This is a genomic window from Saccharibacillus brassicae, assembly GCF_006542275.1.
In the GTDB taxonomy this organism is placed as follows: Bacteria; Bacillota; Bacilli; order Paenibacillales; family Paenibacillaceae; genus Saccharibacillus; species Saccharibacillus brassicae.
This window is the reverse complement of the sequence record NZ_CP041217.1, coordinates 977,501-1,092,843: the sequence shown is the minus strand read 5'-3', so window position 1 is coordinate 1,092,843 and position 115,343 is coordinate 977,501. Positions and strand designations below refer to the sequence as shown.

Below are 115,343 nucleotides of genomic sequence, written 5' to 3'. Positions count from 1 at the left end.
GCGGCGCAGCCGCAGCCGCGTCGCCCGGCGCAACACCGCCGGGGGGTACGACCGTTTCGGCCGGCATACCGCCGCGCAGAGAGGCCGCCGCGTCCGCCGTCTCGCTTCTTCCGGCCGCTCCTTGCCCGTTCGCCGCCGCGCCGCCGTTCGCCGCTTCGTCTGCACGAGGCGCCGCGATTCCTTGCGCCGCCTGCGTGCCGGCTTGTCCGCCGAGCTTGTCCGATCGGGCGCGCCATCCGCCGCCGGAGCGCCCTTTTTGCCGGGCCAGCACCCGGCCGAGCATCAGGAAGCACAGCAGCGAGATGAAATACGTGATGGAATCAAGCGCAAATCCGGCGCCCGGAGACGCGGCGGTGACGAGCATGCCGCCGAGCGCGGGGCCAAGCAGCCGAACGCCCTGGATACTGATCTGGCTCAGCGCGTTGGCGGCGTTGCGGATGTCCGGCGTGAACACTTCGGCGCGCAGGGCGGAGTAGGCAGGGTTGAACACGCCTTCCATCATGCCGTAGAAGACGAGCCCGATATACAGCCGTTCCAGCGTCAGGCTGCCGTTGAAGATCGAGATTGCCGCCAGCAGCATGATGCACAGCCGCGCCGCGTTGCTTAGCATGACGAGCCGCAGCCGATCCGTCTTGTCCACGATCCACCCGGCAAAAGGCAGCGCAATAATGTTCGGCAGCATGTAGCAGGTCATGGCAAGGCCCAGCGCCGTCGACGAATCGGTCAGCGAGTAGACGACGAGCGGCAGGATGAGCACGGAGACGGAGCTGCCCAGCATGGCGATCCATTGACCGAGCCACAGGTAGGTAAAAGCTTTCGATTTGCGAATCGGCGACAGGAAAATCGACAGCCGCGAAGCGTGCGAGTCTGCGCCGTCCGCGGCTTTTTTGCCGGAACCGGTCAGCATGCTCAATCTTCCCCTTTCTCGTCGATTCGCCCGATCCGGATACTGACACCGTATTCCCGGCCGCCTTCGGTATGAAGTTCCCACTTTTCCAACAGCGTCTTGAGTTCTTCCGAGAAGCGTGCCGCTTCTTCGTCCGACAGGTCGAGCCGCGTCGCATGGTATTCGGAAAAAGGAGCGCCGCCCGTCCAGCCTTCGTCGTCTTTTTGCCGAAGTTCGCCTTCGGCCGCTCCGGGAAAATGGAACTGCGAAGCCGGCGCGGCATAATATTTCTCCACGATGCCCGCGACGCTGCGCGTCTCGGCCAGTTCAAGCAGCCCGCCTTCGTACAGCCGCTGGATATGGTAATGGATATTGCCCGGCGTCTGGCGCAGCCGGTCGGCGACCTGCTTCGACGTCATCGCTTCGCGCGACAGCGCGTGCATGATTTTGATCCGCAGGGCGCTTTGCAGCAGTTTGTTCTGTTTGGCGTCGATGATAAGCGAGCCGTTCGGCGTCATCGGTCTGTCCGTCAACGAAATCTCCTCCTTGTCGGAATCGGATCGATGTTGAATCCTGGTGATCTGGAATCAGATCATTCTGGAAACAGATCGATCTGGATTCCAGATCATGACGCTACTATAGCATCGCCTGCGGCCGGTGTAAACAGAAATGAAGGGGTTATAAGAAAAAGCCCGTTACGGATCAAAGATCCGTTAACGGGCCGAACTTCCCTGCCCAAATAGGGGAGGGGATTACGAGAACGTATCAAGCAGGCTTGAACCGGATCTCGTCACCATGTGTTACGAGAACGTATCAAGCAGGATTGCGGTCAGCAGTCCCATCGACGCGATGAAGCCTACGGCCGGGCCGCCTTCTTCGAAAGCTTCCGGCATCATGGTCGAGCACAGCATGGCGATGATGCCGCCGCCGGCGAAAGCGCCGATCGCGGCTTTCATTTCGCCGGAGAGCTGCTCCAGGAACAGGTAGCCGCCCATCGCGGCCAGCGCCGATACGAGCAGGACCGCGCCCCACATGACGAATATCTTTTTGCGCGAATAGCCGTTTTTTTGCAGGCCGACGGTGCTCGACAATCCTTCCGGGATATTGCTGACGAAGATCGAGACGACGAGCACGACGCTGATGCCGTTGCCCGCGATCAGGCTTGCGCCGAGCATGATCGACTCCGGAATGGCGTCCATCACGGTGCCGGCGAAAATGCCGAGGCCGCTCTGGTCGGCTTCGCCGCCGGCGGCTTTTGAACCGGATTCGTCTTTGCCCGAACGTTTGCGGTTCGAGCCGCCGCGCCGGGACACGATCAGGTCGAAGACCGTATACACGAGCGCGCCCGCCGTAAATCCGATGCCCGTCGCCAGCACGCCGCCGTCTTCCAGCGCGTCGCCGAGCAGCTCGAACGCGGCCGCGCCGATCAGCGTGCCGACGCCGAACGCCATGATCCAGCCGATATACCGCTTTTTAATGCGTAAAAACAAAGCCGCCAACGCGCCCAGCACGACGGCCGACGCGGAAATGCCGCCCCATAACAATGCGCTCCACATGCCCAGTTCTCCTCTCGCTTTGTGCTTTTCGGTATGTTTAAAGTGTCTTATGTAAGCACTCCTGCTCGTTCATTAACCTGCCGGGAGGCGGAGCAAACGTTTCGGGCTGTTTCGCAATGGAGAAAAGGCGATGGTATAATTTGGCGTATAGGCAGGCGGAAGCGCCAATGCAGCGCGCCGTGCCAGGCCACATTTTCGGGAGGCGATGCAATGGGAACACCGCAAACGGTTTTGACGACAGGAGCCAACGCTCCGATCGGGCAGACGGACGAACTTCGCGTACGCGTCGAATGGAACGCCGCTCCGGCGGATCTCGACGTCAGCTGTTTCATGGTCGGAGAGAACGGCAAAGTGCCTTCGGACGATTATTTTATTTTTTACAATCAAGACAGCAGTCCGGGCGGGCAGGTACGGTACGAGCGGACGGGGCCCAGCGGCGTCGTCTTCGTTATCCGCACGAACGAGCTGGACGCCGGCCTGATCGCCAAATGCGTCTTTTCCGCGACGCTTGACGGAGCCGGGACGTTTGCCGACGTGACCGGCTGCCGGATCGTGGCGGAAACGGGCAGCGGCGAGATTCTGTACGAGATCCGGGAAGCGACGCAGGAGCGTTCGCTCGTCTTCATGGAACTGTACCGGCACGCGTCGGGATTGAAGCTGCGCGCGATCGGACGGGGCTTCAACGGAGGGCTCAAGCCGCTGGCCGAAGCACACGGCGTCGAGATCGAAGACGAAGAAGCACCCGCGCCGCCGAGCACGCCGAAGCCGCCCGAGAGCGCGCCGGCCGCTTCGTCGCCCGCTCCGTCGACCGCCGCTGCCGGGCTTCCCGCGCAGCCGCCGGCGAAGCCCGAACCGGAGCCGTCGCGGCCGCTCGGCAAGATCGACCTGCTCAAGCGCAAAGTCGGCATCTCGCTGGAGAAGAAAAATATCGCGCACGAAAAAGCCCGCGTAGCCGTCGTGTTCGACGCTTCGGGCTCGATGACGCAGCTGTACAAACAAGGCACCGTCCAGCGTGCGTTCGAACGGATTCTCGCCGTATCTGCCCAAATGGACGACGACGGGATTATGGACGTCTGGTTTTTTGCCAGCAAGATGATGCGGGCGCCGAGCGTGACGGAGTACCAATACGAGAATTACGTGCAGAAGACGTACCCGGGACCGAGCCTGAAGAGCAAGATCGGCTTCGGCAACAACGAGCCCGTCGTCATGGAAGACGTCGTCCGCAAGTACACGGAAGAAGACCCGGACGACCGGACGCCGACCTATATCATCTTTTTTAGCGACGGGGGCATCTACGAGACGAAGAAGATCTCGAAGCTGCTGATCAAACACGCGGACAAGCCGATCTTTTGGCAGTTCGTCGGTCTCGGCAGAGCCAACTTCGGCGTGCTGGAGCAGTTGGACGACCTGCGCGGACGCATCGTCGACAACGCCGATTTTTTCGCGCTCGACGATCTGGACTCGGTCAGCGACGAAGAGTTGTACGACCGGCTGCTGAACGAATTTCCGGGCTGGCTGAAGGAAGTCCGCTCGCGCGGCATTTTGAAAAGCTGAATGCCCAAGCAATCAGGGAATCAGTGAATTAGCGAATCGAAAAACGAAGGAGGACAACAACATGAGTTCGCATCCGGAATCTTCCGTCGAAACGTCTCCGTCTGCGATGACGCTGGGACAATGTCTGAACCTGCTGCACAAAGACCTGGTGCTCGTCGATATGGCCAGCCCGGGCAAGCCGACCCATCCGGTATCGAAGTGGAAAAAGCTGCTTGCGCTGGACGCGCCCGGCTACGAACTGCGTACGATGAGCTTCAACCACGGGCGCACGCAGAAAAAGTCGATCGTGCAGATCGACGGGCCGCGCGCGTGGCACGAGTGGTAAGCGGGTAATAAATGGCGTAAGCGAATTTGTTTGCTGCGCACAGTTGGCCCGAACCGCTGTTTCGATCTGCCATTTCGATCCGTTCGATCCTAGATAGGGGAGGCGACTTATATGATGAGACAAGATATCGGAGAACATCAGGATTTCTATATCGTCCGCGCGTCCGATGCGCCGGAGCCCCAGACCCCGCCCGGCACGCAGCCGGGTTCCGACCCGGAGATTCAGCCGGTCGACCCGCCGGAAGTGACGCCGGGCGAAGTACCCGGCGTGCAGCCGGGAAGCGACCCGGAGATTACGCCGAGCGGTCCGCCGGACGTGCAGCCGGGACAGCCGCCGGAATTCGACCCGGACGACATGCCGGGCGTGCGGCCGCACCAGCCGGAGATCACGCCCCAGGAACCGCCGGGCGTCCAGCCGGGTCAGGCACCGGAGATCCAGCCGGTCGACCCGCCCGACGTCCAGCCGATGCAGCCGCCGGAGATCCAGCCGATCGACCCGCCGGACATGCAGCCGAACCCGCCCAGAGAGTTCTAGGCGGCCGGCTGCCCGATCTATGGCGCCACCGGCGGCGCCAACCGAAACATTCGACAAAAAGCTTCTCTGCCCCGATGGGCGGAGAAGCTTTTTTTGGCCTGTAACGCGCGGCCGACGCCTGCGCCGTCCAAGCCTGCCGTCCGGGCCGCACCCGCCGTCTCACCCGCGGTCCGCGCCGCCTCGCACGCCGCTTCGATTCCCCGGCGGGAACCGAAGCGGCGCTCCGGTTAAGCCGGCGAATCGCTTTTTACATAAAACGTCTGTCCGCTCTGCGTATCGAGCGCGTTGAGCTGGCCGCCGAACACCGCGCCGCCGTCGATGCCGATAATGCGGTTGGCGCCGTAATACAGGTCGTTGTTGTCTTCGTCCCCGTGCAGGCCCCGCGTCGGGGTGTGGCCGAACACGACCGTCTTGCTTCCGTCGTAGCCGCGGTGAAACGGCTCGCGTATCCAGATCAGATCGGACGGATCGGCTTCGGCCGCGGTCAGGCCCGGCGGGATGCCGGCATGCACGAACACGAAATCGTCTGTCTCATAAAAGAGGCCCAGACCGCGCACGAAATCGAGATGTCGCTCCAGCGTCTCCGATCTCAGCTCGGGCCGCCGGTAGTTCGCGCCCAGCTCGACCCGCAGCTCTTTGTCGGAGAAGCCGTAGCTCTCAAGCGTTACGCAGCCGCCGTTGCGCACGATCCAGCGTTTCCAGTCTTCTTCGTCTCCGCCGTCGAGCGCGCGCAGCATCAAATCTTCGTGGTTGCCTTTGAGCGCGATCGCCCCTTCGGCGCACAGGTCGATGACACGGTCAAGCGTCTGCATGGACAGCGGGCCGCGGTCGATATAATCGCCGAGCAGCACCAGTTGGTCGGCAGCCGGATCGTAGCTTATTTGGTGCAGCAGGCGGTCCAGCAGATGCAGTTCGCCGTGGATATCGCTGATGGCCAACGTTCTTTTTGACATGGGAGGAGCCTCTCTTTCGGGGGAGGAGTCGGGATACTAAACTCTCCCCATTCTAGACGTCGTTCCCGCTTCAAGCAAGAACGCGAGCGGCGCAGCGGACAGCACAGCGACACAAGAATAAATTTTGATTGCAATTTAAGTTAACTTGAGTTAACTTATTTACGAGGGTTAACTAAGAGAACGTGCAAGGAGGAGTCATTTGCCGGAACCGAACCATTCACTGCGCGAGATCAAGAAAGCAAGAACGCGCATCAAGCTGTACGAAGCCGGGCTGGACCTGATGCGTACGCGCAAGTTCAGCGAGATCATGGTGGACGACATCTGCCGCGAGGCGGAAACGTCGAAAGTGACTTTTTTTAAATGTTTTCCGCAAAAGGAAGCGCTGCTCGTCTATTTCATGCGAGCGTGGCTGACCGAACGGATGCTGGAGATCGACGACGGCGGCCGGCGCGGCTTCGCTTCGATCCGCCATCTGCTGGCCGGCGTGGCGGACGGATACGAAGCAAGGCCCGGCGTCATGCCGGGATTGATCGCTTTTTTGGCCGAAAAAGATATGCATCCGTGCATGCCCGACCTGAGCGCGGCGGAGATTCACCTGCTGTTTCCCGGCCGGGAAAAGGAGGCGGCGGCGACGCCCGACCTGTCCGATCTGTTCGAACGCTGCATGCTCGAAGCGCGAAGCGACGGGACGCTTGACCCCGATCTGCCGATCGACGAAGCGGTCAAGCTGCTGTGGACGATTTTTTACGGAGCGTTTCTGACGGCGCGCTTGTACGCCTCGGACGATATCCGCGGATTTTACGACCTGCATCTGAGAGTAATGGAACGAGGCTGAGGAGGCGAGCAAGATGGCGAAAGTCATTCCGGGCAGACAGACGGCACGGATCGAAGGACCGTTTGTCGTATTCATTATCGGAACGCGCGTGAACAAATGGTATGCGGTGCACAAATGGCTGCCCGTGCTGCGTTCGATGGGACCGATGATTCAGGAATTGTACAGCAACAAAGAACTGGGTTTTCTTGACGCTTCGGTGTCCCTGACCGGACGCGGCGTCTCCCTTGTCCAATATTGGCGCTCGTATGATCAGTTGGAACAGTATGCCCGCGGCGGCGAACATCATCTCAAAGCGTGGAAAACGTTCAACCGCAAACTGCGCGCGGGCAACGCCGTCGGCATCTACCACGAGACGTACCTGGTCGAGAACGGCGCGCACGAATCGATCTACGTGAACATGCCGCCGACCGGCCTCGGCCGCGCCAGCGAACTGCATCCGGTCGGCGCGGGCGGAGAAACGTCGCGGCAGCGGGCCGGTCTCGGCGGCGCCGGACAGGGCGAACCTTCTGCGGACCTGCCGCCAAGCTGAAGTCAATCTTGACCTGGCAACCTCGACCGGAACGCATCCGCCGTCGATCGGAATTCAAAAAAAAGGAGCGGGGGTGATCCCGCTCCTTTTTGCGTTCCGCGTATGGTTTCGGTCGACCCGCCGTATCGGGTGCATCTGTTCGTTTACGCCTTGCGGTCGATCCATACGTTCATTTTCCGGTCAAAACCCGTTTCACTTCTTCCACCGATTTTTGCTTGATCAAAGGCGCTTCGCTGATGACCCACTGCGGCATTTCGTACACGTGTCCGGCCCGGACCGCTTTGAGGTTTTTCCAAACGGAAGTCTGCTCGATCCGCTTCCGGTTGTCCGCGGCGTCGCGGTCGCCGTCCGCGCCCGGAGCGCCGACTTCCACGAACAGATAATCGGCGTCGTAATCCGGCAGCACTTCCAGCGAGATCGGGACGATGTCTTCGAGCTGCTCGACGCCGCGCGCCGGGGTCAGACCGAGATCGGCATAGAGGACGTCGGACAGCGCCTGCTTCGGCCCGTGCACGCGGACTTCCTTGGGCATGATGCGCACGTACAGAAAAGTCGATCCTGCCGGCACGGCGGCGGCGATCGCCTGCCGGGCCGCTTCGGCCTGCTTGGCGTAGCCGTCCAGCCAAGTCTCGGCCCGATCTTCGCGCCCGAACATGCGGCCGTAAGCCCGAAGCTCTTCTTTCCAGTTCGCCGAAGGCGAATCGGCAATGACGGTCGGCGCGACTGCTTGCAGCTGATCGTACAGATCGGCCTGCGCTTTGCGGCCCAGAATGACGTCGGGAGCGGCCTGCAGCACCGCTTCGACGTTGACTTCGTCGCCGAGCGGCTGCACGCCTTCGAGCGCGGCGGCATCCAGATAAGGCGGCATGACGCCGCCCGGATACGTGACGGTGGCGTAAGGCTTGAGGCCGAGCGCCAGCAGATAATCGGTCAGCCGGTAATCGAGCGAAGCGATGCGCGCCGGCTCGGCCGGAATGGCGCTGTCGCCTTTGAGGTGACGGACGGTGCGGACGGCAGGCTCGGCGGCTTCAGGAGCGGCATCTGCCGTTCCCGCGGTGCCGCTGCCGGACGAGCCGCAGCCCGCGATCAGCAGGGCGCCTCCCAGCAGCAGCGAAGCGGACCGGAATAAGGCGGATCGGAAAATAAAGGGCATAGGTCAAACTCCTTCTACGAAAATGATAATCATTATCATATATAAAACGTACTCACTCGTCAAACCGATCCGATCGCCAAACCGTCCATGCATCCCGATCCGTCCCTAATACTCTTTTACAAAACCTTCAATTCTTACAATATGGATAGGAAATAAGGAATATCAATACGAAATGAAGGGCAATAATCGAACTTTTTTACGCTTTGGCATTGAAAAAAGTCATCGATCGACAAAAAGATGGACAACCTTAGACAGATTCGCTAACATAGGAAAATGCAAAACCGCAGTACAGCGGAACCGAATTAAACTTGGAAAGAGGTAGAGACATGAGCGGGTTGGATAAAAAAACCGGAAAGACCGTCGAAAGACCCGGAGAGGGCGCGGCCGGATTTTCCAAAAACGGATTTATCCTGGCGGCGATCGGCAGTTCCGTCGGCTTGGGCAACATGTGGAAGTTCCCTTACATCACGGGCGAGAACGGGGGCGCCGCCTTCTTCCTGCTGTTCATTCTCTGTCTGGTCGTGGTCGGCCTGCCGATCCTGCTGGCGGAAATGACGATCGGGCGCGGCGGGCGCGGCAACGCGTCGTCGTCGCTGTTCAATCTGACGAACAAGAAGCATTGGAAATGGTTCGGCCTGATCTCGATCATTACCGCTTTCCTCATCATGTCGTATTACAGCGTCGTGGCGGGTTGGACGCTGCATTACATGATCCAGTCGTTCGCCGGCGCGCTGTCGGACGTCAACATGGACTACGCGGGAGCGTTCCTCGGCTTCGCGGGCGGTTACATGCCGATCTTCTGGAGCGCGCTCGTCATGGCCATTACGGGCTTCGTTATCGCCAAGGGCGTATCGGGCGGCATCGAGAAGTTCAACAAGATCCTGATTCCGGGCTTCCTCATCCTGCTGCTGATCATGATGGTCCGCGCGTTGACGCTGCCGGGCGCCATGGAAGGCGCGGAATTTTTCCTCAAGCCCGACTTCTCGAAGCTGAATGAGGAATCCGTGCTGATTGCACTGGGCCACTCGTTCTTCTCGCTTTCGCTCGGCATGGGCTGCATGCTGACGTACGGTTCGTACGTACGCAAAGACCAATCGCTCGGCAAAGCGACGCTCGCGATCGGCGCGGGCGACCTGCTGTACGCGTTCATCGCCGGCCTGGTCATCTTCCCGACCGTATTCGCTTACGGCATGGAGCCTTCGAGCGGCGTCGGCCTCGCGTTCATCGCGCTGCCGGCCGCGTTCGCGCAGATGCCGCTCGGCTTCCTGTTCGGTGGCGTGTTCTTCCTGCTGCTGGCGATCGCCGCGCTGACTTCGGCCGTCTCGATCCTCGAAGTGCCGGTCGCCTACGCGATGGAGCAGTGGAAATGGAGCCGCAAAAAGACGGCGACGATCATGGCGACGCTCGCGTTCCTGCTCGGCGTGCCGTCGGCGCTGTCCGTCGAAGGGGCCGACGGCCCGCTCAGCAACGTGCTCCTGTTCGGCAAAACGATCTTCGACCTGTTCGACTTCTCGACCTCGTACATCCTTATGCCGGTCGGCGGTCTGATCATTACGCTGTTCACAGGCTATGCGTGGAAACGCGCAGGCGAAGAAGCGGGACTTACGGGCGGCATCTACCGTACCTGGATGTTCCTGCTGCGCTACGTCTGCCCGCTGTTGATCATCCTGATCTTCCTGTATTCGGTCGGCGTATTGAAATTCAGCTGATTTCCCTATACCTGGACGTTCCGCTTTGGCGGAACGTCTTTTTTTGTTTGCAGCGACAAAAGTTAAATTTTTATAAAAAACGTTCGGTTTCGTATAAAGACCCTCTTCCCGGGCGGTGCTATGCTAAAACACGTAAACGAAAAGACGGCGCCGACAAATTGGAAGCGCTATCTATAACGGAATGCGGGAGGGAATTCGGTGATGAGAAGAATAACGGCACTTCTGCTCGCGCTGATGCTGACGGTAGTCCTCGGCGGCTGCAATTTGGCGGAAAGCAGCGCAGGAAGCGCGGAGAAAGGGTATATCGGTCTGTCCATGCCGACCAAATCGTCGGAGCGCTGGGTAGCCGACGGCAGCAATATGCGGGAGCTGTTCGAGCGGCAGGGCTACAAGACCGATCTGCAGTACGCGGAAGACGTAGTCGAGAACCAGATCGCGCAGATCGAGAACATGATCACGAAGGGCGTGGACGTTATCGTCATCGCGGCGGTCGACGGCAATACGCTGACGGACGTGATCGGCAAAGCGCATGATCGCGGCATCCGCGTCATCGCCTACGACCGGCTGATCCGCAACACGCCCCATATCAGCTACTATTCCACGTTCGACAACTTCAAGGTCGGCGTGCTGCAGGCGTCTTACATCGAGCAGGCGCTCGGCCTCAAGGAAGGCAAAGGGCCGTTCAATATCGAGCTGTTCGCCGGCTCTCCGGACGACAACAACGCCTACTTTTTCTATGACGGCGCGATGTCGATCCTGCAGCCGTACATCGACTCGGGCAAGCTCGTCGTGCGCAGCAAGCAGACGACGATGGCCCAGATCGCCACGCTGCGCTGGGACGGTTCGCTGGCCCAGTCGCGGATGGACAATCTGCTCAGCGCGTATTACTCCGACGCCCATCTGGACGCGGTGCTCTCGCCGTACGACGGCATCAGCATCGGCATCCTGTCTTCGCTCAAAGGGATCGGATACGGCTCTTCGTCCAATCCGCTGCCGGTCATTACCGGACAGGACGCCGAGCTCGCTTCGATCAAATCGATCGTAGCCGGCGAACAGACGCAGACCGTGTTCAAAGACACCCGGAAGCTGGCGCAGCAGACCGTAAACATGGTGGAAAGCGTGCTCAAGGGCGAAGAAGCGGAAGTGAACGATACCGAATCGTACGACAACGGCGTCAAAGTCGTGCCGGCGTATCTGCTCGATCCGGTCTCGGTCGACAAAAACAACGTGGAACAGGAAATCGTGGAACAGGATTATTATACGAAAGACGAAATCGGCCTCAAATAGCAGAAAGGAGGGTTCGGCCATGTCGGAATATCTTTTGGAAATGCGCGGTATCGTCAAAGCGTTCCCCGGCGTCAAAGCGCTGGACGACGTAAACGTCCGGGTGCGCCCGGGCGAGATCCATTCGCTGTGCGGCGAGAACGGCGCGGGCAAATCGACGCTGATGAAGGTGCTTAGCGGCGTCTATCCGCACGGCAGCTACGAAGGCGATATTTTGTTCGAAGGCCAGACGTGCGAATTCCGGGACATCAAGCAGAGCGAAGAAAAAGGGATCGTGATCATCCACCAGGAGCTGGCGCTCATTCCGTACCTGTCGATCGCGGAAAATATTTTTCTCGGCAACGAACGTTCCAAAAAAGGGATCATCGACTGGAACGAGACGACGGTGCGCACGGTCGAGCTGCTCCGGAAAGTCGGACTGAACGAAAATCCGCACACGCTCGTCGGCAATATCGGCGTCGGCAAGCAGCAGTTGGTCGAGATCGCCAAAGCGCTGTCCAAAAAGGTCAAACTGCTCATTCTGGACGAACCGACCGCGGCGCTCAACGAACACGACAGCGAGAACCTGATGCGGCTGATGCTGGAATTCAAGCGCGAAGGCATGACCTGCATCCTGATCTCGCACAAACTGAACGAGGTGACCCGGGTCTCGGACTCGATTACCATTTTGCGCGACGGCCATACGATCGAGACGATGGACGTCCGCGAAGGAGCGGTGACGGAAGACCGGATCATCAGCGGCATGGTCGGCCGGGACATGACGCAGCGGTATCCCGAACGCAAGCCGGATATCGGCGAAGTGGCGCTCGAAGTCCGCGGCTGGACGGTCTACCACGAACATCACCCGGACCGCAAAGCGCTGGACGATATCAACCTGACGCTGCATCGCGGAGAAATCGTCGGTATCGCCGGACTGATGGGCGCGGGGCGGACCGAACTTGCGATGAGCATTTTCGGCAAAGCGTACGGACGCGGCATTACCGGGCAGCTGATCAAGGACGGGCAGGAGATCCGCAACGATTCGGTCAGCCAGGCGATCCGCAACGGATTTGCCTACGTCACCGAAGACCGCAAAGAGTACGGGTTGATCCTGATGGACGATATCAAGCGCAATATCTCGCTGACGGGTCTCGGCAAGCTGACGAAGCGGGCCGTCGTCAACGAGCAGGAAGAGGTGCTGGTGGCCGAAGACATGCGCAAGCGGATGAATATCAAAACGCCGAGCATCCTGCAAAAAACGGGCAATTTGAGCGGCGGCAACCAGCAGAAAGTCGTGCTCGGCAAATGGATCTTCGCCGGACCGGACATTCTCATTTTGGACGAACCGACAAGAGGGATCGACGTCGGCGCCAAATACGAAATCTATACGATTATCCAGCAGTTGGCCGCGCAGGGCAAAGCGGTGCTCGTCATCTCGTCGGAACTGCCGGAAGTGATCGGGCTCAGCGACCGGATCTACGTCATGAATGCCGGCCGGATTACCGGTGAAGTGAGCCGCGAGAACGCGTCGCAGGAGACGCTGATGAAATATATGACCCATACAGGAGGCGTTAAGCGTGGAAGCGATCACCAAACTGTTTAAAAACAACGTCCGGCAGTACGGCATGATCATTGCCCTGGTCGTCATCATGATTCTGTTTACGGCTTTGACGGGAGGCCTGCTCGTCAAGCCGATCAACATCACCAATCTGATTTTGCAAAACAGCTACATTCTCGTGCTCGCGATCGGCATGGTGCTCGTTATCATCACCGGGCATATCGATTTGTCCGTCGGCTCGGTGGCCGCTTTCGTCGGCGCCCTGTCGGCGATCATGATGGTGGACTGGGGACTGCCGGCCTGGATCGCGGTCATCGCGTCGCTGGCAGCCGGAGCGCTGATCGGCGCCTGGCAGGGATTCTGGGTCGCCTACGTCAAAATCCCCGCCTTTATCGTGACGCTGGCCGGGATGCTGCTGTTCCGCGGCTTGACCATGATCGTGCTGGAAGGCCAGTCGATCTCCCCGTTCCCGGACGGATTCACGAAGATCAGTTCCGGCTTCGTGCCGAACCTGGCCGATACGGCGACGAACCTGGTCGCGATCCTCGCCGGTATCGTCTTCACGGTGCTGTTCATCCTGAACGAGCTGCGCGGACGCCGCGAGCAGGCCCGGTACAAGTTTGAAGTCTCGTCGAACGGGCTGTTCGTGCTCAAGCTTGCGGTCATCGCGATCGTGATCAACGCGTTCACCTTCATGCTGGCCAGCTACGCGGGTATCCCGAACATTCTCGTGCTGCTGTTCGTGCTCGTGCTCGCCTACTCGTTCATGATGAGCAAGACGGTCATGGGCCGCCATATCTACGCGCTCGGCGGTAACGAGAAAGCGGCCGGCCTGTCAGGCGTCAAGACCAAAAAAGTAACGTTTTGGGTATTCGTCAACATGGGCGTATTGGCAGCGGTCAGCGGCCTGATCTTCGCGGCCCGTCTGGACGCGGCGACGCCGAGAGCCGGCACCAACTTCGAGCTGGACGCGATCGCGGCCTGCTTCATCGGAGGCGCTTCGGCCGCGGGCGGCATCGGCACGGTGTTCGGCGCGATCATCGGCGGTCTCGTCATGGGCGTGCTCAATAACGGCATGTCGCTGATCGGGCTCGGCATCGACTGGCAGCAGGGGATCAAAGGTCTGGTGCTGCTGCTTGCGGTCGCGTTCGACATTTACAACAAAAACAAAAGAGTCGCGTAACGCCCGGATCTTCGGCGCGATCACATGACCCGGCCGTCCAGCCGTATCCGCCCCGCGGCTTTGCCGCAGGCGCGGATACGGCTTCGCCGCGCTTTGGCGTTTATGCTCGGAAGACCCTTTTTTTCGCTCCGGGATTTGGATACACTTAGCCTAAACGGACAGCGGCACAGGCCGCATGCGCCGATGCACAGAAGAAGGAGGACGGCGGCCCGTGAAAAAAACGGCTCTGCTATATGCGCTGCTGATCGCGGCTTTTCTGGCTTATGCCGCGCAGCATCTCTACATGAACAAAATCGACGAGCGTTCGTTCCGTCCGGACGAACTGCGGGGCGAGCTCGGCGAAAATTACGTCATGGTCACTTTTTTGTCGGGCATGGAATATTGGAAAAGCTGTCTCAAAGGATTCGAAGACGCGGCCGAAGCGCTGAACGTGTCGATCGAATACCGGGGCGCCACGCAGTACGATGCCCGGGAGCAGATCACCGTGCTGGAGCAGATCATCGCCAAAAAGCCCGCGGGTATCGCGATCTCGGCGCTTGATCCGAATTCGCTCACCGAAGCGATCGACAAAGCGGTGGACGCCGGCATTCCCGTCGTGCTGTTCGATTCCGGGGCGCCGGGGAGCGCCGCGTATTCGTTTCTCGGCACGGACAATTACGCGGCGGGCAGGGCGGCGGCGGACCGGATGGCCGAGCTGGTCGGCGGGCAGGGCGAAGTGGCGGTCATCACCGTTCCTTCCCAGCAGAACCATGTGGAACGCACGCGCGGATTTCGCGAGACGATCGAACGGTCGTACCCCGGCATGAAGGTGGTCGCGGTCGAAGACGACAGGGGCGATGCGATGGAAGCGCGCGAACTTACCGAGGAGCTGCTGCGCAAGCATCCGGATCTGGCCGGCGTATTCGTGACCGAAGCGGCCGGAGGCAAAGGCGCCGGGCAGGCCGCCGCCGAGCTAGAGCGCAAGCGGCCGCTGCGGGTCATCGCGTTCGATACCGACAAAGACACGCTCGACATGATCCGCGAAGGCAGCATCTCGGCGACGATCGCGCAGGGCACGTGGAACATGGGCTACTGGTCGCTCCAGTACCTGTTCCATCTGCATCATGATTTGACGATTCCTTCGCCGGCTTCCGCCGGGGACGTATCGCCGCTGCCGGTCGAAGTGAATACCGGCATTTCGATCGTGACGTCGGATAACGTGGACGATTATTATGCCCAGTGAACGCCGCAGATCGTCCAAGTCCGTTCTCGCGCAGAGGATCAGCCGCCTGCAGCCGCCGCGTCTGCAGGATCTGCGCCTGCGCTACCAGCTCATGATCCTGTTTCTGCTGATCAGCCTGCTGCCGTCGATCGGCCTCGGCTACCTCGTGAACTGGACCGTCAGCCGGGTGCTGGAGACGCAGGCCGTCGACCATACGCTTCAGCTGATCGGCAAAGTGAACCAGACGCTGGACAACGATATGGAAAATTTGCAAAACATGACGTATCTGATCGGCTTCGACGAACAGGTGCGGTCGTTTATGCAGGAAGGTGCCGTGTCCGATACGCAGACGTACCGGCTTAAGCAGTATTTGCAGCGCTATACGACGCTCTACCCGGAAATCGCGGGACTGCTGATCGTCGGCCGGGATGGCGCGTACGTCAGCAACGAATTGTACGCCCGCACGCCGAAGAACCTGACCGAAGAAGGCTGGTACAAGCAGGCGGTGGACAGCGAAGGGCTGTTCCAGGTGATGGGGCAGCCGGTCGGGCGGAATCTCACTTCGCACGTCAATTACCGCGACGACGAAGTCGTGACGGTCGTGCGCGCGGTCGTCGATCCCGACACGGAGCAGGCGATCGGCGCGGTGCTGATCGATCTGAAGCTGTGGACCGTGTCCAAAGCGGCGCGGGACGTCAAGCTTGGCCGAACCGGTTATTTGACCGTGGTCGACCGAAACGGCAAAGACGTCTACGCCCCCGGCGATCCTTACGTGGACCGGCTGCCGTCTTCGTGGTTCGAAGGCGGAGAGACCGGCGCGGTCACGCAAACGGTGGACGGCCGGGAGCTGCAGCTGATCTATGCCGAATCTTCGTTTACGGGCTGGCGCACGGTAGGCGTATTCCTGAAGCGGGAATCGGTCTACGAAGTGAGCCAGATCCATTTCTACGTCATGTGCTTCCTGTTCCTCGTCTGCCTGCTCGGTCTGACCGCCGCGCTGCGGCTGTCGGCTTCGATCTCCGATCCGATCCGCGCGCTGATGGCGTCCATGCGCAGAGCCGAATCCGGCGATCTGTCTGTCCCGCCGTACAGCGGGCAGCGCGGCGACGAAGTCGGTATGCTGGGCCGCAGCTTCGACCATATGCTGATCCGGCTGCGGCAGCAGATCGGACTCGTCGAGCGCAAGGAACGGCAGAAGAGAGAAGCGGAACTGCGCAGTCTGCAGGACAATATCAAGCCGCATTTTCTGTATAACACGCTGGACACGATCCACTGGATGGCACGCAAAAAAAACGCCGGCGAAGTGTCCGAGATGGTCGAGTCGCTGTCCAAGCTGTTCCGGATCGGACTGAGCAAAGGCGGCGACGTTATTCCGCTGACGGACGAGATCGAGCATATCCGCAGTTATTTGCTGATCCAGCAGACCCGGTACGCCGGCCGGCTGTCGGTCGAGATCGAAGCCGATCCCCGCGCGGACGAATGGTTCGTCCTGAAGCTGCTGCTTCAGCCGCTCGTGGAGAACGCGATTTACCACGGTATCAAAGCGCGCCGGGGGCCGGGCCGGATCCGTATCCGGATCGCGGCCGAGTCCGGCGCGCTGCACCTGGAAGTGACGGACGACGGAGCGGGCATGGAGCCGCAGCGGCTCGCGGAGCTGCGGGCGAAGTTGGAGCATCCGCTGGAAGCGCTGGAGCGGCAGGCGTCGGAACGCGAGCGCAGCGGCCGCAGTTACGGCATGCTGAACGTGCAGGCCCGGCTGAAGCTCGCGTTCGGCGAGCGGTACGGCATCCGGATCGGAAGCTCGGCGGGCGAAGGCACGACCGTGACGGTCGTGCATCCGCTGCTGCTGGAGCCGCCCCCGATCCAAAGCGACGAGGAGGAGACAGGATGAAAGAATCGAAATATCGGGTGCTGATCGCGGACGACGAGCCGATTATCCGCGAAGGGCTGCGCGAAGCGGTGGATTGGGCGCAGCTCGGCATGGAAGTGGCCGGCGAAGCGGAAGACGGGGAAGAAGCGCTTGAGCTTGCGCTGCGCCTGAACGTGCATCTCGTGCTGGTCGACATGAACATGCCGTTCCTGAACGGCATCGCGCTGATGCGCCGGCTGCGCGAGCAGCTGCCGGACTGCCGGTTCGTGATCATTACCGGGCACGACGAATTCGATTACGCCCGCGAAGGCATCCGGCTCGGCGTCGAGGATTATATGCTCAAGCCCGTCAATCCCGACCTGCTGCAGGGCATTTTGCGGCGGGTCAAGGAAAGTCTCGACAACCAGGCGAAGCAGGCCGGTTATTTGAAGCTGGCTTCCGAACAGATTCGCCGGAATATTCCGCTGCTCAAAGCCCGGTTCGGCCAGGAATGGGCGGAAGGGCGGCTCGGCGAGGAAGAGATCGAAGAACGGCTCGCTTTCCTGGAGCTGCCTTCGGCAAGCCCCGCGCAGCTGTGCGTCGTCCGCTGGGCCGAGCGGGAATCGGCGCAGTCGATGCTGCGCGAAAGCGACCGGCAGCTGTACGCGTTCGCGATCGAGAATATCGCGTCCGAGCTGGCCGGAGACCGCCGGAACCTGCTTGTGCGGGACTCGGCGGGCCTGCTGCTGCTGTTTCTGTGGGATGCGGCCGAAGACGACCTGGCGGCGTCGATCGAGCGCAGCGTCCGGCGATTTCTCAAAATCGCCGTCAACGCGCATGCGCAGCCGCTGCGGGGCGGCGCGTCAAGCGTCCCCGACGCCTACCGGCAGTGCCGGGACGCCGTGTACAAAGACGCCCAGCTGTCGCCGCTCGTGCGCCGCGCGCGGGAATATCTGGGCGACTGCTACGGAGATCCGGAGCTGACGCTGGAATCGGCTGCCCGCGCGCTTCAGGTGTCGCCCGTCTATCTGAGCCGCATTTTGAAAAAAGAACTCGGCGATTCGTTCGTGGCGCTGCTCACCCATACGCGTATCCGCAAATCGATCGAGCTGCTGAACGCGACCGAACTGTCGATCTGCGAGATTGCGCAGCGCAGCGGTTACGACAGCCAGCATTACTTCAGCACCTCGTTCAAAAAGGTGATCGGCGTCTCGCCGAACCAATATCGGCGGGGAGCCGCTTTCCCCGATCAGCCGGCGAATCGCTGAACGCGCGCAGCGATTGCAGGGCAGGCTCCGGGCTAGGCACAGCCGGTATAGGGCTCGCATGGTTGCGAATCGTGCCGGGCGTGTAATAGAACTTAGCGGCCGGGCATGCAGCCCGGCCGGAAAGCCTGGAGAAAAGAGGGAAAAAGATGGAACAGCCCAAAAAATTCAGCGTGCGCTTCGATTGGCCTTATCATTTCGTGACCCTGCCGCTTGCGCTTGCCGTCTTGATCGCTTCAATTGTAAATCTGACACGCGTGTCCGGCGAAGGCGGAGCGACGCTGCCCGCATGGATCCTCGTCGTGACCGGAGTCTGCCTGATCTTCGCGGCGAGCCGTATCCGCGTCTATGCCACCAAAACGCAGGACCGGATCGTCCGGGTCGAGGAAGGCTTCCGGTATTACCGCCTGACCGGACGCGAGATCGACCGCCGGCTGAGCCTCGCGCAGGTGATCGCGCTGCGCAACGCCGGCGACAAGGAATTCCCGGCGCTCTGCTCCCGCGCGGCCGAAGAGAATTGGGACGCCAAGCGAATCCGCTCGGCGATCAAGGCATTCCGGCCCGACACGATGCGGATCTGAAGCGCAATCCGTCTCCAAGACCGCCGGGCGCAGAAGCCGAATGGGCAGGCCCGGCGGCGAGAAGATAAGTTTGAAAAGCGGAACCGGGCGTCATCGGCTCCGCTATCGAAGCACAGGGAAAAGCGGCTCTCCGCCTTGGAGAGCCGCTTTAATCTTTTTGCCGGCAGAGCGGGGCTTCCGACACGCTGTAGAGCGGTCCAAATCCGCCTGCCGTGCGGCTTTTTAGACGACGCCCTGCGCGATCATCGCGTCGGCCACTTTGAGGAAGCCGGCGATATTGGCGCCGACGACAAGATTGCCCGGGTAGCCGTATTCTTCGGCCGCCCGCATACAGTCGGCGTGAATCCGTTCCATGATCCGGTGCAGCTGCGTATCGACTTCTTCGAACGTCCACGAGACGCGCGCGCTGTTCTGCGCCATTTCCAGCGCCGATACCGCCACGCCGCCGGCATTTGCCGCTTTGGCGGGGCCGAACAGGACGCCGGCCTGCAGGAAACGTTCGATCGCGCCGAGCGTCGACGGCATGTTGGCGCCTTCGCCGACCGCTTTGACGCCGCCTTCGATCAAGCGCTCCGCCGCTTCGACATCGATTTCGTTTTGCGTGGCGCACGGCAGCGCGATATCGCAGGCAAGGCTCCAGATGCCTTCGCAGCCTTCCGTATATACGGCATGCGGATGGGCCGCGACGTATTCGGAGATGCGCCCGCGTCCCGCTTCCTTGATCCGTTTGATCGCCGCCAGGTCCAGTCCGTCGGGATCATGGATATAGCCGGAGGAGTCGCTGCACGCGATGACCGTCGCGCCGAGCGACTGCGCTTTTTCGATCGCGTAGATGGACACGTTGCCCGAACCGGACACGACGACGCGGCTGCCCGCGAAGCCGAGGCCGGCGCTGGCTAGCATCTCCTGCACGAAGTAGACGCAGCCGTAGCCGGTCGCTTCGGTGCGGGCCAGACTGCCGCCGTACAGCGGGTTTTTGCCCGTCAGCACGCCCGCTTCGCTTGCGCCGCGAATCCGTTTGTACTGGCCGTACATATAGCCGATTTCGCGCGCGCCGACACCGATATCCCCGGCCGGCACGTCGGTATCCGGGCCGATATGGCGGTACAGCTCGGTCATGAAGCTCTGCGTGAAACGCATGACTTCCAGATCCGATTTGCCTTTTGGATCGAAGTCGGAACCGCCTTTGCCGCCGCCGATCGGTTGGCCGGTCAGCGAATTTTTGAGCACCTGCTCGAATCCGAGAAACTTGATAATGCTCGCGTTGACCGACGGATGGAAGCGCAGGCCGCCTTTGTACGGGCCGATCGCGCTGTTGAACTGGACACGGAAGCCGCGGTTGACCTGCACGCGTCCGGAATCGTCTACCCACGGCACGCGGAAAGCGATCAGCCGCTCCGGTTCGGACAAGCGTTCCAGCAGGCCGTGTTCGCGGTAGCGGGGATGCTTGGCAAATACGGGCACGAGGGAATCGAAAATTTCGCGCACGGCCTGATGGAATTCCTCTTCGTGCGGGTTGCGCTTGACGACGGTATCAAAAACGTGTTCGACATAAGCCTTCGCTTCGGTATGGGCGGTCTCGCTATAGGTTTCGATCATGGGTACACGCTCCTTTTGCGTAATGGGTCGGGCTTTTTCGGGATACCGGGGACAAGCGTTAATCGGATAAAGGCACAGGTTGAAAAGAACGCCGACAAACGGCCGCCGGGCCGTTTGTCGGCGGAGGTGAATCGGACTATAACAATTCTCTTCGCAGTTCTGCAAAGTGAATTGGATTACAACAATTCTCTTCGCAGTTCTGCAAAGTGAATTGGACTATAACAATTCTCTTCGCAGTTCTGCAGCCGATTTCGGGGACAGGTGGCCGAGCGGAATGTCGAAGACGGTACGGGCGCCGCTCTGGCCTTCGGCGGCCAGACGGACGGCGGCGCGGGCATAGGCGACAAGGACGCTGGCGGTGAATTCCGGGTTGCTCTCCAGTTCCAGCCCGAATTCGATACGCTGCTTGCTGCCCGCTCCGGTCACTCCGCTGCGGATAACGAAGCCGCCGTGCGGCATGCCGGAATGTTCGCGCTCCAGCTCTTCCTGCGTAATGAACGTGACGCTTGTGTCATAGTCGGCAAAATAGTTCGGCATGGAGACGATCGCTTCGCGAATGGCGTTCTCGTCCGCGCCGTCTTCCGCGACGACGTAGCAGTTGCGCGCATGCTTCTCGCGCGTTTCGAACTCCGGCGTCTCGCCCGAGCGGATCGCGTCGATCGCGGCCTGGACCGGCACGGTGTACTGTACGCCCGCGCGTACGCCCGGCACGCGCCGGATCGCGTCGGAGTGTCCCTGGCTGACGCCGCTGCCCCAGAACGTGTATTCTTTGCCTTCCGGCAAAATCGACTGCGCCAGCAGGCGGTTCATCGAGAACAAGCCCGGGTCCCAGCCGGTCGAGATGACGCTGAGCTTGCCGCCCAGCAGCGCCGCCGTATGGACCCGATCGTAGAACTCGGGGATTTTGGCGTGTGTATCGAAACTGTCCACCGTGTGGAACAGCGCCGCAAGCTGCGGCGTCTGCTCCGGCAGGTCCGTGGCGGACCCGCCGCAGAGAATCATGACGTCGATCTCTTCCTTATAGCGTTCAACGTCCGACATATGTACGAAACGGAGCGATTCTCCGCGCTGCTCCAGCGACTTGGGATCGCGCCGGCTGAATACGGCCACAAGCTCCATGTCCGGATTTTGCGCAATCGCGCTGCGTACGCCGCGGCCGAGATTGCCGTAACCGGCGATACCGATTCTAATTTTTTGCTGCATGTAAGAATCCCCCCTGATCTAGACGAATGATAGAAATATCTGAATATCCGTTAAGTATAGAAAAAGATAACACCCCATGTAAACTGTTCGACAGTATTTTTTGAGAAAATGCAACCAAAGACCTACGATTTTCCGTCAAATTCCGGACGCAACCGGTCAAGCCTTCCCCGCAATCTCCAACAGGCGTTCCCGCTTCTTTCTGGCGGAGTCGACCGGTTTCGCTTAGAATATGGAACAAGACGTCCCGGCGACAAGCGGCGGGCGGCGAACCTTGAACGTTACACGCGCGTGATCCCACTATTGAACGAACGCCGAAGCGGAAGGCCCGTCCGATCTCGGAGATCGGCGGGCGAAGAAGCGACGGACAAAGGAGGACCGGCTGTGACCGGAACGATACTGATCATTGAAGACGAAGAGAAAATCGCGCGGCTGCTCGAACTGGAGCTGGGCTACGAAGGATACCGGACCGGGCGGGCCGGATCGGGTGCGGAAGGACTGGACAAATACAGGGAGCAGGACTGGGACCTGATTTTGCTGGACGTCATGCTGCCCGGATTCAGCGGCATCGAAGTACTGCGTCGCATTCGCGCGACCGACTCGCTGACACCCGTCATTTTGCTGACCGCCAAAGACTCCGTGGAAGACAAAGTGTCGGGACTCGATCTCGGCGCAAGCGACTACGTCACCAAGCCGTTCCAGATCGAAGAACTGCTCGCGCGGATCCGTTCGGCGCTGCGCGCACGGGCGGCGGCGGGCAATGGGCGGGAAGAAGAAGCACTGCTGCGCGAAGACGGCCTGAGCGCGGGCAGCCTCAGATTGAACGAACAGACGCGGGAAGTGTACCGCGGCGAACGCCGGATCGACCTGACGCCGCGCGAGTTCGACCTGCTCGTCTTCCTGCTGCGCAACCAGCGCCAGGTGCTGAGCCGGGAGCAGATCATCCGCGAAGTGTGGGGCTATGATTATGCCGGCGACACGAACGTGGTGGACGTCTATATCCGCTACGTGCGCAAAAAAATCGACGAAGACGGCCTGCCCGAACTGATCTATACCGTTCGGGGCGTCGGCTACGTGCTCAAGGAAGCTCCATGAAGCTGAAAAGCAAAATTTATTTGTATTCGTCGGTCCTGTTCGCGGCGCTGCTGGCGGCGGCCTGCATCTCGATCTATCTGCTGTTCGAGAAAATGTCGCTGGACGCGGAGAGTCACCGGTTCGAGATGGAAGCCGAACTGACCGCCGAGCGGATCAGCGAATCGGCTTCGCGGACCGCGCCGGACGACCTGCTGCGCGCGTACGCGCCAGCCGACGGGATGCTGCGCGTCGTCGAGCCCGACGGCACCAGCCTGGCCCGTCCCGTGACGGCCAGCGAAGACACGCAGCTGAGCGAGCGGCTCAGCAGCGAACCGTACGCGTACACGGCCGCGCACGCCGCCGAGCGGCTGCGCAGCGGCGGAGAAGGCTATATCCGCGTCTCCGTGCCGGTCATCTGGTCCGACGGCGAAGTGCTGAGCGTGCAGATCAGCCGCAGCATCGCCGATATCGAAGACCGGTTCAACGTGCTGAAGACCGTGCTCGTCATCGTGGCGCTGCTGGCGCTTATTCCGGCCATACTGGCCAGCACGGTGCTGGCGAACCGGATCGTCAAACCGATTGCCGTCCTGACCGGCACGATGGGCGATATTCGGCGAAGCGGCCGTTTCCAGCAGATCGAGACCGGTCAGCAGCCGGGCGACGAACTGGCGGAGATGGGCCGGACGTTCAACGAGATGATCGGGCTGCTGGAAGGCAACTTCGCCCGTCAGGAGCGGTTCGTCTCCGACGCTTCCCATGAGCTCAAGACGCCGCTCACCATTATCGAGAGCTATGCCAGCCTGCTCAAGCGCCGGGGCAAAGAGCGTCCCGAAGTGTTCGACGAAGCGGTCGACGCCATTTTGTCGGAATCGGTCAGGATGCGCGAGCTGACGGAACGGCTGCTCCATCTGGCCCGAAGTCCCGAAGCGGACAGCCTGGAATTCACCGACGCCGATCTGGCGGAATCGGCGCAGGACTCCGCGCGCGCGTTCGTGCGGGCTTACGGGCGGGATATCGAAGTGCGGGCGCCCGAGCCGGTGTTCGTGCGGACCGATCCGGCCAAAGTCCGGCAGCTGCTGTTCATCCTGCTGGATAACGCGCGCAAATACAGCGAAGACCGGATCACGCTCGAAGCGAGCGGCGGAGGCGGACAGCCGGCCGAACTGAAAGTCATCGACCGGGGGATCGGCATCTCCGCCGAAGAACTGCCCAAAGTGTTCGACCGCTTCTACCGCGTCGATTCTTCCCGTACCCGCAGCACGGGCGCGGGCGGTTCGGGACTCGGCTTGTCGCTGGCGCAGGATCTGGCGCAGGCGCTCGATATTCGCATCGGGATCCGAAGCGAAGAAGGGACGGGCACGACCGTCACCTTGCAGTTTCCCGGCGCCGGTGCAGGTGCAGGCGCCGGCGAACGGGGGCTGCGCGACAAGCTGCCGGCGCGCGGCCGACGGGCGCGGAGCGAAGACGAGCCGGAGAACGGCCGGCGGACGTCCCGGCCCGACGGGGCGGATTCCGGCGAAGGAGGCGAAGTCAAATGAGACGAAGAACGGCGGGGATGGCGGCGACGGCATTGGCCGCGGCAGGCGCTGCCGGGCTGCTGCTGTGGAGCCCTTGGAGTTCCGCGGAGCCGTCTTTGACCCAGGCGCAGGCGCAGAGCAAGCTGCTGAAGCTGTACACGGGCCAGATCGAGTCCGCGAGCCGCAGCGGCGATCTGTACGAGATGACGCTGAGAACCGATACCGGGCTGTACACAGTGAAGCTGTATGTGGAAGACGGACGGGTAGAATCTATTCGCCGGCTGGAAGCGACGACCGCTCCGCCGCGCGAAATCGTAAGCCGGGACCAGATCAAGACCCGGCTGGAGCAGCAGGCGGGGGTGCGGGTCGAGCGTTTGGAACTTGAGAACGCCGACGGAGGCGAAGAACGTCTCTACGTGGCCGATCTGGCCGCAGCTTCGGGAGAGCGGCGCAGGCTGCGGATCGACGCGTACACCGGAGAGACGCTGCAGGACACGGTGCTGCCCGGTGACGCTCCGGTCGCCGGCGGCGATAGCGGCGGCGCAAACGGCGGGGACGCCGGCACTGCGCCTTCGGTTCCGTCCCCGGCCGGGCCGGGCGGAACCGAAGGCGGGAATCCGCCTGCAAACGGCGGCTCTCCCGAACCGGGAACGCCCGGGAATCCGGGCGGCGGCGCGGCGTCCGGCGGCACGAATGCCCGGCTGCTGAGCGAACGCCAGGCGAGAGCCGCGGCCGCGGCGGCGCTTGGCGTCGAAGTCGGCGCCGTCGAGGAGAGCGACGCCGAACTGCGCAGCGAAGAAGACGGACAGGCATATTACCTCGTCGACGTCGAATTGAAAAACGGCCGCAAAGCCGAAGTGCAGATCAACGCGGTATCCGGCGCGATGCAGACGATCACATGGGACGAAGACGAGGAAGAAGCTTCGCAGCCGTCTCCGCCGGGCTCGACGAATGCGCCGGGCAGTACGGACGACGAAGACGGAGACGGAGATGACGACGCGGACGACGATACGTAGAGCCGTTCGTCCGCCGTCCCGGGCACGGGCCGTTCATGGGATAACTTCCTGTGAACGGCCTTCTTTTTTTCTCATGGAATTCTAATGAAGCTCTCCCCGCATTCTCAGACGTGGGGGTTAATCTAATTATGCGGCAGGGAAGAACAGACGCCCTGCAAGTTATAACCGAACCACAACCCACACAGAAGAAAGAGGAGGAGATTAACATGGTAAAACGTAAAGTGATGATCGGAGCGGTAGCGGCTGCATTGACACTCGGAGGAACGGCGGCATTCGCGAACGGAGCGGGTACGACAGGCGGCGCAGCCGGGTCCACGCAGGCGGAAACGGTCAATATCTCGTCGACTTCCAAAAAGATGATCTCGAAAACCCAGGCCAAAGCGATCGCTCTTAAAGCGCAAAAAGGCAAAGTCGACGATATCGAACTGAAAAAACGCGGCGGCAAAGCGTATTACGAAGTCGACATCGACCGCCAACGCGGCGACGTGGACGTCTGGGTGGACGCGTACACCGGGGCCGTGCTCAAAGTCGTCAAAGACGACGATCTCACGGACAACAACGACGATGATCGCGATGATGACCGCGACGACGACCGTAACGACGACGATGACCGCGTCGGATCGGCCGCCGGGCAAAATGCGGCAGCCGCGGTGAAATATACGGCCGCCCAGGCTTCGGCAATCGCCGTTAAGCATGTCGGCAGCGGCACCGTAACCGACAACGACCTTGATCGCGACGACGGCCGTTACGTCTACGAGATCGACATCCGCACCGCGACGGGCAGCGCCGACGTCCAAATCGACGCCAACACGGGCAAAGTGCTGTGGAGCGATATCGATAACGACGACAATGACGACGATCGTTACGACGACAATGACAACGATGATGACAACGACGACGATAACTAAGCGCGCGTAAGCGGACGAAGAAGCGGGAATTCCCGCTTCTTTTTTTGCGTTTGGATTACGCATCTCGGAAGCGGAGGAACTCCGCTTCTTTTTCGCCTCCGCTATTGCCGACGTGCCGCTCTCCGATCCGATAGAGCCGAACGCCGCCTTACTTCCGCTGTAAGCCGGGCGTAAGGAACATCGCTGGCGGCTCGCGGCTTGGAGCGGTAGGCTGGTCAGGAGAATAAGCGGACCGGCAAGATCCGCATACAGCAGAGGGACATTTATGAAAAGACTGGAATCGATCGACATCGTCAGGGGATTCGCCCTGCTGGGCATCCTGTTCGTCAATATGCAGCAGATGCTGTATCCGAATACCGACATCGACGCAAGCTGGACGGACCGGTTGTTGTTCAATACGTTGGAATATGGCATCAGCCACCGGTTTTTCGTCATTTTTTCGTTTTTGTTCGGGACCGGGTTTTATTTGTTTATGCAGAGCGCGCAGCGAAAAGGACTGCGCGTAGGACCGTTGTTTGTGCGCCGGCTGCTAATTTTGCTGCTGATCGGCCTCATTCACCATCTGTTCCAGCCCGGCGAAGTGTTGGTGTATTACGCCATCCTCGGATTTTTGCTGCTTCCGTTTCGCCGGGCCAAGTCGTGGCTGCTGCTTGCAGCCGGCCTTGTCGTTACGGGACTTGGCCTCTATATGGGCTCGATCATCCTCACGTACGGCATGTTCCTGCTCGGGTATTGGGCCGGCCGGATCGGCTTGTTCGAACCGGGCCGGCATGTGAAAGGATTGTCGGTGACGCTGATCGTTTCGCTGCTGCTGATCTATCCGGCCGCCAGGCTCCAGCAGCTCGTCATGGATCAGACCGGTCTGTACGATACGGCAAGCGCGCTCGGCGGCCTGCCGCTCAGCGTCTTTTACGTCACGGCCCTTATGCGGCTGTGCGATTTCGCGGCTGTGCGCCGCAAGCTTGCCCCGCTTGCGGCTATGGGCCGCATGGCGCTGACGAATTATTTGCTGCAAACGGCAATCGTGGTGTCGTTGTCCGCCGCGTTCGGCTGGAGGGAACATATTACGCTGCCTGTACTGTGCGCGGTCGCGATCGCCATTTTGATCGTGCAGGCGGCAGGCAGTAGGCTGTGGATGCGTTTCTTCACGATGGGGCCGTTCGAATTCCTGTGGCGGCTCGGCACCTACGGCCCGAAGTCGGCGCAGCCGCTGCGGCGTAAAAACGAACAGGAGGCGTCCGCGTCTTCTCATGCGTAGATCCATTCCGAATAAAAAGCGTCTCCCCGCGGGGAGACGCTTTTTGGCTGCCGATCCTGCCGATCCTGCCGAGCTTGCAGAACCTGTCTATCTTGCCGAACGTGCCGCTCCTGTATGGGTAGGCCGCTTTACTGCTCTGCGATCACATTCGCCAACACGGCCGCGCGGTACAGAATATCCGCGGCCGCGGCCCGCGTCAGCTGCTCGTTCGGGCGAATGTTTCCTTGGTCGTCCAGCTCCAGCAGGCCGAACGCGAGCGCTTCCTGCATCGTTCCGCTGCTGCCGTCCGGAATGGACGCTTCGTCCGTGATCCGTACCGGAATCAGCTTGAATACCGGCAGGGCGCTTTCGTTCTGGCCGGCCCGAATAAGCAGGGAAACGAACGAAGCGCGGGTCGCCGCGGCGTTCGGATCGAGGTCTTTGGGCAAATCGAGGTCGTTGTACGACGCGATGACGAGCGCTTCGGCGTACCAGGCTTGATCGTCGGCTTTGGAGAAATAATCGGACGCTTCCGGTTTGCGGACGAACTGCAGCCCGCCGAGGTCCAGGTCGAACGTGTCTACGACGAGCCGGATCGCCTGGGCGTTGGTCAGCGTGCCCTGCGGCCGGAACTGGCCGTCCGCCGAGCCGTGCACGAGACCGGCCTGCTGCAGCGCGCGGATCTTGGACGCTTCCGGCACCCGGTTCAGGTCGCCGAACGGCGCCGCCGCGTAGGCCGATCCGCCCGACACAGCCGCCAATAGAATCGCCGAAGCGGCTCCGATCGATATCCATTTCGGTGCGGGTTTCTTTTTCATCATCAGATGCTCCTCTCGCTGCCTGTTATGTCCTCCAGACGGCGGTCTGCGGAAGAAGGTTGCAGCGTTTGTCAAAAAGGAAGAGCGTTTGTGTAAACTCGGGGTAAAAAAAGAGCAGGCATTCAAGTCGCGTACACCGTTTGTTAACGCGAATGGGAAAGGAGCAAAAAATATGGGATATTTCGACGTGATCGATCTGCCGATGGAGCTGGAGCATCTGCTGCGCGTTCTGATCGCCGGCGTATGCGGAGCGTTGATCGGGTACGAACGCAAAAGCAGGCGCAAAGAAGCCGGGACGCGGACCCATTTCATCGTCGCGGTAGGCGCCGCGCTGATCATGGTCATTTCCAAATACGGATTCATGGATCTGGAAGGGCGGGACGGCGTACAGATCGATCCGACCAAAGTCGCGTCCGAGATCGTCAGCGGTATCGGTTTTCTCGGAGCCGGGATGATCTTCATGCGCAAATATACGATCAACGGACTGACAACGGCTGCCGGGATGTGGGCAACGGCGGGCGTAGGCATGGCGATGGGCGCGGGCTTGTACATTCTGGGCATCGTCGCCACGCTGCTGATCTACCTGACCCAGATCATGATGCACGGCAATTTCAAAGGCAAACTGGTCGCTTCGACGCACCGGCTGATCGTGACGGTCCGGCAGGAGCCCGGTGCGTCCGAACGTTTCCGGCAGCTGATCGAAGAACGCGGGCTGACGCTGATCGATTTCAAGTCGGGCGGCAAAGACGAAGAGAAAAGGCAGCTGACGCTGGAGATGGTCGTGCGCCTGCCCAAAGGCATGACCGCCGATCAACTGATGCCGCTGCTGGAAGAACGGGGCGATATTTTGGCGCTCGAATTCAAATAACGCCAATAACGTCAATAACGCCAAAAAAAGGAGAGGGGCGCTTAGCCTCTCTCCTTCAGCAGGTTACGACCGTACTCCGTGTAGTAGGCATTGCCGTTGCGCCGGTCGAGCGCGGCGGCCGTCCCGAACGCTTCGCTCTCAAGATTGGCGCGCAGTTCGTCCGGCCGGTCCGCCAGCTCGTAGAAGCGCGAAGACGGAGGCAGATTGAGCACGAAAGGTTCGCCGGTGCGGATCAGCTTGCTCAGCAGCGCGGCGGCGTTAAGTCCGAACATCATCCGGTTCAGCGGATCTTCGTGCGTCTCCACCTGCGGCAGATGGCGTTCCAGCAGAGGCAGTCCGCGCTGCGGATCGACAATCGACAGGTAGCCGAGATGCTCGCCGAATTCGTGCGTGAATTGCAGGTTGTCGCGGATCAGCCTGTAGCTCTTGGGCTGCATGGCTTCGGCTTCTTCGGTTCGTCCCAGGCGATGCAGCGGCAGCAGCAGAAACGGAAGCGTCGCGTGCGGCACATGCGCGCAGCTCTCGCGGCCGTCGACGATCGGCTTCGCTTTGCGTACGGCGGCTTCGTCCTGCCCGGTGAGCAGCAGGTAGCGGACCTGTTCGTCCAGCTCGCAGGCGGAACAGTCGCTCATTTCGTCTTTTTTGAGCTTGCCGAATTCTCCGAGCGATTCGCCGGCTTTGCCCAGATCGCCCATGTACATCGCCAATCGGAAGTTGTAATACCAATACGTGCGCTCGCCGGCGCCGTAAGCCTGATAGCGGCGGCGCAAATCCTGCAGCAGCGATTCGATCTGCTCGGCCGGGACGTCGGGGAACGACGGCACGTCGTCGATGACCCATTTGTAGCTCCAGTGCAGCGTATGCGCGTCGAACGCGTCCGGATTGCGGTCGTATTGGCCGAGCATCCAGGAATAGGCGACGATCGCTTTCATCGGGAAGCCGCCGAAGCTCGCCGCTTCCACGATGGCTTCGCGCGCTTCGTACCCGGCTTCGGCGTCTCCGGCCAGATCGGCGATTTCCGCAGCCCGTTCCAGCAGGGCGATCTTGGCCGCTCCGTTGGGCAGATCGTACGCCTGTTCTATCAAATCTTCGAATTCCATCATGAAGTCTTCCACGTTATTCTCCTCCTTGTTCCGATTCCATGCTCCAATCGATCAGCGACAGGATGCCCGCGTTGAGCAGAGCCAATTCCTGGCGGCTCATCGGATAATGGCCCATCATCAGCGCGTTGGCGTACAGCATCTCGACCAGCGTAGGCAGCTTCGCGTTCGGCGGGCCGGCGAACAGTTTGTCCACGACCGGATTATTCAGATTCAGGTACAGGATCGACTGCGCGCTGCCCTGCATGGAACCGCCGAGGCTGCCGAGCACCGAAGCGAACGCCTGCGGGCTTTCTTCGCCGGCGCGTTCGATCGAGCGCAGCGTCGCGGCTTCTTCCGGCAGCGTGAACAGGGCAGGCAGTTCTGTCGGCTTGAACCGCTTGAGCAGCACCCGGCAGCGGAAACGCTGAAGCGAGAGGTCGGCCGCGCGGGCGGCCTGCAGCGTCGCCGACCGTTCTTCCGCGTTCAAGTCGGTAAAAGCGAGCGAGACGTCTTCCGGCAGCAGCCTGCGCGTATCGGCTCCGCTTACGATGCGGGGCAGCGACTGAAGCAGCTCCGCTTCATAGATGTAGCCGCCGTTCACGACGAGCAGCGACTGCGCGGAAGCGACGTGGCGCAGCTGGCGGTAATGGTCGAGCGAAGCGGTGTAATACAGTGTCCGGCGTTCGTCGAGCAGCTCGCCGAGCGTCTTGTGGCCGTATGTACTTTCGAACGGCAGCCAGCGGTAGATCATGCGGTAAAATTCGTCGTCTTCCACGGCCAGGCTTTTCATCGAGAGCGCGTGCAGTTCGAGGATGCGGCGCAGCCGCTGCTGATCCGAGGCGCCCATGCCGATCAGTTCGGAGCGGATCGATTCGCCGAGTTCGCCGCGTACCCGTTCAAGCTGTTCGTTCTCGTAGAAGTGTTCGCGCGAAGCGGTCGGCTGCAGCTCGTCGGTCCAGATCAGGCATTTGACGAAAAAAGCCCACTCCGGCAAAATATTGTCCGCCTGTTCCGAGATCAGCATGCGCTTCAAATAGACTTTGTGCGAACGTTTGGCGTTCAGGTTGACGGCATGCGGCAGCACGTAGGCGATACCGCCTGTGCGCCCGTTCGCTGTCCGCAGCGGGATAAAGTCGCGGAAGCGTTCGCCGAGCCGTTCTTCGCCGAAGCGGAGCACTTCGTCGCGATGGACGTCGGCCAGGTTCGGGCTGAAGATCCAGGCCGGCGGTTCCGGATTGATCCGGCGTTCCCGGCCGCCTTCGGCCAGGCGGATCGGATACGGCAGCAGAGCGCCGTAATGGAGCAGATCGAGTTCCACGGTCCCGGCTTCGAAAAAGAGATCGGTCTCCGGCTTGGCGCGCAAATATACTTTGGTGCCGGGCGTCAGCGACGATTCGAGCTTGCGCAGCGTATACGTGCCGTCCGGTCTTCCGCGCCATTCGATCGACGGGCCGCCCGAGGCCGATTGGGTCAGCATGACGATCTCGTCGCTGACCATGAAGCACGACAGCAGGCCGATCCCGAAGCGGCCGATAAACGACGTCTCGCCCAGCAGTTCGGCGCCGCCGCGCTTCGACGAATGGCCGATCATCGCGAGAAATTCATGCACATCGTCTTCGGTCAGGCCGACGCCGTTATCTTGAAGCAGCAGCGTCGAATTTTCGCCGGAACCGGCCAGTTCGACGAATACTTCGCCCCGGTGTCCCGGCTCCGAATCCAGGCGCGCCGTAATGGCGTCGGTCGCGTTTTGCAGCAGTTCGCGCAGGAAGACGCGGGGACTGCTGTAGAGGTGGTTCGATAAAATGTCGATCATTCCGCTCAGATTGACCTGAAAGCGGTATTCCTCGGAATCGGACATCGGGAAGCCTCCTTGTTTCGCTTGTATGCTTTCTTTCGTATTTTAACGCGTCCCGGTTTGTTTTCCAAATTCGGAGCTGCCGATCTTCGCGGCAGCTCCGAAAAAAGCCGCTTCCGATCCCCGAAGGGACGAAAGCGGCTTTTTGGTTGTGGCGTATGATCGCCGGGCTTCGATACCGAGGCTGCGAAGCCCGGGAATTCGGAATTATTCGATAATCGTGCCGTAGATCAGCGTCGGTGCTTCGGCGCTGTCCGCGATCGAGATCGCCGCGAGGATTTTGGCCTTCACGTTAGCGACGTCTTCGCTGTTCGCGTGAATGGTCACGAGCGATTCGCCTTCCTGCACGGCTTCGCCGACCTTTTTGTTGAGCATCAGGCCGACCGCGAGGTCGATCTCCGATTCTTTGGTCGCGCGGCCCGCGCCGAGCCACATGGCGGCTACGCCGATTTCGTCGGCGACGATCTCGGATACGACGCCGCTGCGCGGAGCCGGTACTTCGATCTTGTAAGCGGCCTGCGGCAGGCGTTCCGGATGGTCGACGACCGAAGCGTCGCCGCCCTGGTTCGCGAGGAAATCGCGGAACTTGTCGAGCGCTTTGCCGTTCGCGATCACTTCGCGCAGCTTGTTCTCCGCGTCTTCAAGCGAGGAGGCTTTGCCCGCGAGGAAGACCATCTGGCTGCCGAGCGCCAGGCACAGGTCTTCCAGGTCTTTAGGGCCGTGGCCTTTGAGCGTGTCGATCGCTTCCTGCACTTCCAGCGCGTTGCCGATCGCGGCGCCGAGCGGTTGGCTCATGTCGGAGATGACGGCCATCGTGCGGCGGCCGACGTTGTTGCCGATGCCGACCATGGCGCGCGCCAGGTCTTTGGAGCCGTCGAGCGTCTTCATGAACGCGCCCGCGCCGGTCTTGACGTCGAGCACGATCGCGTCCGCGCCGGCCGCGATCTTCTTGCTCATGATCGAGCTTGCGATCATCGGGATCGAATCGACCGTCGCCGTTACGTCGCGCAGGGCGTACAGCTTTTTGTCGGCCGGCGTCAGGTTGCCGCTCTGGCCGATGACGGCGATCTTGTGCTCGTTGACGAGCTTCACGAACTCTTCGTTCGTGATCTCGACGTGGAAGCCGGCTACCGCTTCCAGCTTGTCGACGGTGCCGCCCGTATGGCCGAGACCGCGTCCGGACATTTTGGCGACCGGCACGTCAAGCGCCGCGACGAGCGGAGCGAGCACGAGCGTCGTCGTGTCGCCGACGCCGCCGGTGGAGTGCTTGTCGACTTTGACGCCTTCGATCGCCGACAGGTCGATCGTGTCGCCGGAGTTGACCATCGCCATCGTCAGGTCGGCCCGTTCGCGCTGCGTCATGTCTTTGAAAAAGACGGCCATCGAGAAGGCGCTCACCTGGTAATCCGGAATTTCTCCCTTGGTGTAGCCTTCGATGATGAAGTTGATTTCTTCCGTCGTCAATTCTTTGCCGTCGCGTTTTTTCTCGATCAAGTCTACCATTCTCATATGTGTAGGCCTCGCTTTCGTTAAATGAATCCGGCCGTCTTGCGCGCTGTGCGGAAGTCCGGCCGGTCGATGCGTATTGCACGGTACGTGTCGTATTGCAGGATACCCGTTACCGATTGTTTTTACAGGGTCAGGGCTGTCTCCAGCGCCACTTCCATCATGTCGCCAAACGTCGATTGACGCTCGGCCGACGTCGTCTCTTCGCCGGTCAGCAGGTGGTCGCTGACGGTCAGGATCGTCAGGGCGTTCACGCCGAATTTCGCGGCCAGCGAGTACAGCGCTGTCGTCTCCATCTCGACGCCGAGCACGCCGTGCTGCATCAGCTTGGTCGTGACCGTCTTGTCGTCGCGGTAGAAGATGTCGGAGCTGAGGATGTTGCCGACGTGCACGTTCAGGCCTTTGGCCACGGCGCGCTCGTACGCTTCCTTCAGCAGGCCGAAGCTTGCGATCGGAGCGAAGTCGAAGCCCGGGAACGTGTTGCGGTTCATGCTGGAATCGGTGCAGGCGGCCTGCGCCAGAATGACGTCGCGCACGCGTACGCTTTCCTGCATGCCGCCGCAGGTGCCGACGCGGATCAGGTTCTTCACGCCGTATTCGCTGATCAGCTCATTGGCGTAGATCGCGAACGACGGGATGCCCATGCCGGAACCCTGAACGGAAATGCGCTGGCCTTTGTACGTGCCGGTGAAGCCGAGCATGCCGCGGACCTGGTTGTAGCAGACGACGTCTTCGAGATATGTGTCGGCGATAAATTTCGCTCTCAGCGGGTCGCCGGGGAGCAGGATCGTTTCGGCGATATCGCCGACTTTGGCTTCGATATGAACACTCATGGGATGAAAACCTCCGGTTTGGGGATGTGGGATTCGAAAGCTGTCAATAGATGGACGCTGCGAATGGGATAGACCTGCGTACGTTTACTTCAAATCGCCGAGGAAGCTGGTGCCGTATTCCGGCATCTTGACGCCGAAGTTCTCGGCGACGGTGGCGGCGATATCGGCGAAAGTGGTGCGCACGGGCAGCTTGGTGCCGCCATTTTGGAAGCTCGGCGAGTAGGCGAGCAGCGGGACGTATTCGCGCGTATGGTCGGTGCCGCGGTACGTCGGGTCGTTGCCGTGGTCGGCGGTGATCAGCAGCAGGTCGTCGCCGGTCATATTGGCGAACACTTCCGGCAGGCGGGCGTCGTACTCTTCGAGCGCCTGGCCGTAGCCCTGCGGATCGCGGCGATGGCCGAACAGGGCGTCGAAATCGACGAGGTTCAGGAAGCTGAGGCCGTGGAACGGCTTGCCCATTTCCTCGACGAGCTTGTCCATGCCGTCCATGTTGGACACGGTGCGGACGGATTTGGTCACGCCTTCGCCGTCGTAGATATCGGCGATCTTGCCGAGGGCGATCACGTCGAAGCCGCCGTCTTGCAGTTCGTTCATCGTCGTGCGGCCGAACGGTTTGAGCGCGTAGTCATGCCGGCCGGATGTGCGCTTGAACGCGCCGGGTTCGCCGACGAACGGACGGGCGATGATGCGCCCGAGCATGTACGGATCTTCCAGCGTGATCTCGCGGCAGAATTCGCAGATCTCGTACAGTTCCTTGAGCGGAACGATGTCTTCGTGCGCGGCGACCTGAAGCACGGAGTCGGCCGACGTATAGACGATCAGCGCGCCGGTCTTCATATGTTCTTCGCCCAGTTCGTCGAGAATCTCGGTGCCGCTGGCCGGCTTGTTGCCGATCACTTTGCGTCCCGTTTTCTGTTCGATCCGCGAGATCAGCTCGTCGGGGAAGCCGTCCGGGAATACGCGGAACGGCGTATCGATATACAGGCCCATGATTTCCCAATGGCCGGTCATCGTGTCTTTGCCGCGGGAAGCTTCCTGCATTTTGGTGTGGTAGGCGAGAGGGCGGTCCGATTTGGCTACCCCTTGCACTTCCTCGATGTTGGACAGGCCAAGCTTGGCCATGTTCGGCATGTTCAGGCCGCCCATTTCGCGGGCGATATGGCCGAATGTGTCGACTCCGAAATCGTCGAACTCCGCGGCATCCGGCGCTTCGCCGATACCGACCGAGTCCATGACGATCAGGTGAATACGTTTGAATGTGGACATGGTTTAAGCTCCTTTCGAAAGATCCTATTCTACACCTTGCGCGTTAAATGAACAATCCGACGATGATCGCCGACAGCATGCTGACGAGCGTCGCGCCGTACAGCAGCTTGAGGCCGAATCTCGCGACGACGTTGCCCTGTTTTTCATGCAGGCCTTTCACCGCGCCGGCGATGATGCCGATCGAGGAGAAGTTGGCGAACGAGACGAGGAAGACGGACACGATGCCGATGGTGCGGTCGCTCAGGCTTCCGGCTTCGATCAGCGTTTGCAGGCTTACCATCGCGGCAAATTCGTTGGTCATCAGCTTGGTAGCCATGATGCCGCCGGCCGTTATGGCTTCGTTCCACGGCACGCCCATGACGAAAGCGAACGGCGAGAAGACGTAGCCGAGCATTTCCTGGAACGAGATGCCGAAGATCGCGGCGAAGATACCGTTCAGCATGGCGATCAGGGCGACGAAGCCGATCAGCATCGCGGCCACGATAATCGCGACCTTGAAGCCGTCCATGATGTACTCGCCGAGCATTTCGAAGAACGACTGCTTCTCTTCCTCTTCCTGCACTTCCAGTATATCTTCTTCCGGCTCGACTTTATAAGGATTAATGATCGAAGCGATGATAAATCCGCCGAACAGGTTGAGCACGAGCGCGGTGACGACGTACTGCGGCGGAATGAGCGTCATGTAGGCGCCGACGATCGACATGGAGACGGTCGACATGGCCGAGGCGCACAGCGTGTACAGCCGGTGCTTGGGCAGCAGGCCGATCTGTTTTTTGACGGAAATGAACACTTCGGACTGGCCGAGCACAGCCGACGCGACTGCGTTGTACGACTCCAGCTTGCCCATGCCGTTGATCTTGCTCAGCACGAGCCCGATGTAGCGGATGATGAACGGCAGGATGCGCAGGTATTGAAGAATACCGATCAGCGCCGAGATGAAGACGATCGGCATCAGCACGTTCAGGAAGAAGATCGAAGCTCTGTTTTCAGCCAACACGCCGCCGAATACGAACGTAATCCCTTCCCCTGCGTAATCGAGCAGCGCTTCGAACGTTGTGGATACGTACGTAATCAATGTCGTGCCGAGCACGGTGTTGAGCAGCAGGAACGCCAGCAGCGCCTGCAGCACGATCATGACGATCAGCGGACGGTACCGGATTTTGTTTCGGCCGTTGCTGGCGACGAAGGCGAGGCCGAACACGATGGCCAGGCCGAGCAGAGCGATAAGAATATTCATGGACGCAGATCTCCCGGAAATTATTTTTTTGGGTAGCCCACACGGGCAGCACATAAATGAAAAGCAAGAAAAAGATTGAAGCGGTTACAAAAACAGTGAAAAAACGAAATTAAGGACAAGACGATAACCTGTCCGCCGCCGTTCGCAGCGCGGCAGACAGCCGTCAAGCGTTTAGTTCGTTTTGTCCATGTCTTTGGCCTGGAAGTATCCCGGAAGCAGACGGTCCATCGTCCATTCCTCGGTATTGCCGTGCAGGTTCGTCAGGTAGATGCGCGTGTGCTCGTCGGCGAACTCGGCAATAACCTGGCGGCAGGCGCCGCAGGGCGAGACCGGGCCGGCGGTGTCCGCCACGATCGCGATCGCTTCAATCCGGCGAATGCCGTCGGAAGTGGCTTTGAAGATGGCGGTGCGTTCCGCACAGTTCGTCAGGCCGAACGACGCGTTCTCGATATTGCAGCCGGAGTAGATGGTGCCGCCGGCAAGCAGCGCGGCACCGACTTCGAAGTGGGAATAAGGCACGTAAGCGGACGACCGGGCTTCGATCGCGGCTTCGATAAGACGCTCTTTCATGGGATGGCTCATAGCGGAAGACCTCCTGGGATCATGGATGGATAACAAAGAGCGAAACGCTTACAAGTGTCCGCCGCCGCGAGGTCCCGTTCAACGATCGACGGGACCATGAGGCGAAGCGGGCAGCAGCTAACGACGACAGGGGGCAAGAAGACTTCGATCAGTACGAAGAGTCGGACTGGCCGCCCTGCATGATCTTCACGCCGGAGCTTGCGCCGATGCGCGTCGCACCTGCCTGGATCATCGCTTCCATGTCTTCGCGGCTGCGTACGCCGCCGGAAGCTTTGACGCCGAGGTCGGGGCCGACCGTTTTGCGCATCAGGGCCACGTCTTCAGGCGTTGCGCCGCCCGTGGAGAAGCCGGTGGACGTCTTGACGAAGTCGGCGCCCGCACGGACGGACATTTCGCAGGCGAGCACTTTTTCTTCGTCGGTCAGCAGGCACGTCTCGATGATGACTTTGACGATCGCTTTGCCCGAAGCCGCTTCCACGACTGCGCGGATATCGCGTTCGGCCAGTTCGACGCTGCCGCTTTTGAGGGCGCCGATATTCAGTACCATGTCGATCTCGCCGGCTCCTTTTTCGATCGCGTCGCGGGTCTCGAACGCTTTGGTCTCCGGCGTGGACGCGCCCAGCGGGAAGCCGATCACGGTGCACACTTTCACTTCGGTTCCGGCCAGACGTTCCGCCGAGTACGCGACCCACGTCGGGTTGACGCAGACGGATGCGAACTTGTAGGTCTTCGCTTCTTCGATCAGCTTGGCGACTTCGCTCTCTACGGCGTCGGCGCGCAGAAGTGTATGGTCGATCATGGATGCAAGATTCATGTTGGATCTCTCCTTCGGATTCGGATGTATGTCTATCATACCATCTTCGTGAACAAATGCAAAAGGTTACATGAAATTTTGTTCAAAGAAAATGAAAGCGCAACAAAGCCCGCTATCGTCCGCCTCCGCAAGGGGAGGCATACGACAGCGGGCCTGCTGTTCATTTCTTTTTGGCGACCGGCTTTTTCGCAGCCGGCTTCGCCGCCAGTTGGCTCGCGGACGGCTTGGATAGCAGCGTTTTCCAGCCTTCGTAATCGTGCACGTCGAAGCCGGCGAACGCCGGGCTTTGCTTGAGTGTCCGCCGCGCGGATTCCAACTGGGCGTTCAGCGTCTCCGGGCCTTCTTCGTAAAAGGTGACCTTGGGCGTCTCGGCGGAGCGGTTCGTCTCGACGGCGATCCGGACCGGCTTGCCGAGCTGTTCGCCTTCGGCCAGTTCGGCGCGGGCCGCTTCGACGATCGCTTCCGCGGAATCGCGGTAAGCCATAATCGTCACGCCGTCGAAACGGTCGATGATCCAGGCGCTCAGCGTCGAGGTCTCGCCGGGCAGAGCCTGTTCGTGGAACCAGAACGGAATATCGGCTTCGGCGCTCAGGCGCAGTCTGCGCGCTCCGGCCAGCACGACGTTCATGTGGGTCTTCCAGGACTGCAGCAGCGCTTCCCTGCCGGTCGTCCATTCCGGCAGCAGATACGGTTCCACGTCGATATGGATGCCGGAGAACCGTTCATCCATATCGGCGGAGTTCTGATACCCGGTCAGCCAGGAGAGGAAAGCTTCCGGCAGCCGGCGATCCGTCGCCCAGGCCGGCGCGCCGTCAAGCGCGTGCACTTCGATCCGCTGCGCCGAAGCGCGGCGGATAAAGGCCGCGTAATCCGCCGCCGCAAGTTCCGGGTCGATCTGCACGTAGAGCGTCTTCACACCGTTTGCGGCCGCAAAGCGCAGCAGTTCGTCGGGCGACGAGCGCAGCAGCCACGGATTCCAGACCCAGGTCGAGAATCCGTTCGCTTCGCGGGAAGCGGCGCCTGCCGCGCTACCCGGCGCAAGCGAACCGGCGGTCCAGGCCAGCAGCAGGCAGAGCAGCAGGCAGCGGGGAAGGGAGTGGCGAGTGTTCATGGGGATTCCGCACCTTTCGATAAGTCCGTGAATCGGAGGGTTCGTCGTTCGGTCTGTTCGTGCGCCGTCCGTCTCGCGCAGACGGCAGGGCGCGTCGATCTGCGCCCTGCCGTCTATATCGGTCGTTCGGCCGGCAAATTCAATCCGCCAGCAGCGACAGCGCCGTAAATTGATCGGTGACGAGAATGTTGGCGTAGCGTCCGGCCAGAGCGGCGCGGATCGCGCGAATCTTGCGCGGGCCGCCGGCGACGAGAATCGATTTTTCTTTGCGGCGCAGTTCCGGCAGGTCGATGCCGACCGTGCGGGCATTCACTTCCTCGCTGCAGATCCGGCCCTGGTCGTCGAAGAAGCGCGAGCAAATATCGCCAGCTCCGGTGGCCTGCAGCTTCTGCCTCTGGCGGTCGTCGAAGTAACCGAGGCGGAACAGCAGGGCGTCTTCTTCGACCGTGCCGACCGTGAATACCGCCACGTTCGCCTGCCGGCCCAGCTCGATGATGCGCTGGATATGGCGGTCTTCCTCGACCATCCGCTTGAGCTCCACGCTGTCAAAGATAACCGGCAGCGGCAGGTAGCGGGCGACGGTGCCGAACGCCTCGGCGAACATGTTGGCCGTTTCCGCCGCGTAGGTCGGCACCTGGGAATGGCTGACGCCGCCTTTGAGCTGGACGACTTCGACGCCCCGTACCGGCTTGTGGCGCAGGCCGAGCGCGAGGGCGTGCATCGTCGTGCCCCAGGTGATGCCGATGATGTCCCCGTCCTGGATCGTCTCGTCCAGGTAGGCCGCGGCTTCCGCCGCGATCCGTCCGCGAATCTCGCGATAATCGTTTTGCGGCGAATGGCAGACGCGTGCGGCCTGAAGTCCGAAGCGCCGCGAAAGCTCCGTGCCCAGCGCGTCGAGATCTTCCAGCGGATCGGAAATGCTGATGCGGACGAATCCGTTCTCTTTGGCGTGCTGGAGCAGGCGCGAGACGGTCGGGCGGGAAACGCCGAGCCGGGTCGCGATCTCCTGCTGGCTGTAATCCGACATATAGTAGAGCCGCGCAGCCTCTATGCTGAGCCGCTGTCTGTCCAGATCGATTTTGTCCGTCATGATCGTCCCTCGTTTTTTAGGTTCATTATACGTGCCCGCTTTCCCGTTTGCACGGAAGAAAGACAGAGAGGTTGAAGCTGGACGTAAAAAATGGGTCAAAAGGATGAAAAGAGGTTTTTTTCTTGAAACTATTTCATTTTTCAGTCCATGTTCCGATAAAGTTTGTATGAGTTTTTTTGGTATCGTAGGGACGAAGAACGAATTCTTTGCTTTTTGACTGTCTTTTTCGGGAAGTGGAGAAGGAGCTTGGTGCCTATTGACGTTTGGCCCGTTACTTTGTATGGACTCCCTTGAAGGAGCCGATTACAAGCCGCGAAGCAACAAAATACACAGGTTATTATACTCGGAAGGGGAAAAACAAGAGCGATGAATGTTGAGTTGAAACAGGTTCCGGGAATCGAGCGATATTGGTTGGAGCAGCTGCGTGCCGTCGAAGAAAAGACGCGTTTGGCCGGGGAGACGCCGCCGACGGCGGAGGAAGGAATCGGCAGCGTGCAGCGCGACTTTCTGGCTGTCGATCCGGCCCTGCTGCGCGGAGGCGCGCTGCCTGCGGCGTGGTCGGTGCTGCTGCAGCGTTATTTGCGCGCCCGGGAATTGTCGTTCGCTGTACATAGTTCGGCTGCGGACGCCGCTTTTCCGCTGCTGCTGAGCGCCGATCCGGCGGATACGCTGCGCGAACGTACCGAACGCGCGGAAGCCGCCCTGCGGGAGAGCGGGGAGCGTCCGCTTGAGGCGTCCGTTCTCGGACAGTGGCAGGCCGCGGGCACGATCGAGCTTCCCTATAACACGGGCATCGGATTGAATCCGGCGCTGAACGCCGCCGAAGCGCTTGCGGCGTCGGGCTGCGACCTGTTCATCGTCTTCTCCGGCACGGAGCGCATTCGCGCCCATGCCGCATTCCGCCGGTCGGTCTTCGGCGAAGACTTCGTGCAGGAAGTGCTGGCGCATCTGCAGGGCATCGTCGTTCGTATGAGCACCGACCCGGAAGCCGCCGTCGGCCGCGAAGATCTGCTGGACGATCAGGAACGGGAAATTTTGCTCAATCTCTGGAGCGGCCTCGACGCGGCCGCTCCGTTCAAGGCGGACGTTCCGATCCACCGGATGATCCGGGAGCAGGCGGCGCGGACGCCGGATCGCGCGGCGGTCATCCATGCGGCAGGCGAAGCGCTGACCTACGCCCAGCTGGACCTGCGCTCCGACGTATTGGCCGCCGAACTGCGCGAAGCGGGACTCGGCCGCGGCGACATCGCGGGCATTCTGGCCCGGCCGTCGGCCGAAATGATACTGTCGGTGCTGGCCGTGCTCAAGACCGACGCCGCCTACCTGCCGATCGATCCCGAATACCCGCAGGAACGGGTGCGCTTCATGCTCGAAGACAGCGCCGCAGGGCTGCTGCTGCTCACGCCGGGCCTTGAGGCGCCGGCCGCTTACGCGGGACCTTCGCTGCGCGTCGACAACGGCCGCGATTGGACAGCGCCGGCCGGAAACGCCGGCGATCTCGGCGCGCCCGACGATCCCGCCTACGTGATCTATACGTCGGGTTCCACCGGCACGCCGAAAGGCGTCGTGGTCGAGCATCGCTCGCTGATCAACCTGGCGCAGTGGCATATCGACCATTTCCGGATCACCGAAGAAGACCGGACCGTCAAGTATGCCGGATTCGGCTTCGACGCCTCGGTCTGGGAAATTTTCCCGTACCTGCTGAGCGGAGCTTCGATCCATATGATTCCGGAAGACCTGCGTCTCGATCCGGCGGGATTGAACGATTACTTCAACGCGGAAGGCATCACCGCCGCGTTCCTGCCGACCCAACTGTGCGAGCAGTTCATGGACCAGGACAATTATTCGCTGCGCGTCCTGCTGACCGGCGGCGACAAGCTCAAGACGTTCCGCCCGCGGCCGTACGAGCTGCACAACTGCTACGGTCCGACCGAGAACACGATCGTGACCACGTCCCATCTCGTGACCGAGATGGAAGACAATATTCCGATCGGCAAGCCGGTACGCGGCTCGCAGATCCTGATCCTCGACGACTACGGCCATGTGCAGCCGATCGGCGTCGCGGGCGAACTGTGCGTCGCCGGCGACGGTCTGGCGCGCGGTTACCTCAACCGTCCGGAACTGACGGCGGAGAAGTTCGCGGCCCATCCGTACCGCGAAGGAGCGCGCATGTACCGGACCGGCGATCTGGCCCGCTGGAAACGGGACGGCACGATCGAATTTCTCGGCCGGCTCGACCATCAGGTCAAGATCCGGGGCTTCCGGATCGAGATCGGCGAGATCGAGCAGCGCATTCTGGAGCGCGAAGGCGTGCGCGACTGCGTCGTCGTCGCCCTCAGCGACGAGCGCGGCGACGCCTATCTGTGCGCCTATGTCGAAGCGGATGCGGAGCGCAGCCACGCGCAGTGGAGCGCCGATCTGGGAGAGATGCTGCCGGATTACATGGTCCCGGCGCATTTCGTCACGCTGCCGAAGCTGCCGGTCAACGCCAACGGCAAGATCGACCGGCGCGCGCTGCCCAAGCCGCAGATGCGCCGGTCGGCCGGTTCCGCGGCTCCGGTCGGGGAGACCGAAGAAGGGCTGCATGCGCTGTGGAGCGGCATTCTCGGCCACGACCGCTTCGGCGCGGCGGACTCGTTCTTCGAGATCGGCGGGCATTCGCTGCAGGCGGCCATGCTGAGCGCGCGGATCGAGCGCCGGTTCGGCGCGAAGCTGTCGATTCGCGAGCTGTTCGAATATACGACGGTCCGGGCGCAGGCGGCCGAGATTGCGAGCCGCGCGGGCGAAGCGGCGCCGGCGCCGGAGCTGCCGGTACTGTCCGCGCCGGAATCGGCGGACGGGCGTTATCCGGCTTATCCGGCGCAGAGCCGCCTGTTCCTGATCGAACAGATGGAAGGCGCCGGCACGGCGTACAACGCGCCGGTGCTGCTGCGCGTCGAAGGCGAACTGGACGCCGCGAAGCTTGAGCGGTCGCTGCAGCAGTTGATGCTGCGGCACGAAGCGCTGCGGACGTCGTTCGAACTGCTCGGCGAAGCGATCGTGCAGCGCGTCCATCAGGACGTGGAGCTGCGCCTTGACGTTATGCAGGCGCCGGAAGAAGACGTCCGGGCGCTGATGGACGACTTCGTGCGTCCGTTCGATCTGGGCGCCGCGCCGCTGATGCGGGCGGGACTTGTGTCGTGCGGGGAACATCTGCATTTCATCCTGCTCGATTTCCATCATATCGCCGTGGACGGCGTCTCGATGCACGTCTTTTTCGAAGAATGGTCGCAGATTTACCGCGGCGAATTCCCGGAGAGCGCGCCGGCTCAATTCAAGGACTTTGCGGTCTGGTACGAGCGCGAAGGCGCATCGGCGATCCGCGAATCGCAGTTCGGCTACTGGCGGGAGCGCCTGTCGGGCGAGCTGCCGATGCTTCAACTGCCGACCGACAAGCCCCGTCCGGACAAACAGAGCTTCCGGGGCGATACGCTGCATACGGCGATCGGGGCGGAGCTGCAGGCCGATCTCAAGCAGTTGGCCGAGCGGACGAACACGACGCTGTTTATGGTCATGCTGGCCGCCTACGGCACGCTGCTCAGCCGCTATGCGGGCCAGGAAGACCTGATCGTCGGCGTACCGGTCGCGAACCGCGGCCGCGAAGAACTGCACGGCGTCATCGGCATGTTCGTCAACACGCTGCCGCTGCGGACGTACCCGGACAAACGCAAAACGTTCGCCCGCTACCTCGAAGAAGTCCGGGCCGAACTGCTCGGTGCGTTCGACCATCAGGAATACGAGTTGGGCGAGCTCGTGAACGAGCTGAACGTTCCGCGGATCGGCGGGCGCAGTCCGCTGTTCGATACGATGTTCGTCATGCAGAACACCGGCAGCCTGGCTCCCGAGCTGGAAGGGGGCCTGACCGCGGTGTCGACGTACGCGCCGAAGATCGCCAAATACGATCTGATGGCCGACGTGACCGAGCACGAGAGCGGCATCCGGGTCGATTTCCAATACTGCACCGAGCTGTTCGACGAATCGACGATCCGGTCGATGGCGAATCAGTACGCGGCGCTGCTGGAAGCGGCCGCAAGCAACGAACACCGCGCGCTGCACGAACTGCCGATGCTGAGCCGCGAAGACAGCGCCGACCTGGCGTTCGGGCTGAACGATACGGCTTCGCCGTATGAACGGACGCTGACGATTCAGGCAGCGTTCGAGCGCCGCGCCGTCGAACGGCCGCAGCATCCGGCCGTGACGTTCGAAGGCGTGACGCTGACCTATGCGGAGCTGAACGAACGGGCCAACCGCTTGGCGCATACGCTTATCGAAAAAGGCACGGCTGCCGATAACCTGGTAGGATTGATGGTAGATCGTTCGCCGGAGATGATCATCGGCCTGCTCGGCATTCTCAAAGCGGGCGGCGCGTACGTGCCGATCGACCCGGAATACCCGGAAGACCGGATCCGCTACATGCTGGAGAACAGCGGATCGGACCTGCTGCTGACCCAGCGGCATCTGGTCGGCAAGGTCGATTTCGCGGGGCAGAGCCTCTGCCTCGACGAAGCGGAAGCCTACTCGCCGCGGACGGACAATCCGCGCGATCGCAGCGCCGCCGCCGATCTGCTGTACGTCATCTACACGTCCGGCACGACCGGCCGTCCAAAAGGCGTCATGCTGGAGCACCGCAACATGGTCAATCTGCTGCATCACGAATATACGCGCACGAATATCGACTATTCGGGCCGGGTGCTGCAGTTCACGACGCTGAGCTTCGACGTGTGCTCGCAGGAGATCTGGTCGACGCTGGTCGCGGGCGGCACGCTGTGCATGATCCGCAGCGAGACGCGGCGCGAAGTCGGCGAGCTGCTGAATCTGATCGAAGAGCGGCAGATCGGCGTCCTGTTCATGCCGGTCTCGTTCCTGAAGTTCATCCTGAGCGAAAAAGAATACGAAGAACGGTTCCCGACGTGCATTCGCCATATCGTCACGGCGGGCGAGCAGCTGGTCGTGCCGGAGAAATTCCGGGAGCATCTGCGCCGCAACGGCATTTTCCTGCACAATCATTACGGACCGTCGGAGACGCACGTGGCGACCGCCCATACGGTCGATCCGTCGGGCGATATCCCCGAGCTGCCTCCGATCGGCAAGCCGATAGCCAACACGCGCGTCTATCTGCTCAACGACGCTCTTCAGCTGCAGCCGAGAGGCGCGGCCGGCGAGCTGTATATCGCGGGCGAATGCGTGGGGCGCGGCTATTACAACCAGCCGGAGCTGACGCTTGAGCGCTATCTGCCCGATCCGTTCGAAGCGGGCGGGCGCATGTACAAGACCGGCGATCTGGCCCGCTGGAACAGCGACGGCGACCTGGAATTCCTCGGCCGCCTCGACCATCAGGTCAAGATCCGCGGCTTCCGCATCGAACTCGGCGAGATCGAGACGGCGCTGCTGGAACATCCGTCCGTCAAGGAAACGATCGTGCTGGCCAAGGAAGACGGCACGGGCGGCAAGTATTTGTGCGCCTATACCGCTTCTCCCGCCCAGCCGTCCCAGCGCGAACTGCGCGACCATCTGGCGGGACGCCTGCCGGATTACATGATTCCTTCGTACTTCGTGCAGCTGGGCAGCATGCCGCTGACACCGAACGGCAAGATCGACCGCCGCGCGCTGCCGGAGCCTCAGCCGGGCGAACTTGCGACGGGAACCGAATACGCGGCGCCGCAGTCCGAAGCGGAGCGCCGGATCGCCGAAGTGTGGCAGACGGTGCTCGGCATCGGCCGGGTCGGCCGGCACGACAACTTTTTCGAACTCGGCGGCCATTCGCTGAAGGCGGCCGTCATGGTCGCGCGCCTGCAGGAGCAGTTCGAACTGAGCATCAACGACGTGTTCGAGCATCAGACGCTGTCGGCGCTGGCCGCGGTCGTCAAGCCGGCTTCGGGCCGGATCGCGGAGAAGCTGGCGGAACTCAAGGAAGCGAGCCTGCGCAGCGGCGAAGATACGCTCGTCGAAGACCGCCGGAGCTATCTGGACCGCGCCCGCCGGGACGCGGAAGCGGTCGACGTCGCGCAGCTGCGCGATTACCGCAGCGTCCTGCTGACGGGAGCGACCGGATACGTCGGCGCGCATCTGCTGCGCGACATGCTGGAGCATACCGACTGGACCGTGTACGCGATCGTGCGCGGGGAAGACGACGAAGCCGCTTTCGGGCGTCTTCAAGCGAAGCTCGGCTTCTATTTCGGCGCCGAAGCTTTGAACGGTCGGCGTTCGCGCCTGGTCGTCTTCGCCGGCGACCTGTCGGAAGAGGCGATGGGGCTCGGCGAGGAGGCGTATGCCGCGCTGCAATCGGAGATCGACGCTATCGTGCACGCGGCCGCGACGGTCAAGCATTACGGCAGTTACGAAGACTTCAAGCGGCACAACGTCGAGGCGACGGAGCGGCTGCTGGAACTGGCCGAATCCGGGCGCCGCAAAGACGTGCACCATGTGTCCACGCTCGGCGTGGCGACCGGCATCATTGCGGAGCGCAGCGAAGCGTTCTTCGGCGAGTACGATCTCGACCTCGGACAGGAATACGAGAACTATTACGCGAAAACGAAATATGAAGCCGAGCAAAAAGTCGTCGAAGCCAGACAGCGCGGACTGCGCACGAGCATTTACCGCCTCGGCAACGTCGTGTTCCATTCGGAAACGGGCCGCTTTCAGGAAAATATCGCGGAAAACGCGTTCTATACGATGATGCAGTCGTTCGTGCGGCTCGGCCTCGTGCCGGACATGCAGCCGGATACGGACTTCTCGTACGTGGACGGAATCAGCCGGTCGATCCTGCTGCTCATGCGGCCGGAAAGTTTGCAGAACGAAATTTTCCATCTGCTGAATCCGAACCTGGAAAGCATGCACCGGATTTTGAGCGAAGAACAGGTCGGACGTCCGATCCAAACGCTCGAATTTGCAAAATTTGTCGACAAGATCGGCGAGAAATTTGCGGCGGGCGAGTCGCGCGAAGAGATCGACAAAATCATGCTGCATTACGGCTGGCTGGAAAGCGCCCAGATTCAGACCTCGTTCGAAATCGCGTCGGACCGCACTACGGCTTACTTGAAAAAGCTCGGGTTCGAATGGAAAGCGATGGACGAAGCGATGACGCGGCGCATGATGGCTTATGCGAAACAAACCGGATTTTTGGATTAAGGTTACAAAATATTTACACTTGAATGAAAATGAAGAACTTTAAAGGAAATATGCAATTTTTTTCTTTGAATTCGACAAATTTTTTAGTACACTGTATAAGAAGGTCTATCATTGAATCGAGGGGGATTTACCATGTTTAAGATTGAATATTTTCCAGCCAAAAATCGCGTAGTTTGTACCGTAGAGAGCATCACGATGGACGAAGTGTCTTCGTACCAAAAAGAGTACACCGAAGCGATGAAAAAGGTTAAGCCCGGCTTTACCGGATTGACCGACCTGAGCAAAGGCAAACTGTTCACGCAGGAAGTCGCGGTGGCACTTGCTCCGCTGGGCGAAATGTCCGTCGAAAAAGGCTTGACCAAATGGGCATACTACACCGGTTCCGCCGTGTCGAAAATGCAGATGAAGCGTATGTTCGGCGATATCGTCGTTTCGTTCGAAAAGCTCGAAGACGCGGAAGCTTACCTGAACAGCTAATTCGATACACGCAGCAAAAAGTCCGAGCCGGGGCACGTCCCCGGCTCGGCGGAAGCAAGCCCGGCATGCCGGGCTTTTTTTGTGGACGTTGTTGGGGGAGCCGGTAGTTCGAAACGTTTCGCATAGACGGGACGGACCGCAAAATAAGGGAGTAGTGGGGGAAACCATGAATACGGAAACCAATAAACGCATGATTTGGATCGGGGCGGGAGCTGTTGCCCTGTTGGAAGTCTTGATCGCGCTGCTGTTCATGATGCCGGGACGAGGCTGGGGGAGCTTCGTGCCGGGCCTGATTCTGGGCGCCGTACTGGGCGGCGGAGCGTTCGTGGCGGGCATCGTGCTCGTGCTGCGCGAAGCGGATCGCAGAGCGTCGCAGATGAACGGCATGTTCGCCGCGTCCGGCGCGGGAGAGACGGCGGAAAGCACCGAATCGCACGAGCCGGGCCAGGCGTCGCACAAAACGATGGAACGCATGCAAACCTATTTGCTGGACATCGACCAGAACGTGGAGCAGGTCAAATCGAGCGCCGACGTCGGCGTGTTCGTCTCCGACCTGATTGCCGAGTCGGCCCGCAGCGCGTCCGCGCGCTCGCTTGAACAGAGCGAGAACATGAAGGAAATCGCGCGGACGACGAACGAGATGACCGCGGCGGTGCAGCAGGTCGCCGGAAGCGCCGACGAAGTAGCCAGCGCGACGCTCGTCACTTCGGAACAGGCATCCACCGGTTACGGCCAGCTGGTCGACGCGATGGAGCAAGTGCGCAAGACCGACGGCACGATCCAGACGCTGCTCACGCAGGTCAATCGTCTCGACGAGAAATCGGGCGAGATCGAATATTTCGTCAGCATCATTACCGAGATCGCGTCGCAGACCCATCTGCTTGCGTTGAACGCGGCGATCGAAGCGGCCCGCGCGGGCGATTACGGACAGGGCTTCTCCGTCATCGCGTCGGAAGTGCGCAAGCTGGCCGAGCAATCTTCGGAGTCGGCCAAGCGCGTCTCGACGATCAATGCGAGCATCCAGCAGGACACGAACGAAGTCGTCGGAACGTCTTCGCGCGTCGCCGACGACATGAAGCAGGGTATCGGTTCGCTTGAAGAAGCCGGACGTTCGTTCCAGTTTATCCAGGCGGCGGTCGACGAAGTGAACGTGCAGATGCAGGACGTTTCCGCCGCGGTGGAACAAATTGCCGCCCATACCGAACAGGTGAGCGACACGATTGCCCGCGCGGAAGAGATGGCGGCCAGCACGTCGGAAGAAGTGGCGACGGTGCAGCAGGCGGCGGAAGAGCAGCTGTCGGGCATGCAGCAGCTGTCCGAGACGGTCGGCGGATTGTCCGAGCTGACCGGCGGCGTCAAGCAGGCCGTCGAACATTTTCGCGAGCTGCAGACGGCCAACTGAGCCGGCATAATTTTGCGGCTGCTCCAGCGAAGCCGGAAGGCGAAAGCATCTGCTGCGAACTTCGCCGCGTCACGCTGCAAAACGCAAAAAAAAAGAGCACATTTCCGGTTAACGGAATGTGCTCTTTTTTATCGGTACGCATGCGCTTGGAAGAAATCGAGTAAGTGTACGCGGCGTACCCGAAGGGGGAAAGATACGTGACGGTTACGCCCGGTTTCTACGACCCATCGAACGCATGATCAGGCTGACTACGGCTACCAGTACGATAGCGCCGATCAATGCCGGAATGATGTAGAATCCGCCGATTTCCGGACCGAGTTCACCCAGAATTACTCCACCGAGCCAACCACCGATGAATCCGGCGATGATGTTCCCGATGATACCGCCAGGAATGTCTCTGCCCACGATGAGTCCGGCCAACCAACCGATGATGCCGCCAATAATTAACGACCAAATGATACCCATTTTGTATCGCCTCCGCTTATGTTTTTGTTTGCTCAACTACAACTTAACCTTCTAGCAAGCATTTGAATAACAAGTTACCAATTTTATTTTGAAACAATCTGAATAAAGGTATTTTCAACAGCGCTTTCATAAGGGGATTCTGCTTGGAAAAGCGGCGTCGGGCCTAACAAAAAACGGGTTTCCTCATTATAGCGAGGAACCCGTCTTCATAGCGAGGAACCCGTCTTCGATGCGGCTTATCTTTTTTAACTCTTGGATTTTTCCAACACGTATTTGACGAGCGAACCGTTCTCCGCAGCATACAGCGTGCCTCCGGCGTAAGCGAACGCGTAATCGGAACGCAGCGGACGGTTCGATACGGCCTGCACGATCTCCAGTTTGTCCGGATCGAGCACGTACAGCGTGTCGGCCATATCGATCTGCAGCCCGCCGTCGTCGGACTGTTCCAGCACGACGATCTGGCCGGGCTGATCGTCGAGCTTGCGCTCGGCGAGCTTGCCTCCGAGCGTGAACGCGGTCAGCGTGCGATTCGAATACGTGACGTAGCCGCTGCCTGTCGAAGCGATAACGGAGTCGGCCGGAATCGTGCGTCCCCAGAGTACTTTGCCCTGCGGCGACAAAGCGATCAGCTTGTTGACCGTTCCGGCGATCGAACCGCGGAAGATGACGGTGCCGTCGGCCTGCACGAGAATCGGCGGCCCGCCGCCGTCGCCGAGCAGGTTGATGCTGGGCGGGAACTTGTAGGCGTACACGCGCTTGAGATCCGGCATGTACACTTCGACGGACGGGCTCGGGGAGCGGTCCCAGACGCCGCCGCTTTTGACGAGGCGGCTGGCGTCGACCACGATGCGTCCGCCTTCGGCAGTCAGTACGCGGCCCGTCAACGTCTTCGAAGCGAGCGTTCGGCCGTCGGAGCCGCAGCGGACCACCGCTGTTTTGGCTGTCCCGCGGCTGTCCGTGCCGAGTTGCGACGCGATCAGCAGGCTTTCGTCGCCGAGCAGGTACACGTCGCTGCCGAACGGAAGAGGGCGGCTCCAGAGCTGCCGGCCGTCCGGCTTGAGCGCGTACAGCGTCTGGGTCTTGTCGGAGAAGGTGCCGGTGAAGTACAGCGTGCCGTCGCCGGCGTACAGGAGGGAGCTTGCGATCGTGTACGGACCCGCTTTGTCATGAAAAGTCCGCGACCATTTCTGCGCGCCTGTCGAGGCGTCGAAAGCGGTCACGGTCTCCAGGTACCAGTCGTAGGAAGTTTTGGACGAGCTTTTTTTGACGTTTTGCACAGTGTGGGTGTAGACGAGGCCGCGCGATTTGACGAAACGGACATCATGCGCCGATGCGGACGAAGTGTCGTAGACGGAAGCGGACGTCCAGCTGGGCTGGGGAAGCGTGCCGTCCGCGACGATTCCGGCGGCGTGCGCATAACCGGGGGCGCTCAGCAGCACGGCTGCGCTGAGGACGAAAGCGCCCCATTTCTCGGTTGATTTCATAAAAGAGTTTCCATTCCTTTCCCTGAATCTAACGCCCGGTGTGAATTGGCTATGCTGATTATACACGCTGCCTGCGGCGTTTACCAGAAGTTTACGTTTGTAAACGTTTATACCTAGAACCTCTTTCTTATGATTCCAAGTGCCGGGTTTTTTACACTTTTCGGCAGACGATAGACTTGGTTTACGCTTGTATATAGCCTTTTTTACAAAAAAAGGACGTTTTCTTGCTCTCTAGTCACCAAGTCTCATGCACTGTGGCTGCGGTTGCAATTTGCTCCGAAACCGTAGACCTTTATCCCTGAAAAGCGTGAAATCGGTTTATTTGCGGCGGGGTCCGGTTATATAGTCGTAACGAGAAAGCGAGCGACTGATAACAGCTGCGGAAGCGGCAGAAGGAGAGAGCGAACATGAACTTGAGCATACATAATCTGATGGCCTTCAACCCCCATCACTTCAGAGCACAGGCTACGGTAACCCCGCAAAAAGCAGCCGATACGGACAAGGAAAAAAGTTTTCAGGACATCCTGAACGAGAAAATGGCGCGTCCGTTGACGACACGGTAACGCGAAGTGGCCCGGCGGCCGGGTCAAATGTTGGGCGGCCGTGTATAATGAATAAGTACGGACAGGGGAAAAGAGAGCGTGCGGCGTTCTCTTCCCGATCGTGCAGGCGCCCGGGCGCCTGCCGTTTTGTCGTTGCATGCAAGCAAGTTCAGAAGAGGGGGCGAAAAGTATGGAATTCGATTACGCGACGATCGTGCTGGCGATTATCGTCTTTTCGCTGATGCTGATGGTGATTCGGCTGCGCTTCGACGTGAGGCAGCTGCGCGAGGAGATCGACCGGATCGCTTCGGGGCCGCGTCTGTACCGCCCGGCGCCTTCCGGGATGCAGGAAGGGGAACGGGGGCCGCGCACGGCCGCGGGCGGCGACGAGGAGCTGCGCACGCTCGTAGCCAAAGGCCGCAAGATCGAAGCGATCAAGGAAGCGAGAGAAAGGTATAACCTGTCCCTGAAGGAAGCCAAAGATTACGTGGAGTCGTTGTAGCGCCGCTGTCCGCACAGGGTGCCGCGCTTCACGGCATTGCGGCGTCGGGGCGCAAAAGTCGGCTTGAAGAAGTCGGGAGGAATGTCCATGTTCGATTCGACGCGTTTCTCCGGCGACGGCGAAGCGGGAGCCTATTCGCCGCCGCGTACCGAAGACGGCTTCGTCTACGCGATTCGTCCGCAGGAGATGCGGCTGTCCAATGCCAGGGCGATGGCGCTGTACGACCGGATCGCGCGTTTTCACGCGGTGTCGAACCGGCTGTACCTGAAGCTGCGCTTCGGCGGAGAGATCCATTATCGCTGGACGTTCCTGTCGCAGCTGGACGTCCGGCGCGGCGAACGCGTGCTCGAAGTGTCGGTCGGCACGGGCGGCAATCTGCCGCTGCTGCCTGCGGGCGCGCATCTGTACGGGCTCGATCTGTCTCCAGCCATGCTGCGGCAGGCGGCGCGGCATTTGCGGGAATGGGGCACCGAGGCGGAGCTGATCCACGGGGAAGCGGAACATCTGCCTTTTCGCGGCGATACGTTCGACTGCGTGTACCATATCGGCGGACTGAGCGAGTTCGGTGATCCGGCTCTGGCGCTGCGCGAGATGATCCGCGTAGCCAAAAGCGGCACCCGTATTCTGGTCGCCGACGAGGTCGACCGGCGTACCCGCGTGCGCCGGCCGCGCATTTCGCTGGCGAAGCCCGGCGATCTTCCGCGGCCGGACGTGCTGCGCATGCTGCCGGCCGGCATGCTGGACGTCCGCTACGAAGAAGTGTGCAAAGGTCTCATGTACCGCCTGACGTTCCGCAAGCCTTAACGGTGGGGGTCAGCCGGTGTATTCCGCCGGCCCGGTGGCTCGGCGGCTGCCTCGTCGATCACTGCGGCACCGATACATAAGCCGCGGCAGCCGGATTGTCGCGGCACGCACAAAAGCGCTTTTCGATCGCGAGAGGTTCTTTCCACGGAAAGAACCTCTCGCGCCGAAAAGCGCTTTTTGATTTTGGGAAATGTGCGCGGCGTTCTGTAAGCAGCGCTCTGTAAGCAGCGCTGTATGCGCGGTGTTCGCCGGACTTCGGGCTTCATAAATCGTCCGGCTCCGGAGGCTCCTGCCGGCCGCCGCGGCGTTCGCCGGGCTTCTCCGCCGGAGGCGGACCGCCCGGCATTTCGTCGGGCAGGGCGCCCGGCGCAAGCTCGGCCGTCGAAGTGCCGGCATCGGGCACGCCCGACGCCTCGGCGGCTTCGGCCAGCTCGTCCTGAATGCTGCCGGTCCACAGCGGCACCCCGCTTCGGTGCGCGGCCCGGCCGTTCAGATGGCCGGCCACGGGCGCCGTGATGAAGAAGAAGACGATACCGAGCAAAATGTTCATGCTGGCCGTCTGCATGCTGGACGCGAAATACAGGAACACGCCGGTCAGCACGCAGAGAACGCCGAGCGTGGAGCTTTTGGTGGCCGCATGGGAGCGCAGGTATACGTCCGGCAGCCGGATCAGGCCGTAGGCGCTGAACACGCTGAGCAGGGCGCCCAGCAGGATCAGCAGCACCGAGATCCATTCAATCATCAGTTGAATCGTCTGGAGCATTCAGCACCCGCCCCCTTTCCATGTAACGGGCCAACGCCACGGTGCCGAGAAAAGCAAGGATGCCGATCAGCAGCACCAGTTCGAAGTACGCGGTAGAGCGCATATAGGCGCCTGCAACAGCGACTTCGGCGGCGACGTTGACGCCGATCGTATCGAGTGCCGCGATTCGGTCGGCGATCGAAGGGCCTTTGAGCACCCGGTAGAGGCAGCCGCCGATCGCCAGCGCCAGCAGGATCATCGAAATCAGCAGGACGGTTTGCATCAGCTTCGGGTCACCTCCATGATCGCTTTTTCGAACGTTTCGCGGATATGTTTCTCTACGCCGTGGGCTTCCTGCATGTCCATGGCATGAATGTACAGCGTCTTCTCGTCATGGCTGACTTCGAGCAGCAGCGTGCCCGGCGTCAGGTTCATCAGCGCACACAGCAGCGTCAGTTCCCAGCCGGGATGCAGTTCCGTCTCGTAAGCGAAAATGCCCGGAGACAGCGTCAGCTTCGGCTTGACGATCTGGCGAATGACGGCGAACGAAGACACGACCAGTTCTTTGAGCAGCAGTCCGAGCAGTTTGACGCAGGCCCACACTTTGCGCGGATAAAAAGGCCGGGGGAAAAATCGCCGCATCAGCGTCATCAGCAGCAATCCGATCAGCAGGCCCACGAGGAAGCCCGATATCGTCATGTCGCGCATGAGCAGCATCCAGACGAAAGCGATCGCGAGATTGAGCAGCAGTTGAAAAGCCAAGGGCATCTACTCCTTAAATACGGCTTGAATATAGATCGTCGGATCGATCAGCACATTCGAAGCGCTCTCGATATACGGCATGACCGGTTCGGCGAACAGGCCGAGCAGCACGATCAGCAGCATCAACGGGGCGGAACCGAGCAGCAGCTTGCGCGATTGTTTCCACTGCGCTTCGCGCGGCCGGCGGGGTTTGCCCCAGAACGCAAGAATGAAAATTTTGATCAGCGAGTACAGCAGCATCAAGCTCAGCAGCACGCCGGCCGCGGCGATGACGTACTGGCCGTTCTCCAGGCTGCCCTGAATAATAAGCAGCTTGCCCGGGAATCCGCTGAGCGGGGGAACCCCTACGACGGCGAGCGAAGCGATCAGGAACATCCAGCCGAGCAGCGGGGAATGGGTCAGCACGCCGCCCATCCGGTTGATCCGCTCGGTGCCCGTCTCGGCCACGAGAATGCCGGCCAGCAGGAACAGCAGCGCTTTGACGATCATGTCGTGCACGAGATAGAATACGGCTCCCTTGAGCGCGTCTTCGTTGGAGACGGACAGCGCAAGCGACATGAAGCCGATACTGGCGATAACGTTGTAGCCGAGAATCCGGTTGACGTTCGTCTGGGACACGGCGCCGAATCCTCCGAGCACAATCGTGGCGATCGCCATCGTGCCGATCAGCATATGCGTCACTTCGGTCTGGTGATAGAAGATCAGCGTGAACGTGCGGATCAGGGCGTACATCCCGACCTTGGTCAGCAGCGCGCCGAACAGCGCGGAGATCGCGGCGGGCGGCGCCCCGTAGGAGCCGGGCAGCCAGAAGAACAGGAACAGCCCGGCTTTGACGCTGAACACGACGAGCAGCAGCGCGGAGACGACCGTGATCGGTCCGGTCTGGCCGCTCTCGGCGATGCGCATCGACAGATGCGCCAGATTGAGCGTGCCGGTCGCGCCGTACAGGTAAGCGACGGAAGCGACGAACAGCGTGGACGACAGCACGTTGATCAGGATGTAATGCAGCGTCTCCCGGAACTGCCGCTTCGTTCCGCCGAGCACGATCAGCGCATAGGAAGACATGAGCATCAGTTCGAAGCAGACGAACAGGTTGAACAGGTCGCCGGTCAGGAACGAGCCATTGACGCCGGCGATCATAAAGTGCACGAGCGAATAGAAATAATGGCGTTCGCGCTGCTCGTCGATCCCGCGGAACGAGTAGAGCAGGCAGCAGGCGGTGACGATCGAAGCGGTCAGCACGAGCAGGACCGCGAACATGTCCGCCACGAGCACGATGCCGTACGGCGGCGCCCAGCCGCTCATATTGAGCGTCTGGATGCCGGTATGCTGCACCTGGTACAGCAGGAACACGGCCACGGCCACGTTCAGCAGGGCGCTCAGCAGGCTGATCCAGCGCTGAAGCTTCAGCTTGTTGTGCAGAAAGATCAGGATGACCGCCGTAAACAGCGGGATGAGCATCGGAGCGACTACCCAGTTGTTCATTGGCGACGCCCCCTGTGTCTGGACGATTCGCTGCGCATCCGTTCCATGTCGGTCGTATCGAGCTTCTGGTAAGCCCGGTAGGACAAGACGAGGAAGAAGGCGGTGATTCCGAAGTTGATGACGATCGACGTCAGAATCAAAGCCTGCGGCAGCGGATCGACGAATTGTTCTTTGCCACGGCCCAGCAGGGGCGCCGCGCCGGTCTTGAGCATGGACATGGCCATTAACAGGAGATGCACGGCATGGGTCAGCAGCGAAGTGCCGAGTACGATGCGCAGCAGATCCTGGGTCAAAATGAGATAAATGCCGACGGCGAACAGCACGCCGACGATCACGGCTACAATGACTTCCATCAGCTATCCTCCCCAATCGTGAGCAGAATCGTCATGGTTACGCCCACGACGGCCAGATACACGCCCAGATCGAAGATCAAAGCGGTATGCAGCTCGGTCTTGCCGAGCAGGGGGAGCTGGAAATAACCAAAAGCATGCTTGAGGAAAGGCTCCCCGAAAAAGAGGGCACCGGTTCCGGTGCACAGGGCGATCAGCAGGCCGAGCGCCGTAATCAGCTTGAAATCGAACGGAATGACTTTGCGCACCGTTTCGATATCGTAGGCGAGCGCCAGCAGCAGCAGCGCGCCCGCGCTCATCAGCCCGGCAATAAATCCGCCGCCGGGGCTGCCGTGGCCGGTGAAGAACAGGTACAGGGCAAAAGCCAGAACGATGAAGACGACGATTTTGGAAATGTTTTGCAGGAAAATATCGCTGCCTCTAGGCATCGGAATTTCCTCCTTTCGGGCGTTCGCCGACGCTGTCGGCCCCGTCGGCCCCGTCGGCCGCATCGACTTCGTCCAGATCCTCGGCATCGCCTTCGGAAGGAGCGTCGGAGTCGGAAGCGTGCGGACCGAAATCTTCGTGGGAAGACCCTCTTTCGTGCACGTCTTCGCCGGGACCGTCATGTCCGTACTGCGATCGGCGGAACAGGGCCGCGTCGTCGTCGGACTCGTCTCCTTCGTGGGAGACGTGGCGCGAACCGACGTCGGTCGCTTTGCGCCGCAGCTTGATCATGTTATAGATGCCGAGCGAAGCGACGCCAAGCACCATGATCTCGATCATCGTATCGAAGCCGCGGAAGTCGACGAGAATGACGTTGACGATATTTTTGCCGCCGGCCGATTCGTAGCTTTCGCGCACGTAGTAATCCGAGACGGGATCGAACGGATTGGTGCCGAGCACCGCGAGCGCGACGAGTGTCATCAAGACGCCGACGGCAATCGCCACGAGGAAGTTGGGCAGCCGGAACCGGACAGCCTGCTGCTCGGTGCGCAGCTTGGGCAGATGGTAGAAGCACAGCAGGTACAGCGTGACGGAGATCGATTCGACGACCATCTGCGTCAGCGCAAGATCCGGCGCGCGCAGGAAGACGAACATCAGCGTCATCATGTACCCGACCGTACCGGTCAGGATGATCGCGACCGGCCGCGATTTGGCGAACGGAACCGCAAGCGCTCCGGCGGCCAGTCCGAGCAAGATGACCCATTCGTACGGGGCGATCTGCGCGTACGCGCCGACCCGGAACGTGATGTCGGTCGAATTGAACAGGATGAAGCCGAGCACGAGCATCATGAAGCCGAGAATGTATTTGACGTAGCTGCGCGAAGAACCGTTCATATAGAGCGCGGTGACGCGCACCGTGATCCGTTCGAAGAACCGCAGGCTGGAATCGTAAAAGCGGTTGATCGACATGCGGCGCGGCACGAACGAATACAGCTTGATCCAGTATCGGACCGTCAGCGCGAGCGCGGTGCCGACGCCGATCACGCCGATCGTCATCCACAGCGCCGGCGTGAAGCCGTGCCACAGCTTGATATCAAGCGGCAGGGTTTCCCCGGAAGCGGTCACGATCGGCATCATCGCTTCGGCCGCCGGGCGGACGAGCGAATAGGCGACGAGACCCGGGAACAGCCCGAGCACGAGCGCAAGAACCGCGAGAATCGCCGGCGGAATATACATCAGCGGCGGCGCCTCGTGAATCTTCTTGCTGCGCAGCGCTTTTTTTCGCGGACCGAGGAAGGTGCGGAACACGAACAAGACGGAATAGACGAACGTGAACACGCTCGCGATCCAGGCGATGACCGGGAACAGCGCGGCCCACGTCTCCAGTCCGAACACCCCGGCATGCAGCGGTTCGACCACCGCTTCAAGGAACATTTCCTTGCTGAGGAATCCGCCGAACGGAGGCAGCCCGGCCATCGAGAGCGCGCCGAACAGCGAAATCGTGAACGTGACCGGCATCAGCTGGGCGAGTCCGCCAAGCTTGCGGATATCGCGCGTGCCGGTCTCGTGATCGACGATGCCGGCGGCCATGAACAGCGCGCCTTTGAACACGGCATGGTTGAGCAGGTGGAAAATGGCGGCGGTGCCGGCCGCGGCATACAGCATGCGTTCTTCGCCTTCGAACACGCCCGCCAGCGAAGACAGGCCGAGCAGGCACATAATCAGGCCGAGCTGGCTGATCGTCGAATAGGCCAGAATGCCTTTGAGGTCGGTCTGCCTGACCGCGGCGACCGAGCCGTACAGCAGCGTGATCAGTCCGCCGAGTGAGACGATCCAGAACCATTCGGACGCGCCGGCGAACACCGGGCTCATCCGCGCGACGAGATACAGTCCCGCCTTGACCATGGTGGCGGAATGCAGGTACGCGCTTACCGGGGTCGGAGCTTCCATCGCGTCGGGCAGCCAGATATGGAACGGGTACTGCGCCGATTTGGTAAAAGCGCCGAACAGGATCAGGATCATCGCCGGCAGAAACAGGGGATGCGAGGCCAGCGGCGCTCCGGCTTCGAAAAGTTCGCGAATCCGGTAAGTGCCGCTCATCACGTACAGCAGGATAAAGCCGCTGAGCAGGCCGAGTCCGCCCGCCATCGTGATCAGCATCGATTTGAGCGCGCCGTAGCGCGATTTGTGCTTCTCGTGGTTGTAGCCGATCAGCAGGAATGACGTGATGCTGGTCAATTCCCAGAAACCATACAGAGTCAGTAGGTTATCCGACAGCACGAGTCCGAGCATCGCGCCCATGAACACCAGAAGAAAGACGTAAAATCGCGTCAGCGGATCTTTGGAAGCATCCATATAGGCAATCGAATAGAGGGAGACGAGGGCTCCCATTCCGGTAATCATGAGGGCGAACAGGAGAGACAATCCGTCGAGATACAGGGTGAACGAGATGCCCAAGGACGGGATCCAGGCAAACGTTTCGTTAATCGGGGAACCGGCGCGAATATCGGCCGAATAACCGAGCAGGGCTGAGAAGACCAGCACCGACAATGCGGCGGCAAACCATCCTTTGTGCAGACGGGGGACCGCTTTCCCGAGCAGCGGGAGCAGAGCGGCGAGCAGGAACGGCGACAGCGTCAAGAGATGGAGTAGGGACAAACGGCTTCTCCTTTCCGCTTCATAAATTTGCGGCTCGGCAGCTTTCAACCAAGCTTTACTTTTTAATATTACCCGACTTTTGGTAAGATAAAGCTAACAAAATGGTTTTTTATACAAAACATCGGTCGTTGGCCCTACGAAAAGGAGCGAGAGAAAGTATCGGAAAAGTTTTCGGGAAAGTTCATATAGAAGGGTAACGGAAGGAGAGGATCGCTTTGCACGAAGACAAGTCCGAGCGAGAAGACAAGTTTAAACAAATGCAAGATTACGATCTCATGGATCGGCAGGCGCGAACGCTGTTCGTGCATACGCCGAACGGCCGGCTCGCCGCGGTCAACGAACCCGGCGGAGGAGAAGCGCCGCTGTTCTTCGTCAGCTCCGCGCCGGGCGTCCGGCTGCTGCGGTTCGCGGACGGACTGTCCGCGTCAGCCGAACGCCGCATTGCGCATCAGCTCGATCGCGAAGCCGATCCGGGCGCCGCGCTGCGCGCGCTCGGCGGCGGCCTGCGCGTTCGCGCCGTCTGGTCCGGTCCGGCTTATCTTATCCGGACCGGACCGACCTTCGGCAGCGCGGCGAAGCTGCCGCGGCCTGTCCGCGTCGAAGCCGTGCATGCCGGCAGCGCGCAGGCGCTCGGCGCGCATTTTCCGCGGCTGCGCGCGGCGTGGAGCGCGCGCCTGCCGATGGCGATGGCGACGCTTGACGGCATCGCCGTCTCGGTCTGCTTCGCCGCGCGCCGAGGCGAAGAGGCCGCGGAAGCCGGCCTGGAGACGGCGCCCGCTTTCCGCGGACAGGGGCTGGGCCCGGCCTGCGTGTTGGCCTGGGCGGAGCAGGCGCAGGCCGAAGGGCTGCTGCCGCTGTACAGCACTTCGCACGACAACGCGGCTTCGCGGCGGATCGCCGAGAAGCTGCGGATGCGCGCTTACGGCACGAACTTTCACGTGACCGGCGATTTAACCGGAGGCTGGCCGGGTTGATCCCAATAGTTCCAATGGTCCGAATGGTCCGAATCGTCCGAATGGCCCAAATCGTTCGAATGATCCGAATAGCCCGAATGAAGGATCGGACCTGAAGGAGGTCCAGCCACGTTCGTCCGCCTGAAGCGCACGCAAAAACCCCGGGACGCCTGACGTCCCGGGGTTTTTGCGTGCGAACCGATAGGCGCGGGGCCGCGCCTCTTCAGGCATTATTTTTTCGGTACGCTCACCTGTCCGGCTCCGTACGTGTCGAACCAGCCTTTGATCGTGTCGAAGTCGCTGGAGAACGACAGCGACAGCAGCAGCATCAGGCGGGCATGCACCGCGTTCAGATTGTCCCCGGCGATGATATTGGCGCCGCTGGAGTAGTTGCTGCCCGATCCGGTTCGGGTCGTGGCGACGAAGACCGTATCGTGCTCCGCGATCGCCGCGGTGCGCTCGGCGCTCATCGCCCGCGAAATGCCGCCTGCGCCGGTGCCCGCCGTCACGATGCCGTCGGCTCCGTCCGCGACAAACGCGGAGATGGCGCCTGCGCCGGCATCCTGGTACGAATAGGCGATCTCGACTTTGGCCAGGCTTTTTTTGTCGAGCTTGGCGAGATCGAACGGCGTTTTCCAATCGGCCGCGCCCAGCAGCGCCCGATACGGCGCGCGGTAGACGCGCACGCCGGCTTCGTCGATATAACCGAGCGCGCCGAGTTCCGGCGTGACGAACGTGTCGGTCCGGTAAGCATTCGATTTCGTCACTTCGCGCGCGGCGTGGAACTCGTCGTTCAGCATGAGCACCGTGCCGAAGTATTCCGTTTTGCCGCTTGCCGCAAGCTTGATGGCGTTGTACAGATTGGCCTGCGCGTCGCTGCCGATTACGGTCCAGGGACGCATCGAGCCGGTGACGACGACAGGCTTGGAGCTGCGAACCGTCAAATCGAGGAAGTAGGCGATTTCTTCCATCGTGTCCGTGCCGCTTGTGACGACGACGGCATCCTGCGTTTCAAGCGCTTTGTCCACGCGCAGCGACAGGTCGTACAGGTCGGGAATGCTGTAAGCGCTCGAACCGGAATTGCCGAATTGGTATGTACTGACCTGCGCGATCTTGTTTTTATCCGGAAGCTCGGCGACCATGTCCGCGATCAGCAGCGTGCCGGCCCGGTAGTTGGCGAAGCTCGTGGCATCGGCGGATTGTCCGGCGATCGTGCCGCCGGTAGCGATCACTTCGACTTTGGGAAGCGTTTTGGCGGCCGGGGCCGCGGAAGTTCCCGCCGGAGCCGGCGTGCTCGCGACGACCGTGCCGGGGACCGTTTCCGCCGCGGAAGCGCCGGGCAGGCGTACGACCGGGGCCGCAGCCGCGGCGGTGACTCCAAGGGCAAGAACCGCTTTCATGACTTTCATGGACAATGTGGACATCAAACTCCTCCTTGGTAGTCAAATGAGTCGGGAAGAGAGATAACATAACGCTGCTTGCTTCCCGATGTCCATAAATATAAATCGGTGTCAGTTTATTTAACAAATTCGAAAAAAGACTGATTAAGCGCTTTATTCATGTTTATTCGTCAAATATTGCTGAATATCTGCCTTTTTCTAAATCATTTTTTTATTTTTTACAGCTAAAAAAGTCGAATGTACCCGTATCGTTGTCAGCAAAATTCACTTGACCGACTTCCAGGAATCAAAAGCGATATATTTATCTTTGCATATGAATATATATACGTTAAATAGAATTAATATTCAATATGCGCATATTTAGGCTTGCTCGCTTTGCAGATCCAACTGCCACGTTTCGACCTCGAACTGAATGCCGTAATATAGCACGACAGATTGTTCCGCCAGCTTGAAGCCTTTTTTGGACAGCAGACCCTGCAGCCGGCGTTGATCCCGGATGACCCATAACAGCACCTGGGAGCGGCCGGCGCCGCGGGAGAAAGAGATCGCTTCGTCGAGCAGACTGCCGCCGATACCGAGTCCCCGGCGTTTGGATTCGACCATGAACAGCTTGATTTGCGCGCGCCGGGCGTCCAGCAGGTCGAGCACGATCGAACCGGCGCTTTCGCCGTTCATCTCCGCGATCCAGCAGCGCGCCGACGGTTCTCCCGAAGCGCCGAACAGCTGGGCGGCCGTATCGGTCAGCACGAGGCTGAATTGTTCGGACGGGCCGAATGTCTGCTCGAACAGCGCTTCATACGCCTGGACGATGCGCTCGGCGTCGGACGGCTCGGCTTCGCGCAAAAAAAAGCGAATATCGAGCGTATGCGCGGAGCGCGCCGCGTTGATCTCGTCGATCGTCCGGATCGCTTCCATCAAGCGAACCTGATCCGGCTCGGACAGGCCGGCGAGATATTCCGCGACGTCGTCGTCGACCCGCCGGTGGAGCAGGCGGGCGATCCGGACGCCTTGTTCGGTCAGCTTCAGCACCCGCCTGCGCGCGTCGCGTTCGCTGCGCGGGCGTTCGATAACGCCGCCCGAGTCCAGGCGGCCGAGCAGCCGGCTGAGATAACCGGGGTCGAGCCCGAGATTGCGGCTCAGATCGGTGGCGGTCAGGCGGGGCTCCCGCGAGATTTCCAGCATGATGCGCGATTCGGTCAGCGAATACGAGCTGTGCAGCAGCCGTTCCCGCAGCACGCCGGCCTGCATCGTGTCGCTGTAGTTGAATGCGCGCAGCGTTCGAATCCTTTTTTTCCAGATCAAAGGGTCGGGCATCGGTTCACTTCCTTTCCCGGCTTGCGAGCGCCGGTCGCCATTTATAGAGATAGAGGTAGATTTGGCAGCACCTTCCGATTATAACAAGAAAGACAGCCGGGAAAAAAGAACGACGTATCCGAAATATTGTAACTAGGTTACAAATTTCGAATCTATACTTGATCCGAAATCTTGTGACTAGGTTACAAATTTCGAATCTATACTTGATCCGAAATCTTGTGACTAGGTTACAAATTTCGAATCTACACCCGATCCGAAATATTGTAACTCCAATACGAAAAATGAAGCCTTACCGCAGCGGCAAACGAGCGATACAATAAATTTAGAAAATGTAAGCACTTACAAAATGAACCGATTATAGACCGGAGGGGGTCGGAAGATGGAGAGAAAAATTGCGGCGCGGACGGCGGAACTGCCGTCCGATCGGGAAGGGAAAGCGCGCAGATGGTGGAGAAGGCTGCTCCAGCAGCGGCATTTGCAGACGATGGCGCTGCTCGGCATCGCCTGGATGTTCGTCTTCAACTATATTCCGATGTACGGCATCATTATCGCGTTCAAGGAATACAATATCGTCGACAGTATCGCAAATTCGCCGTGGGTCGGCCTGGCTCATTTTCGCGAGTTTTTGCAGGACGACGAACTGGCCGGAGTCATCCGCAACACGCTCGGCATCAGCTTGATCAAGCTTGTGATCGGGTTTCCGCTGCCGATTATCTTCGCGCTGTTCCTCAACGAACTGCGTTCGGTCCGCTTTAAGAAAACGGTACAGACGATCTCGTACCTGCCGCACTTTCTGTCCTGGGTTATTCTCGGCGGCATTCTCGCGACGTGGCTGGCCGACGTCGGCATCATCAACAATGTACTGATGGGCCTCGGCTTGATCAGCGAACCGATCTCCTATCTGGCGGAGCCGAAATATTTCTGGGGCATCGTCATCACGTCCGACATCTGGAAAGAGCTGGGCTGGTCGGCGATCATCTACCTGGCCGCCATGGCGAGCGTCTCGCCGGAGCAGTACGAAGCGGCGACGATGGACGGAGCCGGGCGGTTTCAGAAAATGTTCTACGTCACGCTGCCGAACATCCGCCCGACGATCGCGATTCTGTTCATTCTGGCGGTCAGCGGCGTGCTGAACTCCAACTTCGACCAGATTCTCGTGCTGCGCAATTCGCTGAACGAGAGCGCCAGCAGCGTTATCGATATTTACGTGTACCAGACCGGTATCCAGCAGGGCCGCTTCTCGTATTCGACCGCGGTCGGACTGCTCAAATCGGTCATCGCGCTCATCCTGCTGCTGATCGCGAACGGCGTGACCAAAAAATTGAACAACACTTCGCTTTTCTAAGCCGATTTTCTAAACAAACGGAAGGAGGAACCGCGGCATGTTAACGTTAAAACGCAAAACGAGAAGCGAAGCGATTTTCGATTTTCTGAACGTCGTCGGGATGGCGCTGATCTGCTTCGTGACGATCTATCCGATCTGGTACGTGCTGGTCAATTCGTTCAACGACGGCACGGACGCGATGCGCGGCGGCATTTACTGGTGGCCGAGACAGTTCAGCCTGGACAATTTCGGCGCCGTATTTCGCAGCGAAGGGATCATGATGGCGATGGGCGTGACGGTAGCGAAGACGCTGGTCGGTACGGTTGCCCACGTTTTTTTCACCGCGATGGTCGCTTACGCTTTTTCCCGCAGAGGACTGATCGGAGGCAAAATCTACATTCTGATCGGAACCGTTACCTTGTTTTTCGGAGGCGGGCTCATCCCGACCTATCTGCTGATCCGGGACCTGCATCTGCTCGACAATTTCCTGGTCTATATCATTCCGGTGCTGTTCAGCTTTTTCGATCTGATCATCTTCATGACCTTCTTCCGGGAAATTCCCGAAGGACTGGAAGAAGCGGCGCGTATCGACGGGGCGAACGACTGGTCCATTTTTCTGCGAATCGTGCTGCCCGTCTCGATGCCCGTACTCGCCACGATCGCGCTGTTCCACGGCGTTTATCAATGGAACGATTATTTTACCGGGATGATCTATATCAACAATACCGATTTGCAGCCGATCCAGACGTATCTGTACCGGGTCGTGGCGGAATCCAGCTCCAACCAGATGATGGCGGCGGTCCCGGGAGGCGTCACGCGTTCGGTCACCTCGCAGTCGATCAAGCTTGCGACGATGGTCGTGACGACCGCGCCGATCGTGTTCGTATATCCGTTCCTGCAAAAATATTTTGTCAAAGGCATGATGATCGGCTCGATCAAAGGTTGAGCACAGACAGACCGCTGCACCCGGCAGTACCAACCTAAGGAAAAGAGGTACACACATGAAAAAAAGAGGGAAAAAGTTCTCCATGCTGCTCGCGGCGATGCTGATGATCTTCAGCACGGCCTGCTCGTCGGGCGGACAAAGCAAAGAAGCGGCGGAAAAAGAAGAAGCGGCGCAGGCGGCGGTCGATCCGAGCCAACCGTCCTGGAAAAACGACACGTCGCCGATCACGTTCGACTGGTACATCAACTTCGCCTGGTACACCGGAACCGACTGGGGCAAAGACCTGACCAGCCAGTATGTGACCAAAAAGACCGGCACGAGCCTCAACTTCATCGTGCCGGCCGGTAACGAAGCCGAGAAGATGAACACGATGATCGCGTCCGGCAAACTGCCCGACTTCGTCACGATCGCCTGGAGCGACGACGCGGTCAAAAAAATGATCGAAGGCAAACTGGTGCTGCCGCTGAACGAACTGGCGGACAAATACGATCCGTTTTTCGTGTCCAACGTCGCCGATCCGGCCAAGCTGTCGTGGTACACGCAGGAAGACGGCAACGTGTACGGCTATCCGAACGCGTCGTCTTCGCCGGCCGATTTTGAGAAATACGGCGAAAACTACGTGTCCAACCAGGTGTTCGTCGTGCGCAAAGACATGTACGAAGCGATCGGCAAGCCGGATATGAGCACGCCGGAAGGGTTCCTCGCGGGACTTCAGGCTGCCAAAGACAAGTTCCCCGACGTCAACGGCCAACCGATGATCCCGATCGGCCTGCACGAGTTTACCGACAACGGCAACTATTCGCTTGAAGGCTACCTGCAAAACTTCCTGGCGATTCCGCAGCAAAAAGACGGCAAGCTGTACGACCGCCAGACCGATCCCGAATATATCCGCTGGCTCAAAACGTTCCGGCAGGCGAACGAGAACGGGCTGCTCGCCAAAGACATCTTTATCGACAAGCGGGCCCAAATGGAAGAGAAAATCGCGCAGGGCCGCTATTTCGCCATGATGTACCAGCGCAGCGATTTTACGAACCCGCAAAACGCGCTGTTCGCGAACGACCCGGATTCCGTCTATATGGCGATCGACGGACCGGCCAACGCCGCTTCCGACGAACCGACGCTGTCGGGCCCGGGCATCTCCGGCTGGACGCTGACGCTGATCTCCAAAGACGTCAAGGACAAAGCGCGCGCGATCGGGTTCCTGGAATACCTGACGAGCGAAGAAGGCCAGCGCGATCTGTATATGGGCGAAGAAGGCGTGACGTACGACATGGAAGGCGACAAGCCGGTGTTTAAGCCGGAAGTGCTGGAGATGCTGAACAGCGACCGGGCCGCTTTCGACGCGAAATACGGCGCTTCGCACAAATACTGGATGATGATGGACACGAACGTGACCGATCAATGGGCGCCCGCGCCGGTCGATCCGTTCAAGCAGATGATGGACTGGACGCGCGGCAAAACGGTCAGCGCGTCCGAGTTCGACCAGATCAATCCGACCGGCAACTCCAAAGAAGGCATCGCCAACACGAAGCTCGGCCAGCTGTGGGGCAAGACGCTGCCGAAGCTGCTGCTCGCCGCTTCCGACGCGGAGTTCGACCAGCTCTGGAGCGATTACGAAGCGAAGCGGGCTTCGACCGGCCTCGCCGAAGTGCAGGCTTACCAGCAGACGGAATACGAGAAAAATCTCGAAAAGCTCGGCGGCACGAAATAATCGACCGGTTCGAGCCTGCCTCCCGCATCACCCCGACGAGTCCCGAGCCCCGGCCGCATGCGCCGGGGCTCGCGGGCCGTGTCGGGGTTTTGGGTCTTGTCAGCGTCCCCGGCCGCTTTGTATGATAGGAAGACTCGCCGTATGAAAACGGATACAGGGGGAGCCGATGGGACGAAGATGGAGAGAAGCCGGGAACGCGGCCCGGCGCTGGATGCAGACCCGCTCGCTGCAAAGCCGCCTGGTGGCGGCTTACGCGCTGCTGATTTTGATACCGAGCACGCTGCTGTCCACGTACGTCTATGCCGATATCCGGGACAGCTATATCGAAGACACGGCCGTCAAAAGCGAATATTTGATGCAGATCGAGAAGCAGGTGATCGTGAACCAGATCGAGACGATGGAGCGGGCCGCCCAGCTTCCGCTGTCCGATCAGAGCGTGCGGCGCTATTTGACGGAAGAGAACGATCCGACGACGGCGGAACTGGTCGATTTCAACAATACCGCCTATGCGAATCTGGCCCGGATTCCGCTCAACAATCCGGCCATTTTGCATCTGCGTCTGTATACGGCGAACGGGCGCAATTACGAGATCTGGCCGATCATTTTCCGCGAGAGCCGGGTGCGGGACCAACCGTGGTTCAAGCTGACGCAGGGATTGGGCGAGCGTCAGGCGTGGCATTTCCGGCCCGAACCGTCCCGGCCGGACGTCGGCGGTTCGGAAGAAGAGCCGCCCAAGCTGTCGCTGCTGCGCGAGATCAACCTGCCCAAAGACCGGCATATCGGCGTCGTGCAGGTGGATATGCGGCTCGACCAATTTTCGCCGCGCACGTTCGGGGAGCTGCAAGAAGACGGTTCGCGCATGCTGCTCGTGACGGAAGACGGCGTCTATACGCGGGAGTCGGGTTCGTCGCTGTCCGGCGATTCCCCGGCGGCTGCTTACGCGGTGTCGCGTATCCGCGCGCTCGGCGATCCCGGCAGCGTGCCGAATATCGCCGACGGTTCTTTTCGCTACGACAAAGACGGCACTTCCTACCTGATGACGTACACGCCGCTTGAGCGCATGGACGGGTATCTGCTGAACGCCGTGTCGCTGGAAAAAGTGCTCAAAGACGTCAACCGCACCCGCGGCATGCTGATCTACGCCAATATCGGATTCGTGCTCGTGCTGGCGCTGCTGACGTACATCATGAATTCGTTTATTCTCAAAAATCTCAAACAGCTGGCCGACGCGATGAAAAAAGTGCGCAAAGGCGAGCTTCAGCCGGCGCTCGACCTGGGCGGAGGCGGCGAAATCGGCGATCTGGCGCATCATTTCAACAAAATGACGCTGACGATCAACGAGCTGATCGCCGAAGCGGTGCGCAAGCAGGCTCTAATGAAAGAAGCGGAACTGCGCACGCTGTACAACCAGATCGATTCGCATTTTCTATACAATACGCTCGAAAATATCAAGATGCTGGCGGAGATCGAAGACCAGCGGCAGATTTCGGATGCGCTGACGTCGCTCGGCGGCATGATGCGCTACAATTTCAAATGGACCGGCGAATACGTCAAGCTCAAAGACGAGATCCGGCATATCCGCAATTACGTGGAAGTGACCAATATCCGCTTCGACGAGCCGGTGGAGCTGATTTGCGACATGCCCAAAGCTTTTCTCGAACTGGAGATTTTGAAAATGTCGCTCCAACCCATCGTGGAAAATGCCGTCAAGCATGCCTGGCAGGAGCTGGGCGAAGCCGGAAGCCGGACGTTTTCGATCGAAGCGCGCGAGATCGAAGCGTCGAAGATCGAAATCCGCATGACGGACAACGGCAGCGGCATGGACGCCCGGCGAGTGGCCGAAGTGAACGCCGAGATCCGGCAGATCGAAAGCGAAGGGACGGGCTCGGCGTATACCGGCATCAAGCTCGGCGGGATCGGGCTGCGCAACGTGCATCAGCGCATCCGGCTTTTTTACGGGAACGAATACGGCCTGGCGCTGGAAAGCGGGGAAGGCGCGTATACGCGCGTCGTGCTGACGATTCCCAAAGTGCTGCTTACCGGAGGAGGAGGAGACGAATGAGACAGCTGCTGATCGTGGACGACGAGAAAAATATCCGTCACGGCCTGAAAGTGATGATCGAGCGGGAAATGGGCGACGCCTGTCAGATTCGCCTGGCGGCGAACGGGCGCGAAGCGCTGGAACTGCATGCGCGGCAGGCGGCGGAGATCGTCATTACCGATATCCGCATGCCCGTCATGGACGGCATGGAACTGCTGACGCAGCTGCGTCTGATGCAGCACGCGTCGGAAGGCCCCGTCGTGCTTGTGCTGAGCGGCTACGACGAGTTCGAATACGCCAAGACGGCGATCCGGTATCAGGTACGCGATTATCTGCTGAAGCCGATCCGGCGCGAAGACCTGTTCGGCGCGCTCGGCCGCGCGCTGGAAGAACTGGACGGCCGCGTCTCCGAACACGAGCGGGTCAACGCCGTGCAGGAGTACAAGCAGCGGCTGCGCCTGGCGGCGCTTGGCCGGCTGATCGAAGCGGAAGGCGGAGAATTGGAGCGCCTGCTCGGGGAGCTCGAAGCGGACGAAGCGGGGCTGCCGATGCCGTTCTCGCTGGCCGTGCTCGCCTACCGGCACGAGCAGGGCGGCAGCATGGAGCGGAGCGAACTCGAAGCCGTTATCGAACGGCTGGACGGCCCGCCGGGCCGCGCTTATGCGGCCGCCCTGTGGGACCGGGAAGGGCGCCTCGTGCTGATCGACCGCTCGGCCGGGCGCTTCGCGCAGCTCGCGGAACTTGCGGAGCGGCGCGAGCTTGGCGGGCTGCTGATCGGCCTCGGCCTGCCGGGCGCGCGGCCGAAGGATCTGCCGGACAGCTACCGGACCGCCTGCCGGGCGCTGCAATATACCTTTTTGCATCCCGGCGTCCATCTGGTCGATGCGCGCGCCGTCGGAAGCGGGCGGCAGATGTTCGAGCCGCCCGAAGAAGAGATCCGGCTGCTCGGCAACCTGCTCGGCACCGATCGCAAAAAAGAGATCAACGAACGGCTGTACCGCATTTTCCGGATCGACGGCCTGGCCCGGATCGACCTCTCCTATATCGAACAGACCGCGCGGCTAATCAACGAAAAGGTGCTCGACGAAGTATTCCGCCGCTACGGCGAAGCTTCGATGGAAGTTCTCAAGCTGTACCGCAAAGTCGGGAACTGGAACAACTTCCGGTATTTCCACGATTATTTCCGCAGCCTGGAAAATCTGCTGTGCAGCCTGAACGATTATATCAAGCAGGTGCGCCTGGCCCATACGGAGAACGAAAACCTCAAGGAAGCGGTAGCGTTCATCGAAGCCCAGTACGCCCGCCCGCTCAATATGGCCATGGTCAGCAACCATGTGTCGCTCAATTATTCGTATTTCAGCGAAGCGTTCAAAGCGTATACGGGCGAAAGTTTTGTCGTCTATCTCAAAAAAGTCCGGATCGAACGCGCCAAGCAGCTGCTCGCCGACCCTGCCTTCAAAACGGCCGAGATCGGCGAAGCGGTCGGCTTCGAGAACGTCAAGCAGTTCGCGCGGGTATTCAAAGAGCTGGAAGGCATCTCCCCGCACGAATACCGGAGCAAAGCCCATGCGCAGCATTTGGGCTGAGCGTTGGGCGCTGCCGGCGCTTTCGCGCGGGCATACCCGCAAAAAGGCAGAGCCCGAACCGCGTTAAACCGTGCTCAACCGGTTAAAAATGGGTAGAAGAAGGGAGCGTGCCGATGATGAAGAACAGATTCGAAGGACAGAAGAAAAAAGCGCTGCTTGCGGTGCTGGCCGCTGCGCTGATCGCGCCGCTGCCGCTGCTGCCGCAGGCGGAGACGGCTTCGGCCGCGGCGGGGGCGACAGTCTACATAAACGGCAGGGTCGCTTCGGGAGACGTGCTGTTCCGGAAAGGGCGCACGTATTTGACTCTGACCGACATGAAAGCGCTGGGCGACTATACGTTCCGCTACAACAAGACGTGGAAGACGATTACGATTACCGGGGGAGACGACGGCGCGCGCCACGTCCTGACGCTCGGCAGCCGGGAAGCCCGCCGCAACGGGCAGAACCTGACGCTCGAAGCGGCGCCGCTGTCGTACGAGAACAAGACGATGATTCCGGTCCGCGCCGCGGCGCAGCTGTTCAATGCCGAACTGGAATGGGACGAGGCCGGCAATCGCGTCCTGCTGACCAAGGAGCCGGAGACCAACGGCTCTTCGACGCGGCCGCCGACGTCGCCGTCCCGTCCGCCCGTCTCGCCGCCGGGGCCTTCCGGACCGTCGGTGCCGAAGCCTCCGACGCCGCCTTCGATACGCTGACAAAAAGTCCGGGCTCCCTTTGCGGGAACCCGGACTTTTTGGGTGAGCGCGGCCGGAATCGCCGCGATCGGAACAACGAAAAAAGAGCCTTCCCGAAGGAAGGCTCCCGCTCTTGTACGTCCCAGGAGGGATTCGAACCCCCGACCGTGCGCTTAGAAGGCGCATGCTCTATCCGACTGAGCTACTGGGACAAAAGTGAAAAACAGAACAGAAATTAATATACCACGTACGGAGGTTTCTTGCAAGCTTATTTGCCTAAAAAGCTGCGCGACCCGCTGCGCGTTTCGTTTGTTACATCTAATAGCGGATCAGGGGAGAGAAGGCCGGCGGCCTGGCCGCAGACGAGGCGGCTGCCGCAAGTTTATGCTATAATTTAACCTCACGATCATCTTGCGAGCGGACACGGGCCTGCAGCCGAGAAGGAGGGATGACTTATCGATCACGTAACAAAAAAGGACAAGGCGGGCGTCGTCCTGCTGCCCGGAACGCTTGACCATTACCAGGAGCAGGTTACCGGCATGCTGGAGACCGAGCGCTACGGCGAAGCGATGCAGACGCTGGAATTTCTGCTGAGCTGCGAAGGGCAAGACGAGCGGCGGCGCCAGGAATGGAGCACGCTGCTCGAATGGCTGCGCGTCGCGTTTCCTGGAGGGGCCGGGGACGCTTACCGCAACGAAGCGGTGCTGGCCGGCGAGGAGCCGGAAGACGCGTCGCAGGCGCTCAAGCGGCGGACGCTCGAGAAGCACCGGGAAGATGCCGGCTACGCGGAGCGGCTGCTGCTGCGCGTGATGCAGGAGCCGATGACGGAACGCGGCCAGATCGCGCTGGAGCAGCTGTCTTATCTGGAAGACGCCGATACGGACGCGAAGCTCGCGGACTGGATGGAGCGGGAGACGCTGCATCCGCTGCTTCAGTTCCGGGTGCTTCAGACGCTGCGCCGCCGCGGCGCGACCGGAACGGTCCGCCTGCCGCGCGGAGGCATCGCGCTGGAGCTGGAGATCGAGCGGACGCCGCTTGAGCCGCACGAGTTCCCGCTTGCCGTCGCCGAAGTGCTGTCGCGCGTATCCCAGCAGACGGAGAACGAAGATCCTTCGCTGTTTTATTTTGCGCGGGAATTGTGGATGCAGTTCATGATGGCGACGTACGGCACGACCGATTACGAGAACCTGACGCGCGGCGCGGAGAGCGAGCTGGACGCCTGGGCGGCCGCGCTGCACGCGCAGGCGTCGGAGACGCTCGAAGGCGGCGGCCAAGCGGAGCGGATTCGGGACGCCTACGGGATCACGGGCGAGCTGCGCTTCCTGTGCGAGCGGGCGGAAAAGTCGCTGCGGGCGTTTTCCCGGGGAACGCTCCAAAGATAGCGTGCCCGGAAACGGTTACTTTTTTGCCCGAAACGGCGTCTTTTGGCGTGGCATTGGCGTTTGCGCTTGAAATCTGCTTCGCATTTGGGTATGATAAGATGGTTGTTGCGAACGTGAAAGCAGTATGTTAAATTTACTTAATTGATAGCTAATTGTTGGAGGGGAATACTCAATATGACAGCAAGTTGGGAAAAAACCGAGAAGAATCTTGGCGTTCTTGAAGTTGAAGTTGCAGCGGACCGTGTTGAAGCCGCGCTTGATAAAGCATTCCAGAAAGTCGTAAAGAAAGCGAACGTTCCTGGTTTCCGCAAAGGCAAAGTGCCGCGTTCGATCTTCGAAGCGCGCTTTGGCGTGGAGAGCCTGTACAACGACGCAATCGACATCCTTCTGCCTGAAGCTTACAGCGAAGCGGTAGAAGAAGCGGGCATCTTCCCGGTCGACCGTCCGGAAATCGACATCGAGCAGTTCGGCAAAGGCCAAACGCTGAAATTCAAAGCGAAAGTAACCGTTAAGCCGGAAGTTACCCTGGGCGAATACAAAGGCGTGGAAGTGCCTGTATCCGAAATCAGCGTAACGGACGAAGAAATCGCGTCCGAACTCGAGCGTCTGCAAAGCCGTCATGCCGAGCTGATCGTCGTTGACGAAGAAGCGGCAGCGAACGGCGACACCGTATCGATCGATTTCGACGGATACGTGGGCGACGAGGCGTTCGAAGGCGGCAAAGCCGAGAACTATTCGCTCGAACTCGGATCGGGTTCGTTCATCCCGGGCTTCGAGGAGCAGGTCGTGGGCATGTCCACGGGCGATTCCAAAGACGTTACCGTAACGTTCCCGGACGAATACCATGCGGCCGAACTGGCCGGCAAAGAAGCGGTCTTCAAAGTGAAGCTGCACGAAATCAAACGCAAACAGCTTCCTGAGCTGGACGACGAATTCGCCAAGGACGTTAGCGAATTCGAAACGCTGGACGAGTACAAGGAAGACCTCAAGAAGGAAGTAGCCGACCGCAAAAAACGCGAAGGCGATGCAGCGCGTGAAAACGCCGTTGTTGAAGCCGTAGCGGCAGCCGCGGAAGTCGAAGTTCCCGAGTCGATGGTCAACGGCGAAGTCGAGAACATGATGCGCGATTTCGACAACCGTCTCCGTCAACAGGGCATGAACCTGGAAATGTACACAAGCTTCTCCGGCCAGACCGCCGAAGATCTGCGCGAACAGATGAAGACGGACGCCGAGAAGCGCGTCCTGAACAACCTCGTGCTTGAAGCGATCGCCAAAGAAGAGAACATTTCGGCTTCCGAAGAAGACGTCGAAAAAGAACTTCAAACGATGGCTGATATGTACAAACGCAGCCTGGACGAAATTCGTGGCATTTTGGGCGCCAACGGTTCGCTGGACAGCCTGAACGACGAAATCACGATGCGCAAAACGATCGAGTTCCTGCTGGCTAACAGCAAGGAAGTCGCGGCTCCGGCCGAAGAATCGGCCGAGTAAAGCTTACTTCCGCACTGCGGAACAAGCCTCGGGGGCGAATCGAATAATTTGACTTGCCCGGGCAAGGCACGTATGATTTTATGCGTGCCTTGCCCTTTTGTATGCGGCAGGGCCGATCCGGGGGCTTTTAAGCAAGAGAGCGAGCCATGGACGAATTGTTCGATCGAAAAATGACATCGGCATTTGAAAATGGTAAACTAAAAGCGTAGGATGAAAGCAGGGTCGTATCCGACCGCTTCGTCTTTTAAGAAACTGCCCGATGAAAGAGAGGTTGATCGCATGAGTTTAGTCCCTACAGTTATTGAACAAACAAGCCGCGGCGAGCGCTCCTATGATATTTATTCGAGGCTGCTCAAAGACCGGATCATTCTGCTTGGCGATGCGATCGACGATCACGTAGCCAACCTGATTATCGCGCAGCTGCTGTTTTTGGCGGCCGAAGATCCGGAGAAAGACATCTATTTGTACATCAATTCCCCCGGTGGTTCTGTGACTGCGGGCATGGGTATATATGATACAATGCAATACATTAAGCCGGATGTGTCCACGATTTGCGTCGGTATGGCGGCAAGCATGGGTTCGCTGCTGCTGACGGCCGGAGCGCCGGGCAAGCGCTTTGCGCTGCCCAACAGCGAAGTCATGATTCACCAGCCGCTCGGCGGCGTAAGCGGACAAGCTTCGGACATTCTGATCCATACGGATTGGATCATCAAGACGAAGCAGAAGCTGAACAAGATCTATGTGGACACGACAGGTCAGCCCCTTGAGAAAATCGAGCGGGACACGGACCGCGACTTCTTCATGAGTGCGGAAGAAGCCAAGTCTTACGGACTGATCGACAAGGTTCTCGAGCGACCGATTAATTCTTAATTCTCGAAGGGGTGGTTAGATGTTTAAATTTAACGAAGAAAAGGGTCAGCTGAAGTGCTCCTTCTGCGGCAAAACGCAGGAGCAGGTACGTAAGCTCGTAGCCGGACCCGGCGTATATATTTGCGACGAGTGCATCGAACTGTGCACGGAGATCGTGGAAGAGGAATTGGGCCACGAAGAAGAAGTGGACCTGAAGGACATTCCGAAGCCGCAGGAGATCCGCGCCATTCTCGACCAATACGTGATCGGCCAGGACCAAGCCAAGAAGTCGCTTGCCGTAGCCGTATACAATCATTACAAACGCGTTAACGCGCAGAGCAAGTCGGAAGACGTGGAACTGTCGAAGAGCAACATCATGCTGATCGGACCTACCGGTTCGGGCAAAACGCTGCTGGCGCAAACGATGGCCCGCATCTTGAACGTGCCGTTTGCGATCGCGGACGCCACTTCCCTGACGGAAGCCGGCTATGTCGGCGAAGACGTGGAGAACATCCTGCTCAAGCTGATTCAAGCTGCCGATTACGACGTGGAAAAAGCCGAGCGCGGCATTATCTACATCGACGAAATCGATAAAGTGGCACGCAAATCGGAGAACCCTTCGATTACGCGCGACGTATCGGGCGAAGGCGTACAGCAGGCGCTGCTGAAAATCCTCGAAGGTACGGTCGCATCCGTTCCTCCGCAGGGCGGACGCAAACACCCGCATCAAGAATTCATTCAGATCGATACGACGAACATCCTGTTTATTTGCGGCGGCGCTTTCGACGGCCTCGAGCAGATGATCAAACGCCGGATCGGCAAAAAAGTCATCGGCTTCAATGCGGACGGCGAAGGCCAACGCGAACTGAAAGCCGGCGAGTATCTGATGATGGCGCTGCCGGAAGACTTGCTCAAATTCGGTCTGATTCCGGAGTTCGTCGGACGTCTGCCGGTCATCTCGACGCTGGCTCCGCTGGACGAAGAGACGCTGGTACGCATCCTGTCCGAACCGAAGAACGCCCTGACCAAGCAGTACAAGAAGCTGCTTGAGATGGACAACGTCGATCTCGTGTTCGAAGAAGCGGCCCTGCTCGCGATCGCCGAAGAAGCGATCAAGCGCAAGACCGGTGCCCGCGGACTGAGAGCGATCATCGAAGGCTTGATGCTCGACGTCATGTACGAAGTTCCGTCGCGCGACGACGTGACCGAGTGCGTGATTACCGAGAAAGTCGTCAGAGAAAAGGTCGTTCCTGAACTCGGCGAAGGCAAAAACAAAAAACGGGAAGAAAGCGCCTAACGCTTTCTTGCCCATGAAATAGGTCTCATGCCGAGCCGGTCAACCCTACATGGTTTGGCCGGTTTTGTATGAGAAGCCGAAATGCCGTCCAGAAGCTGCAGTCTCGCGTCCTTGAGCGACGCTATCTTGCTTGTTCCGATTTGGAGGTCGAATAAAAATGTATTTAAGACATCAGACACGGCCCGTAAAGGTCGGTAACCTGGTCATCGGCGGCAGCGACGAAGTCGTCATCCAGAGTATGTGCACGACCAAGACGGCCGACGTCGAAGCGACGGTCGCCGAAATTCTTCGTCTCGAAGAAGCCGGCTGCCAGGTCGTGCGCGTTACGGTCAACAACGACGAAGCGGCCGACGCGATCAAAGAGATCAAGAAGCGGATTCATATTCCGCTCGTCGCCGATATCCATTTCAACTACAAATTGGCTCTGAAATCGATCGAGAACGGCATCGACAAAGTCCGGATCAACCCGGGCAACATCGGCAAGCGCGAGAAGGTCGAAGCGGTCGTCAAAGCGTGCAAAGAAAAAGGCATTCCGATCCGGATCGGCGTTAACGCCGGTTCGCTCGAAAATCACCTGCTCGAGAAATACGGGTATCCGACGGCCGACGCCATGGTCGAAAGCGCCTTGTTCCATATCGGCATTCTGGAAGAACTCGATTTCCACGACATCATCGTGTCGCTCAAAGCGTCCGACGTGCCGATGGCGATCGAAGCTTACGGCAAAGCGGCGCAGGTCATTCCGTACCCGCTGCACCTCGGTATTACCGAAGCGGGCACGCTGCATGCCGGCACGATCAAAAGCTCCGCCGGTATCGGCGCGCTGCTGTCGATGGGCATCGGCTCCACGGTGCGGATCTCGCTCAGCGCCGATCCGGTCGAAGAAGTCAAAGTCGCGCGCGAGCTGCTCAAGACGTTCGGCCTGATCACGAACGCAGCCACGCTCGTATCCTGCCCGACTTGCGGCCGCCTCGACATCGACCTGTTCTCGATCGCGAACGAGGTCGAAGAATACATTTCCAAAATCAAAGTTCCGATCAAAGTCTCGGTGCTTGGCTGCGCGGTCAACGGACCGGGCGAAGCGCGCGAAGCGGATATCGGCATCGCCGGCGCACGGGGCGAAGGTCTGCTGTTCCGCTACGGCAAAATGATCCGCAAAGTACCGGAAGCGGACATGGTGCAGGAACTCAAAAAAGAAATCGACGCGATAGTGGTCGCTTACGAAGCGACGGGCAAAATTCCCGGCCGCGAAGAGCGCCATCAGCCGCAGTCGGCGCCGGTTCAAGCGGAAACGGCGAAGTAACCCAGGTCAGGCAGCAAGGCGGCAGGCGGGCATCCCCCGTTCTGCCGTCTTTTTTTGCCGGATCCGCCCTTCTTTTTTGCGGGGCGAAGCGGCGGTATGCTACACTTAACACACGCGTAACAGCCGCAGGCCGTATATGCGCGATAAGCCTTTTGGGGGTGTGAAAACGATGGGATTGAACAAACAGAAAAACCGCCGTTTTCCGTTGCTGCCTTTGCGGGGGCTTCTTGTCTATCCGAGCATGGTGCTTCATTTGGATGTCGGACGGGAACGCTCGGTCAAGGCACTGGAAAAGGCGATGGTTGACGATCATTTGATCCTTCTCTGCTCGCAGTCCGAGGTGAATATCGAGGAACCGACGCAGGATGACATATTCCGAATCGGAACGGTTGCAAAAGTCAGACAGATGCTCAAACTGCCGAACGGCACGATCCGCGTGCTCGTCGAAGGGCTGGAGCGGGCCGAAGTGCTGGACTATATCGAAGACAATTCGGAGTTCTACGAGGTCTATGCCCGGGAATTGAAAGAGCCGGAATCGGAAGATCCCGAAGTGGACGCGCTGATGCGTACGGTGCTGAGCCAATTCGAACAGTATATCAACCTGTCGAAGAAGATCACGCCGGAGACGCTTGCGGCCGTATCGGACATCGACGAGCCGGGACGTCTCGCCGACGTCATTACGAGCCATCTGCCGCTCAAGATCAAGGACAAGCAGGCGATTCTGGAGACGGTGGAGTTCCGCCCGCGTCTGGAGAAGCTGCTCGACCTGCTCAACAACGAGCGCGAAGTGCTGGAACTCGAACGGAAGATCGGCCAGCGCGTCAAAAAGCAGATGGAAAAAACGCAGAAGGAGTATTACCTGCGCGAACAAATGAAGGCGATTCAAAAAGAGCTCGGCGAAAAAGAAGGCCGGGCCGGCGAAGTCGAGGAATTGCGCGAACAGCTCGAAAACGGGGAGTTCCCGGAAAAAGTGCATGAGCGCATCAAAAAGGAAATCGACCGGCTGGAACGCATGCCGACGAGCGCGGCGGAAGGCGGCATCATCCGCGGCTACGTCGACTGGCTGCTGGCGCTTCCGTGGGACAAGCACACGGACGACGTGCTCGATATCGTCCGCGCCGAAGACATTCTGAACGAAGACCATTACGGGCTGGAGAAGCCCAAAGAGCGCGTGCTGGAGTACCTGGCCGTGCAGCAGTTGGTCAAGAAGCTGAAAGGGCCGATCCTGTGCCTCGTCGGCCCTCCGGGCGTCGGCAAAACGTCGCTTGCCCGTTCGATCGCCCGTTCCCTCGGCCGCGAATTCGTGCGCGTGTCGCTGGGCGGGGTTCGCGACGAAGCCGAGATTCGCGGCCACCGGCGCACGTATGTCGGCGCGATGCCCGGCCGCATTCTGCAGGGCATGCGCACGGCGGGCAGCTCGAACCCGGTGTTCCTGCTGGACGAGATCGACAAGATGGCGTCGGATTTCCGCGGCGATCCGTCCGCGGCGCTGCTTGAAGTGCTCGATCCCGAGCAGAACAACACGTTCAGCGACCACTTCGTCGAGATCCCTTACGATTTGTCCAAAGTCATGTTCGTGACGACGGCCAATATGCTGCAGGGCATTCCGCGCCCGCTGCTTGACCGGATGGAGATTCTCAATATTCCGGGTTACACGGAATTGGAGAAGCTGGAAATCGCCAAGCGCTATTTGCTGCCGAAGCAAAAGCGAGAGCACGGGCTGAGCGAAGAGCAGCTGGACCTTCCGGAGGAAGGGCTGCTGCAGATCATTCGCGAATACACGCGCGAATCCGGCGTCCGCAACCTGGAACAGCAGATTGCGGCCATCTGCCGCAAAGCGGCCAAGCATCTCGTCTCGGGCCGCGGCGACAAGATCGAAGTGACGCGAGATTCGCTCAAGGACTATTTGGGCAGCCCGAGATTCCGCTACGGGCTGGCCGAAGCGGAAGACCAGGTCGGCAGCGCGACCGGCCTGGCCTGGACCGAAGTCGGCGGCGAGACGCTGACGATCGAAGTGAGCGTGCTGCCCGGCAGCGGCAAGCTGACGCTGACCGGCAAGCTCGGCGACGTCATGAAGGAGTCGGCGCAGGCGGCGTTCAGCTATACGCGTTCGCGCGCGGCGCAGCTCGGCATTGACAGCCAGTTCCACGAGAAGAACGACGTGCATATCCATATTCCCGAAGGCGCCGTTCCCAAAGACGGCCCGTCGGCGGGCATCACGCTCGCGACGGCGCTGATCTCGGCGCTGACCGGCCGCGCCGTGTCCAAAGACGTGGCGATGACCGGCGAAGTGACGCTGCGCGGCCGCGTACTGCCGATCGGCGGGCTCAAAGAGAAGTCGCTTGCGGCGCACCGGGCCGGCTACAAAAAGGTGCTGCTGCCGGGAGATAACGAACGCGACCTGCGGGACATCCCGGACAGCGTGAAGGAAGCGGTCCAATTCGTGCCGGTATCGCATATGGATCAGGTGCTGGAGCATGCGCTGCTCGCCAAAGTCGTCGAGCCGCCCGCTTCCGAGCCGGCCCAGGCGCATTAGCAAGCTGCACGAGAAGTAACGGAGAACAAGGACGGCCGCCCGGATATCGGGCGGCCGAGCCGGTTCCGGAGAGGATTTTTTAACGATGAATGTAACAAGTTCCGAATTCAAAATCAGTGCGGTCGGACCCGACCAGTACCCGGAGGACGGTCTGCCCGAGATCGCGCTTGCCGGACGCTCCAACGTCGGCAAGTCGTCGCTGATCAACCGTCTGCTGCGCCGCAAAAATCTGGCCCGGACAAGTTCCGTACCCGGCAAGACGCAGCATATGAACTATTATCTGATCAACCAGTCGTTCTTTTTCGTCGACTTTCCGGGCTACGGCTTCGCGAAAGTGTCGAAGCAGCAGCGCGAAGTATGGGGACAGATGATCGAGCGGTACATGCTGGGCCGCGAGACGCTCAAGCTCGTCATCATGGTCGTCGACCTGCGCCATCCGCCGAGCAAGGAAGACATCATGATGTACGAATGGCTGACGCATTACAACCGTCCGATCTGCGTCGTTATGACCAAAGCGGACAAAGTGCCGAAGACCCGCTGGCCCAAGCATGCGAAGGTCATCAAGCAGGATCTCGGCATGCGTCCCGGCGACCCGTTCGTCCTGTTCTCTTCGGACACCGACATGGGCAAAGAAGAGCTGTGGACGATCGTCGAAGGTTATCTGGGCGAGTTGAAAACGCTGGAGCAGCGCGCTGCGGAAGCCGAAGCGCTGGCCGAAGCCGAATTCGCTGCCCATGGAGAGACGGAAGACGGCACGCCCGTCGCGAACGGCATGACCGATCCGGACGAAGAAAAGTACGAATAAAGCAGCAATAACGAGCATTCGGGAAGTTAACGCTTTCAAAAACGGTTTTATCCCTTTGAAACGCACGTATTCGAGGACTGGACGGCTCCGGCAGCGGAGCCGTTTTTTGGCATGAAACGGGTATAATAAGAGTGTATCCCATCCACAAAGGAATCGAGGAGATCCGCCATGGCGCAGCGCTTAGCCACGGAATTCGTCAAAGCCCGTTTACTGCTGCCGGAAAACCAGATGTCGAAGTTTATCGAGCATATCAAAGACCCGCTCATCCGTCACCGCGTGCGGGTGCTCGACGGCGGAAGCCGCGAGATCGTGCTGGAAGACGAGAACGGGGAAGAAGTCAGCCTGCCGTTTGACCGGAGGCGGCATCTGTTCGTGTGCGAGCTTTCTTTCCGGCTGGTCAATCCCCGGCTGACGCATCTCGTGCGCCGGCTGTTCGTCGCGTTCAAGGGAGACGGTCTCGTCCGGCGTATCTACCCGGGCTTCGTCATGCTCGATTTCTATACGGAAGGATCGGTGCGGCGCATCATCGAGCTGACGAAAGGGGCGAGCCGCCTCGTGTTCGAGCACCGCGATCAGCTGCCGGAGCTTGAATACCGCTTCCTCTCGACCGATATTGAAAAAGAGATCGAAGAGATCCGCCTGCGCGTCGACCGGCTGCTTGATCGCAGGCGAAGTTGTGCCGACGCCGCGGAGATCGGGCGGATCGACCGGCTGCTGCGTACGGAATCGGAGCGATTGTTTCGACTCGAAGCCTGACAGGAAGCCTGACTGGAAGCTTGAAGGCGGGGATTTGCGATTTTGCGAAACATTCATAAACATTTCATTTATTTTGTCCGAATAAACAAAAACGTTGTGATATACTTTATATAGTTTAGTGATACGTATTGGCGTGGCAGCAATCTTAGATCAGGCGGTGAACTTGTTATGCACATTATGGTAGTCGGATTGAATTACCGCACGGCTCCAGTCGACATCAGAGAACGGTTTACGATTGCCGAACAAGACCTTCCGGAGGCGCTCGATCGACTGAAAGACACCAAAAGCATCCTCGAAGGCGTAATCGTAGGCACTTGCAACCGGACCGAGTTGTACGTCGTGGTAGACCGGCTGCACATGTGCGCTTTTTATATCCACAATTTCATGGAGCAGTGGTTCGGCATTCCCAAAGCCGAATTCACCCAGCACCTGTATACGTACGAAGACGAACGGGCGGTCGAACATTTGATGAACGTCGTCTGCGGGCTCGATTCGATGGTACTCGGCGAGACGCAGATTCTCGGTCAGGTCAAGCAGGCGTTCCTGACGGCACAGACGGAGAAAGCGACCGGAACGTGGTTCAACATGCTGTTCAAGCAGGCGGTGACGCTGGGCAAACGGGCCCATTCCGAGACGTCGATCGGCGAAAACGCGGTCTCGGTCAGCTATGCGGCGATTGAGCTGGGCAAGCGCATCTTCGGCATGTTCACCGACAAAACGGTGCTGATCCTCGGAGCCGGCAAGATGAGCGAGCTTACGGTGAAGCATCTGTACGCCAGCGGAGCGGCCCAGGTCATCGTGGCCAACCGGACGCTCGAGAAAGCGCGCGAGCTGGCCGGCAAGTTCAACGGCGTGCCGTGCACGCTGGACGAAGGCATCCGTATGCTCGGTGAAGTCGATATCGTGATCAGCTCGACCGGATCGTCGGATTACGTGCTGACGCGCGAACAGGTCAAGCAGCTGTCGGCGGCGCGCCGTTCGCGTCCGCTGTTCATGATCGATATCGCCGTGCCGCGCAACATCGATCCGGCGATTGCCGAACTGCCGGGCGTCTTTTTGTACGACATCGACGATCTGGAAGGCATTGTGGAGAGCAACATGGAGCTCCGCCGCGCCGAAGCGGTCAAGATCCAGCGCATGATCGTGCAGGAATCCGACAATTTCTACGGCTGGCTGAAGACGCTGGGCGTTCGCCCGGTCATTCGCGCCCTGCAGGACAAAGCGACCGATATTCACCAGGAGACGCTGGAGAGCCTGTTCAACAAACTGCCGGAACTGGACGAGCGCCAGCGCAAAGTCATCGGCCGATTGATGAAAAGCGTCGCCAACCAGATGATGCACGATCCGATCAACCGGGTCAAAGAAATGGCGGCGGACAAAGGCGGAGCCGAAGCCGTCGACATGTTCACGAAAATCTTCGCTCTGGAATCGAGACTTGAAGAAGCCGAACCGGCCGTGGAAAAACAAGCGGTAAAATCGACCGTGGACAGCCCGGCGTTTACCTTGCGTCCGGCCGTCTTGTAGGCGGTGAGCGGAATGCTGCTGCTGACGAGCCTGATCGAGCTGATGATTTACATTTATGCCCTGAGCCTTCTGTTCTATTTCTCCGATTGCGTAAGCCGCAGCGTGAGATCCCGGCGGATCGGCGCGGGGCTTCTTGGCGTCACGGCCCTGCTGCAATTTTCGGTCATCCTCGTGCGCATCGCGCTGGAAGGCCGGGTACCGCTGTTTTCCGTCTATGATTTTCTGTTCCTGTTCGTATTCATTCTGACCGCGGCGGGCTTTGGACTTGCGCTGACGCAAAAAGCCGAGTTCGTCGTGCTGATGCTCGGCATCGTCGGATTCACGGCAAGCGTGCTGAACGAGTTCTGGTTCCCGGTCGGCGAACATGCGGAGCATATCGGCTATACGCAGCAGCTGCTGCTGATCCTGCACGTCGTGCTGGCGAATCTTAGCCTCGTGGCGCTGACGATTGCCGCCGTGTTCGGCATCCTGTACCTGTTTCTGTACGCGATGCTCAAAAAGAAAAAGTGGAACGATACGATCCGGCGCCTGCCGAGCCTGGAACAGGCGGAGCGCTGGGCGCATCTGTCGGTCTTGACCGGCACGCCGCTGTTGATCGTGTCGCTGCTGGTCGCGTTTCTGCTGATCGTGGCCCAGAAGCGCTGGGAGATGCTGCTCGACGTCAAAGGCATCACGACGTTCGCCGCGCTTGCGGTCTACGGCCTGTATTTCGTGCTCAAGCGCACGCACAAATATTCCGGGTTTTCGATCGCGAAATGGACGCTTGTCGGTTATGCGCTCGTGATCGTCAATCTGCTGAGCAACGCTTTTTCCGAGTATCACAAATGGAACGGGGGTTGAGCGGATGACGGACTATATGCCGATCATGCTCGATGTTCGCGGCATGGACGTGCTGCTGATCGGCGGCGGCAAAATCGCGGGCCGCAAAGCCCGCCAGCTGGCCGCCGGAGGCGCCGCCCTTACCGTGATCAGCCCGGAAGCGGGCGCGGACATTCTGGAGCTTGAAGCGGCGGGCAAGCTGCGCTGGATCGGCCGCGAAGCGTCCGAGCAGGACGCGGCGGGTTACCGGCTGGTGTATGCGGCGAGCGGGGACGAAGCGCTGAACGAACGGCTGGCCGAAGCGACACGCGGCGCGGGGGCGCTCGTGAACGTATCCAGCCGCGCGGAAGCGGGCAATTTCATTCATCCGGCCGTTCTGCGGCGGGGCAGGCTTGTCGTGGCGGCTTCGACGTCCGGGGCCGGCCCGTCCGCGGCGTCCGCGCTGATTCGGGAGCTTGACGAACGTTTCGGCGACGAATACGAAACGTTTGTCGAGTTCCTTTTTTTCATGCGCAAACAGGTCAGGCAGAAGGTGGAAGAACCCGAAATCCGGCACCGGCTGATGCGAAAGCTGTCGGAAAGGGCTATACTGGATCAGATTAGAAAACAGACATTCGTACCGTGGAGCGAGGCCGAGGCCGACGCATGGATCGCGAAGGAGCGGGAGGAAAAATAGGAATGCGTACAATCGTGGTAGGAACGAGACAGAGTGCACTGGCTTTGACGCAGACGAATCAGGTCATCGCGGCGCTGGAACAGCTGGCTGGCGATCTGGACCTGGACGTCGCTTTTGAAGTGAAAAAGATCGTGACCAAAGGCGACCAGATTCTCGACGTCACCTTGTCGAAGGTCGGCGGCAAAGGACTGTTCGTCAAAGAGATCGAACAAGCGCTGCTGAGCGGCGAGATCGATATGGCCGTACACAGCATGAAAGACATGCCGGCGCTGTTGCCGGAAGGCTTGGTCAACGGAGCCGTACCGCTGCGCCAGGATGCGCGCGACTGCCTGATCTCCCGGGAAGGCGTCGATCTGGACGGCCTGCCCCACGGAGCGAAAGTCGGCACGAGCAGCCTGCGCCGTTCCAGCCAGCTCTTGGCGTACCGGCCGGACCTGAAGCTGGAATGGATTCGCGGCAATATCGATTCGCGCCTGCGCAAGCTGGAGACGGAAGGCTTCGACGCGATTCTGCTGGCGGCGGCCGGCCTGAAGCGGATGGGCTGGGAAGACCGGATCACTTCCTATATTCCGGTCGAGATCTGCCTGCCGGCGGTGGGACAAGGCGCGCTCGGCATCGAATGCCGGGAGAACGACGCCGAACTGCTGGAACTGCTTGGCCGTTATGAGGACGGGCAGACGGCGCGCACGGTAGCCGCGGAACGTTCGCTGCTGCTGTCGCTCAACGGCGGCTGCCAGGTTCCGATCGGCGCTTACGCCGTGCTGGGCGAAGACGGGGAATCGGTTCATCTGACAGGGCTGGTCGGCCGTCCGGACGGCAGCCTGCTGCTCAAGGAATCCGCGAGCGGCACCGACCCGGAAGCGTTGGGACGCGAAGTGGCCCGGATGTTGGCGGAACAAGGCGCGGACGAGATTCTTGAACAGGCGAGGGGCTGAACGCATGGGTAACGGAAAAGTGTATCTGGTCGGAGCCGGACCCGGCGATGCCAAGCTGATTACGATCAAAGGGCTGGAATGTATCAAAAAAGCCGACGTCGTCGTGTACGACCGGCTGGCCAGTCCGAGGCTGCTGCGGCAGATGAAGCCGGGCGCGCGCAAAATCTACGTCGGCAAACGGACCGAACGCCATACGATGCAGCAGGAAGACATCAACAAGCTGCTCGTCGAATTGGCGCTCGAAGGTCTGGTCGTCGTCCGGCTCAAAGGCGGCGATCCGACCGTGTTCGGGCGCGTCGGCGAAGAAGCCGAAGAGCTGCGCAAGCACGGCATCGTCTACGAGATCGTGCCGGGCATTACGTCTTCGATCGCCGTGCCGGCCTACGCGGGCATTCCGGTGACGCACCGGAACCTCGCTTCGTCGTTCTCGGTCATTACCGGCCACGAGAATCCGGAGAAGCTCGACAAGATGATCAAATGGGACAAAGTGACGAACGCGACCGGCACGCTCGTGTTTATGATGGGCGTGGCCCAGATCGGCCATATCACGGCGCAGCTGCTCAAGCACGGCCGCCCGGCGACGACGCCGGTCGCGCTCGTGCGCTGGGGCACGCGGGCCGAGCAGGAGACGCTCGTCGGCACGTTGGCCGATATTGCCGAGAAAGTGGCGGAGCGCGATTTCAAGCCTCCGGCCGTCATCGTGGTCGGCGACGTCGTCGGCCAGCGGGACCGTCTGCGCTGGGCGGAGCAGATGCCGCTGTTCGGACGCCGGATTCTCGTCACCCGCTCGCGCAGCCAGGCGAGCGAGCTGGTCGACCGGATCGAAGAGCTTGGCGGCGAGCCGTACGAATTCCCGGTCATCGAGACGGTGATGCCGGAAAGCGAAGCGAAGCTCGGCGCGATCCGGACCGCCCTTGCCGAAATCGGCAGCTACGATTGGGTCTTCTTCACGAGCGTCAACGGCGTCGATTATTTCTTCGACCATCTGGACCGCGAAGGGCTGGATATCCGCTCCATGCACAAGGCACGGATCGCAGCCGTCGGGCCGGCGACGATCGAAGCGCTGCGCGCGCGCGGCATTCGCAGCGAAGCGCCGCCGCAGACGTTCGACGCGGAAGGTATGCTGGCCGCCTACGGCGACCAAATGCTGCCGGGCCAGCGTGTCCTGCTGCCGCGGGGCGATCTGGCGCGGACCTGGTTGTCCGATACGCTGATCGAGCGCGGCCTTGACGTCACCGGACTCGACACGTACGAGACAGTCATGACCGGCGAAGACGACGAAGAGCTGCTGGAGCTGCTCGAAGAAGGCAAAGTGCACGCCGTAACGTTCACCAGTTCTTCGACCGTCCGCAACCTGATCGCGGTACTGAAGCGGATGGGCGCCTCCGATCCGGCGGCGCTGCTCAACCGCTCGACGATTGCCTGCATCGGTCCGCAGACAGCCAAAACGGCCGAAGAAGCCGGCCTGAACGTGCATCTGCTCGCCAAGGAAGCGACGATCGAAGGCTTGATAGACGTGCTGTGCGGCTGGAAAGCGGCAACGGAAAAAGGCCGCGGCGGATTCTGAAGCCGAACAATAGTCTATCGAACTCGGTCATTGATCGAAAGGCCGGAGTCCTCGCGGATATCCGGCTGTTCGAGCGCGATCCGGCCTGCCGGCCGGCTCGCGCCCGCTTCGCGTCATAACGTTGTCCGGGATAGAGGCCCGGAGAACGGTTAATAGAAAGCAGGGCCGGCGGCGATCCCAACATTCCGAAGCCGGCCGGGTCAGCATTTTTACACTCTTTTCATGATTGGCATTTACTTTCCGTTACAATCTTATTCCCGTTACAACCTTATTCCCATTACAAAAGGAGTCTTTTATTATGGCATTCCCTACAGTCAGACATCGTCGTCTCCGCCGCACGGCCGCCCTGCGAAGCATGGTGCGCGAAACGGCGATCAGCGCAGACGATTTTATTATGCCGATCTTCGTCACTTACGGCGAAGGCGTCAAGAACGAGATCGGCTCCATGCCAGGCGTGTACCATTTCTCGCTCGATACGCTGCGCGGCGAAGTGGACGAGATCGTGGAACTCGGCATCAAAGCGGTGATCCTGTTCGGCATTCCCGAGAGCAAAGACAGCCTCGGCACGGAAGCCTACGCGCAGGACGGCATCATTCAGCAGGCGACGCGCCGGATCAAAAGCTGGTACCCCGACCTGCTCGTCGTGGCCGACACCTGCCTGTGCGAATTTACCGACCACGGCCACTGCGGCATGGTGCATACGTTCGAACGCGACGGGCATGTCCACGGCGACGTGCTGAACGACGAATCGCTGGAACTGCTCGTGCGGACAGCCGTCGCCCAGGCGGAAGCGGGCGCCGATATCATCGCGCCGTCGAACATGATGGACGGTTACGTCCAGGCGATCCGCGAAGGGCTCGACGCAGCCGGATACGACCAGATTCCGATCATGGCGTATTCCGTCAAATACGCGTCGGCATTCTACGGCCCGTTCCGCGAAGCCGCCCAGTCGGCGCCGCAGTTCGGCGACCGCAAGACGTACCAGATGGACCCGGCGAACGCGCTGGAAGCGATTCGCGAAGCGGAGAGCGACGTGCTCGAAGGCGCCGACATGCTGATGGTCAAGCCGGCGCTTGCGTATATGGACATTATTCGCACGATCAAAAACGAATTCGACCTGCCGCTCGTGGCATACAATGTCAGCGGCGAATATTCGATGGTCAAAGCGGGCGCGGCCAACGGCTGGATCAACGAAAAAGCGATCGTGCTGGAACTGCTGACCGGCCTGAAGCGCGCCGGCGCCGATATCATCATCACGTACCATTCCAAAGACGCGGCCCGCTGGCTGCGCGAAGAACGAAGCTGAATCGATCGCACCCCATTTCGGCCCCATCCATTTTCGAAGGAGTGATTTTATGAGCGAGTCCGTATCCAAACGCGTCGACGTCCGTTCGGGCGAAGCGTTCGCGGAAGCCAAAAAATATATTCCCGGCGGCGTAAACAGTCCTGTCCGGGCATTCAAATCGGTAGGTCTGACCCCGGTCTACATCGAGCGCGGCGAAGGTCCCCGCGTCTACGACATCGACGGCAACACGTTTATCGACTATGTCGGATCGTGGGGTCCGCTCATTATGGGCCACGCGCATCCCGACGTCGTGCGCGCCCTGCAGGAGACGGCGGCCAAAGGCACCAGCTTCGGCGCGCCGACACTGCTGGAGACCGAGATGGCGAAGCTCGTCGCCGAGCGGGTGCCGTCGGTCGATATCGTCCGGATGGTCAACTCCGGCACGGAAGCGACGATGAGTGCGATCCGGCTGGCCCGGGGCGTCACCAAACGGGACAAAATTTTGAAATTCGAAGGTTCGTACCACGGCCACGGCGACAGCCTGCTGATCAAAGCCGGTTCGGGCGTCGCGACGCTCGGCCTGCCGGACAGCCCCGGCGTGCCGGAATCGGTCGCTTCGAACACGATCACGGTTCCGTACAACGATCTGGATTCGCTTCGCGTCGCATTCGACAAGTTCGGCGAGCAGATTGCCTGCGTCATCGTCGAGCCGGTCGCCGGCAATATGGGCGTCGTGCCTCCCAAGGCCGGCTTCCTCGAAGGACTGCGTGAAGTGACGGAGCGCCACGGCAGCCTGCTGATCTTCGACGAAGTCATGACCGGCTTCCGCGTCGGCTTGAATTCCGCGCAGGGACGCTTCGGCGTCACGCCCGATCTGACCTGCTTCGGCAAGGTCATCGGCGGCGGACTGCCGGTCGGCGCTTACGGCGGCAAGCGCGAGATCATGGAGCAGATCGCGCCGAGCGGCCCGATCTACCAGGCCGGCACGCTGAGCGGCAACCCGCTGGCGATGGCCGCGGGCTACACGACGCTCAAGCTGCTGACCCCGGCCGTGTACGACCGGCTGGAAGCGGCCGGCGCGCGGCTGCAGGCGGGCTTCGAGCAGAATGCCCGCGAAGCCGGCATTCCGGTGACGATCAACCGCGTCGGCTCGATGGTCTGCCCGTTCTTCAACGAAGGGCCGGTCGTCGATTACGATACGGCCAAGTCGAGCGACCTGGAACGGTTCCGCCGTTACTTCGGAGCGATGCTCGACCGCGGCGTCAGCGTGGCGCCGTCGCAGTTCGAAGGCATGTTCGTCTCGGGCGTACACACCGACGCCGATATCGATCAAACGATCGAAGCGCATCGCGGCGCGCTGAGGTCGCTATAATGGCGCGTCTGTGGACGCGCCGCGGCGAATGGATCGAGACCGCGCTGCCTGCGGCCAGCGCCCCGGCGGGCGGCGCTGAAGCCGCAGACCCGGCGGCGGCCCCGGCCCAAGCCGAGGACGCCGCTCAGGCAGCGGCGCCGCTTGCGGAGGCGAATTCTGCCGCCTCCGCCGAAGTGCCGGCCCAAGCCGCAGGCATCGGGCCGGAGAACGCGGCCGCCGCTGCGCTCGGCGTGCCGGAGAAACTGGCCCGCCGCCTGCGGCATGCGGGCGAGATCCAGGTCCGGGGCAGCCGCGTGAAGCTGCGGCTGCGCCCGGACGAAGACCTTGGCTTCGAACCCGTCTGGACCGAAGACGGGCTCGAAGCGCTGCACGAGGACGACTTCTGCCTCGTCGTCCGCAAGCCTGCCGGGATGCCGGTTCATCCCGACGGAGGCGCGAAGCGCCTGACGCTTGCGAACGTCGTCGCCGCGCATCTGCAAATGCACGGCGAAGCGTGCGCCGTGCATCACGTGCACCGGCTGGACGAACACACGTCCGGGCCGGTGCTGTACGCCAAAGGCGAACTCGCGCGGCTGGCGCTGGACGAGCAGATGCGCGAGAAAAGCATCTCCCGCGTCTATCTCGCGATCGTCGAAGGCAAATTCCCGAATTCCCTGCGCGTCATCAACGCGCCGATCGGCCGCGACCGGCATCATAACAGCCGCCGCCGGGTCTCGCCGGGCGGACAGGAAGCGGTCACGCGCGTCCGGCTCGTCCGGACGTTGGCCGGCGGCCGCGCAAGCCTGGTCCGGCTCGTGCTGGAGACGGGGCGGACGCATCAGATCCGTGTCCATATGGCGCACGCCGGCTATCCGCTGATCGGCGACGTGCTGTACGGCGGGTCCGACGAGCTGCTGGACCGCCAGGCACTGCACGGCGAGAGCCTCAGTTTCAAGCATCCGTTCAGCGGCGAACTCATCGAAGTGTCCGATCCGCTTCCGGCGGATCTGGAAGCGCTGCTTCACCGCCTGACATGACGTGGCATATTTCGCGCCGAATCATTGACGAGCGCGGGCGCGCGCGGTATGATAAAGGATATTCATGAGTTTGTCATTAACCTCATTAACCTGACCAAAGACGCGGAAAGGGAAGAGTAGGCAGCAGACCCTGCAGAGAGCGGAATCCACAGGCTGGAAGATTCCGTAGGACGTTGGCTGGCCGAAGTCGCCCCGGAGTCGTTTTCCTGAACCTTGCGGTTGTTCGTTTCGAACAGCCGGATGAAGCTAGGGAAGACCGGTTTACGGCCGTTATCCGTATGAGTGTCGCAGCTGAAATCCCGAACGGGGATACCTGCTTTTCGGAGAAATCCGGGAAGACGACCGATTTTCTTAGGGAAAACGAATAGGGACCTTTTAATAATAAGGTAACCGATTTTTCTACGAAAAACGGTTAGGTGCCTTTTATAAGGTGACCGATTTTCCTCTGGAAAACGAACTGGTGCCTTATAAGGTAACCGATTTTCCTGTGGAAAACGGTTGGTAACCGATTTTTCTACGAAAAACGGTTGGCTGCGGAACAAAGGTGGTACCGCGAAAGCAAGTCCTTTCGTCCTTTGCGACGAAGGGCTTTTTTTATTGCCTTTTTCAACCCAAACGCATGTCAATTATGAATAACGGAGGGCTGTCCGATGTCTGAACTTCAAAATAACGAGCACCAAACGTCGCTGCCGACGACTTACGATCCGAAGTCCGCGGAGCAAAAATGGTATACCTACTGGATGGAGAACGATTTCTTCAAAGCCGGCCGGGTGCCGGAAGCCAAGCCTTACACGATCGTCATTCCGCCGCCGAACGTCACGGGCGTGCTGCATATCGGCCACGCGCTGGACTTTACGCTGCAGGATATTCTCGTGCGCGCGAAGCGCATGCAGGGATACGATGCGCTCTGGCTGCCGGGCTCCGACCATGCCGGTATCGCCACGCAGGCCAAAGTCGAACAGAAACTGCGCGAGCAGGGCATTACCCGCCACGATCTGGGCCGCGAGAAATTTCTGGAGCAGACCTGGGAATGGAAAGAGACGTACGCCGCCAACATCAAAGCCCAATGGGCGAAGATCGGCTTGTCGCTCGACTATTCGCGCGAACGCTTCACGCTCGACGAAGGATTGTCCGAAGCGGTCAAGGAAGTGTTCGTCAAGCTGTATGACAAAGGCTTGATCTACCGCGGCAAGCGTATTATCAACTGGGACCCGGCCGCACGCACCGCGCTGTCGGACATCGAAGTCGAATACAAGGAAACGCAGGGCCATCTGTATCACCTGGAGTATCCGCTCAAGGACGGAAGCGGGTCGATCACGGTCGCCACGACCCGTCCGGAGACGATGCTGGGCGATACGGCCGTCGCCGTACACCCGGAAGACGAACGGTACCGGGGCATGATCGGCAAGACGCTGCTTCTGCCGGTTCTCGGCCGCGAGATTCCGGTCATCGCCGACGAATACGTCGAGAAAGACTTCGGCAGCGGCGCCGTGAAGATTACGCCGGCGCACGATCCGAACGACTTTGAAGTGGGCCAACGCCATGACCTGCCGCAGATCATCGTCATGGACGAAGGCGGCATCATGAACAGCGAAGCCGGTCCGTACGAAGGACTGGACCGCGCGGACTGCCGCAAGAAGATCGTGTCCGATCTTCAGGAACAGGGCGTCCTGATCAAGATCGAAGACCATCTGCATCAGGTGGGACACAGCGAGCGTACCGACGCCGTCGTCGAGCCTTATTTGTCCACGCAGTGGTTCGTCAAAATGCAGCCGCTCGCGGAACCGGTCGTGAACGCGCAAAAATCCGGCGAAGGCGTCAAGTTCGTGCCGGACCGCTTCGAGCGGACGTATCTGCACTGGATGGAAAACGTACGCGATTGGTGTATTTCCCGCCAGCTCTGGTGGGGACACCGCATCCCGGCCTGGTATTGTCAGGAGACGGGCGAGATGGTCGTAGCCAAAAGCGAAGCGGAAGCGCGCGAGAAACTCGGCCGCGACGACCTCGTGCAGGACAACGACGTGCTCGACACCTGGTTCAGCTCGGCGCTCTGGCCGTTCTCGACGATGGGTTGGCCGGACGAAGACAGCGCGGACTTCAAGCGCTACTATCCGGTGGACGTGCTCGTTACCGGCTACGATATCATTCCGTTCTGGGTATCGCGCATGATTTTCCAGGGTTATGAATTCACCGGCAAAATGCCGTTCAAAGATACGCTGATCCACGGCCTTGTGCGCGACAGCGAAGGACGCAAAATGTCCAAATCGCTCGGCAACGGCGTCGATCCGCTCGAAGTGATCGAGAAATACGGCGCGGACGCCATGCGCTTCATGCTGTCCACCGGCATCACGCCGGGACAGGACCTGCGCTTCCGCTGGGAACGCGTCGAGCAGATCCGCAATTTCGCGAACAAGATCTGGAACGCTTCGCGGTTCGCGCTGATGAATCTCGAAGGCTTCACCTACGACCAGATCGACATCACCGGCGACCTGACGACGGCCGATCGCTGGATTTTGCATCGTATGAACGAGACGTCCCGCGACATCACGCGTCTGATCGATTCGTACGAGTTCGGGGAAACCGGACGCCTGCTGTATACCTTCATCTGGGACGACCTGTGCGACTGGTACATCGAGTTCGCCAAGCTGTCGCTGTACGGCGAAGACGAGGCAGCGAAGAAGAACACGCAGTCCGTGCTGGCGTACGTGCTCGACCGCACGATGCGCATGATCCACCCGTTCATGCCGTTCATCTCCGAAGAAATCTGGCAGCATCTGCCGCACGAAGGCGAGACGATTACGCTGGCCCAGTGGCCGACCTACGACGAAGCGTTCGAGAACCCGGCGTCCGCGCGCGAGATGGAACTGCTGATGGAGATCATTCGGTCGGTCCGCAATATCCGCGCCGAAGTGAACGTGCCGATGAGCAAAAAGATCGAGCTGAACATCAAAGCCACTTCGCCGGAGATGCTGGATATCCTGAGCGCCAACGAAGGCTATATCCGCCGTTTCTGCAACACGTCCGAATATGCCAGCGGTCTCGACCTGCAGGCACCGGACAAAGCGATGACGTCGGTCATTACGGGAGCCGAACTGTATCTGCCGCTTGCGGGCCTGATCGATATTGCCCAGGAGATCGTCCGGCTGGAAAAAGAAGTCAAGACGCTGACATCCGAAGTGGAGCGCGTCGACAAAAAGCTCTCCAATCCGGGCTTCACGTCGAAAGCTCCCGCGCAGGTCATCGAAGAAGAACGCGCCAAGCAGGCCGATTATTCCGACAAGCGCGACAAAGTGCTGGCCCGCATCGCCGAATTGAAAGGGTAAGGTGGGTCAGCCATGGACAACAACGACCGGGACGCTTCGGCGTCCCTGACTTCCTACGCGGAAGCGGTAGACTGGATCAACGGGCTGATTCCGTTCGGTATCCGTCCGGGTCTTGAGCGGATCGAAGCGCTGATGGAACATTTCGGGCATCCGCACCGGCGCCTGAAGTTCGTTCACGTCGCCGGCACGAACGGCAAAGGCTCGACCTGCGCTTTTCTGACCCGGGCGCTGATCGCCAACGGCTATGACGTCGGCACGTTCACGTCGCCTTATATTACGAAGTTCACGAACCGTTTCCAATATAACGGGGAAGATATTCCGGACGACGTGCTGCTTGGGCTGTCGAACCGGCTGCGTCCCGTCGTGGAGCGTCTGGCGGAGACCGAACTCGGTTCGCCGACCATGTTCGAAGTGTCGACGGCGCTTGCGATTTTGTATTACGCGGAAGTGTGTTTCCCGGACGTCGTCATCTGGGAAACGGGACTCGGCGGCCGGATGGACGTGACGAATATCGTCAATCCGGTGCTGTCGGTCATCACGAACGTCGGCCACGACCATATGGACATTCTCGGCGACACGCTGGAGAAGATTGCGGCGGAAAAAGCGGGCATCATCAAGCCGGGCGTGCCCGTCGTCACGAGCGTCAGCCAACCGGAAGCGCTCGACGTTATCAAGCGGGCGGCGCTGCGGTGCAAAAGCGGCTGTTACGTCGCGGGCGAGCAGTTTTCCTACGAGAAAACGCAGGCCGCCGGCGAGTCGCAGAGCCTGCATTTCAAAGGGCCGTTCCGCGAATTCGACCTGTCTCTTTCCCTTCGGGGAGACTACCAGCTGGAGAACGCGGCGGGCGCTTTCATGGCGCTCGAAGTGCTGCGCCAATATATGGCGTTCCAGCTTGACGACGAGCTCACGGCCGCCGGCTTCCGGGATACGTTCTGGGCCGGGCGCATGGAACTGGTGCGGCAGTCTCCCCGGATTTTGATGGACGGCGCGCACAATCCCGAAGGGGCGGCGGCGCTGGCCCAAAGCCTGCAAAGCGGCTGGACCTACGGCCGGCTGGTGCTCATGATGGGCATGCTGTCTACCAAAAGCCACGAAGATTATTTCAAATCCATTCTGCCCCTGGTCGACGAACTGATCTTGACGGAACCGGATTTTCGCAAGAAAATGGAAGCTTCGGCACTGGCCGACATTGCGGAAGGACTGCGCGCGGCTTACGCCAAGCCGGACCTTCGCATCGTCGTGCAGCCCGATTGGACCCGAGCGTTGGCCCAATTCGAAGCTTCGATCGGACCGGACGACCTCGGGGTCGTCTCCGGGACGCTGTATTTGATTTCCGACGTGCGTGCGCAGCTGCTGCACCAGGCCGATTCTGAGAAAGGTTGGTGAAACGCAATATGAAAAAGACAGAACACATCCATTTCATCGGCATCGGCGGTTACGGCATGAGTGCGATCGCCCGGGTACTGCTTGAGATGGGATACAAAATTACGGGGTCCGACGTGGCCGAACAGAACCTCACCCGCAAGCTGGTCGAAGGAGGAGCCGTTATCCATTACGGCCATGAAGCCAAGCACGTGCAGGGCGCCGACACGGTCGTCTATTCGACCGCGCTGCCGGAAGACAACGTGGAGCGCGTGGAAGCGCAGCGCCTCGGCATTCCGACGCTGCACCGTTCGCAGATGCTGGCGCGCCTGCTCAACGAGCGCAAAGGCATCGCGGTAGCGGGAGCCCACGGCAAGACGACTACTTCGTCGATGACCGCGCTCGCGATGGAAGAATGCGGAACCGATCCGACCTATATTATCGGCGGCGAGATCGTGGGCTTCGGCACGAACGCCAAAGCCGGCAAAAGCGAATACGTCGTGGCGGAAGCCGACGAAAGCGACGGCACGTTCCTGCAGTATCATCCTTACATCAGCATCGTGACCAATATCGAAGCCGACCATCTGGAAAACTACGAAGGCAGCTTCGAGAAGATCAAGGAAGCTTACGTACAGTTCCTGAACCAGACGCGAAGCGAAGGCTGCGCGATCGTCTGCGCCGACGACGAGAACCTGCGCGAGATGATGCCCAAGCTGACCTGCAAACTCGTGACGTACGGCATGGGCGAAGAAGCCGATTACCGGATTTCGGATATCGAGCTGGGCGACCGCCGTTCTTCGTTCACCGTGAGCACGGAAGGACGCGAACTCGGACGGGTCAACCTGTTCGTGCCCGGCAAGTATAACGTCTACAACGCCACGGCCGCGCTGATCGCCTGCATCAAATCGGGCATTCCGTTCGAGCAGGCGGCCGAAGGGCTGTCGAAGTTCAACGGCGCGAAGCGGCGCTTCCAGGTGCTGGTCGATACGGCCGGCGTGCTGGTGGTGGACGATTACGCCCACCATCCGACAGAGATCGAAGCGACGCTGCGCGCCGCGAAGTCGACAGGCAAACGGATCGTGGCCGTGTTCCAGCCGCAGCGCTATACGCGCACGTTTTTCCTGCTCGACGCGTTCAGCCGCGCTTTCGGGGATGCCGACGAAGCGATTATCGTCGATATTTACTCCCCGCCCGGCGAACAGCCGATCGAAGGCGTGAACTCGGCCGCGCTGACCGACCTGATCCGGCAGAACAGCAACGCCGACGCCCGTTACCTGGCGACGAAGGAAGAAGTGCTCGAAGATCTGACCGGCCGTATCCAAGATGGCGATCTCGTCATCACGATGGGCGCGGGCGACATCTGGAAAGTGTCGCATGCGTTTGCCGAAGACTGGAAAGCCAAGCACGCGTAACTTCGGGCCTGCCCGAAAGGCCGCGAGTGCGCCATGAATGACCAGAGCCGTTCCCCAAGCCGCGTTAAGCGGCCGCGGAACGGCTCTTTCGCCACTCGGCGGGGCGCTTGGGCGATTAAGTTTGTATTGCCGCCCGATAGCACGTATAATAATGTTTGTTCTGAACCCTTATGGGCGCCGAACAGACCCACGGAGCTGCGCTTCGGCTTTGCCGAAGGCTTGGCGCAGCGGTATTCCGGTTATGGAGCGGACCGCCATAAGGTTCGTCGCGCGGACGCCCAAGCCGTCCCGAAGTACCGGTTGAACGCGAAGCGAACGCGGCGCGGTGCGACCGGCTCAAAGGAGTTTCTTCATTTTGGACAATCAATCGAAATCAACGCACGCCCGTCAGATCATACTTGCTTCCGCTTCTCCGCGCAGGCGCGAACTGCTGGCTTCGCTCGGCGCGAACTTCGTCGTCGAGCCCAGCCTGTCAGGCGAAGACGTGCCGGCGGACTGGGAACCGGCGCGCATCGTCGAGGAGCTGGCGCTTCGCAAAGCCCGATCGGTGCTTGCGCGCCGTTCCGGCGCGGGCGTGATCGTCGGCAGCGACACGATCGTCGTGCTTGAAGGCACGGTGCTCGGCAAGCCGGATACCGCGCAGGACGCGGTTCGCATGCTGGGCATGCTGCAGGGCCGCGAACATCTCGTGCATACGGGCGTGGCCTGCATCGACGAAGCGAGCGGACGCGAAGACGTTCGGCACGGCTCCACGCGCGTGCGCATGAAAGCTTTAAGCCGGCGGCGAATTGAAGATTACGTGAAAAGCGGAGAGCCGATGGACAAGGCGGGCGCTTATGCGATACAAGGTCTCGGAGCGCTGCTGGTCGATTCGATCGAAGGCGATTATTTTACGGTAGTCGGTCTTCCGCTGGCTCTGCTGGGCGAAATGCTCGAAGGCTTCGGAATCGGCCTGATGCCGTCCAATCCATAGAGGTTCCGTATTTTCGGCTGCCCCGAGGTAGGCGTACATAAGCTGGATTTCCGCTTGAGAAACGCATGAGGACCCGTTTTCGGAGACCCGAGAAATGAGGCAGGTCATGGAGTCGCATACAAGCCGTCCGCTGCGCGGCGTTCCGGGCGAAGACAGACCCCGGGAGCGCATGCTTCAATACGGCGCGGGAGCGCTGAGCCACACCGAACTGCTCGCCATTTTGATTCAGACCGGCATGCAGGGCGAATCGGCGGTGCATCTGGCCCAGCGCGTCCTGAACGAAGCCGGCAGTCTCAAGGGACTGGCGGATTTGAGCCTGACGGAATTGATGCAGATCAAAGGCATCGGCCCGGCCAAAGCGGTCCAGCTCAAAGCCGGGATCGAGCTCGGCCTGCGCCTGTCGCGCCGAACCTTCGGCGAACGTGTCATCGTGCGCAGTCCGAGAGACGCGTACGAAGCCGTTGCCGAAGAACTGCAGGATCTGCGCAAAGAGCATTTCGTGTGTTTGTTTTTGAATACGAAAAATCACGTTATCGGCCAAGAGACGCTGTCGGTCGGAAGCCTGAACGCTTCGATCGTGCATCCCCGCGAAGTATTCCGGGCGGCGATCAAGTGCAGCAGCGCTTCGATCATATGCGCGCACAACCATCCGAGCGGCGATCCGGCTCCGAGTCCCGAAGACATTTCGCTGACCAAAAGGCTTGTCGAAGCGGGCCGGATCGTCGGTATCGACGTGCTGGACCATATCGTGGTCGGCGACGGCACGTACGTGAGCTTGAAAGAACAGGGCTTGATGTGAATGATGTGACCATTCCGTCTTATGCAGACGGATTTTATTTATGCACGCGGAATTGAACCTACAAACAATCCGAACGAGAAAGGGAGTTTAAAAGAATGATGGGCAATAAAGATCTGGGAATCGATTTGGGCACCGCCAACACGCTGGTATATGTACGAGGAAAAGGCATTGTCGTGAGAGAACCTTCCGTAGTCGCGATCCGCACGGACACGAAAACGATCGAGGCGGTAGGCGAAGACGCCAAGAAAATGATCGGCCGCACGCCGGGCAACATCCGCGCGATCCGTCCGATGAAAGACGGCGTTATCGCCGATTTCGATACGACCGCTACGATGATCAAATACTTCATCAATCAGGCGCAGAAAAAGCGTTCGTTCTTCCAGCGCCATCCGAACGTGATGGTCTGCGTGCCGTCCGGCATTACGGCCGTTGAACAGCGTGCGGTCGAAGACGCGACGAAGCAGGCCGGAGCGCGCGAAGCGTTCACGATCGAAGAGCCGTTCGCGGCGGCGATCGGCGCCGATCTGCCGGTATGGGAACCGACGGGCAGCATGGTCGTCGATATCGGCGGCGGCACGACGGAAGTGGCCGTCATTTCGCTCGGCGGCATCGTAACCGCGCGTTCGGTACGCGTAGCCGGCGACGAGATGGACGAGTCCATCATCCAGTACGTCAAGCGTCAGTACAACCTGATGATCGGCGAACGCACGTCGGAAATGCTCAAAATGGAAATCGGTTCGGCGATCCAGCTGGAGACGCCGGAAACGATCGAAATTCGCGGACGCGACCTCGTCAGCGGCCTGCCGAAGACCATTTCGATCACTTCGCAGGAAATCACCGAGGCTTTGGCCGATACGGTGAGCGCGATCGTCGAAGCGGTCAAAGTGACGCTGGAGAAATGTCCGCCGGAACTTGCGGCCGACATTATGGACCGCGGCATCGTCCTGACAGGCGGCGGCGCCCTGCTGCGCAACCTGGACAAGCTGCTGGCCGGCGAGACCGGAATGCCGGTCATCGTGGCCGAGAATCCGCTGGACTGCGTCGCGATCGGCACGGGCCGCGCACTCGACAATATTCACCTGTTCAAATCCCGCGGAACGAGCAACTCGCGCTCCAAGCGCGGCTGATTCGAGGCGGCACATGCTTACGGACAATTCAGCGATGTTAGAGGGTGTTCGAACTGTTTAGAATGTTTGGAAATCGCAAGCTGTTTATCCTGCTGATCGTGCTGGTGCTGTTCATCGCCCTGATGGGCGTGACGCTCGGCGATCGCATCGGTTTGACCTGGCCGGAGAAATTCGTCAAGGACACGGTCGGCTATACGCAAAAACTCGTCAGCAAGCCGGCAACGGCGGTGTCCGGATTTTTCGAAGACATCTCGGAGCTCAGCGGCGTCTACAAAGAAAACGAAAAGCTCAGAATCAAAGTGGCGGAACTGGATCGGGAACTGATCGACTACGACTCGCTGCGAACGAAAGTCGACGATCTTAAAAAGGCTCTTGTGTTCACGCAGACCCAGACCGAAAATTCGGAAAAACATTTCCGGTTTGCCCAGGTCATTTCGGTTAACGAAGACGTCAACAATCCGACCGTTAACGTCGACGTGGGCGCCAAGGACGGCGTGAAAGTCGGCATGGCGGTCACAAGCATCGAAGGCATGGTCGGCGTGGTCAGCACGACGACCGACTATACGTCGACGATCCAGCTTATTACCTCCCTCAGCCTTACGTCGCCCGACAGCTACGCGATTTCCGCGACGGTTACCGGCAAGCCCGGCACGTTCGGGATCGTCGAGACGTACGACGTGAAGCAGAAGCGTCTGATCATGAGCGGCATTCAGAACAACGATCCGACCAAACCGAAAGTCGAAGTCAACGATATCATCGTCACCTCGGGCAGCGGCGGCGTATTCCCGGCGGGCATCGTACTCGGTGAAGTCATGGCGGTCGAGCAGAGCGAGTTCGGCTTGAGCGATACGGCCAAAATCCGTCCTTCGGCCAGCTTCGTCGAATGGAAGGAACTCTTTATCGTGGTTCCGGGACCGGAGCCGGCAGCGGGAGACGATACGCCATGACCTGGCGCAAACAGTTTCTCGTCCTGCTGCTGTTCATCTTGTTCCTGATCGAAACGAGCGTGCTGCCGTGGTTCATGCCGCAGAGCTGGATTCCGCATCTGATGCCGAACCTGGTGTTCGTGTGCATTCTGTTCGTGGCCGTCTACCGTCACCGCTACGCGGCGATGGCGCTTGGCGTCGTGTTCGGCATGCTGCACGACGTCGTCTTTTACGGCGCGATGCTCGGCCCTTATTCGTTTACGATGGGCTTTACCGCCTATTTGCTCGGACTGGTGTTCCAGCTTCCGAAAGCGCCGCTTCCGGTCATGCTCAGCGTCGTCATGCTCGGCAGTTTTATTTTGGACAGTATGCTGTTCGGGATCTATACCGTGTTCAACTTCAACGAACAGTCCTACGACTGGGCGCTCGTCCAGTACATCGTCCCCGATCTGCTGCTGCGAACGGTATTCGCGCTGATCGTCTACGTGCCGATCCGCCGACAGTTCGACAAGATGCCGCTGCGTGCGAAAAAAGAAGACAACAAATAGGCGCGGCGGCAACTTTTATGCGATTCGTGCAGGAGAAAGGAACCTTCGTCTCGAAAAGATTCAGTCGAAGGGGGAGCGGGGGAGATGTCCATCAAACGAAGTCTCGTGACAATCAAGGGAATCAAGGACGGCCTCGTGTTTCGTCTGGACGAACAATGCGATTTTGACGAGCTGGTGTCCGAGCTTCAGGATATGCTGGAGCACAGCCACCAGGCGATTTTGAGCGGTCCGCTCGTCGCGATCGACGTGCAGTACGGCAGCCGCGACCTGACGGACGAACAGAAGCTGGCCCTTTTGGACGTGCTGCGCACGAAGCGCAATTTGCTCGTCCGCTCGATCGAAGGCGCCAAGTTGGTCGAAGTGCGGGAGAACGCGGTACTGCGCACGCCGATCACGACGATGAGCGGCATGGTCCGTTCCGGGCAGGTGCTCAGGCAGGAAGGCAATCTGCTGTTTCTGGGCGATGTCAATCCGGGAGGCTCCATCGTATGTACCGGCGATATTTATATTCTCGGGGCACTGCGCGGAATGGCTCATGCCGGTTCGGAAGGCAGCGAGCACGCGATTATCGGGGCTTCGTATCTGGCGCCGACCCAACTGCGGATCGCGGAAGTGATCAGCCGCCCGCCCGACAGCGGCGAAGAACAGAGTTCCCATCCGCACGAGACGCAGATGGAATTCGCCTACCTCAAGGACGGGCAGATGCAGATTGACAAAATGGCGAATATTGCCCGGCTGCGCCGGGATCTGAATGTGTTCAAAGGAGTGTAGAGAATGGGAGAGGCTATAGTCGTCACTTCGGGAAAAGGCGGCGTCGGCAAAACGACGACCACGGCCAATATCGGAACGGCACTGGCACTGCTCGGCAAAAAGGTCTGCCTGGTCGATACGGATATCGGCCTGCGCAACCTGGACGTCGTGATGGGACTGGAGAACCGGATCATTTACGATATTTGCGACGTGGCCGACGGCCGATGCCGTCTGCACCAGGCGCTGGTCAAAGACAAACGCTTCGAAGAGCTTTACATGCTTCCGGCCGCGCAGACCAAGGACAAAAATGCCGTGTCGCCGGAGCAGATCCGCGATATCATTCTCGAATTGAAGAACGAATTTCAATACGTGCTGATCGATTGTCCGGCCGGTATCGAGCAGGGCTTCAAGAACGCGATTGCCGGAGCCGATCAGGCGATCGTGGTCACTACGCCGGAGAATGCGGCGGTACGCGATGCCGACCGGGTCATCGGTCTGCTTGAAAGCTCGCACGTTGCTTCGCCGAAACTGATTGTCAACCGGATTCGTCCGAACATGGTCAGAGCCGGAGAAATGCTGGACGTCGACGAGGTGCTGCAGGTGCTCAATATCGACCTGCTCGGCATCGTGCCCGACGACGAGATGGTCATCAAGGCCGCCAACACCGGCGAGCCGACCGTCATGAATCCGGATTCGAAAGCGTCGATCGCTTATCGGAACATCGCCCGGCGCATTCAGGGAGATACCGTGCCCCTTATGCAGCTGGACGAGAAAAAAGGCCGATTCAATCTGTTCAAGAAAATATTCGGCGTCGGAAGATAAGGTTCCGGCTTCGGCGCCGCGGACCCTTTGCCTTGCGGCGAAGGGTCTTTTTCGTAATTGCGGCGCAGGAATGAAACTTTTGGAGGCCGAACCGCGTTTAGACAAACGGAAGCGGATCGCGCGGTTCATGCCGTGCCGAATACCGACAATATGCCGGGCAAGAGGTGACCGATGAAACAGCTGGTTGTGCATAACGAATCGGAATGGACGCAGGCGGCGCTGCTGGACGATGGGCGGTTGATCGAATTTGCGGCGGAACGTTTGCAGGAACACGGAATGGCGGGCAGTTTTTACAAAGGCAGGATCGTGAACGTCCTCCCGGGCATGCAGGCCGCTTTTGTCGATATCGGGCTGAAAAAGAACGCCTTTTTGTATATCGACGATCTGCTGCCCGCGCATACGGAGAAACATCCGCCGGAGAAACCTTCGATCGAGCAGATGGCCCGCAAAGGGCAGCAGCTGCTCGTGCAGATTACGAAAGAGCCGTTCGGCGGCAAAGGGGCGCGGGTCACGACGCATTATTCGCTGCCCGGCCGCTACCTCGTCTATATGCCGGAAGCGGATTACGTGGCGGTGTCCAAAAAGATTTCGCCCGAAAGCGATCGGCTCCGCATGAAAGCGTTCGGGGAAGGAATACGTCGTCCGGGAGAAGGACTGATCCTGCGTACGGTGGCCGGCGGCGAAAGCGAGGACAAGCTGGCCGAAGACCTGGACACGCTGCGTCTCCGGTGGCAGGAGATCGTCGCCGCCTCGGAGCGGGTGGACGCGCCGAAGGAGCTGTACCGGGATCTCGATCTCGCGCAGCGCATGATTCGCGACGTCTACGATCCGCTGACCGACGAGTTGATCGTCGACGATGCGAATCAGGAGGGCAAGCTGTCTGCCTTCGTGCAGGAGATGCTGCCCGGCGCCGAGCCGCGGGTGCGCCTGCATACGGAATCGACGCCGATGTTCGAACGCTACGAAGTGGAACAGCAGCTGCATCGCGATTTCGGCCGCAAGATTCGCCTGCCCGGAGGAGGAACGCTGATCTGGGACCAGACCGAAGCGCTGACCGTCGTGGACGTCAATACCGGCAAGTTCACGGGAGCGGACGACAGCCTGGAGACGACGGTAACGGATACGAATCTCGAAGCCGCCGAAGAGATCGCCCGCCTGCTGCGCCTGCGCGACGTCGGCGGCATCGTGATCGTCGACTTTATCGACATGCGGGAAGAAGTGAACCGGATGCGCGTCCTCGAACGATTGCGGGAACGTCTGGCCCGCGACCGGACGCAGTCCCAGATCGTCGGTTGGACCCAGCTCGGGCTGCTCGAAATGACCCGCAAAAAGGTACGCGAGAGCGGCGCCGGCCTGTTCTACAAAGTCTGTCCGTCCTGCGAAGGAACGGGCCGAATCATGATTCGATAATGGGTTGACTTCTGTAGGAGTCCATGCTAAGATACGTTGGTATGTGTGCCGGTGTATTCCACTATTGCACAACATGCTGTAACCGCACAGGCCGGGTTGAAGCGATCTCCGCTCGCGGAGCATCCACCCGAACCAGGCGAGTCTGAGACATGAGGAGGTGCAAGAAGATGTACGCAATTATCGAAACAGGCGGTAAGCAGTACAAAGTCCAAGAGGGCGACGTATTGTTCATCGAGAAGCTTGAAGCCGTAGACGGCGAAAGCGTGACGTTTGACCGTGTCCTGGCCGTTTCCCAAGAAAACGGACTGACAGTCGGAGCACCGATGGTATCGGGAGCAACCGTAACGGCAAAGGTTGAGAAGCACGGTAAAGGCCAAAAGGTTGTTGTATACAAATACAAGCCTAAGAAGAACTACCACAAGAAACAAGGCCATCGTCAACCGTATACTAAAGTAACGATCGAAAAAATCCAAGCATAATTGAGGTTGATAACTTGGTTATCGTCCAAATTGTCAGATCGCCGGACGGGAAGATTACGGCTTTTAAGGTTAAGGGACATGCAGGTTACGCCGATCGCGGCGAGGACATCGTCTGTGCAGCCATTTCCGCCATTACGGTCGGAACGGTCAACTCGGTCGAGGTGCTTACCGGAACGGTGATGAAGACCCGGATGAAGAACGGTTTTCTAAGCGGAAGCCTTCCGCCGATACAATCGGACGAACTCAAAGCCAAAGCCGAACTCATTCTCGACTCGATGGTGGTCATGCTGGAGGCAATCGTGAATTCTTACAGTGCATATATTCGGATCGATCAGGTTACAAAATAAGCAAAGAAGGAGGTAGACCACTATGTTGAAATTGGATCTCCAGTTATTCGCTTCCAAAAAAGGTGTAGGTTCGACTAAGAACGGACGGGACAGCCATTCCAAGCGCCTCGGCGCTAAACGTGCGGACGGTCAAGCGGTACGCGGCGGCGGCATCATCTTCCGTCAGCGCGGAACGAAGATTCACCCGGGCACGAACGTAGGTATCGGCAAAGACGACACTTTGTTTGCTCTGGTTGACGGCGTTGTAAAATTCGAACGTCTCGGCCGTGATCGCAAAAAAGTCAGCGTCTACCCTGTACAAGTTGCTGAAGTAGCAGCTTCCGTAGAGGCCTAAGACCTAACGGGTAATGAAGAAGCCTTCGGTATTCGTACCGAAGGTCTTTTTTTGTTGAGAGGCGATAGATTGCCGGGCAAACCGCCTGTCGGGTCTGCGACGGCTTGGATTTTGTCCGAATTCTGGGTATACTCAAAGTTGACCGATCCCCGCAAAATCCTTGAGGACCACGTGTTTCGACTATGATCAGAAACGGAGAGAGCCGATGAAAAGGTGGAGGGACCTATCCCTATTGATGCCGCTGTCTGCCGCAGTTCCCCTGGTTCTGGCCTACCTTTTTCCGACAGCCATGATGTTTGTTCTGCTCGCCGCTTGGCTGGCTGCCGTATTCGTGCTGGTACTGCGCCACGAGAAACGGCGAAAAGAACACGAAATTCAGGAATTGAGACAATCGCAGCAGCAATTTTTCATGCATGTGCTGAGTCATCAGCGGCATGACTGGATGAACGATCTTCAATTGATTTTCGGTTATGCCCGCATGGGCAAAAATGACCGGGTCGAAGAAATCGTGGCTCGCGTTAGCGATGACATGCATAAAGAGGGCCGGATCGCGAAGCTGGGACTGCCGGATCTCGTATTCTATCTGATGACGTTCAAAGGCGAAAACCGGGAGATCGGTCTGCACGTCCGGGTCGACGAAGAACTGCATTATGCCGGAAGTCTGACGCCGGACGAGCAGGAAGGACTGATTCGTGCCGTAAGATCTTCGATGGCGGCGTACCGGTATTCGGGGCTTGCGGCGAAAGTTTCCGTGCCCGCGCTGCGGATCGTGTTCGGCGAAGAGGGCGGGGAAGCGACTTTGTTCATCGAACCGGAAAATGATCCGGAAGCGGTGCCCGTGCTGCATCGCGCGGTCGAGGAGGCGCTTGCGCCATACTCGCTGATAGCGCAAGCGGACGAAAAAGGCACGCGGATTCGGTGGAAACTGCCGGCCCGAACTTAAGTGTGCGCAAGCGGATCGGCCCCGTTCGAAAGCAATAGATTGTCAGGCGCAGCGATAGGCGCCTTAGTACGCGAGGTCTTTTCGGAACGAAACGATTCCAGAGCCCGGGCCGATCGGCGATTTGCGTACACCAAGCAGAAGAGGTGAAGTTCATGTTTGTAGATAAAGCGAAGATTTATGTAAAAGCCGGCGACGGCGGCGACGGCGTCGTCGCGTTCCGGCGCGAGAAATACGTACCGAACGGCGGACCTGCCGGCGGCGACGGCGGTAGAGGCGGCGACGTCATTTTCCGCGTTGACGAAGGTTTGCGTACGTTGATGGATTTCCGGTACCAGCGCCATTTCAAAGCGAAACGCGGAGAAAAAGGACGCAACAAAAACCAGTACGGATCGAACGCCGAGCATCTGGTCGTGCGTATTCCTCCCGGCACGCTGATCATCGATGACGATACGCAGGAAGTGTTGGCGGATCTGACCCGTCATGGTCAGGAGATTGTCGTAGCCCGCGGAGGACGCGGAGGACGCGGCAACGTGAAATTGGCCACGCAGAATAATACGGCTCCCGAACTTGCGGAGAACGGCGAAGAAGGCAAAGAGCGCTATATCGTGCTTGAGCTTAAAGTCATGGCCGACGTCGGTCTGGTCGGCTTCCCGAGCGTAGGCAAGTCGACGCTGCTGTCGGTCGTATCCGCGGCAACGCCGAAGATCGGCGCTTACCACTTTACGACCATTACGCCGAACCTCGGCGTAGTCGGTATCGACGAAGGCCGCAGCTTCGTCATGGCCGATCTGCCGGGATTGATCGAAGGCGCGCATGAAGGCGTAGGCCTGGGCCACGAATTTCTGCGCCACGTCGAGCGGACCCGGGTCATTATCCACGTAGTGGATATGTCCGGCTCCGAAGGACGCGATCCGTTCGATGACTGGCTGAAGATCAACGAAGAGATCAAGCTGTACAATGCGGAGCTTGAGAAGCGTCCGCAGATCGTGGCAGCGAACAAAATGGACATGCCGGATTCGGAAGAAAACCTGCGCGTGTTCAAAGAAAAAGTGGCGGAAATCCATCCGGATCTCGAGATCATGCCGATTTCTTCGCTGACCCGTCAAGGCGTCAAAGAACTCATGTATCGGGCGGTCGACGTGCTGGATTCGATTGCCGTCGCTCCTAGCATCGAAGAAGCCGCCGACCAGACGGAACGCAAAGTCTACCGCGTCGAAGAAGCCAAGGAAGAAGGTTTCACGATTCGCCGGGAGAACGAAATGTTCGTCGTGGAGAGCGTGCAGATCGAGCGCATGATGAAGCGTATGCAGCTTACTACGCACGACGCCATTCTCAAGTTGGCTCGCACGCTGCGCCACATGGGCGTCGACGAAGAGCTGCGCAAGCGCGGCGCGAAGGACGGCACGATCGTCCGGATCGCGGACTTCGAGTTCGAGTTTGTTGAGGGTAGCAGTTACTATTGAGGGGGCGAGCGGTTTGCGCTTGTCGCTCCGGGTTGTTTTCCGCTGCGGACTCTAATCGATTCCGGCAGTAAGGGGAAAGCCAAAAGTCGCTCCAATCGCAAACCGCTCGCCTGGGCGGGGAGAGGGAAAAATATTCCCTCGCCTCGTTCCCGGGCTCGGGGAGAGATTGGGGCGGGAAAGAGGATCGCAGGCGCGTCCCTACTCGGCCGCTGTGCGATCAACAAGAGCATAAGGGCAAAAAAGATAGAAGCAAGGAATCGAGCGAAGGGGCTCCCGGAAGGGAGAAGCCCTTCGCTTTTTGCGTTAAAAAAGGGCAGGATTCAGGGGGGAGATTGACGCGGGGTGTAACTTTTTTGGTGCAAAGGGTTGACGCTGGGTCGGTTTCTTCGATATAATGTCCGCTATATGAAAACATCAGTCTTTAAGGAGAGGACGTTACTATGAAAGAGCGTTATTATCTGGCTAGAGAAGACATTTTGCCTGAAGCGATTCTGAAGACGCTGCACGTGAAGGAGCTGCTTGCGGGCGGCCAGGCGAAGACGGTTAACGAAGCGGTCGCGATCGCGGGCATCAGCCGGAGCGCTTTTTACAAGTACAAAGACGGTATCCATCAAGTGAACCAGCTGGATCGGGAGAGGCTCGTGACGCTGTCGCTGCTGCTGGAACACCGGGCGGGTGTCCTGTTCAAAGTGTTGGGCCTGATCGCCGAGAGCGGAGGGAACGTGCTGACGATCAACCAGAGCATCCCGCTGCAGGGCACGGCAAATGTGGTATTATCGGTAGAAACGTCGCGGCTGCACGATGAGCTGAGCGGCTTGACGGCTGCGCTGGAATCGGTGGCGGGCGTCAGCCGGGTCGTCGTTATCGGGCAGGGCTGATCGCAGGCGGAACGAGGCAATAAAATCGGAACAAGCAGCGGATGCGGCGGTACGATTGCCAAAGCGGCGACTGCATAGGGACGGGGAGGAACATGCACGTGAGTAACAAGCCGATAAAAGTAGGACTGCTCGGTCTCGGAACGGTCGGAACGGGCGTCGTGCGCATCGTGGACATGCACCAGGAAGACTTGAGCGGACAGGTCGGCTCGCCGATCGTGATCGAGAAAATTTCCGTCAAAGACCGGGACAAGGCACGCAGCATTCCGATCGATCCTTCCAGGTTGACCGACGATCCGTGGGAAGTTATCCATGATCCGGAGATCGACGTGATCGTGGAAGTGATGGGCGGCGTCGAACAGACCCGTACCTATATTCTCGAAGCGCTCGCCCGCGGCAAGCATATCGTCACGGCGAACAAAGATTTGATGGCGCTGTACGGGACCGAGATTTTGGCCAAAGCCCAGGAGATGAAGTGTGACGTCTTTTATGAAGCGAGCGTAGCGGGGGGCATCCCGATTATCCGGACTTTGATCGAAGGCTTTTCGTCGGACCGCATTACGAAGATCATGGGCATCGTCAACGGAACGACCAACTACATGCTGACCAAGATGAGCAAAGAAGGCGTGTCCTACGAGGACGTACTGACGGAAGCGCAGCAGCTCGGATACGCCGAGTCCGATCCGACGTCCGACGTCGAAGGACTGGATGCCGCGCGCAAGATGACCATTCTCGGCACACTCGGGTTCCGTACGAACGTGGAACTGGCCGACGTCAGTGTAAAAGGCATCTCCGGCGTCAGCCAGGCCGATATCGCGTATGCCCGCAATCTCGGGTACGTGATCAAGCTGCTCGGCATCGCCGATCGCGAAGATGACGCCATCTCCATCAGCGTGCAGCCGACAATGGTCAAAGCTTCGCATCCGATCGCGTCCGTCAACGGCGTATTCAACGCAGTGTATGTGCACGGCGAAGCGGTAGGCGAGACGATGTTCTACGGAGCGGGAGCCGGGGAGATGCCGACAGCCACTTCCGTAGTCGCCGACCTCGTCTCCGTGATCAAAAACCTGCGTCTCGGCGTAAACGGTCTCAAGCATATCGCGCCGCACAAACCGAAAAGGCTCAAAAACGACGCGGAGATTTCGTTCAAAAACTTCATTTTGCTGCATGTGGACGATAAAGCGGGCGTGCTTGCGCGCATCACGCAAATTTTTACCGAATACGAAGTCAGTCTCGCGTCCGTCGTCCAGCAGCCCAACGAGCTGAATCCGAACGCGGAGATCGTTATCGTCACGCATAAGGCGAGCAAGGAAAGCATCGATAAAGTGTTGAGACGATTCAACGAACTCGAAGTGGTCCGCAGGGTCGTCAGCGTATATCGGGTCGAAGGATAAGTCGGAAGGAGCGGGAACATGAATAACGCAAGCGCCGGGTCGGTACGGGTCAGAGTGCCGGCCAGCACGGCTAACCTGGGACCGGGGTTCGATACGCTCGGCATGTCGCTTTCCCTGTATATCTGGGTCGAGATGCGCCGCGCGGAGCGGACGACCGTCCATTTTGAAGGCGAAGGTTTTGAAGGAATCCCGACCGACCGCAACAATCTTATTTACAAAGTCGCACGGCTCGTGTTCGAAGCGGCAGGCGAAGAAGCGCCGGAGCTTGCGATCGGCATGCGTTCCGATATTCCGCTGACGCGCGGACTCGGCAGCAGCGCTTCCGCCATTATCGCGGGCCTGGTCGCAGCCAACGCCCTCGTCGGAACGCCGCTTTCCAAAGAGCGGTTGTTCGATCTCGCCACGGGCCTTGAACGCCATCCCGACAATGTCGGCGCCTCGCTGTTCGGCGGGATCGTCGCGGCGGCGTGGGACGGCGAACATGCCGATTACGTACGGATCGAACCGCCCCGGAATCTTCGCGTGCTGGCGTTGATCCCCGAATTCGAATTGGCGACTTCGGCCGCGCGCGCGGTTTTGCCGGATCAGCTCAGCCTGCAAGATGCCGTGTACAATATCAGCCGTTCGTCGCTGCTCACCGCCGCGCTGGCTTCGGGCAGGCTTGATCTGCTGCAGTTCGCGATGCGCGACCGGATTCACCAGCCGTACCGGGCCGCGCTCGTGCCGGGGATGGAACGGATTTTGGCGGAAGCTTCCGAGCATGGAGCGCTTGGCGCGGCATTGAGCGGAGCCGGGCCGACGCTGCTGGCGCTGGTCGATCGCGAAGACGGCCGGCACGAACGTCTCGAAGCGTTTATGCAGCAGGTCATGCGGGAAAACGGAATCGAAGCCCGTACCCTGTGGCTCGAACCGGATCTGGAAGGCGCCGTATGCGAAATTCGAAATCCCGAAGATCTGCTGCTGCCGGTGATCGAAGGAGATTTGTCATGAAGAAACGTATTGCGCTGCTTCCGGCCGGATCGGTGTCTCACGAAGCGGTCGACTATCTGGTCGGAGATCAACCCGTTCAGTTGGTGCATTATAAAGTCATTTCCGAAGTGTTCCTGTCGGTCGTGAACGGGGAAGCCGATTATGCGGTCATTCCGATCGAGAACACGATCGAAGGTTCGGTCAGCCTGCATATGGATTGGCTCGTCAACGAAGTGGATATCCCGATGCGAGCCGAGTGGGTCTACCCATCGATTCAGAATCTGGTCGGACGAAGGGAAGAGTTTGCCGGAGCTGACGGAACCGTCGACTTTTCCAAAATACGCAAAGTGCTGTCGCACCCGGTAGCCATTGCCCAATGCCGAACGTTTATTTCGGAGCGTCTGCCGCATGCGGAGTTGGAAAACGCGAGCAGTACCGCCGAAGGCGCGGCTCAGGCGGCGGCGCACCCGGGCAGCGGTTGGGCCGCTTTTTCGACCCGCCTCGGCGCCGAGCGTTACGGTCTGGACATTTTGGCGGAAAAAGTGACGGATCACGATAACAATTACACGCGCTTCGTCCTGATCGGTCCCGAACCGTTTGCCTCTTCCAAGCCGAGCGAGCACCGGAAGACGAGCGTACAGGTCATTTTGCCGGAAGATTACGCGGGCGCGCTGCACCAGGTGCTGTCGGCTTTTGCCTGGAGAAGGCTCAACCTGTCGCGTATCGAATCCCGTCCCACCAAAAAGAAGCTCGGCAGCTACTACTTCTATATGGACGTGCTGGTGCCGGACGATTCGATTTTGTTTCAGGCCGCGCTCCAGGAAGTTCAGGCGCTGGGCTGTCAGGTTCGTGTGCTCGGTTCGTACCCGTGCTATGAATACGACACGGCCAAAGCTTGAAGTTGGTGGGTCGGGTAGAGCGTAACAATAAGCGGTGTAAAAGAGTATCCGAGAGCGGGCGCCGAGCGCCCGCTTTTTTGTATGAGTCCATACGGGACGGCCTCTTCGGAGGTGGCGGAGGGCAGGAATGTTGCGCAGCGTAAAAAATATTGGCGAAGGGCTTGAAAACCCTATAGGGCAGTGCTATACTAAAAGTCCAGTCGAGTTGAGGCTTGACCGGAGGTTTGGATTTGTGGAGCAGGCTTTGGTGGAAACGAATAATAGGTTTCGCAAGAAGCCGAAAAAGAATTTCAAAAAAAGACTTGCAAAACGAAAACGGACATGCTAATATATAAGAGTTGCTGCTGCGAGCGAAACAAGCGAGCGGGGCACACGAGTAAGATCAACAATTAACGAGTTTGTTCTTTGAAAACTGAACAGTGAGTAACGAGAATCACGGAACCCAGCCGGGCCAAGTGATTCGAGGAACCGCGCTTAGCGAAGGGTTTTGATCTTCGGATCTGAATCTTGGAGCACAAGACGGTTTAGAGTGAATATAGGGAACTTTAGTTCCCGCCACGTTTTAACGAGCACATGGTGCTTTCTTGACAAGTCAACTTCAAGACCATCCGCTTTATCCGAATCCAGGCCCTATGGGGTCTCTAATCGGAGTCGCGGGTGCAACAGAGGTTGCACCTTAATGGAGAGTTTGATCCTGGCTCAGGACGAACGCTGGCGGCATGCCTAATACATGCAAGTCGAGCGGACTTGAAGAGAAGCTTGCTTCTCTGACGGTTAGCGGCGGACGGGTGAGTAACACGTAGGCAACCTGCCTTTCAGTCTGGGATAACTTCCGGAAACGGATGCTAATACCGGATACATCGTTTCTCCGCATGGAGAAATGAGGAAAGACGGCGCAAGCTGTCACTGAGAGATGGGCCTGCGGCGCATTAGCTAGTTGGTGGGGTAACGGCTCACCAAGGCGACGATGCGTAGCCGACCTGAGAGGGTGAACGGCCACACTGGGACTGAGACACGGCCCAGACTCCTACGGGAGGCAGCAGTAGGGAATCTTCCACAATGGGCGAAAGCCTGATGGAGCAATGCCGCGTGAGTGATGAAGGTTTTCGGATCGTAAAGCTCTGTTGCCAGGGAAGAACGTCCGGGTGAGTAACTGCACTCGGAGTGACGGTACCTGAGAAGAAAGCCCCGGCTAACTACGTGCCAGCAGCCGCGGTAATACGTAGGGGGCAAGCGTTGTCCGGAATTATTGGGCGTAAAGCGCGTGCAGGCGGCGGATTAAGTCGGATGTTTAAGATCGGGGCTCAACCCCGATTCGCATCCGAAACTGGCCCGCTTGAGTGTAGGAGAGGAAAGTGGAATTCCACGTGTAGCGGTGAAATGCGTAGAGATGTGGAGGAACACCAGTGGCGAAGGCGACTTTCTGGCCTATAACTGACGCTGAGGCGCGAAAGCGTGGGGAGCAAACAGGATTAGATACCCTGGTAGTCCACGCTGTAAACGATGAGTGCTAGGTGTTCGGGGTTTCGATACCCTGGGTGCCGAAGTTAACGCATTAAGCACTCCGCCTGGGGAGTACGGTCGCAAGACTGAAACTCAAAGGAATTGACGGGGACCCGCACAAGCAGTGGAGTATGTGGTTTAATTCGAAGCAACGCGAAGAACCTTACCAGGTCTTGACATCGGCATGACCGGCTTAGAGATAAGCCTTTCCTTCGGGACATGCCAGACAGGTGGTGCATGGTTGTCGTCAGCTCGTGTCGTGAGATGTTGGGTTAAGTCCCGCAACGAGCGCAACCCTTGACTTTAGTTGCCAGCATTTCGGATGGGCACTCTAGAGTGACTGCCGGTGACAAACCGGAGGAAGGCGGGGATGACGTCAAATCATCATGCCCCTTATGACCTGGGCTACACACGTACTACAATGGCCGGTACAGAGGGCTGCGAAGCCGCGAGGTGGAGCCAATCCCAGAAAGCCGGTCTCAGTTCGGATTGCAGGCTGCAACTCGCCTGCATGAAGTCGGAATTGCTAGTAATCGCGGATCAGCATGCCGCGGTGAATACGTTCCCGGGTCTTGTACACACCGCCCGTCACACCACGAGAGTTTATAACACCCGAAGTCGGTGAGGTAACCGCAAGGAGCCAGCCGCCGAAGGTGGGATAGATGATTGGGGTGAAGTCGTAACAAGGTAGCCGTATCGGAAGGTGCGGCTGGATCACCTCCTTTCTATGGAGAATCGTTTCCTGCAACGGAGACATTCAGTCCCGCTTTTCTAGGGAGATAAAAAACAGAAACACTCTAACACTCACTGTTCGGTTTTGAGAGAGGGAACTCTTTCAATTAAATATGTTTTTTGGAATCGCCTTGAGCGATTGAAAAGCTTGTCGCTTTACGCGGGAATGCCTTTTGATCCGCACAGAGTGATGCACCCAAAAGACATGCCTTGTTCCTTGAAAACTGGATACCGAAACGAAAAACTTCGCGTCTGGAAGATCTCTTCTTCGGAAGATGATTTCCCAATGAAGTTTGGTTAAGCAAGTAAGAGCGCACGGTGGATGCCTAGGCACCAGGAGCCGATGAAGGACGCGACGAACCGCGATAGTGCTTCGGGGAGCTGTAAGTGAGCGTTGATCCGGAGATTTCCGAATGGGGGAACCCAGCTGGACTCATACCCAGTTACTGACCGAGTGAATTCATAGCTCGGCAGAGGCAGACCGGGGGAACTGAAACATCTAAGTACCCCGAGGAAGAGAAAACAATAGTGATTCCGTCAGTAGCGGCGAGCGAACGCGGAACAGCCCAAACCAGAGAGCT

The 115,343-nt window shown here is 59.7% G+C and carries 97 protein-coding genes, 1 tRNA gene and 2 rRNA genes (2 of these 100 running past the window's edge); 70 read left to right on the top strand and 30 right to left on the bottom strand.

Translation table 11 applies throughout. From position 1 onward, the window contains the following. The 3 genes from FFV09_RS04415 to FFV09_RS04405 all read right to left on the bottom strand — a co-directional run. Positions 1–907: the 5' portion of an MFS transporter gene (locus FFV09_RS04415; RefSeq protein ID WP_141446553.1), read on the bottom strand. Its footprint begins 623 nt before the window's first position; the window shows 907 of its 1,530 coding nt (coding positions 1–907); it begins with the start codon at positions 905–907; its stop codon lies off the left edge, out of view. Positions 908–909: 2 nt separating this feature from the next. Beyond that, a complete protein-coding gene (locus FFV09_RS04410; protein ID WP_246098467.1) occupies positions 910–1,419 on the bottom strand; it encodes an ArsR/SmtB family transcription factor in 510 nt (169 codons plus the stop codon). 267 nt (positions 1,420–1,686) lie between these two features. Further along, positions 1,687–2,442, bottom strand: a complete 756-nt coding sequence (locus FFV09_RS04405) for a ZIP family metal transporter (protein WP_141446552.1) — start codon at positions 2,440–2,442, stop codon at positions 1,687–1,689. Positions 2,443–2,652: 210 nt separating this feature from the next. On the opposite strand from FFV09_RS04405, the gene FFV09_RS04400 reads away from it, so the two are divergent. The 3 genes from FFV09_RS04400 (at position 2,653) to FFV09_RS04390 (ending at position 4,855) form a co-directional block, all read left to right on the top strand. Then, the gene (locus FFV09_RS04400) at positions 2,653–3,996 is read left to right on the top strand and encodes a VWA domain-containing protein (protein WP_141446551.1); all 1,344 of its coding nucleotides are present in this window, start codon (positions 2,653–2,655) and stop codon (positions 3,994–3,996) included. Between the two features lie 61 nt (positions 3,997–4,057). Then, positions 4,058–4,321 (top strand): hypothetical protein, encoded by a 264-nt coding sequence (locus FFV09_RS04395; RefSeq protein WP_141446550.1) that lies wholly within the window; start codon positions 4,058–4,060, stop codon positions 4,319–4,321. Between the two features lie 111 nt (positions 4,322–4,432). Further along, complete coding sequence (locus FFV09_RS04390) at positions 4,433–4,855, top strand: hypothetical protein (protein ID WP_141446549.1); 423 nt, start codon at positions 4,433–4,435, stop codon at positions 4,853–4,855. A 227-nt stretch (positions 4,856–5,082) separates the two neighbouring features. On the opposite strand, the gene FFV09_RS04385 is transcribed toward FFV09_RS04390, so the two are convergent. Next, a complete protein-coding gene (locus tag FFV09_RS04385) occupies positions 5,083–5,808 on the bottom strand; it encodes a metallophosphoesterase family protein (protein WP_141446548.1) in 726 nt (241 codons plus the stop codon). 199 nt (positions 5,809–6,007) lie between these two features. On the opposite strand from FFV09_RS04385, the gene FFV09_RS04380 reads away from it, so the two are divergent. Both FFV09_RS04380 and FFV09_RS04375 read left to right on the top strand, forming a co-directional pair. Next, entirely contained in the window at positions 6,008–6,643 is a 636-nt protein-coding gene (locus FFV09_RS04380) for a TetR/AcrR family transcriptional regulator (RefSeq protein ID WP_141446547.1), read from the top strand. A 13-nt stretch (positions 6,644–6,656) separates the two neighbouring features. Continuing rightward, on the top strand, positions 6,657–7,172 hold the full coding sequence (locus tag FFV09_RS04375; RefSeq protein ID WP_141446546.1) for a DUF4188 domain-containing protein: 516 nt from the start codon (positions 6,657–6,659) through the stop codon (positions 7,170–7,172). Positions 7,173–7,341: 169 nt separating this feature from the next. Here the strand turns inward: FFV09_RS04375 and FFV09_RS04370 are convergent, their stop codons facing one another. Continuing rightward, positions 7,342–8,325, bottom strand: a complete 984-nt coding sequence (locus FFV09_RS04370; protein ID WP_141446545.1) for an ABC transporter substrate-binding protein — start codon at positions 8,323–8,325, stop codon at positions 7,342–7,344. 326 nt (positions 8,326–8,651) lie between these two features. On the opposite strand from FFV09_RS04370, the gene FFV09_RS04365 reads away from it, so the two are divergent. From FFV09_RS04365 to FFV09_RS04330, 8 genes are all read left to right on the top strand, one after another. Then, on the top strand, positions 8,652–10,034 hold the full coding sequence (locus tag FFV09_RS04365) for a sodium-dependent transporter (protein WP_141446544.1): 1,383 nt from the start codon (positions 8,652–8,654) through the stop codon (positions 10,032–10,034). Positions 10,035–10,235: 201 nt separating this feature from the next. After that, entirely contained in the window at positions 10,236–11,321 is a 1,086-nt protein-coding gene (gene chvE, locus FFV09_RS04360; RefSeq protein ID WP_141450325.1) for a multiple monosaccharide ABC transporter substrate-binding protein, read from the top strand. Positions 11,322–11,340: 19 nt separating this feature from the next. Next, positions 11,341–12,900: a multiple monosaccharide ABC transporter ATP-binding protein gene (mmsA, locus tag FFV09_RS04355; RefSeq protein ID WP_141446543.1), complete on the top strand. Its 1,560-nt coding sequence runs from the start codon at positions 11,341–11,343 to the stop codon at positions 12,898–12,900. Further along, positions 12,875–14,038 (top strand): multiple monosaccharide ABC transporter permease, encoded by a 1,164-nt coding sequence (mmsB, locus tag FFV09_RS04350; RefSeq protein ID WP_141446542.1) that lies wholly within the window; start codon positions 12,875–12,877, stop codon positions 14,036–14,038. Before mmsA ends, mmsB begins: the two co-directional genes overlap by 26 nt. 211 nt (positions 14,039–14,249) lie before the next feature. Next, positions 14,250–15,260 carry a substrate-binding domain-containing protein gene (locus tag FFV09_RS04345; protein ID WP_141446541.1) on the top strand — a complete coding sequence of 337 codons (1,011 nt, stop codon included), beginning with the start codon at positions 14,250–14,252 and terminating at the stop codon, positions 15,258–15,260. Positions 15,261–15,351: 91 nt separating this feature from the next. Then, positions 15,352–17,130, top strand: a complete 1,779-nt coding sequence (locus FFV09_RS04340) for a cache domain-containing sensor histidine kinase (RefSeq protein ID WP_425472303.1) — start codon at positions 15,352–15,354, stop codon at positions 17,128–17,130. After that, positions 17,127–18,356: a response regulator gene (locus tag FFV09_RS04335; protein WP_141446539.1), complete on the top strand. Its 1,230-nt coding sequence runs from the start codon at positions 17,127–17,129 to the stop codon at positions 18,354–18,356. The genes FFV09_RS04340 and FFV09_RS04335 overlap by 4 nt, the downstream gene beginning before the upstream one ends. 146 nt (positions 18,357–18,502) lie before the next feature. Further along, a complete protein-coding gene (locus FFV09_RS04330) occupies positions 18,503–18,934 on the top strand; it encodes a DUF6526 family protein (protein WP_141446538.1) in 432 nt (143 codons plus the stop codon). A 222-nt stretch (positions 18,935–19,156) separates the two neighbouring features. Here the strand turns inward: FFV09_RS04330 and gdhA are convergent, their stop codons facing one another. Next, the gene (gene gdhA / locus FFV09_RS04325; RefSeq protein ID WP_141446537.1) at positions 19,157–20,533 is read right to left on the bottom strand and encodes an NADP-specific glutamate dehydrogenase; all 1,377 of its coding nucleotides are present in this window, start codon (positions 20,531–20,533) and stop codon (positions 19,157–19,159) included. Positions 20,534–20,749: 216 nt separating this feature from the next. Next, on the bottom strand, positions 20,750–21,736 hold the full coding sequence (locus FFV09_RS04320) for a diaminopimelate dehydrogenase (RefSeq protein WP_141446536.1): 987 nt from the start codon (positions 21,734–21,736) through the stop codon (positions 20,750–20,752). 381 nt (positions 21,737–22,117) lie between these two features. Between FFV09_RS04320 and FFV09_RS04315 the strand changes: the two genes are divergently transcribed. The 5 genes from FFV09_RS04315 (at position 22,118) to FFV09_RS04295 (ending at position 27,506) form a co-directional block, all read left to right on the top strand. Continuing rightward, positions 22,118–22,828, top strand: coding sequence for a response regulator transcription factor (locus FFV09_RS04315; protein ID WP_141446535.1), 711 nt, complete (start codon positions 22,118–22,120; stop codon positions 22,826–22,828). Further along, positions 22,825–24,345 (top strand): sensor histidine kinase, encoded by a 1,521-nt coding sequence (locus FFV09_RS04310; RefSeq protein ID WP_141446534.1) that lies wholly within the window; start codon positions 22,825–22,827, stop codon positions 24,343–24,345. Before FFV09_RS04315 ends, FFV09_RS04310 begins: the two co-directional genes overlap by 4 nt. Continuing rightward, entirely contained in the window at positions 24,342–25,340 is a 999-nt protein-coding gene (locus FFV09_RS04305; protein ID WP_141446533.1) for a PepSY domain-containing protein, read from the top strand. Before FFV09_RS04310 ends, FFV09_RS04305 begins: the two co-directional genes overlap by 4 nt. 206 nt (positions 25,341–25,546) lie before the next feature. Further along, positions 25,547–26,248, top strand: coding sequence for a PepSY domain-containing protein (locus tag FFV09_RS04300; RefSeq protein WP_170314934.1), 702 nt, complete (start codon positions 25,547–25,549; stop codon positions 26,246–26,248). A gap of 265 nt (positions 26,249–26,513) precedes the next feature. Next, on the top strand, positions 26,514–27,506 hold the full coding sequence (locus FFV09_RS04295) for a DUF418 domain-containing protein (RefSeq protein WP_141446531.1): 993 nt from the start codon (positions 26,514–26,516) through the stop codon (positions 27,504–27,506). Positions 27,507–27,634: 128 nt separating this feature from the next. Here FFV09_RS04295 and FFV09_RS04290 read toward each other — a convergent pair whose 3' ends face one another. Then, complete coding sequence (locus FFV09_RS04290) at positions 27,635–28,303, bottom strand: S-layer homology domain-containing protein (protein ID WP_170314933.1); 669 nt, start codon at positions 28,301–28,303, stop codon at positions 27,635–27,637. A gap of 172 nt (positions 28,304–28,475) precedes the next feature. Between FFV09_RS04290 and FFV09_RS04285 the strand changes: the two genes are divergently transcribed. Next, a complete protein-coding gene (locus tag FFV09_RS04285) occupies positions 28,476–29,171 on the top strand; it encodes an MgtC/SapB family protein (RefSeq protein ID WP_141446529.1) in 696 nt (231 codons plus the stop codon). Positions 29,172–29,212: 41 nt separating this feature from the next. On the opposite strand, the gene FFV09_RS04280 is transcribed toward FFV09_RS04285, so the two are convergent. The 10 genes from FFV09_RS04280 to FFV09_RS04235 form a co-directional block, all read right to left on the bottom strand. After that, entirely contained in the window at positions 29,213–30,286 is a 1,074-nt protein-coding gene (locus FFV09_RS04280) for a hypothetical protein (protein ID WP_141446528.1), read from the bottom strand. A 1-nt stretch (position 30,287) separates the two neighbouring features. After that, complete coding sequence (locus FFV09_RS04275) at positions 30,288–32,111, bottom strand: HSP90 family protein (RefSeq protein WP_141446527.1); 1,824 nt, start codon at positions 32,109–32,111, stop codon at positions 30,288–30,290. Positions 32,112–32,315: 204 nt separating this feature from the next. Continuing rightward, positions 32,316–33,617, bottom strand: coding sequence for a pyrimidine-nucleoside phosphorylase (locus tag FFV09_RS04270; RefSeq protein ID WP_141446526.1), 1,302 nt, complete (start codon positions 33,615–33,617; stop codon positions 32,316–32,318). A 122-nt stretch (positions 33,618–33,739) separates the two neighbouring features. Continuing rightward, on the bottom strand, positions 33,740–34,447 hold the full coding sequence (gene deoD, locus FFV09_RS04265; protein WP_141446525.1) for a purine-nucleoside phosphorylase: 708 nt from the start codon (positions 34,445–34,447) through the stop codon (positions 33,740–33,742). An 84-nt stretch (positions 34,448–34,531) separates the two neighbouring features. Next, positions 34,532–35,713 carry a phosphopentomutase gene (deoB, locus tag FFV09_RS04260; RefSeq protein ID WP_141446524.1) on the bottom strand — a complete coding sequence of 394 codons (1,182 nt, stop codon included), beginning with the start codon at positions 35,711–35,713 and terminating at the stop codon, positions 34,532–34,534. Positions 35,714–35,756: 43 nt separating this feature from the next. After that, positions 35,757–36,950, bottom strand: a complete 1,194-nt coding sequence (locus FFV09_RS04255; protein WP_141446523.1) for a NupC/NupG family nucleoside CNT transporter — start codon at positions 36,948–36,950, stop codon at positions 35,757–35,759. A 171-nt stretch (positions 36,951–37,121) separates the two neighbouring features. After that, on the bottom strand, positions 37,122–37,520 hold the full coding sequence (locus FFV09_RS04250; protein WP_141450324.1) for a cytidine deaminase: 399 nt from the start codon (positions 37,518–37,520) through the stop codon (positions 37,122–37,124). 160 nt (positions 37,521–37,680) lie between these two features. Beyond that, positions 37,681–38,346 (bottom strand): deoxyribose-phosphate aldolase, encoded by a 666-nt coding sequence (gene deoC, locus FFV09_RS04245; RefSeq protein WP_141446522.1) that lies wholly within the window; start codon positions 38,344–38,346, stop codon positions 37,681–37,683. A gap of 160 nt (positions 38,347–38,506) precedes the next feature. Continuing rightward, complete coding sequence (locus FFV09_RS04240; RefSeq protein WP_141446521.1) at positions 38,507–39,457, bottom strand: hypothetical protein; 951 nt, start codon at positions 39,455–39,457, stop codon at positions 38,507–38,509. A 139-nt stretch (positions 39,458–39,596) separates the two neighbouring features. Continuing rightward, positions 39,597–40,535, bottom strand: coding sequence for a DNA-binding transcriptional repressor DeoR (locus FFV09_RS04235; RefSeq protein WP_141450323.1), 939 nt, complete (start codon positions 40,533–40,535; stop codon positions 39,597–39,599). A gap of 378 nt (positions 40,536–40,913) precedes the next feature. Here FFV09_RS04235 and FFV09_RS04230 point away from each other — a divergent pair, with 378 nt between their 5' ends. The 3 genes from FFV09_RS04230 to FFV09_RS04220 all read left to right on the top strand — a co-directional run bounded on the left by FFV09_RS04230 (position 40,914) and on the right by FFV09_RS04220 (position 49,593). After that, positions 40,914–47,714 carry a non-ribosomal peptide synthetase gene (locus FFV09_RS04230; protein WP_141446520.1) on the top strand — a complete coding sequence of 2,267 codons (6,801 nt, stop codon included), beginning with the start codon at positions 40,914–40,916 and terminating at the stop codon, positions 47,712–47,714. Positions 47,715–47,846: 132 nt separating this feature from the next. Continuing rightward, positions 47,847–48,191 (top strand): hypothetical protein, encoded by a 345-nt coding sequence (locus tag FFV09_RS04225; RefSeq protein WP_141446519.1) that lies wholly within the window; start codon positions 47,847–47,849, stop codon positions 48,189–48,191. 223 nt (positions 48,192–48,414) lie between these two features. After that, entirely contained in the window at positions 48,415–49,593 is a 1,179-nt protein-coding gene (locus FFV09_RS04220; RefSeq protein ID WP_170314932.1) for a methyl-accepting chemotaxis protein, read from the top strand. Positions 49,594–49,797: 204 nt separating this feature from the next. Here FFV09_RS04220 and FFV09_RS04215 read toward each other — a convergent pair whose 3' ends face one another. Beyond that, positions 49,798–50,058 (bottom strand): GlsB/YeaQ/YmgE family stress response membrane protein, encoded by a 261-nt coding sequence (locus FFV09_RS04215; protein ID WP_141446517.1) that lies wholly within the window; start codon positions 50,056–50,058, stop codon positions 49,798–49,800. A 245-nt stretch (positions 50,059–50,303) separates the two neighbouring features. Next, entirely contained in the window at positions 50,304–51,542 is a 1,239-nt protein-coding gene (locus FFV09_RS04210) for an outer membrane protein assembly factor BamB family protein (RefSeq protein ID WP_141446516.1), read from the bottom strand. 407 nt (positions 51,543–51,949) lie between these two features. Here FFV09_RS04210 and FFV09_RS23675 point away from each other — a divergent pair, with 407 nt between their 5' ends. The 3 genes from FFV09_RS23675 to FFV09_RS04200 all read left to right on the top strand — a co-directional run bounded on the left by FFV09_RS23675 (position 51,950) and on the right by FFV09_RS04200 (position 53,390). Further along, entirely contained in the window at positions 51,950–52,105 is a 156-nt protein-coding gene (locus FFV09_RS23675; RefSeq protein ID WP_170314931.1) for a hypothetical protein, read from the top strand. A 169-nt stretch (positions 52,106–52,274) separates the two neighbouring features. Continuing rightward, positions 52,275–52,586, top strand: coding sequence for a ribosomal L7/L12 family protein (locus tag FFV09_RS04205; RefSeq protein ID WP_170314930.1), 312 nt, complete (start codon positions 52,275–52,277; stop codon positions 52,584–52,586). Positions 52,587–52,673: 87 nt separating this feature from the next. Then, positions 52,674–53,390: a class I SAM-dependent methyltransferase gene (locus FFV09_RS04200; RefSeq protein ID WP_170314929.1), complete on the top strand. Its 717-nt coding sequence runs from the start codon at positions 52,674–52,676 to the stop codon at positions 53,388–53,390. 262 nt (positions 53,391–53,652) lie between these two features. Here the strand turns inward: FFV09_RS04200 and mnhG are convergent, their stop codons facing one another. From mnhG to FFV09_RS04165, 7 genes are read right to left on the bottom strand one after another with little or no spacing between them, the layout of a single operon-like run. Continuing rightward, positions 53,653–54,153, bottom strand: coding sequence for a monovalent cation/H(+) antiporter subunit G (mnhG, locus tag FFV09_RS04195; protein ID WP_141446514.1), 501 nt, complete (start codon positions 54,151–54,153; stop codon positions 53,653–53,655). Continuing rightward, positions 54,125–54,415, bottom strand: coding sequence for a Na(+)/H(+) antiporter subunit F1 (locus FFV09_RS04190; protein WP_141446513.1), 291 nt, complete (start codon positions 54,413–54,415; stop codon positions 54,125–54,127). Before FFV09_RS04190 ends, mnhG begins: the two co-directional genes overlap by 29 nt. Next, positions 54,415–54,894, bottom strand: coding sequence for a Na+/H+ antiporter subunit E (locus FFV09_RS04185; protein ID WP_141446512.1), 480 nt, complete (start codon positions 54,892–54,894; stop codon positions 54,415–54,417). The genes FFV09_RS04190 and FFV09_RS04185 overlap by 1 nt, the downstream gene beginning before the upstream one ends. A gap of 6 nt (positions 54,895–54,900) precedes the next feature. Then, on the bottom strand, positions 54,901–56,379 hold the full coding sequence (locus tag FFV09_RS04180) for a Na+/H+ antiporter subunit D (protein ID WP_141446511.1): 1,479 nt from the start codon (positions 56,377–56,379) through the stop codon (positions 54,901–54,903). Then, on the bottom strand, positions 56,376–56,732 hold the full coding sequence (locus FFV09_RS04175; RefSeq protein ID WP_141446510.1) for a Na(+)/H(+) antiporter subunit C: 357 nt from the start codon (positions 56,730–56,732) through the stop codon (positions 56,376–56,378). Before FFV09_RS04175 ends, FFV09_RS04180 begins: the two co-directional genes overlap by 4 nt. Beyond that, positions 56,732–57,157: a Na(+)/H(+) antiporter subunit B gene (locus FFV09_RS04170; protein ID WP_141446509.1), complete on the bottom strand. Its 426-nt coding sequence runs from the start codon at positions 57,155–57,157 to the stop codon at positions 56,732–56,734. The genes FFV09_RS04175 and FFV09_RS04170 overlap by 1 nt, the downstream gene beginning before the upstream one ends. Beyond that, complete coding sequence (locus FFV09_RS04165) at positions 57,150–59,813, bottom strand: Na+/H+ antiporter subunit A (protein ID WP_212635458.1); 2,664 nt, start codon at positions 59,811–59,813, stop codon at positions 57,150–57,152. The genes FFV09_RS04170 and FFV09_RS04165 overlap by 8 nt, the downstream gene beginning before the upstream one ends. Before the next feature lie 257 nt (positions 59,814–60,070). Here FFV09_RS04165 and FFV09_RS04160 point away from each other — a divergent pair, with 257 nt between their 5' ends. Next, positions 60,071–60,787 (top strand): GNAT family N-acetyltransferase, encoded by a 717-nt coding sequence (locus FFV09_RS04160; protein WP_141446508.1) that lies wholly within the window; start codon positions 60,071–60,073, stop codon positions 60,785–60,787. A gap of 209 nt (positions 60,788–60,996) precedes the next feature. Here FFV09_RS04160 and FFV09_RS04155 read toward each other — a convergent pair whose 3' ends face one another. Next, positions 60,997–62,190, bottom strand: coding sequence for an asparaginase (locus tag FFV09_RS04155; RefSeq protein ID WP_141446507.1), 1,194 nt, complete (start codon positions 62,188–62,190; stop codon positions 60,997–60,999). Between the two features lie 336 nt (positions 62,191–62,526). Beyond that, positions 62,527–63,480 carry a bifunctional helix-turn-helix transcriptional regulator/GNAT family N-acetyltransferase gene (locus tag FFV09_RS04150; protein ID WP_141446506.1) on the bottom strand — a complete coding sequence of 318 codons (954 nt, stop codon included), beginning with the start codon at positions 63,478–63,480 and terminating at the stop codon, positions 62,527–62,529. Positions 63,481–63,859: 379 nt separating this feature from the next. Between FFV09_RS04150 and FFV09_RS04145 the strand changes: the two genes are divergently transcribed. The 6 genes from FFV09_RS04145 to FFV09_RS04120 all read left to right on the top strand — a co-directional run bounded on the left by FFV09_RS04145 (position 63,860) and on the right by FFV09_RS04120 (position 71,783). Further along, positions 63,860–64,825: an ABC transporter permease gene (locus tag FFV09_RS04145; protein ID WP_141446505.1), complete on the top strand. Its 966-nt coding sequence runs from the start codon at positions 63,860–63,862 to the stop codon at positions 64,823–64,825. A gap of 37 nt (positions 64,826–64,862) precedes the next feature. Further along, positions 64,863–65,750, top strand: coding sequence for a carbohydrate ABC transporter permease (locus tag FFV09_RS04140; protein WP_141446504.1), 888 nt, complete (start codon positions 64,863–64,865; stop codon positions 65,748–65,750). Between the two features lie 55 nt (positions 65,751–65,805). Beyond that, positions 65,806–67,461 carry a type 2 periplasmic-binding domain-containing protein gene (locus tag FFV09_RS04135; RefSeq protein ID WP_141446503.1) on the top strand — a complete coding sequence of 552 codons (1,656 nt, stop codon included), beginning with the start codon at positions 65,806–65,808 and terminating at the stop codon, positions 67,459–67,461. A 166-nt stretch (positions 67,462–67,627) separates the two neighbouring features. Then, positions 67,628–69,523 carry a cache domain-containing sensor histidine kinase gene (locus tag FFV09_RS04130; protein WP_141446502.1) on the top strand — a complete coding sequence of 632 codons (1,896 nt, stop codon included), beginning with the start codon at positions 67,628–67,630 and terminating at the stop codon, positions 69,521–69,523. Continuing rightward, positions 69,520–71,088 carry a response regulator gene (locus tag FFV09_RS04125; RefSeq protein ID WP_141446501.1) on the top strand — a complete coding sequence of 523 codons (1,569 nt, stop codon included), beginning with the start codon at positions 69,520–69,522 and terminating at the stop codon, positions 71,086–71,088. Before FFV09_RS04130 ends, FFV09_RS04125 begins: the two co-directional genes overlap by 4 nt. A gap of 113 nt (positions 71,089–71,201) precedes the next feature. Next, the gene (locus FFV09_RS04120) at positions 71,202–71,783 is read left to right on the top strand and encodes a copper amine oxidase N-terminal domain-containing protein (RefSeq protein WP_141446500.1); all 582 of its coding nucleotides are present in this window, start codon (positions 71,202–71,204) and stop codon (positions 71,781–71,783) included. Between the two features lie 117 nt (positions 71,784–71,900). On the opposite strand, the gene FFV09_RS04115 is transcribed toward FFV09_RS04120, so the two are convergent. Continuing rightward, positions 71,901–71,974: transfer RNA gene (locus FFV09_RS04115), tRNA-Arg, on the bottom strand. 327 nt (positions 71,975–72,301) lie between these two features. On the opposite strand from FFV09_RS04115, the gene FFV09_RS04110 reads away from it, so the two are divergent. From FFV09_RS04110 to FFV09_RS03925, 38 genes are all read left to right on the top strand, one after another. Next, on the top strand, positions 72,302–73,144 hold the full coding sequence (locus FFV09_RS04110; RefSeq protein ID WP_170314928.1) for a hypothetical protein: 843 nt from the start codon (positions 72,302–72,304) through the stop codon (positions 73,142–73,144). Between the two features lie 174 nt (positions 73,145–73,318). After that, positions 73,319–74,635: a trigger factor gene (gene tig / locus FFV09_RS04105; RefSeq protein WP_141446498.1), complete on the top strand. Its 1,317-nt coding sequence runs from the start codon at positions 73,319–73,321 to the stop codon at positions 74,633–74,635. A 279-nt stretch (positions 74,636–74,914) separates the two neighbouring features. After that, on the top strand, positions 74,915–75,505 hold the full coding sequence (gene clpP / locus FFV09_RS04100; protein ID WP_141446497.1) for an ATP-dependent Clp endopeptidase proteolytic subunit ClpP: 591 nt from the start codon (positions 74,915–74,917) through the stop codon (positions 75,503–75,505). A 19-nt stretch (positions 75,506–75,524) separates the two neighbouring features. Further along, positions 75,525–76,781 carry an ATP-dependent protease ATP-binding subunit ClpX gene (clpX, locus tag FFV09_RS04095; protein ID WP_141446496.1) on the top strand — a complete coding sequence of 419 codons (1,257 nt, stop codon included), beginning with the start codon at positions 75,525–75,527 and terminating at the stop codon, positions 76,779–76,781. A gap of 157 nt (positions 76,782–76,938) precedes the next feature. Beyond that, positions 76,939–78,081 carry a flavodoxin-dependent (E)-4-hydroxy-3-methylbut-2-enyl-diphosphate synthase gene (ispG, locus tag FFV09_RS04090; protein WP_141446495.1) on the top strand — a complete coding sequence of 381 codons (1,143 nt, stop codon included), beginning with the start codon at positions 76,939–76,941 and terminating at the stop codon, positions 78,079–78,081. Positions 78,082–78,250: 169 nt separating this feature from the next. Further along, positions 78,251–80,617 carry an endopeptidase La gene (gene lon / locus FFV09_RS04085; protein WP_141446494.1) on the top strand — a complete coding sequence of 789 codons (2,367 nt, stop codon included), beginning with the start codon at positions 78,251–78,253 and terminating at the stop codon, positions 80,615–80,617. A gap of 85 nt (positions 80,618–80,702) precedes the next feature. Next, complete coding sequence (yihA, locus tag FFV09_RS04080) at positions 80,703–81,422, top strand: ribosome biogenesis GTP-binding protein YihA/YsxC (protein ID WP_246098466.1); 720 nt, start codon at positions 80,703–80,705, stop codon at positions 81,420–81,422. A 168-nt stretch (positions 81,423–81,590) separates the two neighbouring features. Further along, positions 81,591–82,178 (top strand): non-ribosomal peptide synthetase module, encoded by a 588-nt coding sequence (locus FFV09_RS04075; protein ID WP_141446493.1) that lies wholly within the window; start codon positions 81,591–81,593, stop codon positions 82,176–82,178. A gap of 168 nt (positions 82,179–82,346) precedes the next feature. Next, positions 82,347–83,702 carry a glutamyl-tRNA reductase gene (hemA, locus tag FFV09_RS04070; protein WP_141446492.1) on the top strand — a complete coding sequence of 452 codons (1,356 nt, stop codon included), beginning with the start codon at positions 82,347–82,349 and terminating at the stop codon, positions 83,700–83,702. 12 nt (positions 83,703–83,714) lie between these two features. Continuing rightward, on the top strand, positions 83,715–84,542 hold the full coding sequence (gene ccsA / locus FFV09_RS04065) for a cytochrome c biogenesis protein CcsA (RefSeq protein WP_141446491.1): 828 nt from the start codon (positions 83,715–83,717) through the stop codon (positions 84,540–84,542). 4 nt (positions 84,543–84,546) lie between these two features. Continuing rightward, positions 84,547–85,197, top strand: coding sequence for a precorrin-2 dehydrogenase/sirohydrochlorin ferrochelatase family protein (locus FFV09_RS04060; RefSeq protein WP_141446490.1), 651 nt, complete (start codon positions 84,547–84,549; stop codon positions 85,195–85,197). A gap of 2 nt (positions 85,198–85,199) precedes the next feature. Then, positions 85,200–86,132 carry a hydroxymethylbilane synthase gene (hemC, locus tag FFV09_RS04055; protein ID WP_141446489.1) on the top strand — a complete coding sequence of 311 codons (933 nt, stop codon included), beginning with the start codon at positions 85,200–85,202 and terminating at the stop codon, positions 86,130–86,132. Between the two features lie 4 nt (positions 86,133–86,136). Continuing rightward, positions 86,137–87,699 (top strand): uroporphyrinogen-III C-methyltransferase, encoded by a 1,563-nt coding sequence (cobA, locus tag FFV09_RS04050; protein WP_141446488.1) that lies wholly within the window; start codon positions 86,137–86,139, stop codon positions 87,697–87,699. Between the two features lie 298 nt (positions 87,700–87,997). Next, complete coding sequence (hemB, locus tag FFV09_RS04045; protein ID WP_141446487.1) at positions 87,998–89,005, top strand: porphobilinogen synthase; 1,008 nt, start codon at positions 87,998–88,000, stop codon at positions 89,003–89,005. A gap of 49 nt (positions 89,006–89,054) precedes the next feature. Then, complete coding sequence (gene hemL, locus FFV09_RS04040; protein ID WP_141446486.1) at positions 89,055–90,356, top strand: glutamate-1-semialdehyde 2,1-aminomutase; 1,302 nt, start codon at positions 89,055–89,057, stop codon at positions 90,354–90,356. Beyond that, positions 90,356–91,372, top strand: a complete 1,017-nt coding sequence (locus tag FFV09_RS04035) for an RluA family pseudouridine synthase (protein WP_141446485.1) — start codon at positions 90,356–90,358, stop codon at positions 91,370–91,372. The genes hemL and FFV09_RS04035 overlap by 1 nt, the downstream gene beginning before the upstream one ends. 650 nt (positions 91,373–92,022) lie before the next feature. Beyond that, positions 92,023–94,695, top strand: coding sequence for a valine--tRNA ligase (locus FFV09_RS04030; protein ID WP_141446484.1), 2,673 nt, complete (start codon positions 92,023–92,025; stop codon positions 94,693–94,695). Between the two features lie 12 nt (positions 94,696–94,707). Beyond that, positions 94,708–96,081 carry a bifunctional folylpolyglutamate synthase/dihydrofolate synthase gene (locus FFV09_RS04025; protein ID WP_141446483.1) on the top strand — a complete coding sequence of 458 codons (1,374 nt, stop codon included), beginning with the start codon at positions 94,708–94,710 and terminating at the stop codon, positions 96,079–96,081. Between the two features lie 8 nt (positions 96,082–96,089). Further along, entirely contained in the window at positions 96,090–97,469 is a 1,380-nt protein-coding gene (gene murC, locus FFV09_RS04020; RefSeq protein WP_141446482.1) for a UDP-N-acetylmuramate--L-alanine ligase, read from the top strand. A 355-nt stretch (positions 97,470–97,824) separates the two neighbouring features. After that, positions 97,825–98,442, top strand: coding sequence for a Maf family protein (locus FFV09_RS04015; protein ID WP_141446481.1), 618 nt, complete (start codon positions 97,825–97,827; stop codon positions 98,440–98,442). Between the two features lie 106 nt (positions 98,443–98,548). Continuing rightward, positions 98,549–99,241, top strand: coding sequence for a RadC family protein (gene radC, locus FFV09_RS04010; protein ID WP_141446480.1), 693 nt, complete (start codon positions 98,549–98,551; stop codon positions 99,239–99,241). Positions 99,242–99,336: 95 nt separating this feature from the next. After that, complete coding sequence (locus tag FFV09_RS04005; RefSeq protein ID WP_141446479.1) at positions 99,337–100,368, top strand: rod shape-determining protein; 1,032 nt, start codon at positions 99,337–99,339, stop codon at positions 100,366–100,368. 62 nt (positions 100,369–100,430) lie between these two features. After that, positions 100,431–101,315 carry a rod shape-determining protein MreC gene (mreC, locus tag FFV09_RS04000; RefSeq protein WP_246098465.1) on the top strand — a complete coding sequence of 295 codons (885 nt, stop codon included), beginning with the start codon at positions 100,431–100,433 and terminating at the stop codon, positions 101,313–101,315. Further along, on the top strand, positions 101,312–101,842 hold the full coding sequence (mreD, locus tag FFV09_RS03995) for a rod shape-determining protein MreD (RefSeq protein WP_141446477.1): 531 nt from the start codon (positions 101,312–101,314) through the stop codon (positions 101,840–101,842). Before mreC ends, mreD begins: the two co-directional genes overlap by 4 nt. 84 nt (positions 101,843–101,926) lie before the next feature. Continuing rightward, on the top strand, positions 101,927–102,613 hold the full coding sequence (minC, locus tag FFV09_RS03990; RefSeq protein WP_141446476.1) for a septum site-determining protein MinC: 687 nt from the start codon (positions 101,927–101,929) through the stop codon (positions 102,611–102,613). Positions 102,614–102,616: 3 nt separating this feature from the next. Then, positions 102,617–103,414, top strand: a complete 798-nt coding sequence (gene minD / locus FFV09_RS03985) for a septum site-determining protein MinD (RefSeq protein WP_141446475.1) — start codon at positions 102,617–102,619, stop codon at positions 103,412–103,414. 171 nt (positions 103,415–103,585) lie between these two features. After that, positions 103,586–104,824 (top strand): Rne/Rng family ribonuclease, encoded by a 1,239-nt coding sequence (locus FFV09_RS03980; protein ID WP_141446474.1) that lies wholly within the window; start codon positions 103,586–103,588, stop codon positions 104,822–104,824. Between the two features lie 167 nt (positions 104,825–104,991). Further along, positions 104,992–105,303, top strand: a complete 312-nt coding sequence (gene rplU, locus FFV09_RS03975) for a 50S ribosomal protein L21 (RefSeq protein ID WP_141446473.1) — start codon at positions 104,992–104,994, stop codon at positions 105,301–105,303. Positions 105,304–105,317: 14 nt separating this feature from the next. Further along, positions 105,318–105,650 carry a ribosomal-processing cysteine protease Prp gene (locus tag FFV09_RS03970; RefSeq protein ID WP_141446472.1) on the top strand — a complete coding sequence of 111 codons (333 nt, stop codon included), beginning with the start codon at positions 105,318–105,320 and terminating at the stop codon, positions 105,648–105,650. Between the two features lie 22 nt (positions 105,651–105,672). After that, the gene (gene rpmA, locus FFV09_RS03965; RefSeq protein ID WP_141446471.1) at positions 105,673–105,984 is read left to right on the top strand and encodes a 50S ribosomal protein L27; all 312 of its coding nucleotides are present in this window, start codon (positions 105,673–105,675) and stop codon (positions 105,982–105,984) included. Positions 105,985–106,189: 205 nt separating this feature from the next. Further along, positions 106,190–106,927 carry a Spo0B domain-containing protein gene (locus tag FFV09_RS03960; RefSeq protein WP_141446470.1) on the top strand — a complete coding sequence of 246 codons (738 nt, stop codon included), beginning with the start codon at positions 106,190–106,192 and terminating at the stop codon, positions 106,925–106,927. Positions 106,928–107,079: 152 nt separating this feature from the next. Continuing rightward, positions 107,080–108,390 carry a GTPase ObgE gene (gene obgE / locus FFV09_RS03955; RefSeq protein WP_141446469.1) on the top strand — a complete coding sequence of 437 codons (1,311 nt, stop codon included), beginning with the start codon at positions 107,080–107,082 and terminating at the stop codon, positions 108,388–108,390. 440 nt (positions 108,391–108,830) lie between these two features. Continuing rightward, positions 108,831–109,268: an ACT domain-containing protein gene (locus FFV09_RS03950; protein WP_141446468.1), complete on the top strand. Its 438-nt coding sequence runs from the start codon at positions 108,831–108,833 to the stop codon at positions 109,266–109,268. A 98-nt stretch (positions 109,269–109,366) separates the two neighbouring features. Beyond that, positions 109,367–110,659, top strand: a complete 1,293-nt coding sequence (locus FFV09_RS03945; protein ID WP_246098464.1) for a homoserine dehydrogenase — start codon at positions 109,367–109,369, stop codon at positions 110,657–110,659. Between the two features lie 18 nt (positions 110,660–110,677). Then, positions 110,678–111,649, top strand: a complete 972-nt coding sequence (thrB, locus tag FFV09_RS03940) for a homoserine kinase (RefSeq protein ID WP_141446466.1) — start codon at positions 110,678–110,680, stop codon at positions 111,647–111,649. Further along, positions 111,646–112,527, top strand: a complete 882-nt coding sequence (gene pheA / locus FFV09_RS03935) for a prephenate dehydratase (RefSeq protein ID WP_141446465.1) — start codon at positions 111,646–111,648, stop codon at positions 112,525–112,527. Before thrB ends, pheA begins: the two co-directional genes overlap by 4 nt. 676 nt (positions 112,528–113,203) lie before the next feature. Next, positions 113,204–114,755: ribosomal RNA gene (locus tag FFV09_RS03930) — 16S ribosomal RNA — on the top strand. 302 nt (positions 114,756–115,057) lie between these two features. Further along, positions 115,058–115,343: ribosomal RNA gene (locus FFV09_RS03925) — 23S ribosomal RNA — on the top strand; it runs 2,648 nt beyond the window's last position. Together the 16S and 23S rRNA genes form the textbook arrangement of a ribosomal RNA operon.

Bases quoted from the DNA above. Each gene is read 5' to 3' on its own strand.
- clpX (WP_141446496.1), top strand. From the start codon at position 75,525: ATGTTTAAATTTAACGAAGAAAAGGGTCAGCTGAAGTGCTCCTTCTGC.
- FFV09_RS04375 (WP_141446546.1), top strand. From the start codon at position 6,657: ATGGCGAAAGTCATTCCGGGCAGACAGACGGCACGGATCGAAGGACCG.
- FFV09_RS04335 (WP_141446539.1), top strand. From the start codon at position 17,127: ATGAAAGAATCGAAATATCGGGTGCTGATCGCGGACGACGAGCCGATT.
- rpmA (WP_141446471.1), top strand. From the start codon at position 105,673: ATGTTGAAATTGGATCTCCAGTTATTCGCTTCCAAAAAAGGTGTAGGT.
- ispG (WP_141446495.1), top strand. From the start codon at position 76,939: ATGTATTTAAGACATCAGACACGGCCCGTAAAGGTCGGTAACCTGGTC.
- FFV09_RS04175 (WP_141446510.1), bottom strand. From the start codon at position 56,732: ATGGAAGTCATTGTAGCCGTGATCGTCGGCGTGCTGTTCGCCGTCGGC.
- gdhA (WP_141446537.1), bottom strand. From the start codon at position 20,533: ATGATCGAAACCTATAGCGAGACCGCCCATACCGAAGCGAAGGCTTAT.
- FFV09_RS04145 (WP_141446505.1), top strand. From the start codon at position 63,860: ATGGAGAGAAAAATTGCGGCGCGGACGGCGGAACTGCCGTCCGATCGG.
- deoB (WP_141446524.1), bottom strand. From the start codon at position 35,713: ATGTCCACATTCAAACGTATTCACCTGATCGTCATGGACTCGGTCGGT.
- FFV09_RS04110 (WP_170314928.1), top strand. From the start codon at position 72,302: ATGCTGGAGACCGAGCGCTACGGCGAAGCGATGCAGACGCTGGAATTT.
- FFV09_RS04075 (WP_141446493.1), top strand. From the start codon at position 81,591: ATGGCGCAGCGCTTAGCCACGGAATTCGTCAAAGCCCGTTTACTGCTG.
- FFV09_RS04255 (WP_141446523.1), bottom strand. From the start codon at position 36,950: ATGAATATTCTTATCGCTCTGCTCGGCCTGGCCATCGTGTTCGGCCTC.
- mreD (WP_141446477.1), top strand. From the start codon at position 101,312: ATGACCTGGCGCAAACAGTTTCTCGTCCTGCTGCTGTTCATCTTGTTC.
- cobA (WP_141446488.1), top strand. From the start codon at position 86,137: ATGGGTAACGGAAAAGTGTATCTGGTCGGAGCCGGACCCGGCGATGCC.
- FFV09_RS04180 (WP_141446511.1), bottom strand. From the start codon at position 56,379: ATGAACAACTGGGTAGTCGCTCCGATGCTCATCCCGCTGTTTACGGCG.
- FFV09_RS04275 (WP_141446527.1), bottom strand. From the start codon at position 32,111: ATGTCCGATTCCGAGGAATACCGCTTTCAGGTCAATCTGAGCGGAATG.
- FFV09_RS04330 (WP_141446538.1), top strand. From the start codon at position 18,503: ATGGAACAGCCCAAAAAATTCAGCGTGCGCTTCGATTGGCCTTATCAT.
- FFV09_RS04130 (WP_141446502.1), top strand. From the start codon at position 67,628: ATGGGACGAAGATGGAGAGAAGCCGGGAACGCGGCCCGGCGCTGGATG.
- FFV09_RS04135 (WP_141446503.1), top strand. From the start codon at position 65,806: ATGAAAAAAAGAGGGAAAAAGTTCTCCATGCTGCTCGCGGCGATGCTG.
- FFV09_RS04230 (WP_141446520.1), top strand. From the start codon at position 40,914: ATGAATGTTGAGTTGAAACAGGTTCCGGGAATCGAGCGATATTGGTTG.
- tig (WP_141446498.1), top strand. From the start codon at position 73,319: ATGACAGCAAGTTGGGAAAAAACCGAGAAGAATCTTGGCGTTCTTGAA.
- FFV09_RS04295 (WP_141446531.1), top strand. From the start codon at position 26,514: ATGAAAAGACTGGAATCGATCGACATCGTCAGGGGATTCGCCCTGCTG.
- FFV09_RS04155 (WP_141446507.1), bottom strand. From the start codon at position 62,190: ATGTCCACATTGTCCATGAAAGTCATGAAAGCGGTTCTTGCCCTTGGA.
- FFV09_RS03960 (WP_141446470.1), top strand. From the start codon at position 106,190: ATGAAAAGGTGGAGGGACCTATCCCTATTGATGCCGCTGTCTGCCGCA.
- FFV09_RS04060 (WP_141446490.1), top strand. From the start codon at position 84,547: ATGACGGACTATATGCCGATCATGCTCGATGTTCGCGGCATGGACGTG.
- FFV09_RS04365 (WP_141446544.1), top strand. From the start codon at position 8,652: ATGAGCGGGTTGGATAAAAAAACCGGAAAGACCGTCGAAAGACCCGGA.
- deoD (WP_141446525.1), bottom strand. From the start codon at position 34,447: ATGAGTGTTCATATCGAAGCCAAAGTCGGCGATATCGCCGAAACGATC.
- obgE (WP_141446469.1), top strand. From the start codon at position 107,080: ATGTTTGTAGATAAAGCGAAGATTTATGTAAAAGCCGGCGACGGCGGC.
- lon (WP_141446494.1), top strand. From the start codon at position 78,251: ATGGGATTGAACAAACAGAAAAACCGCCGTTTTCCGTTGCTGCCTTTG.
- hemL (WP_141446486.1), top strand. From the start codon at position 89,055: ATGAGCGAGTCCGTATCCAAACGCGTCGACGTCCGTTCGGGCGAAGCG.
- murC (WP_141446482.1), top strand. From the start codon at position 96,090: ATGAAAAAGACAGAACACATCCATTTCATCGGCATCGGCGGTTACGGC.
- mnhG (WP_141446514.1), bottom strand. From the start codon at position 54,153: ATGCTCCAGACGATTCAACTGATGATTGAATGGATCTCGGTGCTGCTG.
- FFV09_RS04205 (WP_170314930.1), top strand. From the start codon at position 52,275: ATGGAATTCGATTACGCGACGATCGTGCTGGCGATTATCGTCTTTTCG.
- FFV09_RS04210 (WP_141446516.1), bottom strand. From the start codon at position 51,542: ATGAAATCAACCGAGAAATGGGGCGCTTTCGTCCTCAGCGCAGCCGTG.
- FFV09_RS04310 (WP_141446534.1), top strand. From the start codon at position 22,825: ATGAAGCTGAAAAGCAAAATTTATTTGTATTCGTCGGTCCTGTTCGCG.
- ccsA (WP_141446491.1), top strand. From the start codon at position 83,715: ATGCTGCTGCTGACGAGCCTGATCGAGCTGATGATTTACATTTATGCC.
- FFV09_RS04030 (WP_141446484.1), top strand. From the start codon at position 92,023: ATGTCTGAACTTCAAAATAACGAGCACCAAACGTCGCTGCCGACGACT.
- FFV09_RS04390 (WP_141446549.1), top strand. From the start codon at position 4,433: ATGATGAGACAAGATATCGGAGAACATCAGGATTTCTATATCGTCCGC.
- hemB (WP_141446487.1), top strand. From the start codon at position 87,998: ATGGCATTCCCTACAGTCAGACATCGTCGTCTCCGCCGCACGGCCGCC.
- minC (WP_141446476.1), top strand. From the start codon at position 101,927: ATGTCCATCAAACGAAGTCTCGTGACAATCAAGGGAATCAAGGACGGC.
- FFV09_RS04150 (WP_141446506.1), bottom strand. From the start codon at position 63,480: ATGCCCGACCCTTTGATCTGGAAAAAAAGGATTCGAACGCTGCGCGCA.
- FFV09_RS04290 (WP_170314933.1), bottom strand. From the start codon at position 28,303: ATGAAAAAGAAACCCGCACCGAAATGGATATCGATCGGAGCCGCTTCG.
- clpP (WP_141446497.1), top strand. From the start codon at position 74,915: ATGAGTTTAGTCCCTACAGTTATTGAACAAACAAGCCGCGGCGAGCGC.
- radC (WP_141446480.1), top strand. From the start codon at position 98,549: ATGGAGTCGCATACAAGCCGTCCGCTGCGCGGCGTTCCGGGCGAAGAC.
- deoC (WP_141446522.1), bottom strand. From the start codon at position 38,346: ATGAATCTTGCATCCATGATCGACCATACACTTCTGCGCGCCGACGCC.
- FFV09_RS04025 (WP_141446483.1), top strand. From the start codon at position 94,708: ATGGACAACAACGACCGGGACGCTTCGGCGTCCCTGACTTCCTACGCG.
- hemA (WP_141446492.1), top strand. From the start codon at position 82,347: ATGCACATTATGGTAGTCGGATTGAATTACCGCACGGCTCCAGTCGAC.
- FFV09_RS23675 (WP_170314931.1), top strand. From the start codon at position 51,950: ATGAACTTGAGCATACATAATCTGATGGCCTTCAACCCCCATCACTTC.
- FFV09_RS04140 (WP_141446504.1), top strand. From the start codon at position 64,863: ATGTTAACGTTAAAACGCAAAACGAGAAGCGAAGCGATTTTCGATTTT.
- FFV09_RS04250 (WP_141450324.1), bottom strand. From the start codon at position 37,520: ATGAAAGAGCGTCTTATCGAAGCCGCGATCGAAGCCCGGTCGTCCGCT.
- FFV09_RS04285 (WP_141446529.1), top strand. From the start codon at position 28,476: ATGGGATATTTCGACGTGATCGATCTGCCGATGGAGCTGGAGCATCTG.
- FFV09_RS03980 (WP_141446474.1), top strand. From the start codon at position 103,586: ATGAAACAGCTGGTTGTGCATAACGAATCGGAATGGACGCAGGCGGCG.
- FFV09_RS04225 (WP_141446519.1), top strand. From the start codon at position 47,847: ATGTTTAAGATTGAATATTTTCCAGCCAAAAATCGCGTAGTTTGTACC.
- FFV09_RS03950 (WP_141446468.1), top strand. From the start codon at position 108,831: ATGAAAGAGCGTTATTATCTGGCTAGAGAAGACATTTTGCCTGAAGCG.
- FFV09_RS04215 (WP_141446517.1), bottom strand. From the start codon at position 50,058: ATGGGTATCATTTGGTCGTTAATTATTGGCGGCATCATCGGTTGGTTG.
- FFV09_RS04340 (WP_425472303.1), top strand. From the start codon at position 15,352: ATGATCCTGTTTCTGCTGATCAGCCTGCTGCCGTCGATCGGCCTCGGC.
- FFV09_RS04120 (WP_141446500.1), top strand. From the start codon at position 71,202: ATGATGAAGAACAGATTCGAAGGACAGAAGAAAAAAGCGCTGCTTGCG.
- hemC (WP_141446489.1), top strand. From the start codon at position 85,200: ATGCGTACAATCGTGGTAGGAACGAGACAGAGTGCACTGGCTTTGACG.
- FFV09_RS04405 (WP_141446552.1), bottom strand. From the start codon at position 2,442: ATGTGGAGCGCATTGTTATGGGGCGGCATTTCCGCGTCGGCCGTCGTG.
- FFV09_RS04385 (WP_141446548.1), bottom strand. From the start codon at position 5,808: ATGTCAAAAAGAACGTTGGCCATCAGCGATATCCACGGCGAACTGCAT.
- mreC (WP_246098465.1), top strand. From the start codon at position 100,431: ATGTTTGGAAATCGCAAGCTGTTTATCCTGCTGATCGTGCTGGTGCTG.
- FFV09_RS04305 (WP_141446533.1), top strand. From the start codon at position 24,342: ATGAGACGAAGAACGGCGGGGATGGCGGCGACGGCATTGGCCGCGGCA.
- FFV09_RS04170 (WP_141446509.1), bottom strand. From the start codon at position 57,157: ATGCCTAGAGGCAGCGATATTTTCCTGCAAAACATTTCCAAAATCGTC.
- FFV09_RS04190 (WP_141446513.1), bottom strand. From the start codon at position 54,415: ATGCAAACCGTCCTGCTGATTTCGATGATCCTGCTGGCGCTGGCGATC.
- FFV09_RS04035 (WP_141446485.1), top strand. From the start codon at position 90,356: ATGGCGCGTCTGTGGACGCGCCGCGGCGAATGGATCGAGACCGCGCTG.
- FFV09_RS04320 (WP_141446536.1), bottom strand. From the start codon at position 21,736: ATGCAGCAAAAAATTAGAATCGGTATCGCCGGTTACGGCAATCTCGGC.
- FFV09_RS04005 (WP_141446479.1), top strand. From the start codon at position 99,337: ATGATGGGCAATAAAGATCTGGGAATCGATTTGGGCACCGCCAACACG.
- FFV09_RS04395 (WP_141446550.1), top strand. From the start codon at position 4,058: ATGAGTTCGCATCCGGAATCTTCCGTCGAAACGTCTCCGTCTGCGATG.
- FFV09_RS04300 (WP_170314934.1), top strand. From the start codon at position 25,547: ATGGTAAAACGTAAAGTGATGATCGGAGCGGTAGCGGCTGCATTGACA.
- thrB (WP_141446466.1), top strand. From the start codon at position 110,678: ATGAATAACGCAAGCGCCGGGTCGGTACGGGTCAGAGTGCCGGCCAGC.
- FFV09_RS04160 (WP_141446508.1), top strand. From the start codon at position 60,071: ATGCAAGATTACGATCTCATGGATCGGCAGGCGCGAACGCTGTTCGTG.
- FFV09_RS04125 (WP_141446501.1), top strand. From the start codon at position 69,520: ATGAGACAGCTGCTGATCGTGGACGACGAGAAAAATATCCGTCACGGC.
- chvE (WP_141450325.1), top strand. From the start codon at position 10,236: ATGAGAAGAATAACGGCACTTCTGCTCGCGCTGATGCTGACGGTAGTC.
- rplU (WP_141446473.1), top strand. From the start codon at position 104,992: ATGTACGCAATTATCGAAACAGGCGGTAAGCAGTACAAAGTCCAAGAG.
- FFV09_RS04200 (WP_170314929.1), top strand. From the start codon at position 52,674: ATGTTCGATTCGACGCGTTTCTCCGGCGACGGCGAAGCGGGAGCCTAT.
- FFV09_RS04370 (WP_141446545.1), bottom strand. From the start codon at position 8,325: ATGCCCTTTATTTTCCGATCCGCCTTATTCCGGTCCGCTTCGCTGCTG.
- FFV09_RS04240 (WP_141446521.1), bottom strand. From the start codon at position 39,457: ATGAACACTCGCCACTCCCTTCCCCGCTGCCTGCTGCTCTGCCTGCTG.
- pheA (WP_141446465.1), top strand. From the start codon at position 111,646: ATGAAGAAACGTATTGCGCTGCTTCCGGCCGGATCGGTGTCTCACGAA.
- FFV09_RS04400 (WP_141446551.1), top strand. From the start codon at position 2,653: ATGGGAACACCGCAAACGGTTTTGACGACAGGAGCCAACGCTCCGATC.
- FFV09_RS04270 (WP_141446526.1), bottom strand. From the start codon at position 33,617: ATGAGAATGGTAGACTTGATCGAGAAAAAACGCGACGGCAAAGAATTG.
- yihA (WP_246098466.1), top strand. From the start codon at position 80,703: ATGAATGTAACAAGTTCCGAATTCAAAATCAGTGCGGTCGGACCCGAC.
- minD (WP_141446475.1), top strand. From the start codon at position 102,617: ATGGGAGAGGCTATAGTCGTCACTTCGGGAAAAGGCGGCGTCGGCAAA.
- mmsA (WP_141446543.1), top strand. From the start codon at position 11,341: ATGTCGGAATATCTTTTGGAAATGCGCGGTATCGTCAAAGCGTTCCCC.